Here is a 115,343-nt window from a genome sequence, read left to right as displayed (position 1 = left end):
GCAGGCGTCAGGGTGGCTCGCACAGTGCCGCACGGCCTCATGCCCGCCGTGGCGAGCAGCCTGCGGGGGCGCCCGCGACGGAGGCGGGGCGCCCGCTGTTCCGTGACGAGGTGGACGGCCAGGCCGGCGGCATAGGCTCCCAGGCTCCCGCGGCGCAGGCCGCCGGCACGCCCTGCGGGCGCTGCGGCTCGCGCAACGCCCCGTCCAGCCGCTACTGCTCGCAGTGCGGCAACCCGCTGCGGCCGGGCGTGGAGGGCTCCTCGGAGACGACCTCCACCATCTCGATCTCCGGTCTGGAGGCGTACGACTCCGAGATCACCGGTCAGCACGCGGTGATGCCCGCGCTCTCCCCGGAGGCCCAGGCCGCCGTGGACGCGCTGCCGCCGGGCTCGGCCCTGCTGGTGGTGCGGCGCGGGCCGAACTCCGGCAGCCGCTTCCTGCTGGACGGTGACCTCACCACCGCGGGCCGCCACCCGCAGAGCGACATCTTCCTGGACGATGTGACGGTCTCCCGCCGCCATGTGGAGTTCCGCCGCCGTCCGGAAGGCGGTTTCTCGTGTTTCGACGTGGGCAGCCTCAATGGCACCTATGTCAACCGGGAGCCCATCGACTCGGCGGTGCTCGCGCACGGTGACGAGGTGCAGATCGGTAAATACCGTCTGGTCTTCTTCACCGGCCAGTACGGTGGGTGACGGCTCACGGAGAGCGCACGGCGCCGCGCGGCGGTTCTCGACTATCCAAATGCCCCGGTCACGACCTAGGGTTGATGTGTGAACCAGCTCGACGTCGTGGGTGTCAGGGTCGAATTGCCCAACAACCAGCCCATCGTGCTCCTCCGTGAAGTGGACGGCGATCGCTACCTCCCCATCTGGATCGGCCCCGGGGAGGCCACCGCGATCGCCTTCGCCCAGCAGGGGCTGGCCCCTGCCCGGCCGCTGACGCACGACCTGCTGAAGAACGTGCTCGAGGCGATCGGGCAGGAACTCACCGCCGTGCGGATCACCGATCTGCGCGACGGTGTCTTCTACGCCGAGCTCGTGTTCGCCAGCGGCGTCGAGGTCAGCGCCCGGCCCTCCGACGCCATAGCGCTCGCGCTGCGCGTGGGTACCCCCATCTACAGCAGTGACGGGGTGCTGGACGATGCGGGGATCATCATCCCCGACGAGCAGGAGGACGAGGTGGAACGGTTCCGGGAGTTCCTGGACCAGATCTCTCCCGAGGACTTCGGCTCCAGCAATCAGTAGCCGGTGTGGCGATCGTTGACGCGCTGAGTGTGCATGCTTAGCGTCTGTGGGGCATGTCTTGGGAGGAGCGCTGTGCGCGTGCTCATCGTCACACGCGGTGAGTGGCGAGGGCACGGTCGGGGCGTGCGGAACGGAGGCCGGCGTGACAGGTAACGGCGAGGGTACGGCGGTGGGCGGGATCTCCCCGCTGCCGGGCGTACCGCCGCGGCAACCCCTGCGGGCGCCGGCCACCCCCCAGGGGCAGGGCACCGGGCGCGAGCGCCTGGGCTACCGGGGCCCCAGCGCCTGCGCCGCCGCCGGGATCACCTACCGCCAGCTCGACTACTGGGCCCGCACCCAGCTGGTGCAGCCCAGCATCCGCCCGGCACACGGTTCGGGCACCCAGCGGCTGTACAGCTTCCAGGACATCCTGGTGCTCAAGATCGTCAAGCGGCTGCTGGACGCCGGGGTCTCCCTGCAGAGCATCCGTACGGCGGTGCGCGCCCTGCGCTCCGCCGACCTGGCGGAGCTGGCCGGGCTGACCCTGATGAGCGACGGGGCCACCGTCTACCGCTGCGAGTCCCCCGAGGAACTGGCCGAGCTGCTGCGCGGCGGCCGGGGCGTCTTCGGGATCGCGGTCGGCGCGGTGTGGGGCGATGTCGAGGCGGCCCTCGCCCGGCTCCAGGCAGAGCGGGTGGACACCGGGGAAGCCGTCGGCGGCGCGGGCCACCCCTCCGACGAACTGGCCAGGCGCCGACAGCGCGGAGCCCGCTGATCCCGTCCGCTCCCGGGGATTGTCAGACCCGTGGGGCACCATCGGGAGAGTGAGAGGCCAGCCGACGATCCTGCACCTCGACATGGACGCCTTCTACGCCTCGGTCGAGCAGGCGGCCAAGCCGTCGCTGCGCGGCAAGCCGGTGATCGTCGGCGGGCTCGGGCCGCGCGGCGTGGTGGCCACCGCCTCCTACGAGGCCAGGCGGTTCGGGGTGCACTCGGCCATGCCGATGGGCCAGGCCAGACGGCGCTGCCCGAACGCCGCCTATCTGTATCCGCGCTTCGATGTCTACCGCTCGGTCAGCGAGACCGTGATGGGACTGCTGCGGGAACTGTCCCCGCTGGTGGAGCCGCTGAGCCTGGACGAGGCGTTCGTCGATCTGGTGGCCGGCGGCACGGCGCACACCGCCGCCGAGGCCGAGGCGGTGGGGCACGCACTGCGCGCCCGGATCCGGGTGGCCACCACACTGAGCGGCTCGGTGGGCCTGGCCGGTTCCAAGATGCTCGCCAAGATCGCCTCGGAGCGGGCCAAGCCGGACGGGCTGGAGCTGATCGTGCCCGGCACCGAGCGGGACCTGCTGGCCCCGCTGCCGGTCCGTACCCTGCCCGGGGTCGGCCCGGCCACCGACGGCGTGCTGCGCCGGGCCGGGATCAGCACCGTGGGCGACGTGGTGCGGGCCGGTGAGACGGAGCTGCTGCGCCTGCTGGGCACCGCGCACGGCGGCGGGGTGCACGCGATGGCCCTGGGAATCGACGACCGTCCGGTGGTCGCCGAGCGCGACGCCAAATCGGTCTCGGTGGAGGACACCTTCGACGTGGACCTCACCGACCGGGCCCGGGTGCGCCACGAGGTGGACCGGCTGGCCGAGCGGTGCGTACGGCGGCTGCGCGAGCACGGCCGCTCCGGGCGCACCGTGGTGCTGAAGGTACGCAGCCACGACTTCTCCACCCTGACCCGCTCGGACACGCTGCGCGGGCCCACCGACGATCCGGCGGTGGTGCGGGAGCTGGCCGCGCGGCTGCTGGAGGGGGTGGACACCACCAACGGTGTCCGGCTGCTGGGGGTGGGCGTCACCGGACTGGCGGATTTCACCCAGGAGGATCTGTTCGCGCAGGCGGGCGCGAGGGCCGAGGGCGAGGAGGACGGCGGTGACAGCGCGCCCGAGCGGGCGGACCCCGCCGGGGCCGCCCCGGAGGCCGGGCCGGCCCCCGACCGCCGGTGGCTTCCCGGCCTGGACGTGGAGCACACCGGGCACGGCCCCGGCTGGGTGCAGGGCAGCGGCGTCGGGCGGGTCACCGTGCGGTTCGAGACGCCGGGCTCCGCGCCGGGCCGGGTGCGGACTTTCGCGGTGGACGATCCGGAGCTCAGCCGCTCCGGCCCGCTGCCGCTGACCGGCGGCCCTCAGCGCTCCTCGTCCGGCGGCGAGGCCAGCCGGCCGAAGTCCTGATCGGGCGGCGTGGCGTCATCCTCGGGCGCCGCCATCGGCACGTCGAGACCGTAGTGGTGGTACAGCTGCAGCTCCTGCTCGGGGGAGAGGTGCCGCCCCACCCCGAAGTCCGGCGCGTCCTTGATCAGCGCCCGGTCGAAGGGCACCCGCAGGGACTCCTCGACCAGCTCGCTGGGCTCCAGGGGCACGAACGCGTCCCGGCTGAAGAGTCCGGTGCGCACAGCCGCCCATTCGGGTGCACCGGTCGCGTCATCCAGATAGACCTCGTCCACCGTGCCGATCTTTGCTCCGTTCCGGTCGAACGCCTTGCGTCCGATCAGGCTGCGGGGATCGATATCGGTCTGCACGGTTCCTCCCACGGTTCATCACTGCCGGGCCGCACGCCCCTTCGCCTTCACGTAACGGCACATACCCGGAGTCGGCCAGTCGAGTCCACCGGCACCGGGAGCGGGGCTCCCTCTCCATGTTCGCAGCCCGAAGGCCGCTGGTAGGCTCGAAAACGGTTGACGACCTCGTGCGGGAGAGTCCACCGGTCCTGTGGCCGGCGGCGCCGAAGGAGCAAATCCTCCCCGGAATCTCTCAGGCCCCCGTACCGCACGGGCGAAACCACTCTGGAAAGCAGGGTGACGGCCGGACATCCGTCCCGGCCCCGCCCTCACCGACGGTGAAAGCCGTGCCAACGCCCGACGGGGCGGCGGCGCGGTGAAGCTCTCAGGTCGACATGACAGAGGGGGAGGCCGCAGCAGGCACCGCCCGGTGGTTGCGGGTCCCAGCGACCAGGAGGCCCCCAGATGTCCGAACGCCCACTCCCGCTCAGCGCACTGGAGCACGGCTCGCCGTTCGCGGCCCGCCACATCGGCCCCGACGCCACCGACCGGGCGAAGATGCTCGCCCAGGTCGGCTTCGGCTCCCTCGACGAGCTGACCTCGGCCGCCGTGCCCGCCTCCATCGCCGGCTCCGGACCGCTGCGGCTGCCGCAGGCCCGTTCGGAGGCCGCCGTGCTGGCCGAACTGCGCGCGCTGGCCGACCGCAACCAGGTCCTGACCTCCATGATCGGCCTGGGCTACTACGGCACGTTCACCCCGCCGGTCATCCTGCGCAACGTCATGGAGAACCCCGCCTGGTACACGGCGTACACGCCCTACCAGCCGGAGATCTCCCAGGGCCGCCTGGAGGCCCTGCTGAACTTCCAGACCGTGGTCTCCGAGCTCACCGGGCTGCCCACCGCCGGCGCCTCGCTGCTGGACGAGGGCACCGCCGCCGCCGAGGCCATGGCGCTGTCGCGGCGGGTGGGCAAGGTCAAGCAGGGCGTCTTCCTGGTCGACGCCGACACCCTGCCGCAGACCGTCGCCGTGCTGCGCACCCGCGCCGAGCCCACCGGGGTCGAGGTGGTGGTCGCCGACCTGACCGAGGGCATCCCGCGGGAGGCCGCCGAGCGCGGGATCTTCGGCGTCCTGCTCCAGTACCCGGGGACCGGCGGCGCGGTGCGCGACCCGCGCCCGGTCATCGAGCGCGCCCACGAGCTGGGGGCGGTCGTCACCGTCGCCGCGGATCTGCTCGCCCTCACCCTGCTCGCCTCGCCGGGCGAGCTGGGCGCGGACATCGCGGTGGGCACCAGCCAGCGGTTCGGCGTGCCGATGGGCTTCGGCGGCCCGCACGCCGGCTACATGGCGGTCCGCGAGGCGTACGCCCGCAGCCTGCCGGGACGCCTGGTGGGCGTCTCCCGGGACGCGGACGGCAAGCGCGCCTACCGGCTGGCGCTGCAGACCCGCGAGCAGCACATCCGCCGGGAGAAGGCCACCAGCAACATCTGTACGGCGCAGGTGCTCCTGGCCGTGATGGCCGGCATGTACGCCGTGTACCACGGCCCCCAGGGGCTGGCGGACATCGCGCGCCGCACCCACCGCTACGCCGCGCTGCTGGCCGCCGGGCTGCGCGCGGGCGGCGTCGAGGTGGTGCACGGGGCGTTCTTCGACACCGTCACCGCCCGGGTTCCGGGCCGCGCGGAGCAGATCGTGGCCGCCGCCCGCGAGGCGGGCGTCAATCTGCGCCAGGACGGGTCCGACCTGGTCGGCATCGCCTGCGACGAGACCACCACCCGCGCGGAACTGGCCGCCGTGTGGGCCGCCTTCGGCGTGGACGGCGCGCACACCGACATCGACGCGCTGGACGCCGCGACGCCGGACGCGCTGCCCGGCGCGCTGCTGCGCACCGACGAGTACCTCAGCCACCCGGTGTTCCACCAGCACCGTTCCGAGACCGCGATGCTGCGCTATCTGCGGCGTCTGGCCGACCGGGACTACGCGCTGGACCGCGGCATGATCCCGCTGGGCTCGTGCACCATGAAGCTCAACGCCACCGTCGAGATGGAGCCGGTCACCTGGCCGCAGTTCGCCGCGCTGCACCCGTTCGCGCCGATCGAGCAGGCCGAGGGCTACCGCACCCTGATCCGCGAACTGGAGGACGGGCTCGCCGAGATCACCGGTTACGACAAGGTCTCGCTGCAGTCCAACGCCGGGTCGCAGGGCGAGCTGGCCGGGCTGCTCGCGGTGCGCGCCTACCACCGCGCGAACGGTGACCCGCAGCGCACCGTGTGCCTGATCCCCTCCTCGGCGCACGGCACCAACGCCGCCAGCGCCGTGATGGCCGGGATGAAGGTGGTCGTGGTGGCCACCGGCGAGAACGGTGATGTGAACGTCGAGGACCTGCGCGCCAAGATCGAGCGGTACCGGGACGAGCTGGCGGTCCTGATGGTCACCTACCCCTCCACGCACGGGGTGTTCGAGGAGGGCATCCAGGAGATCTGCGCGGCGGTGCACGACGCGGGCGGCCAGGTGTACGTGGACGGTGCCAACCTCAACGCGCTGGTGGGGCTGGCCCGTCCGGGACGGTTCGGGGCGGACGTCTCGCACCTGAACCTGCACAAGACCTTCTGCATCCCGCACGGCGGCGGTGGCCCCGGGGTCGGCCCGGTGGCGGTGCGCGAGCACCTCGCCCCGTACCTGCCCGGTCATCCGCTCCAGCCCACCGCGGGACCCGTGGACGGTCCGGTGGGCCCGGTCTCCGCGGCGCCGTGGGGCTCGGCCGGCATCCTGCCGATCTCCTGGGCCTATCTGCGGCTCATGGGCCCAGAAGGGCTGCGCGAGGCGACCCAGACGGCGGTCCTGGGCGCCAACTACATCGCCAAGCGCCTGGAACCGCACTACCCGGTGCTCTACACCGGGCCCGGCGGTCTGGTGGCGCACGAGTGCATCATCGACGTCCGGCCGCTCACCAAGGCCACCGGTGTCAGCATCGACGATGTGGCCAAGCGGCTGATCGACTACGGGTTCCACGCGCCGACGATGTCCTTCCCCGTTGCCGGGACGCTCATGATCGAGCCGACCGAGAGCGAAAATCTGGCCGAACTCGACCGATTCTGCGATGCGATGATCGCGATTCGGGCGGAGATTGACCGAGTTGGTGCGGGGGAGTGGCCCAAGGACGACAACCCGCTGGCCGGCGCGCCGCACACCGCGGTGCAGCTCACCGAGGAGTGGACGCACCCGTACAGCCGTCAGGACGCCGTTTTCCCGGGCGACACGGGCCGCGAGGACAAGTACTGGCCGCCGGTGCGCCGCATCGACGGCGCGTTCGGCGACCGCAACCTGGTGTGCTCGTGCCCGCCGGTGGACTCCTACGAGGACTGAGGGCTGACAGCCCAGGGCTGAGAGCCCAGGACCGAGGCCGACGCCGTCCGGGCCGGCTCCCCACAGCGGGGAACCGGCCCGGACACGTACCACCTGCGTGTGGTGCGCCGCCGGTCAGCCGGTCGGCGCCGTGATCGTCAGGCGGCCGGCGAGCACCGGCAGCAGGGTGTCCGCGCGCACCGGGAGATCCCCGGCGATACCCGGCGGCGCCGGAGCGAGCGGCACCAGGATGTCCTGCGGCAGCGGCGAGCCGGCGCCCGGCTCCGCCGTGGGATCCGAGTGCAGCCACAGGGTGAGCATGTACAGCTCCGGAATCGACAGCAACCGGGGCTGATAGGTACCGGGAAGCTGCTCGGCGCGCCGTACGGCCCGCTCCGTGGAGGCGATATAGGGGCCTTCCCCGAAATGCGAGAAAGCCCAGCCGTCCGGGGTCAGCATGGTTTCCGCGGCTCCGACGGCGCGGCCACCACTCTCCAGCAGAAAACGCCATCCGGTCAGCCGGGAGAGGGCCGCTCCGGTGGGATCGGGGACCGGTGTCAACCGGTGCACGGACAGGGGAAGCACGGGGCGCAGAGCCCCTCGATTCAGATAGATCGGGTGCGGGGAACGCACCGTCGTGGACTGGAGCGCGGCACTCAGGCTGCGCTCGGCGGCAGCAGGAGCGGGCGGGATGTTCAGGGGCATGTCGGGTCGCCTCTCGCTTCGGAGTAGGTCGCCTCTTCCAGGGGAGACATGGCGCTTCAGGATGTTATACGACGCGTGTTCTCGTTATGTTTCCACTAGCCCACCGAAAAAGTTTCGGCAAGAGGTAATCAGGCCGCCCTGTGCGCGAAGTATCCCTCTGGGATATGCCCATGTGTGGGCCGCGCCACGCACGGTCCGGTGTTATCGGCCGATGGTGGTGGGCATGATCGGTGCACCGACGGACGAGGAGGTGTGCCGCATGGGTGCGAAGGTCGCGGCCGACCGGTTCGATCTTGCTGACCGGGAACTTTTCCGGGCCAGACTGCATGCGTGCGTGGAGAGCCTGCGCCGGCTGCTCGCGGAGCGGCGCTTCGACGGGCCACGGGAGTCCATCGGCCTGGAGGTGGAACTCAGTCTCGCCGACCGCGACGGCGCCCCGCGCATGGTCAATGGCGAGGTGCTGGCGAGAATGGCCACCCGGGATTTCCAGACCGAGCTCGGTCAGTTCACCCTTGAATTCAATATGACCCCGCGCACCCTGGCGGGCCGGGTGTTCGACGACCTGGCGGAGGAACTGCGCGTCGCCTTCGGTTATGCGGACACGGTGGCCGGGGAATTCGACGCCAACATCGTGATGATTGGAGTTCTGCCCACTGTCACAGGAGACGAGCTGGCTCCCACCAGCCTCTCCCAGGTCGACCGCTATATGATGCTGAACGACCAGATACTTGCGGCCCGCGGCGAAAGAATCAAGGTCGAACTGGCCGGAGCCGAAACGCTGGAACGCTCCTTCGACTCCATCGCCCCGGAATCCATCTGCACCTCGGTGCAATTCCACCTCCAGGTCACTCCGGACCGGTTCGCCGACACCTGGAACGCCGCCCAGTGCGTCACCGCGGCACAGATAGCGGTGGGCGCCAATTCCCCGTTCGTCTTCGGTACCCAGCTGTGGCCGGAGACCCGCCCGCCGTTCTTCCTCCAGGCCACCGACAGCCGTCCCCCGGAGCTGGCAGCCCAGGGCGTACGCCCGCGCACATGGTTCGGCGAACGCTGGATCGACTCCGTCACCGATCTCTTCGAGGAGAACCTGCGCTACTTCCCCGCGCTCATCCCGCTGCGCGACGAGGAGGACCCGCTCGCCGTTCTGGCCGCAGGCGGCATCCCCCAGCTGTCCGAACTCGGCCTGCACAACGGCACCGTCTACCGCTGGAACCGTCCGGTGTACGCGGTGGCCGACGGCGTACCGCATCTGCGGGTGGAGAACCGGGTGCTGCCCACCGGCCCCACGGCCACCGACACCGTCGCCAACGCGGCCTTCTACTACGGACTGGTGCGCGCCCTGGCCGACCAGGAGCAGCCCGTGTGGCACCGGCTGCCGTTCGCCACCGCCGAGGAGAACTTCCACACCGCCTGCCGGGAGGGCATCGACGCCGAGCTGACCTGGCCCGATCCCGACGGCGACGGGCTGATCACCCGCCCGGCCGCGCGGCTCATCGAGGAGACCCTGCTGCCGCTGGCCGCCTCGGGCCTGGACGCGTACGGCATTCCGGCCACCGACCGCGACCACTACCTGTCCGTCATCGCCGAACGATGCCGCCGCGGGATCACCGGGGCCGGCTGGCAGACTCGGGTCTACCACCAGGAGGTGGCGAACGGAGCCGACCGCCGTACGGCCCTGTCCCGGCTCGTGACCCGCTACTGCGAACTGGCGCGCACCGACGCGCCGGTGCACAGCTGGCCGATCGGGAGCTGACCGCGCCGCGCGCCCGCGCCGCTCCGTCCAGCCGCCCCCGCGGTGGCGGAGCGTCGGCGCGGCGAACGGAGTGAAGGTGCGGCTGTTGAACCCGGAGAGTCCGGCCCGGGCGGGCGGCGGGCGGGTGCCCGCGCTGCCCGGGGAGAACGACCGGCGGATGCTGAGCCGGGAACTGCTGCTGGTGCTGGCCCTGTCCCTGGGGGCCAGCGGCATCGCCGCGGTGATCCGCTTCGTCGGGGCGCTCACCCGCCCCGGCGGACTCGCCGACCAGGCCGCCACCCTCAACGGCTCGCGTGCCCCCGGCCGCCCCTGGCTCGACCTGGTGTGGCAGGTGTTCGCGATCAGCACCGCCCTGGTGCCGGTCCTGCTGGTGGCCCATCTGCTGCTGCGCGAACCGGGCCCGGGTGGCACCGGGATGCGGGTGATCGGCTTCGACCTGCGCCGGCCGCGCTTCGACCTGGCCTGGGGCGCGGTGGTCGCCGCCGGCATCGGCGGCAGCGGCATCCTGCTCTACCTCGGCGCGCACGCGGCCGGCGCCAACCTCACCGTGGTGCCCGAGTCACTGCCCGAGGTGTGGTGGAAGTTCCCGGTGCTGATCGCCTCCGCGCTCCAGAACTCCATCGTGGAGGAGGTGATCGTGGTCGGCTATCTGCTGCGCCGCCTGGACCAACTGGGCTGGAGCGCGCCGGCCGCGCTGCTCACCTCCTCGCTGCTGCGCGGCTCCTACCATCTCTACCAGGGCATCGGCGGGTTCATCGGCAATGTCGCCATGGGCGTCATCTTCGTGTGGCTGTACCGCCGCTGGGGGCGGGTGATGCCGCTGGTGGTGGCGCACGCCCTGATCGACATCGTGGCCTTCATCGGGTACGCGCTGCTGGCCGGTCATGTGAGCTGGCTGCCCACCGCCTGACCCGGGCCCGCCAGCAACGCGCCGTCGATGACGGTGACGGCTGTGCCGGTCAGCAGCGTGCGGTCACCGGCCATCTCCATGCGCACGGTGCCGCCGCGGGCCGAGAGCTGGCGGCCGGTCAGCCGGGTACGGCCGGTGCGCCGCGCCCAGAACGGGCCGATCGCGGTGTGCGCGCTGCCGGTCACCGGGTCCTCGGGGATACCGACCGCCGGGAAGAAACAGCGGGAGGCGATGTCGTAACCGGAGCCCGGGTCATCGGCGGGGGCGGTCACGATGACCTGGCCGAGCCGGCCGATGTCCGGGGTGAGGCCGGCCACCGTGCGCTCGTCCGCCAGTTCCACCAGGAACTCGGCGATCGCGGGGCCGGGGGAGTGCACCGACACCGGCCGCGCCCCCAGCGCCTCGGCGAGCCCCGGCGGGATGTCCAGCGGCGTCAGCGGCGCGGTGGGGAAGTCCAGCGTGATCGCCCCCTCCGTGTCCGGCCGGGTGGTGACGACGCCGGAGCGGGTGGCGAACCGCAACAGGCCCGGGGCGACGCCGTTCCCGTACAGCACGTGGGCGGTGGCGAGGGTGGCGTGGCCGCACAGCTCCACCTCGGCGGTCGGGGTCAGCCAGCGCAGGGCGTAGTCGGCGTCGTCCCGGCCCGGGGTGGGCACCGCGAAGGCGGTCTCGGGCAGATTGACCTCGGCGGCCACGGCGCGCAGCCAGTCCTCGTGCGGCCAGCTGTCGAGGAGGACCACCCCGGCCGGGTTGCCGGAGAAGGGGCGGTCGGTGAACGCGTCGACGATGCGGATTCTCATGGCCGGCACGTTAGGCGGCGCGGCGCGCGGCCGGCCACGGCCAATCAGGCGTTCGTGGACCGCTGTGCGGTCAGATAGGACGGGAGGGCGACCCCGGCGGCCAGATCCGGGGCCGCCACCGGTGCGCCGGTCGAGACGGAGACCGGCAGCACGCCACTCCAGTGGGGCAGTTCCCGGTCCTCGGGCTCGTCGTTCGGGCCGCCGGTGCGGAACTTGGCGGACACCTCGGTCAGCTCGATGGCCAGGACGGCGGTGGCGGCCGCCTCCTTGCCGTTGGCGGGGCGGCAGTCGGCGGAGCGGCCCGGGATCGCCTGATCGACGATGGCGTCCAGCGCGGCGGCCTTCTCGGCCGGATCCGTGACCTGCCGCGCGGTGCCGTGCACCACCACCGAGCGGTAGTTGACGGAGTGGTGGAAGGCCGAGCGGGCCAGCACCAGGCCGTCGACATGGGTGACGGTCACACACACCGGCAGCCCCTGCGGCGCGCCGCTCGCCGTGCGCAGCGGGTACGAACCGGTGGAGCCGTGGACGTACAGCCGCTCACCGACCCTCGCGTACAGGGTGGGCAGCACCACGGCGGCACCGTCGCGGACGAAGCCGAGATGGCACAGATAACCGTCGTCGAGGATGCCGTGCACCCGCTCCCGGTCCCAGGAGGCACGCTGGGCGGCGCGGGTGGGGGTGGTGCGCGCGGTGCGCGGGTAGCTGCCGGTGGCGTGGTCGGCGGTGGGCACGCGTTTCTCCTTGCCCTCGATATTGCATTAGTGCATAATCTTGTTTGTGCTAGGAGATTATCGCATTACGGGACGGGGTGCGGCTGATATCGCCGCGAGCGTGGAACGGGGCATCGGCTCCGGAGATCTCGCGCCCGGCCAACTCCTCCCGCCCCAGCGGGAACTGGCCGCATCCCTCGGGGTCAACCCGAACACCGTCGCCGCCGCCTACCGCACGCTGCGCGAGCGCGGACTGATCGAGACCGCAGGACGGCGCGGCAGCCGGGTGCGGCACCGCCCCGCCAGCACCTCGCGCGACGACACGGTCCGCGTCCACGTACCGCCCGGCGCCCGCGACATCTCCGACGGAAACCCCGACCCCGCCCTGCTGCCCCCGCTGGGCCCGGCACTGGCCGCGGCCGGCGAACGCTTCGCCACGGCCCCGCCGATGTACGGCGCGCCCCCGGTCAGCGAACGGCTGGCCGCCGCCGCCCGCGCCGAACTCGCCGCCGACGGCGTACAGGACGCCCCGCTCACCGTCGCCTCCGGCTCTCTGGACGCCATCGAACGCGTCCTCGCGGCCCATCTGCGCCCCGGCGACGCCGTCGCCGTCGAGGACCCGGGCTGGGGCAGCCTCCTGGACCTCGTCCCCGCGCTCGGGCTGCGCGCCCTGCCCATGACGGTCGACGACGAGGGCCCGCTGCCCGGCGACGCCGAACACGCCCTGGAGCGCGGCGCCCGCGCCCTGGTGGTCACCGCCCGCGCCCAGAACCCCACCGGGGCCGCCGTCACCGCACAGCGCGCCGCAGCGCTGCGGGCCGTCCTCGCGGCCCACCCGCAGACCCTGCTCATCGAGGACGACCACGGCCACCACATCGTCGATCTGCCGCTGCACACGCTGACCGGTGCCACCCGGCACTGGGCGTTCGTCCGCTCGGCAGCCAAGGCGTACGGGCCGGACCTGCGGGTCGCCGTGCTGACCGGCGACGAGCTGACGGTCGACCGGGTGGGAGGGCGGCACCGGCTCGGACCCGGCTGGGTCAGCCATCTCCTCCAGGAGACAGTCGCCGGGCTCTGGCACGGCGGGGCCGTCGATCCGGTCGCGGTGGCCGCCTCCTACGGACGGCGGCGCGAGGCACTGTTGGCCGCCCTCGCCGACCGCGGCGTCACCGCGCGGGGCCGCAGCGGTATGAACGTCTGGGTACCGGCCCCGGAGGAGACCGGCGCCGTGACCAGGCTGCTCACCGCCGGCTGGGCGGTGGGCCCGGGCGCCCGCTTCCGGCTGGCCTCGCCACCCGGCATCCGGCTCACCGTCTCCCCCCTGGGCCCGGCCGACATCGCCCCCCTCGCGGACGCTGTGGCGGCGGCCCTCACCCCGGGCGCCGTGCGCCGGTACGACTAGCCGGCCGCCCGCCGCTCCGTGGCCGCCAGGTACTGGCGCAGTGTCCGACGGGACTGGAGGAGTATGTCGATCTGCTCGTCCAGTCCGGCTATGCGCGCCCGAAGCAGTTCCAGTGTTTCCGGGCAGGGCTTCAGATCGGGGTCCCCGCCCGTGACGCACGGTTGGAGGTGGCCGATCTCCTGAGTCGACAGCCCGGCCGCCAGCAGTTTCCGGATCTGGGACACGGTCAGCACGGCGTCTTCACCGTAATCGCGGTAGCCGTTGCCGCCACGGACAGGCCTCAGCAGGCCCTGAGCCTCGTAGTACCGCAGTTGGTGCGCATTGACCCCGGTCCGCCGACTCAGCTCCCCGATCAGCACGCGCATTCCCCCTTGACCTTCATACCGGTGTGAACGTTGACGATTGTGCCAGCGAACGGAGAAGGAGCACCTGATGCACAACGGCACACCTGTCACGGTTCTGGGCCTTGGACTGATGGGCGGCGCCCTCGCCGAGGCGTTCCTGCGTGCGGGACACCCGACGACCGTGTGGAACCGCACGCCGGCCAAGGCCGACGGTCTCGTGGTTCGGGGCGTGATGCTCGCACCGTCCCCGGGGGCCGCGATCGCGGCATCCCCGCTCGTGGTGGTCTGCGTATCCGACTACGACGCCGTGGCGGATGTCCTCCACGGACCGCTCGATGGTCGCGTCGTGGTGAACCTGACCTCGGGCACGCCCTCGGGCGCCAGAGAGCTCGCCGCGGAGGTGGTGCGCCGCGGCGGTGGTTACCTCGACGGCGGGGTTATGGCCGTCCCGGAGGCGGTCGGCACGGCTGACGCCGTGCTCGCCTACAGCGGGCCGCGACCGCTGTACGACGCCCACGCGTCGACCCTCGGCAGTCTCGGCACGGGCCTCCACCTCGGAGACGACCCCGGCCTCGCAGCCACACACGAGATGGCCACCCTCGTCCTGATGTGGAGCATGCTCGACGGCTTCCTCAACGGCGTTGCGATCCTCGGCCCGGCCGGTGTGTCCGCCACGGCGTACCTCCCCGTCGCGCAGACCGCGATCGACATCGTGGCAGGCTGGCTTCCGGGCTACGCGCGGCAGGCCGATGACGGCGTCCACCCGGCCGACGATGGCACCGTGGACACCCACCTGACGGCAATGACGCAGGTGGTCCGGGAGAGCGAGCTGCTCGGCGTCAACTCCGAGCTTCCGAGGCTCATCAGGGCACTGGCGGAGCGAGCGGCGACCGCCGGCCACGGCGGCAGCGGCTACACGGCGCTGGTGGAACAGTTCCGCAAACGGTGATTCGCTCGCGCGGCGGCCGGGCCCGGACTCGGGCCGGCCCGGCACTGCCGGTACCGGACCGTGGTCGGAGGGCTCGACGAACACTCCGCCCGGCGGTTCTTCTTTCCGCAGCGCGCCCTGAGATCGTGCATCGATCCCCGGGCGTACATCGAACGTGATGGCGGCCTACTTGGTGCCGGAAGCCGATCAGCGGCATGATCCTGGCCATGTCTGAGCTGCCTTCCCGCCTCTCTGTGGTGACCCTCGGCACCCGTGACCTGCCGGGGTTGCGCCGGTTCTACCGCGGTCTGGGATGGGAGGAGATCCCCTCCAGCGACGATGAGTGGGCGGGTTTCCTGCTCGGTGGCGTGCTGCTGGCGCTGTACCCGGTGGATGAGCTGGCCGCCGAGGCGGCGACCGCGATCCCGTCTCCCGCTGGGTGGTCGGGCATCACGCTCGCCTGCAATGTGGACAGCCCTCAGCAGGTGGATGCTGCCTTCACGACCGCGGTGGCGGCGGGTGCCGTCGCAGTGGCTGATCCGGTGGACCGCCCGTGGGGCGGCCGGTCGGCGTACATCGCCGACCCGGAGGGCAATCGCTGGGAGATCGCCTGGGCATCCGGTGCGAGGTTCGACGACCGTGGTGCGTTGACCGGTTTCGGAAGCTGAGGATCCGTGCTCGTCACAGCCACTCGTTGGTGGCCGCGACGAGAACGGTTGCCTCGTGGCGGACCACGATCAATACGCCTGGCCCCCGGCCCACCTGCGCAGCAGCGCTTCGCGCTCCTCCGGGGGCGGGGTCGTGTCGTCCGTCTGCTCGCGGCGCCAGGCGAGCAGGTCGCCGACCCGGGCTCCGCCGCCGGCGATCCGGTCCAGGAGCGTCCGGGAGAGCGCGAACTCGGCCGGCGAGTAGATCCCGCCGACGGCGGAGGCGTAGAAGCTCAGTTCCGCGGTGCGGTCGGCCGTCTCCACCCGCAGTGTGCAGGAGGGGGGTCGCCGGCGTCGCCGGTCACCGCCGCGTACAGCGCCCCGAGGGTCAGGGCCACCCGGCGCCGTGCGACGGAGCGCACCTTCACGTCGCGGATCTCGACCCGCCGCACCTCGTCCCAGCTCCAGGACGGGTCGGGGGCGTTCCCCAGGCCCTGGACCCCGTCCTCCGTCAGCCGAACCCCCGATGTCGGGCCGATCGGCTCGGCCCCCAGATGGACCGACTCCTCGGTGATCCAGAACAGGCCGACCATGGCCACGGGTGCCTCCAGCGAGAGCGTACGAGGGGCGTACGGCCATGCGTCCGCCGGTGTGCGTGTCGGCAGAGGGGACGACCGGGGCCGCCGCGCAGTTCCCCGCGTGGTCACCCCGGGGCCGGGTCAGCGGCGCGGCTCCCAGCGGAAGAGTCGCGAGGCGAGCGCCACGGAGGCGACGACCCAGCCGAAGGTGGGCGCGAGCAGGATCAGCGAGTCCGTGACCGCGACCCCGCCGTTCCAGGAGTCGACCAGGAGCTCGGTGGCCGAGCCGCCCGGCAGCAGCCGCTTGAGTGTGGCGAGTTCCTCGGTGCCGCTGATGCCCACCCAGCTGGCGACGGCGATGACGCCGAGGCTGACCGGCAGCGTGGTCACCTGGGCGTGCTCGGGCGAGTTCGTCAGACCGGCGGTGGCCAGCGCCAGGGCGAGCATCATCGCCACCACGGCGAGGACCCCCACCGCCAGCAGCGCGACGTTGGCCGGACTGCCGCTCACCCCTGCCAGCGCGGCGAGGATCGCGACCACCTGGACCAGCGCGATGACGGTGGCCGGGAACACCAGGCCGGACAGGATGCTGGTGTCGCCCGCCGCGGTGGAGCGCAGCCGCTTGAGGAAGAGGTTCTGGCGGCGGGAGGCCAGGGTGGTGACCGTGGTGGTGTAGAGGCCGAAGGCCCCCACGGTGAACACCACCACCGCCGCGATGTAGCCGAGGCTGCCCAGCTCGGCGAAGACCTCGTGCTGGTGGATGAAGTAGGCGCTGACCGCCACGGGCATGATGAAACTGGTGACCAGGATCAGCCGGTTGCGGAAGATCTGGATCAGCTCGCTGAGCGCGATGGAGAGCATGGTGAAGGCGTCTTTCCGGGAAGGGTGCCGGGTGGGTGCTGGTGGTCAGTTGCTGCCGATGGCGCGGAAGACGTCGTCCAGCCGCGTCGGTCCTGCCTGGAGGTCCCGCAGTTCCACCGCGTTGTCCTCGGCCCAGCCGAGCAGGGCGTGCAGGTCCTTCTGGAGCCCGAAGGTCTCGATGACGTATCCGCCCTCGCGCTCCCCGTCGGGCCTGGCGTGGAGCGGGAGCGCCGACGCCTGTGCCGGGAGGGTGAAGCGGATGACGGCGGGCAGGGTCCGGGTCAGCTCGGCGACGGTCCCCTCCTGGTGAAAGGCGCCCTGGTGCATGAGTCCGATCCGGTCGGCCCGCTGCTGGGCCTCCTCCAGGTAGTGCGTGGTCAGCACGATGGTGGAGCCGTCCTCGCGCAGCCTGTCCACGGAGTCCCACAGATCGTCCCGGGACTGGATGTCCAGACCGGTGGTGGGCTCGTCCAGGAAGATCAGCTCGGGCGATCCGTAGATGGCGGTCGCGAAGTCCAGCCGGCGCTTCTCGCCCCCGGACAGTTGGGAGACCTTGGTGCCGGCCTTGTGCGTGAGGTCCACGATGCCCAGCACGCGTTCGGCCTTGTCGGTGCGGCGGGTGAGGTCCCCGATCAGCCGGACCGATTCGCGCACCGTCAGGTCCGGGGAGAACCCGCTCTCCTGGAGCATGATGCCCATCCGGGGCCGCACCGTGCTCCGGTCGCGCGGGCTGTGGCCGAAGACCCGTACGGTCCCCGACGTGGCGGTGCGGTGGCCCTCGATGATCTCCAGGGTGGAGGTCTTGCCGGCTCCGTTGGTGCCGAGCAGCGCGTAGAACTCTCCGCGCCCCACCTGGAAGGACAGGTCCTTCACGGCGTGGAAGTCGCCGTAGACGAGGTTCAGACGGTCGACATCGATGACGGGTGTGGTGGTCATGCACCGATTCCATCCGGCGCGGGACGTCCCCGGCAGTGGCGTGGTGTCATCGGCGGCGATGACGTTCCTCAGCCGAAACCCATGACACGGTGTCACTGGTGTGCCGTCCGGGCCGGCCGAATACTGCGGACAGTGACCCCGCCGTTCGATCCCGGGAGAGCCGCACATGGGCGACAGATCTCCGCGCATGCCGCTGATGGCCGGTATGACCGTCCTCGTCGTGGTGTGCGCGGTCTACTTTCTCCACGCCCTCGACCTCGGCCTCTACCCTGACGGCATGGAGTCCTGGCTGGAGAACAACCGGTGGCCGATGTGGACGGCGGCCGCCCTCACCGTGCCGGCCGCGCTGGCGTTCCCCCTGCTGGGGCAGATCACCCCGCGGCCGGGGGAGGACCGGTGAGCACCTTCTACCTGGCCCCGCACTCCACGATGGATCACTCCGAAGCGATCTCCGGGCGGCTGCGTACGCTCAACCGCGCCACCGTGCTGCCCCCGCTCACCCTCGTGGGCGTGATGCTGGTGGTCGTCGACTCCAGCACCTGGTGGAACGCCACCGTGCTGACCGTGAGCCTGGTCGTGGCCCTGGTGTTCATCGAACGCTGGGCCCGGGGCGACACCTCCCGCATCGCCCTGACCTGTCTGGCCATCACGGCGGGGGTGTGGGCGTACGGGGCGCTGTTCGCCGGTCTCCAGACCGCGTCCTACGGCCTCACGATCGTGGGTCCCACCCTCATCCCGCAGCTGCGGCGGCACCGGGCCCTGGCGGCCGTGGTCCTGGTCGCCTTCGTCGGTGCCGTGGGCGCGGGGCGGCTGATCGTGGCCCCGCACGCCTTCTCCGAGGACCTGCTCCCGTACTTCGTCGTCCCCACCGGCGTCACGGCGATGGCCACCGGCCTCACCTTCGCCAACGAGATGTTCTACAAGCTCATGAAGGAGTCGCGCGAGCGCGAGGCGGAGCTGGCCGTCTTCCGGGAACGCGTGCGGTTCGCCGGCGATCTGCACGACATCCAGGGCCACACCCTGCACGTGGTGAAGCTGAAGATCGCGCTGGCCGAGAAGCTGCTGGACAGCGATGTCGGGCGTGCCCAGGAGGAGCTTCGGGAGGTGCGCGCCCTGGTCGGCGACACCATCACCCAGACCAAGGAACTCGCGCACGCCGAACGGCGGCTCAACCTCTCCGTCGAGCTGGAGAACGCGAAGAACCTCTTCGAGGCCGCGGGCATCCGGGTGCGCGTGGACCGTGACCCCGGGATGGACGAGCGGGCGGCGAACGAACTGCTCGGTCAGGTCCTGCGCGAGACGACCACCAACATCCTGCGGCACGCGCAGGCCACCCACGTACGGATCACCCTCGACGGATCGGGCATCACCATCGTCAACGACGGGGCGGGGACGGCTGCGCTCACCCGGCTCAGCGGACTGTCCGTCCTGCGCGAGCGGGTGGGGGACGAGGGAGGCGAGCTGACGGTCGAGCAGCAGGACGGACGCTTCCGTACGTCCGTGGCGTTCCCGGCCTTGGCGGGGGAGGAGCTCCGATGACCACCGTGGTGCTCGCCGACGACGAGGCGCTGCTGCGCAAGGCACTGGCCGCGCTGCTGGCGCTGGAGGACCGGATCACAGTGCTCGCCGAGGCGGAGGACGGCGCCTCGGCGGTACGGGCCACGCTGGAGCACCGCCCGGACGTGCTGGTCATCGATCTGGAGATGCCCGGGGTGGACGGGCTCGGCGCCGTGGAACAGATCCGCCGGGTCCGGCCGCAGCAGGTGATCCTCATGCTGACCCGGCACGCGAGGCCGGGCGTGCTGCGCAAGGCGCTGCGGCTGGGCGTCCGGGGCTTCGCCAGCAAGTCCGCCGAACCCGCTCACCTCACGGAGATCATTCACGCCCTGCACGAGGGCCGGCGGTGGGTCGACCCGGACGTCTCCGCCCTCGCCGTCGTCGACGACTGCCCGCTCACCGAACGGGAGATCGATGTGCTGCGGGCGACCGGCGAGGGGTACTCGGTCGTCGACATCGCCGCCCGGCTCCACCTCGCGCAGGGCACCGTGCGCAACTACCTCTCGCACGCGATGCAGAAGACCCAGACCAGGACCCGGCACGAGGCGGCCCGGTACGCGCGCGAACACGACTGGCTGTGACCGGGCGGTGCGCCGGGGGTCCTTCGGGCGCACGGTGGCGCCCGAAGGACCCGGGAGCGTCCGCCCGGCCCCGCGCGTCAGCGCGGGGGCACGCGCGGGAAGGTGACCGCGTGCGCCGGGAAGGTGTGGGCGAACCGGTCGCGGGACGCCACTGGGTGCCGTCGGTTCGGGGGTGATTCAGGCGCGCGGGTCCTCGCCGTTCGGGCCGGCCGGTTCAGCGGGCCCCGAAGGAGTACACGGTGGTGGAGCGATAGGTGCCACCGGGGCGCAGCACGGTGCTGGGGAAGTCCGGCCGGTTGGGGGAGTCCGGGAAGTGCTGGGTCTCCAGGCACAGGCCGTCGCTCTGCCGGTAGAAGCGGTCGCTGCTGCCGCTCAGCGTGCCGTCCAGGAAGTTCCCGCTGTAGAACTGCACGCCGGGCTCGGTGGTGTGGACGGACATCGAGCGGCCGGAGGCGGGGTCGTCCAGGGTGGCGGCGGGGCCGGGGCGGGAGGTGATGCCCTTGTCGAGCACGAAGTTGTGGTCGTAGCCCTGCCCGTACCGCAGTTGCGGGTGGGCGGTGCGGATGTCCCGGCCCACCGGCTTGCGCCGGCGGAAGTCGAACGGGGTCCCGGCGACGCGGGCGAGTTCGCCGGTGGGGATGAGCGTGGCGCCGACCGGGGTGTAGCGGGAGGCGACGAGCTCCAGCCGGTGGTCGAGGACGGATCCGCTGCCCTCGCCGCTGAGGTTGAAGTAGGTGTGCTGGGTCAGGTTGACGACGGTGGGTGCGTCGGTCGTGGCGTGGTAGTCGATCCGGAAGTCCCCGTCGTCGGTGAGGGTGTAGGTGACGGTCACCTCCAGGGCGCCGGGGTACCCCATCTCGCCGTCCGGGCTCACCCGGCGCAGGGTGAGGGCGGCCGGCCCGGTGGCGGTGATGTCCCACACCCGCTTGTCGAAGCCGGCGTCACCACCGTGCAGGCTGTTGGGGCCGTCATTGCGCGGGAGTTGGTGGGTACGCCCGTCGAGGGTGAAACGGCCCTCGGCGATGCGGTTGCCGTAGCGGCCGATCAGCGCGCCGAAGTAGGTGGTGGCGCTCAGGTACGGCTCCAGGGTGGCGAAGCCGAGGGAGACGTTGGCGCCGCGCCCGCGCCGGTCGGGTACCTCGAGCGTCTGCACGATGCCGCCGTAGCTGAGCACGCCGAGCCGGGTGCCGCCGCGGGCGAGGGTCCAGCGGTCGATCCGGGTGCCGTCGGGCAGCCGCCCGAAGGTCTCCCGGCGCGGGGCGGCGTCACCCGGGCGGTCCCGCCCGGCGGCCCGGGCGGTGCCGGCCTGGGCGATCCCGGCGGCGGTGGCGGCGACCCCGGCGGCGGCCGAGGTGAGAACGGTGCGTCTGTCGGGACTCATGTCGGGTGCGGCTCCTTGGAGGTGACGAGGTGTTCGCTGGAACGGCGCGCACCTCGCCGCGAACTCGGGAGCGGCTGTCACGCCGTGCCTGTCCAGAATCTCGTACGCAGTTCGAAATCCGGGGCGAACGTAGTGACGTGACGATGACCCGTCAAGAGGGTGGGGGTCGGCCGAGGCGTCAGGGGGCCCAGGGCAGGCGTATCGCCTCCAGCGTCGGGTCGTCGAGGATCGCGCCGATCAGCTCCGTGGGCCCCGCGACCTTGGTGGCCCACAGGTCGTAGTCGGTGCACAGCACCCATGAGCGGTCCCGCGCCCAGAGGTTGGACGGGCTGAAGTCGATTCCGGGGTGTTCGTACAACGCCCCGGCGTCACCGAGGCACCCCGAGAGGACGTGCGGGCTGTCGAGATCGACGGCGCCGAGCGTCATCGGGTTGTAGTAGGCCAGGCAGGCGGTTTCGGGGCCGCCGGGACTGTACGCGGTGAGAGCGGCGATCAGGCGGTTCCAGCTCTCGCGGTCCGCGCTCCCCTCCGTGGGCGGAGTGATGTTCAGCGGCCAGTCGCCCTTCTCGGAGAGAGAGGGAAAACAGCGGTAGCAGGGCAGCAGCCCGTCGGGGACCACGGAGTCCCCCGTCCGTCGCGCGAGTTCGCCCCAGCGCAGCCGCCGCCACCCCGGGCCCGGGTGCCCGGCGCGCCCCAGGCCGCCCCCCATGACCACGCCCTCCACCGGAGGGTCCGTGCCCGGAAGGAGATCGGTCCGGCCGCTGACCTCGGCCGGACCCGCACGGAGGGGCCCGTGGTCCGACAGGTCGGACGCCCCGTGCTCCCACGCGTACATGGCGTTCAGCACCCAGGCCGCGTCGGGCATCGCGGGGGGCAGGAAACCGGTGAGGCCGTCACCGCACAGCTCCCGCAGCCAGTCGGTCGTACCGGCCGGCGCGGGAGACCAGCGGGCCGGCAGTGCGTTCGCGTCGTCGTCCACGCGTGCATTCTCCGGCGCCGAATCCGGACGCCCCGGTGACCGGGGCCGGGGGGTCGGCGATCGGTGATCGCCGCGACATCGCGCCCGGTGCCGTCGGCAACCCCTCCCGCCTGCCCGAACGGCGGGGGACGGCCCGGTCCGGCCCCGGGCGGTCGGGTAGGCTGACGATCACCGATCAGAACCACCTCTGCCTGACGCAGAGCTGGCGCGACCGTATGGCGGCCGGATGCTCCCCTCGACGAGCTCCGGTATCTACCGCAGTTCAGCGCAAGAGGACAGCTCTCGGCGCCGCCACGGGCGCGCTACCAGGCCGCAGAAAGGCAAGGGCCGTGGTAGCCACGGTCGCACCGACGTCGACCTCCCCCCGCCCCGGATACGGACAGCTGCTGCGCACGCGCGGCGCGTGGACGTTCCTGCTCCCGGGTTTCGCGGCACGCCAGCCGTTCGGCATGCTCACCCTGTCCATCGTGCTGCTCGTGCAGCACACCACCGGCTCCTACGGCGCCGCGGGCGCCGTCGCGGCCACCACCGGGGTGGCCATGGCGGTGTGCGCGCCCCTCGCGGGCCGGCTGACCGACCGGTACGGCCAGGGCGCGGTCCTGGTCCCCAGCGTCCTGCTCCACGCGCTGTCGGGACTGACCCTGACCTGGCTCGCCCTGTCCCACGCACCCCTGTGGGCGCTGTTCGCGGTGGCCGTACCGACCGGGGCCAGCGTCCCCCAGATCGGCCCCATGGTGCGGGCCCGCTGGAGTGTCCGGCTCAGGAACTCGCCGCTGGCGCCCACCGCGGCGGCCTTCGAATCCGTCACCGACGAGTTCACGTTCGTCGTCGGCCCGCTGCTCGCCACCGCGCTGTGCACCGGTGTGACACCCGCCGCCGGGCTCGTCGCGGAAGCCTCGCTGACCCTGGTCGGGGGACTGCTGTTCGCGGCGCAGCGGCGCACGCAGCCACCGGTGGTCCGCGAGCGGCGGGCGCGGGCGGCACGGGGGAGCGCCATCCGGGTGCCGGGGGTGCAGGTCCTGGTCGTCGCGTTCCTCGGCATCGGATCGGTCTTCGGCGGTATGCAGGTGTCCCTCGCCGCGTTCACCGAGTCCATCGGCCGACCGGGGCTCAACGGTGTCCTCTACGGCGTCTTCGCCGGGGGGAACATGATCGCGGGCATCGTGTGCGGCGCGATCATCTGGAAGGCCACCCCCCGGCACCGGCTGCTCGGCGCCTACACGGCACTCGCGCTCGCGGCGTCCTGCCTGTGGACGACGGACTCCGTCCTCGTGCTGGCCGGCCTCGGTCTCCTGGTGGGCGTGTGCATCGCCCCCGCCCTCATCACCGGATACACCCTGGTCGGCGACATGGTCGCCGGTGGGGCGCGTACGGAGGCCTTCACCTGGCTGACCGGAGCGGTCGCGCTCGGACAGGCCATCGCCGTCACCACGGCCGGTCAGCTGGAGGACCGGCTGGGGGACGGTGCCGGGTTCCTGGTCCCGATGGCGGGCACGCTGTTCGCGCTGCTCACCCTCACCGCTCTGCGGGAGCGGCTCACGGTGCACGGTTCCGCTCCGGATCCTGACTGAGGGCGAAGAGACCGCTCGGGGTGCGCACGGAGGCCGGCCGTCCGGCCGTCCCACGACATCCGTCGTGCCCGATCCGTCCGCCTTTCAGTCTTCGGGAAATCCGGTTGTAGGATGACTGGGCAAGAAGCTGATCGGTTTGAAGGAGGGGCGCCCATGGCACTGCACGCCGCAGGACGGCAGTCGCTGGTGGACACGGTCGTCGAACAGCTGCGGGCGCAGCTGACCTCCGGCGAGTGGGCGGTCGGGGACCGGCTGCCCACGGAGCACGCGCTCGCCGAAACCCTCCAGGTCGGCCGGAACACGGTCCGCGAGGCCGTCCGCGTCCTGGTCCACTCGGGGATGCTCCGCTCCCGCCAGGGAGAGGGGACGTTCGTGGTCTCCGTCACGGATCCGGCGTCCGCGCTGCGCGCCGTCCAGCGGTCCTCGATCCGTGACGTCCTGGAGCTGCGGACCGCGCTGGAGGCCGAGGCCGCCCGGCTCGCCGCACTGCGCCGCGAACCGGCCGACCTGGAGCGGATGCGGTCCTCCCTGGACGCACAGCTGCTCCTGCGGCAGGAGAACGGCCCCGGCGCGGGGGACACCGAGCTGTACGCCGACCACGACGTGGCGTTCCACCGCGCCATCGTCGACGCGGCCCGGAACACCGCCCTGACCGCGCTGTACGACTGGTTCGCCGCGAGCGTGCGCGAGGCACTGGTGGCCTCCCTCGCGGACCGGGAGATGGCACGGGTGAACCACGCCGATCACCGGGCGCTGCTGGACGCCATCGCCTGCGGAGACCCCGCGGCGGCGGAAGCGGCGTCCCGGGCACTGCTGGAGCGACCGCTCCGGCAGGTCGAGGAATTGCTGGCCGACGACTGACCGGTCCGGTGGCCCCCGACCGGGGCAGCACCGACAGCAACCCGCAGAACGGAAAGGTGACGCACGTTGTCACAAGCACGGCCCGGCATACCCCTGATCGATGCCGGACAGGACCTCCCCGCCCCGCCACCGGCCATACGGCCCACGCGGCGGCCGGCGCTCCCGCACCGCGGACTGGTGCTGCTGGGCATCGTGCTCGCGGCGCTCAACATGCGGGTGGCCGTGGCCGGAGTCTCCCCGCTGCTCACCGACATCGGGGACCACTTCGGGCTGTCGGCCACCGCCGGGGGCCTGGTCACCACCGTGCCACTGGTGTTCATGGGGCTGGGGTCACTCGTGGCCCCGAGGCTGGCCGCCCGCCGCGGGACCGAGGCGGTGCTGTTCGGGGCGCTGGTGCTGCTGTGCGGGGGAATCCTGGTACGCGTCGCGCCCCCCGTGATCGCGCTGTTCGCCGGCGGGATCCTGGTCGGCACGGCGATCGCGCTGCTCAACGTGCTGATGCCGGGGCTCATCAAGCGCGACTTCCCCGACCAGGTCGCGCCCATGACGGCGCTGTACTCCACGACCATGATCCTCGGCGCGACGGTGTCCTCGGCCACCGCCGTACCGCTGGAGCGGGCGCTCGGCGGCTGGCAGGGGCCGTTCGTCTCCTGGTCGCTGCTCGCCGCGCTCTCCGCCCTGCTGTGGCTGCCCCATGTCGTCCTCGCCCGCAAGGACAGGACACCCGCGGCGGCGGCCGGGCCGCGCCCGGTGCTGCGCCCCGGGCCGCGCCTGACCTCCCTGCCGCTGGCCTGGCAGATCACTCTGTTCATGGGGGGCCAGTCCCTGGTCGCCTATGTGGTGATCGCGTGGCTGCCCACGGTGCTGAGCGACCACGGCATGGACAAGGGGGAGGCCGGCCTGGTCTTCGCCTTCAGCACCCTGGTGCAGATGAGCGGTTCGCTCCTGGTGCCGGTGCTGGCCGGGCGCATGCGGCGCCAGCGGGCGCTGGGCGCCGTCACCGCGGGGCTGATGGCCGCCGGCGTGGCGGGTCTGCTGATCAACCCGGTGGGCGGCGCCTGGCTGTGGGCCGTACTGCTGGGCATCGGCCAGGGTGGCACGCTGGGGCTCGCGCTCACGCTGATCGTGCTGCGCACCCGGGACGCGCACACCGCCGCCCGGCTCTCGGGGATGTCCCAGACCTGGGGCTACCTGCTGGCCTCGCTCGGCCCCTTCGTCCTGGGCGCCCTGCACCAGGCGACCGGCGGCTGGACCGTGCCGCTGACCGCCCTGTTGCTGGTGTGCTGCGGTCTGATGCTGCTGGCCCTGGGCGCGGGCCGCGACCGCCGGATCTGACCCCGCCCGCCGGGCCGGCCCAGGGCGTCCGGCGGTGGTCCGCTCTTCACGCGCCCCGTCGGGGCGGGTACGAGCAAGGCCGGCGGTGGGGCCGGCCCGCCCACCGTCACCGACAGTGGTGCTGGCACCGTGAACGCACAGGCAGATCACTGCGTCAGTGGTGATCATTTTCTGCCTTTGACGGGCCAACTGCCCTCCCACCGACGGGCATGGCTGTAGACATGAGCCGAAAGGGCCCGGGGCCGGGCCGCGCCACCTGGTGGCCGGAGCCCGGCTGGCCGTACCCGTCACCCGGGCCGATGGCTCACCGGGGCCCGGTCCCGGCACAGCGACGGCGCCTGACCGCCCCCACCCGAGGGAGGGGCGGGGCGGCTACAGATCGGTGCCCAGGCCCAGCTCGCCGACCGGGACCGGCTGCCCGGTGCGCATGGCCTCGTTGGCCGCGATGCCGACGGCGACCGCGCGCACCCCGTCCAGGTAGCCGGCCGGGCGGCGCAGCGGGTCCGGGGCGAGCCGCAGGTCGCCGCGGAAGACGTCCATGAGCAGGATCGCGTCGCCGCCGCCGTGTCCACCGATGCCGGCCGGGATCGGGACCTCCTCGGCCCGCTCCCAGTGGCGCTGGACGATCAGGCGTTCCCCGTCCGGCCGCAGCGCCTCGCCGGCAGCGGGGACCGGGGTCGCCGACGGGTCGAGGACGGCCTCCCCGTTCTCGGGCAGGTCCACGAAGCCGCGCTCGACCACTTCGAGTTCGGCGCGCCCGGCGGTGCCGTTCACGGTGACGCGGTAACCCTCCCAGGGGCTGTGCGCGTTGAGGGAGTAGGTGAGGAGGGCACCACCGCGGTAGTCGACGAGCACGGCCATGTTGTCCTCGATGGTGATCCCCGGCGCGAACGGGTCGAGGTCGCGGCGGTAGCCGTCGTGGTGCTCGGCGTCCAGGTAGAGCCCCTCCAGGCGGGGGTCCGAGCGCAGATCGAGGGAGAACGGGTCGCCCGGGGCGTCGGTTCCGCGCTCGGGCCGCTCGCCCACGCCGCGCTCGCGGGCGTTGACGTCCCCGTAGAACCGCAGCCCGCCGGATGCGAAGACGCGGCGGGGGACGTCGTCCAGCCACCAGTTCACGAGATCGAAGTGGTGGCTCGACTTGTGCACGAGCAGGCCGCCGGAGTTCTCCTTCTCACGGTGCCAGCGGCGGAAGTAGTCCGCTCCGTGCACGGTGTCCAGCGCCCACTCGAAGTGGACGCCGGTGACGGTCCCGATGCGGCCCGAGGCGATCACCTCGCGCAGCGTGGAGTTCCTGGGTGCGTAGCGGTAGTTGAACGTCATCACGACATCGCGGCCGGTCTCGGCGACGGCTTGGGTGATGCGCCGGCAGCCCTCGGCGTCCGTCGTGAGCGGCTTCTCCACCACGACGTCCGCCCCGGCCCGCAGCGCGCGCTCCACCAGCGCGGCATGGGTGTGGTCGGGGCTGGTGACGATGACCACATCCACCTTCTGCTCGGCCACCATCCGTTCGAGCTCGTCGGGCGTGTAGCGGGGCAGGGCCGGGGGCCGCGGGTCGGAGGCCCCCGCGTCGCGCACCTGCGCGTCGTACCAGTCGATGCGGCCGGGGTTCGGGTCGAGCCAGGCGACGATGTGGCCGACGTCCGCGTGGTCCCCGGTCAGGGCGGAGACGTACATGCCCGCCCGGTGACCGGTGCCGGCCACGGCGTAGCGCTTGCGCGGACGGTCCGCCGGCGGGGGCGCGAACTCGGGCACCACACCGGCTGCCGGGGTCGCGCTGCGGCTCGACGCCGGCAGGGGCGCCGTGGGGTTCTGGTCGACGGGGCTGTGGATGCTCATGGGTCCGTTCTCGTCCTTCGGTCTCGGTCGGCGCAAGGGGCGCGGCGTGGCCGCGCGGGGACCCTCGCCGTACCGGTCGGGGATCGGATGCGATGACGAAGTGAACGTTCACCCGCCTCGCCAGTCCGAGGAGTTGTTTCCTTGGAGCGATGAGTGAGACAACCTGTTCAGAAGCGTTTTCCGGGACGGTCCCGAGGTGCTCCGGCACGGAGTGAACGGTCACTCAACCGTAGGTTTGCGTTCTTCCGTGTGTCAAGATGTTCCTCCGTGACCGCTCGGAAGGGAACGCCATGAGCAGTGAGCCCCCGGGGGGCGGACACGCGGCGCCGCGGCGTCCGACCATGCGGGAGGTCGCGCGGCTGGCCGGGGTCTCCCACCAGACGGTCTCCCGCTACTTCAAGGCGGACGGCACCGTCCACGCGGACCTGCGTGCGCGCATCGGCCTCGCCGTCGAACAACTCGACTACCGGCCCAACCTCGTGGCCCGGGCCATGCGCAACCGGCACACCGGGCGGCTGGCTTTCCTGCTTCCCCACGGGACGGCGGTCAGCTCGCTGGAGATGCTCGCCGGTGCCCAGGACGAGGCGCACCGGGCCGGATACGGGGTGGAGGTCTTCACCCTGGACGGGACCTCCCGGGCCCGGGCCGAACGCGCCCTCGAACTGGCCGACTCGGGCTTCTACGAGGGCCTGCTCGCGCTCACCGCCCTGCCGCTGGACACCCGCCGGGCCTCCAGCGGCACCCCGATCGTGGTCACCCCGCATTACGACGCGCACATGCGCAGCATCGGTGAACTGGCCGACGCGCAGGCCATGGCCGAGATCGTCACCGGGCTCGCCCGGCAGGGACACCGCCGCTTCCTGCACCTGGCCGGCGGCTACGAGCACCTGTCCGCGCGGCGCCGCCGCGACGTGTACCTGGAGACGATCGAGCGCCTGGGCCTGACCTCGCACGCCGTCATCGACTGCCACTGGCTCGCCCAGCGGGCCCGTGAGGCCGTCGTCGCGCTGCCGGCCGACAGCGGAGTGACCGCCGTGATCGCCGCCAACGACCTGCTGGCGGCGGGGGCCATCAGCGGGGCGGTCGCCTGTGGCTGGCGGGTGCCGCAGGACCTGAGCGTGACGGGCTGGGACAACAGCCCGGTGGGGGCGGCCATGCCCCCCGCGCTCACCACCGTCTTCGTGGACCACGACATCATCGGCCGCCGCGTGGCCCGCCAACTGCTGGCAACACTGAAGGGGGAGACGCCCCCGAGGAGAACGCGCCGTTCACCGAGGTCATCTGGCGCTCCTCCACCGGCCCGGCCCGCTGACCCGTACGGCCCCGCCTTCGCCCCGGACCCCCGACACGTCCCTGGCCTGAGGCATCCGTTGCCGCCCCGCTCTCTGACGGGGCATGCGGGCGGGGCGCGCGGCCCGGTCGTGCGCCTGATGGGGGCGGGCGGCGTGCGGCGGGGGCGCTCCGGCCCGGTCCGGGCGTCGGATCCACCTCTCCCGGCGGTTTGCCCCCGGCGGCGCTTTGGGGCCCGGCGTCGGTGGGGAGGTCGTTGCGGGCCGCGCTCGGCCGGGCGGCCCGTACATTCCCCATGTTCGGCCGGGAACGGAGGTGAGCTGTATGGAGGATGCGGAGTCCTACGAGCCGCCGCGGGTGACCGAGGCCGGTGACTTCACCGAGGTCACCCTCGGGGGGTTCGGCACCCGCGCCGATGGGGGCGCGCCGCCGTTCCAGACGTGGGGCTGAGAGCGATCGTCGCGATGACGGGGGCGGGACAACCCAGGTTCGTCCCGTCCCCGTCGGTCCGTCGGTCCCGGCGCGCGGGCGCGGAACGGACCGCGTGCGGTTTCCGGGTGGCGTGCGCGTGGAGGACGGTGGGGCTGATGAACGGTTCGTGGGTGGTGCTGCCGGACACGGAAGCCGCCGCCGCCCTGGCGCACCGCCTGGCAGAGCCGGGCGCGCGGAGCCTGCGGCACGCCTCGGGGCGCCCCTGGCTGGTGGGCGCCCGGCACGGCAGCGCGGCGGTGACGGCGCGGGTGGGACGCGTCCGCGTGGCGGTGCTGGGGCGCAGCGCGCTGACCCCCGGGGAACTGAGAGCGCGGATCGCCCAAGTCCGTGATCTCCCCGGTGTCGAGGCGGCGGTCGCCGGTACGGCGGGGAGCTACCACCTGCTGGCGACCGTGGACGGCCGGGTATGGGTACGGGGCGCCGCCTCGGCCACCTGCCGGGTGTTCACCGCCCGCGTCGACGGTGTGCCGGTCGCCGCCCCGGACGCGGGCACGCTCGCCGCCCTGCTCGGCGCGGCACCGGACGCGGAGATGCTGGCCGCCCGCCTGCTGGACCCTCCGATGCCCTGGGCGGCGCTCGGCGGCCGCACCCTGTGGCCGGGAGTGACGGCGGTCCGCCCCGACGACGCCCTGACCTGGGACCGGGACGGCTCCGAGCGCAGGGTGCGGTGGTGGAGCCCGCCCGAGCCCGGACGCTCCCTGCGCGAGGCCGCCGGCGAGGTGCGGCAGGCGCTGACCCGCGCGGTGGCCACCTGCACCGCCGGCGGCGGCACCATCAGCGCCGACCTGTCCGGCGGCCTGGACTCCACCAGCCTGTGCTTCACCGCCGACTCCCGGGGCGGGGCCCGGCTGGTGACGGTGCGCTGGGAGAGCGCCGACCCCCGCAACGACGACGCGCTCTGGGCGCGGCGGGCCGCCGGCGCCCTGCCGGACGCCCGCCATCTGGTGATCGGGGCACCGCGGACCCCCGACTGGTACGCCGGGATCGACACGCTGCGCCTGAGGACGGAGGAGCCGGTGCCCTGGGTCCGGGACGTCGCCAAGCAGAGCGATGTCCTGCGGCGCGCGGAAGCCGCCGGGTCCCGGCTCCATCTCATGGGCGGCGGCGGGGACGAACTGTTCACCCCCGCGCCGCCCTACCTGGCCGATCTGGCGCTGAGCCGCCCCGGGCACGTGCTGCGCCACCTGCGGCGCCGCTGTCTCGACCACCGCGTCCGTACCCTCTCGGGACTGCGCGCCGTCGCCGCGCCTCCCGGATACCGGCGGTGGCTGCGCCACCTCCTGCGGGACCTGGACGGGCCACCCGCCCACGAACTGCTGGGCCGGCTCGGATGGCAGCCACCGCCCCGGATGCCTCCCTGGGCCACCCCCGAGGCGGTGCACGCCGCCCGCGCGGTGCTGCGCGGCGTCCTGGAGGGCCGGGCCGAGTCGCTGGCGGCGCACCGCTGGCAGCACTTCGTGCTGTGCCTGATCAGGGAAGGGGGCAACGCCGTCCGGCAGTTGAACACCACCCTGGCCGGGCCCCCGTACGCCTCCCCCTACCACGACGATCACGTCGTCACCGCCGCCCTGTCGGCGCGGCCCACCGAGACGGACCTGCCCGGGCGGTTCAAGCCGCTGCTGACTTCCGCCATGGACGGCGTCGTCCCGCCCGGGAACCTGAGCCGGACGACCAAGGGCCGGTACGACGCGGATCTCCACCGCGCGCTGCGCCGACAGCGACGCCCCCTGCGGTCCCTCCTGGACACCTCGCTGCTCGCCGCCGGGGGCCTCATCGACCCGGAACGGGCACGCGGCGCGCTGCACTCGCACGCCACCGTCGCCGACATCAACGGTCTGCTGCCCACGGTGGCGTGCGAGGTCTGGCTCCGCTCACACACCCGCTGACGGGCGCGGCCGGCCACCCGCCCGTGGATCACCCGTCGCGGACGCGGGACGGCGCGTGCCAACTGCCCCCGGGGGCAGTCGGCGCGGTCCCCGGGGGCACCCGGCGTCAGAGGGCCGTTCCCGCCGGGGCGCGGGACCTGATAAACAGATCTCGCGAAGGCGGCCCGCTGACGCGTCGCCGACGGAACCTGTCGGTCGGGGAAGCCGCGCGAGCATGTCCTCCCTGCGGCGACGGGGGAACAAGGGGAGCGGCGGAACATGGCGACATGCAAGAAGTGCGGTGCGCGAAAGCGCCGTTGGCCCCGTTCGTGCCCCACCTGCCGCGCCGGGTCGTACCGCGCGGACGCGGCCGTGCTGGGGGCCAATGTGTCCGTGGCGGCGGGGCTGTTCGGGGGGATCAGACGGGCCGTCACGGGCCTGGTCCGGCGGATCATCGACTGGACCTGACCGGCGCACAGCACCACCCGGCCCCGGCGGCTCCTTTCGGCGACCTCGGCGGCGGGTGGGGCCCCGTACGCGGGGGGACCTGGCCGGTGTCGGACGCCGGACCCGGGACGGATCGGCGCCGTGGGACGGGCCCCCGGACGCGTGCGTCCGGCGCACCCTCAGCGCGCCGCTGCCATGGCCGACCGGCCCACCGACAGCCCTGGCGGCGTCCGCCGGGCGCGCCCACCCGGTCCGTCCCGCCCGGTCAGCGGCGCGCGTACGGTCCCGCCGCCGCCGTGAGCATTCCGTGGGCGACGGTGTCGGCCTGCCGGAAGAGCGCGGCGTTGCCCCCGGCGCGGGCGCCGATCGCGGTGTTCCACTCGATGCCCTCCAGCGGAATGCCACAGGCGAACAGATCGGGCTGCGGCACCCCGGCGGCGTCCCGCACCCGCAGCGTGACCGGATCCACGTCCAGCGCCCCGGTCGGGACGGCCGCGTCCCCCGCGCCGGCCCGGTGCGGGCGGGCCAGCCCGCCCGGGGCGAGTGAGGCCAGCAGCGCACTGCCGGTGGTGGCCAGATCCGCCCCCGGCAGCCACGCGTCCAGCAGCGCGCCGGCCCGTACCGGCTCCCCGCCCACCGTCGGGGACGCGCCGGTGAACAGCCCGGCGGCGCCGTCGGTGCCCACCGTCAGCCCCGCGCCCGCGAACTCCACCACCCCCGCCTCGTGCAGCGCCAGCAACTCGGCGATCCGGGAAGCCGGCGGGCCACTGGCCGTATGGGCGCCGAACCCCCGGAACCAACGCAGTTCGCGCGGCCCTGCCGCGTTCAGCACCCCGGCCACCGCCACCCGGCGCACCTGCGCCTTCGTCGCGGCGATCGCCGCCGCCGCGGCCTTCAGCGGGCTCTGCTCCGGGTCCCGGGCGGCGGCGAGGTCGGCGCGCAGGAACCGGCGTATCCAGGAACCCAGCGCCTGACGGTCGGGGAAGACCCGGCCGGCCAGCGGACGGTCCAGCGCGGCCGGGTCGAAGCGGTCGGCCGGGTCGGGAAACGCCTCGGCCAGCAACGCCGCCCACCGCGGCGAACCGTGCTCCACCGCGCCGTACCGCTCCAGGAACTCCGCTCGCGGCAGCCGCGACATCCCCGGCCGCAGCCGCAGCGCAACCTCGTACCAGGCCGCCCCCGCCTCCCGCGCGATCAGCGGCCACACCTCCGTGCGGAAGTCCACCCGGCCGGGACCGCGCGCGGCCAACTGCCGCGCCCGCTCCGCGTCGAAGTACCGCAGCCGGTGCCCGCGCGGCATCGCCCCGGGAGCCTGGCCCCGGGCGAGATACGGCACGCCCCGCCCGGATCCCGCGATCAGCCGGGGTTCACGCCCGGACGGCAGATACCGGGCACTGCCGTCCGGGTTCTGCGTGAAGCGCCCACCTCGTCCCGCCGTCAGCAGGGTGAGCTGGTCGAAGAAGTTCAGGGCCAGGCCGCGCACCAGGACCGTCGCCCCGGGTTCCAGCCGGTCCAGGGCGGCCTCGTGCGGGTACCCGGGCCGCAGGTGCACCAGGCCGTGGTGTTCGGCGAAGCGGCTCAGCTCCCGCTCCCGCGCCCCCGGGAGCTGATCGGTGTGCCCGGTCGCCAGCACCACCGCGTCGGCGGTCACCGCCGGCGCCCCGCTCTCCAGATGGACCCGTATCCCGCCGGGCACCCGCTCCAGCGCGGTGGCCCGGGTCCGGTGCGGCACCACGCGGACACCGTCCGGCGCCCGGCGCGACAGATCCTCGTACGCCCAGGCCAGATACCGGCCCATCAGCGCCCGGCCGGGGTGCTCCCAGGGGGCCAGGCCCAGCCCCCGCTCCCGCGACCACTCCAGCAGACCGGGCCCGGTGAGCGGGGGACCCGCCATGCGGACCGAGTCGTCGGGGTAGGCGGTGGCGTGCCCCGCCAGGGTGTTCATCAGCAGCGCCTCGGGCTGGTCCGGTGACCACACCCGGCCCGCGCCCGGCACCTGTGGCTCGATGACGTGCAGATCGGCGCCGGTGCCCGCCCAGGACCCGCCGGGACCGAGGTGGGCGAGGAGCCGGCCGAGGACGGCCAGGCCACGCGGGCCCGCCCCGATCACCGCGACCACCGGCCGGCTCCGGCTCACCGCCGCGTGTCCCAGATGTCGCCCAGAACCCGGCGCAGATTGCCGCCCAGCACCGCCGTGATGTCGTCCGCGCCGTAGCCGCGCCGGGCCAGCACCTCGGTGATGCGCGGGAGGTCGGCGGGGGTACCCATGCCCTCGGGGTGGATGATGTCCAGGTTCAGGTCGTCCCCGACGATCGGGATCTCCGGGTACAGCCGCCGCACCCGTGCCATGCCCGCCTTGGAGTACTTGCGCTCGTCCCCCACATCGGTGCCCACGATGACGTGGTCGATCCCGACCAGGTCCACCAGGTGGTCGATGTTGTCGGCGAACACCTCCGGGTCGGCACCCTGGGTGAGGCCGCTGGGGGAGAGGAATCCGGACTTGGCGGCCAGCCCGAACACCCCGCCCCGGGCGGCCAGTTCCCGCACCACCTGGTCGCTCTTGTTGCGCGGGCTGTCCACGAACCGGGTCAGCCCGGCATGCGTGACCAGCACCGGCTTCTCGGACAGCTCGATGGTCTCCAGCGTGGAGCGCTCACCGGTGTGCGACAGGTCCAGGGCGACCCCCAGGTCGTTGCACTCCCTGATCAGCGCACGCCCGAACCGGCTCAGCCCGCCGTTGGCGCTCTCCCCGCTGCCGTCGGCCGCGTAGTTGCGGTTCTGGTACGTCAGGCCCATGAAACGCAGGCCCATCTGGTACAGCGCGTGCAGCCGCCACAGGTCCTCACCGATGGGCTTGCTGTCCTCGAAGCCGGCGAACCAGGCCACCGTCCCCTCGTTGTGCGCCCGGTCCACATCGGCCAGACCGTAGCCCTGGAAGACCCGCCCGCCGGTCTCCGCCAACCGCCGCTGCCAGCCCGCGATGCCGGCCGCCGCCGCGTCGTAGTCCTGCGAGATGGACACTGCGTGGTTGACGGCGGTGACCCCGGACGCGGCGAGCTTGCCGAGGTAGATCTCGTCCGCCCAGTTCAGCGGGGTGCAGTCCAGGGCGTTGAAGACGACGCTGTCACGGTGCAGCGCGGCCGGGTCGAAGGCCGGGGCGGCGGGTGCGGTGGACACGGGGAACTCCAGGGGTGGGGTGGGGATTACGAACGCAGGCTCTGGCGCAGCCCGAGGCCGCGCTCCACGAGGACGACGGCCACGACGGACAGCAGCACCAGGCACACCGACAGCGCCGCGATGGACGGATCGCTGCGGTACTCGACGTACTGCAGGACGGCGACCGGCAGGGGTCGCACGTTGTGGCCCGAGACGAACAGCGAGATCACCGTCTCGTCGAAGGACAGCAGGAAGGCGATGATCCCGCCGGAGAACAGACCGGGCCGGATGGCCGGCAGGGTGATCCGGCGGAAGACCGTGAACGGACCGGCGCCCAGCGTCCGGGCGGCCTCCTCGGCCCGGGGGTCGGCACCGGCCAGCGCCGCCGAGATGGTGCGCACCACGTACGGGATGGTGACGCCCAGGTGGGCCAGGATCAGGCCCCAGTAGGTGTCGGTCAGTGGAATCGGCGCGAACAGGATCAGCAGGGCCAGGCCCAGCACGATGTTCGGCACCAGCAGCGGCGACAGGAACGCCGCCTCCACCGCGCCGCGCCCGCGGAACCGCAGCCGCGACAGCGCGAGCGCCGCCGGGATGCCGCAGGCCAGGGCCAGCGCGGTCGTGGTCGCCGCGGTGATCGCGCTGACCTTGATGCCCTCCTGGAAGTCCGGGTTGGCGAACACCTGCCGGTAGGGCTCCAGGCTGAACCCCTCGGGCGGGAACCGCAGGAAAGTGCTGGTGTCGAAGGACACGATGAGGACGATGATCACGGGAGCGAGCAGGAACAGGTACAGCACGGTCAGCAGGACCGCCCAGCCGGTCCGGGCCGCGAGTCCGGCTTTCATGACGCTTTCCTCTCCCGCCCGGTGATGCGGGCCTCCAGCACGCGCTGCGCCCACAGATGGAGGGCGACGACCAGGCCGAACAGCATGAGCAGCAGCACGGACAGCACGGCGGCGACCGGCCAGTTGAGCGAGTTCATCGCCTCGTCGTAGATCTCGGTGGCCAGCACGAAGACCCGTCCGCCGCCGATGAGGCGCGGGGTGACGTAGCCGCTGAGGCTGAGCACGAAGACCAGCAGCGACGCGGTGATCACCCCGGGCGCGGTCAGCGGCAGCACCACCCGGCGCAACACCGACAGCCGGTTCGCGCCCAGTGAGGCGGCGGCCCGCTCCAGTTCGGGGTCCAGGCGGCCGAATCCGGCGAGCATCGCCAGGATCGCGAACGGCATGTAGATCTCGGTGGAGGCGATCACCACGCCGGTCATGTTGTTGGCCAGCCGCACCGGGTCGTCGATCACCCCGATGGCCAGCAGCGTCTTGTTGATGACGCCCTGGTTGCCGAGGATGGCCATCCAGCCGAAGGTGCGGGCCACCGAGGAGATCAGCAGCGGCGCGACGGCCAGCGCGAACAGCAGGCTGCGCCACCGGCTGGTGGTGCGGGCCAGGAAGAGCGCCACCGGGTAGGCGAGCAGCAGGGTGAACACCGTGGTGAGCAGCCCCAGCTGGAGGGTCTGCCCGATGACGTTCCAGTAGTGGGCGCTGGTCAGGACATCGGTGAAGGTGGACAGCGTGAGCGTCTGGAGGATGGCGCCGCCCGGCAGCGGCTGGTTGAGCGCCATGCGCACCACCCACACCAGCGGCAGGGCGTAGGTGAGGAGCAGCGCGAGCGCCCCGGGTGCCAGCAGCCACAGCGCAGGGCGGCGGTGCCACCGGCGGCCGGCGGGGGCCGGTGGTGCGTCGCTGGTGGGGGTCTCGGCGGAGGGCGCGGGGGAGATGGCGGTCACGCGGCGTCCTGGTTGTCGGCCACCAGGCGGGGCGCGGCGGCGTCCCAGCCGAGGGCGACCTCGGTGCCGGGCCCGAAGGTCCCGCCCGCGCCGGCCGGCTGCTCGACCTCCAGCTCCGGGCCGCCGTCCGCCGTACGGACCCGGTAGGAGATGACCTCTCCGCTGTAGCCGGCGGAGAGGACCGTGCCGCGCGGGCCCCCGGCGCGGCCGTCCGCACCGGCGGGGCGCAGGGTGACGCGGTGCGGGCGGAGCATGACGGTGGCCCGGCCGTCGGGCGTCACCGCGCTGCCGGCGGCCCGGACGGTGCCAAGGCCCGGGACGGCGACCTCGGCGCCGTTGCTGTCCTGGCCGGTGACCGTACCGGCCACCAGGTTGGCGCGGCCGACGAATTCGGCGGTGAACCGTCCCGAGGGCCGCTCGTACACGTCCTCGGGGGTGCCCAGCTGCTCGATGCGGCCGGCGTTCATGACGGCGACCCGGTCCGCCATCGACAGCGCCTCGCGCTGGTCGTGGGTGACGAACACGGTGGTGATACGGGTCTCCTGGTGGATGCGGCGGATCTCGTCGCGCATCGCGCCGCGCAGCTGGGCGTCGAGGTTGGACAGCGGCTCGTCGAGCAGCAGCACGTCCGGCTCGATGACCAGGGCCCGGGCCAGCGCGACACGCTGCTGCTGGCCGCCGGAGAGCTGGGAGGCGCGGCGCCCGCCGAGGTGGCCCAGACGGACCAGGTCCAGCGCGCGGGCGACCCGTTCGCGCACCTCGCTCTTGGCGACCTTGCGCATCTCCAGGCCGAACGCCACATTGCGCGCGACGTCCAGATGCGGGAAGAGCGCGTAGGACTGGAAGACCACGCCCATGTCACGGCGGTGGGCCGGCAGCCGGGTGATGTCGCGCCCGCCCACCTCGACGGTTCCGCCGCTCGGCTCGATCAGGCCGGCGATCATGCGCAGGGTGGTGGACTTGCCGCAGCCGGAGGGCCCGAGCACGGCGAGCATCTCGCCGTGCGCCACCGTCAGGTCGATGCCCGCGACCGCGGCCCCGGCCGGGGTGGACCGGCCGGGGAAGACCTTGGTGAGGGCGCGGAGCCGGAGGTAGTCCGTCCGGCCGGCGGCGGGCGGGGCCGTGTCCGCCGTCTGCTCCGTCACGGCCGGCTGCTGGTCAGCCACCGATGACCTCCTGCTTGATGCGGTCGACCCAGTCGGTGTAGCGGGAGGTGATCCAGCTCCAGTCGACGGGGATCTGGTGGGCCTGCTGCTGCTCGGACGCGGTGGTGCGCTCCCGCACCTCGGGGGAGAGTTCGACGTCCTGGTTGACGGGCGCGTAGTAGGCGGCCTCGTCGAACGCCTTCTGGGCCTCGGCCCCGATCGCGTAGTCGATGAACTTCTGCGCCGCCTCGGCGCGGGGGGTGTTGTTGACCAGGTTGATCGTGTTGATCTGGGTCACCGTGCCCTCCTGCGGGAGCACCGGCTCGACCACGCCGCCCGAGGTGTCCTTGTAGTACTGGCCACGGGCGTTCCAGCCCACCGCGATCCCGGCCTCGCCGGACTGCACGGCGGTGTACACGTCGGGGGCGGGCTGCCAGGTCTCCACGCCGGGCGCCAGCTCCTGGAGCCGTTCGATGGCGGGGTCGATGTCCTGCTGGTAGTCGGTGCCGAGGATGTCCGAGAGCGCGATGATCAGCGCCACCCCGCGGGTGTCGGCGATCGGCATGGCGAGCTTCCCCCGGTACTCGTCCTTCCACAGGTCGTTCCAGCTGGTGGGCGCCGTGTCGATCTTCTCGGTGTTGTAGAGGATGGACAGGCTGTCGAGGGTGAGGCCGGGGCCGAAGCCGTCCTTGCTGCGGGCCTCGTCGACGAGCTGGTCGAGGTGGGGCACCAGCTCCGGGTCGAGCCGGGCGAACAGGCCCTCCTCGTTGGCGGTGGGGGCCACCGAGGAGTCCATCAGCGCGACGTCGGCCGCCGGGCGCGCGGTGCTGGCCCGCAGTTTGGCCAGCACCTCGGCCGAGTTCTGGATCGGTACGTAGGTGACCTTGATGTCGGGGTTGGCGTCCTCGAAGGGCTTGATGACGTGCTCGGTGAACTCGTCCTGGAAGGTGCCGTAGAAACCCATGAAGGTGATGGTGGTGGTGTCACCGTTCTGGGCGGCGGTGTCCGGCGAGGCGCAGGAGGCGGCCAGGACGGCGGTCAGGGCCGCGGTGGTGGTGAGGACCAGTGGGCGGCGTGAGCGCAAGGGCATGGCGGTGCTCCGGGGGTGATGACGAGCGGGGAACGGACGCCCGGCGGGCGCCCCGGGGACGACGTCCGGCCGTCAGCGGGCGGGTGCCGCTGTGCTCAGGGGGGAGCGGGGACCGGACGTCCGGCTACAGGAGCCGGAGAAACGGGGCGGGCCGCTGACCATGTCCGCCCTCCTTCCGTGAGCATCCGTCCGCATGGTGGCCGGTGTCATGAGACGCCACAGGGCGAGAGGCGCCCCGCTCGTGCGTCACTGTGTGCCGCCTCAGCAAACTAGCTGGACCTGTCCCTCGCCGTAAAGCCGTGACCGGCGCAAACAGCCTTCCCGGCGGGCGCCGGCCGGAGGGCGCGAGACACCTGCGGCGCACCGATCCTGATGCATCAGGTGGCCGGGAGTGGGGTGTGCGGCGCCGGAAAAGGACGCTTTCGGTGGCACCTGTTGCATCAGGTTGCTCAGCGTGCCCTGCTGTCGCGTCCGATAGTCTCCGTGGCACCATCGATTTTGCCCCGTGCAATGTCTCGAATAGCGAGACGATGTCCAGAAAGTGAGACGCGCGATGCAGGTGCCGGCCTACCGCAGGGTGGCGGACCAGCTGCGGCAGCGCATCGCGGCCGGCGAATTCCCCGCCGGCCGCCGACTGCCCTCACGGAGCGAACTCTCCCGCCAGTACGGCGTCGGCTCGAACGTCGCCGCCGCGGCCGTCCGCCTGCTCACCGCCGAGGGCGTCGTCCGGGGCCGCCCCGGTCAGGGCGTCTACGTCCGCGAACAGCCCTCCACCGGAACCATGGCCCGCTCCTGGACCAGGGAACGGCTGCTGGGCACCCTCGCCGTGTCCGGCGATGCCGACGAGGACGAGGGCCGCACCGTCCGCAGCACCCCCGTCTCCACCACCGAGCCCGCCGGCCCCGCCATCGCCGCCCGGCTGGGCCTGGACCCCGGACAGCAGGTGGTCCGCAGCCTCTACCGGCTCAGCCGCAACGACCTGCCCGCGATGCTCTGCGTCAGCTGGGAGCCCCTGGGCATCACCGGCGGCACCCCCGTCACCCTGCCCGGAGCGGGTCCCATGGCGGGCGAGAGCGTGGTGGCCCGCATGGGATACATCGGCATCCGGGTCACCCACTCCACCGAGACCGTCACCGCCCGCGCCTGCACCCGTGACGAGGCGGTGGCCCTCGACCTCGCCCCCGGCGCCCCCGTGGCCGCCATCGAACGCACCTACTACGCGGACCGCCTGGCGCTGGAGACGGCCGACCTGGTCGTCCCGGGCGAACGGTTCCGGCTCGCCTACGAGATCCCCGCCGACAGAACAGGGCCCACCCGATGACCGATCCGATACCCACCGACCCCCAGCACCCGGCCGTCGCCCAGCACCCGACCGGCGGCGTCCCCCGGTGGCGGTTGCCGCCCGGCGAAACGAACACCGAACTCCTGCTGGCCATCGCCGAGTTCGACACCCCCTTCCTGCTCACCGCCTCGCTCTCCCACGGTCTGGGCTCCAGCGCCCTCACCCTCGACCGCGGCAAGGCCGGCCCCGATCTCCTCGCCACGTTCCGGCGCGCGGGCGACCGCGTCCTGCTCCTCGTTCACAACAAGCACCACCGCGCGGCCGGCGACACCGCCGCGACCCGGGCCGGGACGGAGGGCTTCGCCGGGTCGGTCCTGTGGAGCGGCCCGATCGTGCGCGAGGACGGCCCGGCGGCCGTCGTGGACGTCACCACGCTCGCCCTCACCGACCTCCACGGCATCGCCGACCACCTGCGCGAACGCGACCAGGGCGACTACACCGTCGACCCCGCCACCAGCCTCGCCCACCCCACGGACGCCTCGGGCGGCCCGCACGGCATCCGGCTGCCCGCCCTGCTCACCCTGCGCGGCCGGGCCACCGGCGCGGCCGTACGCTCCCTCGCACCGCTGCCCGACACCCTCACCCTCGTCCAGCGGATGGAACTCCTGCCGCTGCCCGCCGACCCGCTCCCGCCGCGCCCCTACCATCCGGCATCCGGCGGCTACGGCGTCGGCCACCGCGACCACGGCGGCCCCGTCCCCGGAGCCGAGGTCCGCTTCCAGCCCCGCTTCCGCCTCACCGAACCGGTGGTCTTCCTCGTCGATCCCGCCGTCCCCGAACCGATCCACTCCGCCGTCCTCGAAGGCGGCAACTGGTGGCAGGAGGCCTTCGACGCCGCCGGCCTCCCCGGCGCCTTCCGCGTCGAGACCGCGCCCGAGGACCTCGACCTGAGCGACCCCGCCCACCACACCGTCTGGTGGGTCCACCGGGATGGCCGCGGCTGGTCCCACGGACAGACCCTCTCCGACCCGCGCACCGGCGAGATCCTGCACGGCCGGGTCAGGCTCGGCTCCCAGCGCGTCGCCCAGCTCACCGCCCTCGCCGAAGCCCTGCTCGCCCCCTACGGACAGCCCGACGAAGCGGCCCGCCGCGCCGCCGTCCAGGACCTCGTCCTGCGCCGCATCCGGCACCTGGCCGCCCACGAGATCGGCCACGCCCTCGGCTTCATGCACAACTTCGCCAGCCACCACCACCCGCGCCCGTCCGTCATGGACTACCCTCACCCCCACCTCACCGTCACCCCCGACGGCGAGCTGGACACCACCCACGCCTACAGCCAGGGCCTGGGCCCCTGGGACCACTTCCTGGTCGCCCACGCCTACGGGCAGACCCCGGGCGAGGAACTGCGCCGCGCCGCCGCGGCCCAAGGGCTCCTCTACCTGGCCGACGAGGACGCCAGCGGTCCCGACGCCGCCCACGCCGACGCGGTGCCCTGGACGGTGCCCGTCGCCGACCCCTTCACCGCGCTCGACCAGGCACTGGAGGTACGCCGTACCGCCCTCGCCCGCTTCTCCCGCTCCGTCCTCCCCCCGGACCGGCAGACCGGGGAACTGGAGGACCGCGCACTCCTCCTCCACCTCTACCACCGCCACCAACTGACCGCCGTCGCCCGCCTGGTGGCGGGCGTACGGTACGGCTACGCCCAGGCCGGAGACCCCGGCGCGGCCGGTGCGACCCCCGTCGCCGCCGCCGACCAGTGGCGCGCCCTGCGCCGCACCGCGGACCTGCTGCACCCCTCCGTGCTCACCCTGCCCCCCACCGTCCTGCACACCCTGACACCGCCGGCCATCCGGTACCGGCGGGACCCCGACGCCCTGCGCGGACAGACCGGACGGACCTTCGACCCGCTCACCGCGGCGGCCGCCGCCACCGCCCTGGTCAGCACCGAACTCCTCACCCCCGCGCGCCTGAACCGCCTGGCCTGGCAGCACGCCACGGACCCGGCCCTGCCCGCGCCCGCCGACGTGGCCGGGACCCTGCTGGGCACGCTCGTACCGGACCCGGAAACCGACGACGGTGTCGCCCGGCTGGTCCGCACGACGGCGACCGCCGTCGTGCAGCGCCAACTCCACGCCCTGCTGGCGGACGAGCGGACCCATACGGTCGTCCGCGAGGCGCTGCGCCCCCACCTGGACGCGTCACCCGCCCACCCGGACCCCGACCCGACCCCCCTGCCGTGGATCCCCCCGGGCGCACCGCTGTGACGGGCGTGCTCCGGTAGCCCCGGAACCGGCTTCTGGGGGTGCGTCACCACGGGCCGGCCACGGATCACGCGTCCGTGGCCGGCCCGTGGTGACGCACCCCCAGGGCCGTGGAACAGGTCGTCTTCGCTGGACGCACCGTGTCCCAGCTGTTGCCCGTGGCCACCTTGGTGCAGCCTGGTCCCAGGAACGCACGGCCCGTGCGCCGGCCCGCACCGTGAGACGCCGACACCGGATCGGGTGCGGACACCACCCGGCCACCGGCGTCGGCCTCGCGACCGCCGTCCAGGGGCGTGCTCGGTGGCGCCGCCGCCGGCACGCCCTCTCCCACCACCACTGAGGGAGCAACTCATGACCGACTACGGCCACGCACTGTGGTTCGGCAGCTTCATCACCCCCGTCGCCGACCGGCGGCAGGCGCCGGTCGAGCTGGCCCTGACGTCCGAGCGGGCCGGACTCGATCTCGTCAGTTTCCAGGACCACCCCTACCAGTCGGGGTTCCAGGACACCTGGACCCTGATGTCCTACGTCGCGGCGCGCACCGAACGGATCCGGATCAGCGGCAACGTGCTGAACCTTCCGCTGCGTCCCCCTGCCGTGCTGGCGCGCGCCGCCGCGAGCCTGGACCGGCTCAGCGGCGGGCGGGTCGAACTGGGCCTCGGTGCGGGCGCGTTCTGGGACGGCATCGTCGCGATGGGCGGTCGCCGTCTTGAACCGGGGCAAGCCGTACAGGCGTTGGAGGAGGCCGTGGGCGTGCTCCGGGGGCTGTGGGCCACCGAGGAATCCGGGCCCGTGCGGATCGAGGGCGAGTTCTACACCGTGACCGGCGCGAAGCGGGGGCCCACGCCCGCGCATCGCATCCCGATCCACCTCGGTGCCTACAAGCCGCGCATGCTCCGGCTGACCGGCCGGATCGCCGACGGCTGGCTGCCCTCCCTCGGATTCCTGCCCGAGGGCCCCGCGTCGCTGGCCGCGATGAACGAGCGGATCGACGAGGCCGCCTCCGCCGCCGGACGCGAACCCGCGGCGGTCAGCCGCCTGCTCAACATCGGCGGCCGCTTCACCAGCGGCAGCGGCGGTGGGCTGCTGGAGGGCAGGAGCGATGACTGGGCCGAACAGATCGCCGACATCGCCCTGCAATACGGAATCTCGGGATTCATCCTCGCCTCGGACAAGCCCGGCGACCTCGACCTCTTCGGCCACGAGGTCGCGCCCCGCGCCCGCGAACTGGTCCGGGCCGAGCGCGGGGCATGACGCGGAGTGTCATTGAGGACGAGGGGCACTGCGGTCGACCGCGCACAAGGTACTGAACGCAAAAGCAGCATGACATCGGCAAGTTCGGCAAGCTGATCCCCTGAGGAGCGTCCTGTGCCGCAGCGGTTCCCGAGCGGTGCACAGGGCTGCGGATTTCACCACGTCCGGAGCCCGGGCCGCCCTCGTTACGGCTGCACAACAGCCCTTTGCCTGAAAGGATTTGGGAGAATTGGCCCGCTTGTCGGGTGAGGGCCCGCCCGGTGAGGATCACCGTGGCGGAGCACAGAATCGTCCCCCCGTAGCACCAGACTGTGAAGGACAGCATGAAGATAGGTTTCGCCCTCCCGCAGTTCAACAACCAGGCGTACGGCATCGCCCACACCGCCACGTTCGCCTCCGCGATCGAGGAGGCAGGTGGTGCCAGCCTGTGGGTGGGCGACCGGAACCTGGCGGCGGTGCGGCCCGCCGTCGGCTACGGCGGGCAGGGCAACACCATCCCGCCGGAACTCAACGCCTCCGCCGACCCCTTCGTCCTGCTCGGTGTCGCCGCCTCCGCGACGCGTCGCGTACTGCTGGGCTCCCACATCCTGATCGCCCCGCTCTACGCTCCCGTCCAGCTCGCCCGGTCACTGACGACGATCGACGTGATCAGCGGCGGACGGCTGCTGCCCGGCTTCGGGATCGGCTGGTCCCCCGAGGAGTACCAGGCGGCCGGAGTGGACTTCACCCGCCGCGGAGCCCGCATGGAGGAACTGCTCGACGCTCTCGACGCCATCTGGAGGACCGACCCGGCACAGTACGAGGGCACGCAGCTCTCCGTGCCCGAGCACCACTCGCCGCTGAAGCCGGCTCGGGCTCCCCGGCCGCCCTTCTACCTGGGCGCCATGTCCGAGCGCGCGCTGCGCCGTGTCGCCCGGCGCGGCGACGGCTGGTTGCCGCTGGTCGTCGTCCCCAGCTACGTCGACATCGACGGCCTCGTCCAGCAGCGCGCGTTCCTGAACGAACTGGCCCGGCAGAACGGCCGGGACCCCCGGGCGATCGACACCGTGCTGCGGGTGAACATCAACGCGGGCACGAGCACGGCGCTGGTGGCCGACGCCATCAAGGAGATCCACGAGCGAACGGGCATCGACCACTTCATGGTCGACTCGATGTACGACGTGGACACCGTCGACGGCTCCGTCGAGCACGCACGAGAGGTTCTCCACCTGGTGGACAAGGGCTGAGCCCACGCCGTCCCAGGTGGACCGCAGAAGACGCTCGGGCAGACGCGGGACTCCGCCCTGATGTCCCAGCCCCGGCACCGTGCGCGGCGGGCCGGAGCGAGAACCGGGAGGTCGAACGCCGCACCCGCGAGGACGGCGGCGTTGGGCATCGATGGTTCTGTGGCGGCGGTTGTGCACGCCGATCACGAGGCCGAGGTGCACGGCGGGCGTGCTCGCCGAGTCGCGGCCGACCACGGGGTACGGGTGGCCACGGCCGCCTTCGCGGGTCCGACCGGGGGCGGGTTCGTCCGCACCTCCGGCCGCTCGGGCATCCGGTCGGCCGACGGGGAACCGGTCGCGGAGGCGGGCTCCCACCGACACTGCGAGATGTGCGAGCGCGCACGATCATCGCGTACCAGCCGGCCGACCGTGCCTTTGTGGCCCCGACGATCGAGGAGGCCGTGGCGGGGCTGGGGCTCGCCGGCCGGCGGGTCGGCCCTCAGCCGGGCGACGAGCGCGGCACGCAGCGCGGCGGACGGTTCCACTGCGATGACGGGTGACGTCGGTGGGGCCAGACAAGTGATCCGCACGTGTCCCGGTCCCGCTGCGCCGCCGACCACCGGCTCCGGTCCAGCGTGCAACGCCTTGGGCGTGGCTCCGCGTTCATGCTCCCCAGCCTTTCAGAAGCCCGTGATCAACGGGGCGATGGACGGCGCCGGGGCCGGATCCCGCCACGCGGCGCGCCCGGTGTGCTCACGTGACGTTCGCGCCGATCACCACGCCCGGCGCCGGGCTGCCGTGGTCGTGAGCGTGGTCATGGTCGTGCTCAAGGAGCCCGTTCGCCTCCCAGGCCGGGAACCGATCGTCGTAGCCCGCCCACACCCCGGCCCCCGCGGCCCATTCGCCGTCGTCGAGCAGACAACCCGTCAGCGCCGCTCGCAGCGCGTCCTTGTCCAGGCCCGTTCCGATGAACACCAGTTCCTGACCACCGGAATCGGTGTCCCCCAGGGACCGCACCCCTGATGGTTCGAACCTCGCCACCGACCCGGCCTGTGACCACAGCCCGGTGATCCCGGGACGGGTCGCCAGGCAGAAGAAGCCCTTGGACCGGAGGACCTCGCCGAAGACGCCGCTGTCGAAGTCCTCGTTCAGCAACCGCCACAACCGTGCCGGCTGGAAGGGCCGGTCGGCGCGGAAGAGCAGACTGGAGATGCCGTATTCCTCGGTCTCGGGAACGTGATCCCCGTTGAGCTCGGCCAGCCAGCCCGCGGACTCCCGCGCCTTCGCCAGATCGAACCTCCCGGTACCCAGGATCTCTGCTGGGTCCACCCGGCCGTGCCGCGCGCGCACCACCTTGGCCGCGGGATTGAGTCGCTGGAGAGCGGCTTCGAGCCGCTGCGTCTCCTCGGCGCCGACCAGGTCCGTCTTGTTCAGGACGATCACGTCGGCGAACTCGATCTGATCGGCGAGCAGATCGCTGACCGTGCGGTCATCCCCCTCGAACGGCGCGAGATCCCGGTCGGTGAGAGTGTCCCCCGCGGTGAGCTCCGGCAGGAAGTTGAGGGCGTCCACCACGGTCACCATCGTGTCCAGCCGGGCGAGTTCGCTCAGCGTCGCACCGTCGTCGCGCGGGAAGGAGAAGGTGGCGGCCACCGGCATGGGCTCCGAGATGCCGCTCGACTCGATCAGCAGGTAGTCGAACCGGCCCGCACGGGCCAGCCGGTCGACCTCCTCCAGCAGGTCGTCCCGCAGGGTGCAGCAGATGCAGCCGTTGGTCATCTCGACCAGGCGTTCCTCGGTGCGGGAGAGTGAGCCGCCGTCCCGCACCAGCTCCGCGTCGATGTTGATCTCGCTCATGTCGTTGACGATCACCGCCACGCGCAAGCCGTCACGGTTGCCGAGCAGGTGGTTGAGCAGCGTCGTCTTCCCCGCCCCCAAAAAGCCCGACAGCACCGTGACCGGCAGCCGCCGGCCGTGTGCCGCGGGTCCCGGCCCCGTCATCGTGCCCATCCGGCCCTCCGTCAACTGAAGATGGTTATCGTTATCGATAGTATCCACGGTACTCCACCGGCGCGCCGCCCCGGTCACGGGGCCGGCCCCCGCGCCGGTGGCCCGGCGACGGGCACGCGGCGCGCGGGCGCGGGGGAGTCCTCCACGGCGATGGGAGGACGACCGTCGGGGTGATGGACGGTGCCGGGCCGGCCGGTGCGAGGCGGAAGATCCGGGGCGGCGTGGTGCCGGCGTCGTCCCCGGGGAGCGGTGCCCGCGTCCTGTTCCTATGGTGGTGATCACCGGTGGCGGGTGCTGAGGCGGGCTGGCATGACAGACACAGGGATCGACATCGACTACACGGCGGTGTTCCGGAGGCTGCCCAGCATGGTGGCGCTGCTGACCCCCGAACTGGTCTACGCGGACGTGAACGAGGAGTACCTGCGGATCTCCGGACGCACCCGCGAGCAACTGGTGGGCCGCTACGTCTTCGACGTGTTCCCCGACAGCCCGGACAACGCCGATGCCCAGGGCGCCCGGAACCTGCACCTCTCGCTCCAGCGGGTGCTGGCCACCGGGGAGCGGGACAGCATGGCGCTCCAGCGCTACGACGTCCAGCGCGCGGACCGGCCCGGTGTGTGGGAGCAGCGGTACTGGAGCCCCGTCAACACCCCGGTGCTCGGGCCCGGCGGCCGAGTGATCCTGCTGGTGCACCGGGTGGAGGAGGTGACCGAGCTGATCAAGCTGGGCGGGCTCCCCGACGGCGGCAGGACGCGCGTGCTGGAGGCAGAGCTGTACACGCGGGCCCGCGAGCTCCAGGAGGTCAACGAGCGTCTGCGCCGGGCCCACGCCCGCGAACGGGAAGTGGCCCTCGCCCTCCAGGAGGCGATGCTGCCCGACCCCGGCGACATCGGGCACCACCGTGCCGCCGTGCGGTACCAGCCCGCCGTCAGCGCCCTGAACGTCTGTGGCGACTGGTACGACCTGGTGGACCTGCCGGGCGACCGCATCGGGGTGGCCGTCGGCGATGTCGTGGGCCACGGGCTGCGCGCCGCCGGTGTCATGGGGCTGCTGCGCAGCGCCCTGAGCGCGACCTCCCGGGTCGCCGAGGGCCCCGCCCAGGCCCTGGACGTGCTGGGGCTGTACGCGCGCTCGGTCGAGGGCGCCGAGAACACCACCGTCGTTCAGGTCACCGTCGACTGGGCCGGCCATGTCCTCACGTACAGCTGTGCCGGTCACCCGCCGCCCGCCCTGCTGCGCGCCCACGGAGCCGTGGAGTTCCTCGACGGGGCCACGGACCCCCCGCTCGGCGCCCGACTCGAACACCTGCCCAGGCCGCAGGAGCGGGCGGCCTTCACCGAAGGGGACACCCTCGTCCTCTACACGGACGGTCTGATCGAGCGCTGCCGCGAGGACATCGACGTGGGATTCGCCCGTCTCTCCGAAGCCCTCACCCGCCACCGCGACGCCCACCCCGAGCGCCTCGCCGACGCGATCCTGCGTGACCTGCTCCCACCCGACGGAGCCACCGACGACACGGTCCTCGTGGTCATCCGGCTCTGACCCACGGGCCACTGGCACCGTCGCGACCGTTTTCCGTGCCGGACCGCGGTTTTCTTCCGGGCGGTCTCCCGGGAGTCGTCCACCTCGTCCGGCAGGTGGGTGAAGAGCACGTCCGCGCCCTCCCGGGCGAAGGCCAGGGCCACGGCGCGGCCGATGCCCGAGTCGCCGCCGGTGATCAGGGCGCGCCGCTCCCGCAGCCGGCCGCAACCCCGGCAGCTGTCCTCGCCGTGGTCGGGCCGCGGGGTCAGCTCCCCGGCAGCGCCGGGCGGCTGCTGGGACTGCTGCGGGAACTCCGGGCTCGGGTGACGCTCGGCCGGGTGCTCACTCATCGCGGTCGCCTCTCCTTTTCGGGGTCGGCGGATGCGTGCCGCTTCGCGTACCTTGCACGTGAAGAAAAACTCCTGTCTGTTGGAGTTTCGTCCGGGTATTCGGGGGGCGGCCATCGACGCGGCGGCCGAACGTGGCCACTCGACTGTCTTCGGTCCGGTGCACCGGTTCGGGGCGGCTGAGATCAGCAGGCTGACCCGGGTCAGCTACGCCGGTGGTCCCGGCGGCCCGCACGTGTTCCGCATCCGACCCCTCGTGTGCGATGTCGGCCATGGGCTGACTGCCCGCGTCGCTAAACGCTGTCAAGCCTCGCCGGGGAGCCCTGGGCCGACAGGCCGTCGCGGCGCCCCGGCCCTCCAATGGCCGATCCGGCTCAGCATCACCCATCCGACAAATGCTTCTTTCAGTGCTAATAAGGATCTAAATGAATACATTCTGAATGGGGCTGTGGCATGAGGGAGAAGGTCGCCGACCATCTGCTGCGCCGTTCGCGTGCACGGGACGTCGAATGTGCCCTGGCCCACGCGGGAGACGGCATCAACGGGCTGCCGGCGGCGCGGGGGAGAGCGGATGACCAGCCGCGGTTCGTACGGGCGCGGCTCCTGTCCCGCCGCACGCCACCAGGGCCCAGGCCACCGCCACCGCCCTGATCGAGGGCGACCCCGACCGGGCCGACGTGGACAAGGAGGGCAGGAAGCACAAGCTCCAGGACTTCCTGCCCGGCCGTCCCGGCCGAACACCCCGACACAGGGAGAAGACCATGACCACGGAACGGCAGCCCGTACGGGACCCTCGGCCCGCGGATTTCAGCGGACTCGACCTGCGGCGACTGGAAGCGGAACTGAGAGAACGCGTCGACGGGGAGGTGCGCTTCGACCCCGGCAGCCGCGGGGCCTACGCCACCGACGCCTCCAACTACCGGCAGGTGCCGATCGCGGTCGTCGTTCCCCGCACGGTGGACGCGGGGGCCGAGGCGGTCGCGGTGTGCGCCGCGCACGGCGCGCCGGTGCTCTCCCGGGGCGGTGGCACGAGCCTGGCCGGGCAGTGCACCAACGTCGCCGTCGTGCTCGACTGGACCAAGTACTGCCACCGCCTGGTCTCCGTCGACCCCCAGGCCAGGACCTGTGTCGTGGAACCAGGCATCGTTCTCGACGAACTCAACCGGCAACTCGCCCCGCACGGAATGCAATTCGGCCCCAAACCGGCCACCCACACGCACTGCACCCTCGGCGGCATGATCGGCAACAACTCCTGCGGCGCCTCCGCGCAGAAATACGGCAAGACCGTCGACAACGTCCGCCGCCTGGAGGTCCTCACCTACGGCGGCTGCCGACTGTGGGCCGGGCCGACCGACGACCAGCGGTACGCGGACATCCTGGCCGCCGGTGGCGAAGCCGCCCGCCTCTACCGGGGAGCCCGTGAACTCGCCGACACCTACGCGGACGACATCCGGGCCGGCTACCCCGCCATCCCGCGCCGCGTCTCCGGCTACAACCTCGACTCACTCCTCCCCGAGCAGGGCTTCGACCTGGCCCGTGCCCTGGTCGGCAGCGAATCCACCCTGGTCACCGTCCTGCACGCCGAACTCGACCTGGTGCCCGTCGAGGCGGCCGACGCCCTGGTCGTCCTCGGCTACCCGGACATCTGCGCCGCCGCCGACGACGTACCGAGGCTGCTGGACCACTGCGACCCGCTGCAACTGGAGGCACTCGATGACCGCATGGCTCAGCTGATGCGCGAGGAGCACGTGCACAGCGAGTCACTGGCCCTGCTGCCCGCCGGGCAGAGCTGGCTGTTCGTCCAACTGGGGGGCGAGAGCCGTCAGGACGCCGACAGCAAGGCCCGGGCCCTGCTCGACGCGCTGGGCCTTGCCGAGGACGACGCACGGGTCGCGATCTCCGACGACCCGGCACGCGAACAGCGATTCCTCCAGGCGCGGGAGGCGGGCCTGGGGGTGACCGCCCGCCCGCCGGACGGCCGCGAGACGTGGGAGGGCTGGGAGGACTCCGCCGTGGCGCCCGAGCGGCTCGGCGACTATCTGCGGGACCTCAAGAGCCTGTTCGCCGAGTTCGGCTACGACCACCCCTCGCTCTACGGACACTTCGGCCACGGCTGCGTCCACACCCGCATCCCGTTCGGCCTGAAGAACGAGCCCGGGGTCGCCGCCTTCCGCGAGTTCATGGTCCGCGCCGCGGACCTGGTGCACTCCTACGGCGGCTCGCTCTCCGGCGAGCACGGGGACGGCCAGGCCCGCGGCGAACTGCTGACCCGGATGTTCGGCGAGCGGCTCGTCGGCGCCTTCACCGAGTTCAAAGCCCTGTTCGACCCGGACAACCGCATGAACCCCGGAAAAATCGTCTCCCCCCAGCCGGCCGGCGGCCCGCACCCCATCGACGGCCAACTGCGCCTCGGACCCCTGTGGCAGCCCCACGAGACCCCCGAGCAGCACTTCGACTACCCCGACGACGAGCACAGCTTCCGGCGATCGGTCATGCGCTGCGTCGGCATCGGCAACTGCCGTTCCCACGAGGGCGGCGTCATGTGCCCCTCCTACCGGGCCACCGGTGAGGAGGAACACTCCACCCGGGGCCGCTCCCGGCTCCTGTTCGAAATGCTCAACGGACACGCCGACTCCGCCATCACCGACGGCTGGCGCTCCACCGCCGTCCGCGACGCCCTGGACCTGTGCCTCGCCTGCAAGGGATGCAAATCGGACTGTCCCACCGGCGTGGACATGGCCACCTACAAGGCCGAATTCCTCTCCCAGCACTACGCGGGACGGCTTCGCCCGGCCGCCCACTACGCCCTGGGCTGGCTCCCCCTGTGGGCCCGCGCCGCCCAGCTCTCCCCACGCGCCGCGAACGCACTCCTGCACGCCCCCGGACTGTCCCGGGCCGGCAAACGGCTCGCCGGGGTCACCGCCGAACGCGAGGCACCGCTGTTCGCGGAGGAATCATTCCTGAGCTGGTGGCGCCGCCGCGCCAGCCCCGAACCGGCCCCCGGCGACCCCCGGGCCGTCGTCCTGTGGCCGGACACCTTCAGCACCTACTTCCACCCGCACGTCGCCCAGGCCGCCGTCGCCGTACTGGAACACGCGGGACTGCGCGTCGCCCTCCCCAGCCGCCCGGTGTGCTGCGGACTGACCTGGATCTCCACCGGCCAACTCGGCCGCGCCCGCCGGGTCCTGCGCTCCACCGTCGACACCCTGCGGCCCTGGCTGGCGGCCGGCACCCCGATCGTCGGCCTGGAACCTTCGTGCACCGCCGTCTTCCGGGCCGACGCTCCCGAGATGTTCAGCCAGAACGAGGACGTCCAGCGCCTGGCCCAGTCCACCGTCACCCTCTCAGAGGCCCTGCTGCGCCACGCCCCGGACAACTGGCAGCCCCCGTCCGTCGCCCGCTCCGCGCTGGTACAGACCCACTGCCACCAGCACGCCGTCCTCGGCCAGGACCCCGACCGCGAACTCATGCGACGGGCCGCCATCGACGCCGACATCCCCGACGCCGGCTGCTGCGGCCTGGCCGGCAACTTCGGCTTCGAACGCGGCCACCACGATGTCTCCATGGCCTGCGCGGAGCGCGAACTCCTGCCCGCCGTCCGCCGGGCGCCCGCGGAAGCCCTCATCCTGGCCGACGGCTTCAGCTGCCGTACCCAGATCGACACCTCGGACACCGGACGCCGGGCCATGCATCTTGCCGAGGCCCTCGCCCTGGCCCTGCCCGGCGCCACCCCCGCCCCCCGCGAACGGCCCGAACGCGCGGCGGCCCCCCGCACCGCCCGCCGCGGCCTCGACACCGGGCTGATCACCGCCGCCGCACTCGCCGCCGCAAGCGCGGCGGCCCTCGGCACCGCACGCCGGCTCACCCGTCGTCGCTGACCGTGGCGGAAGACATGGGCAGGCCGCTCTCCAGAGCGATCCGGGGAGCCGGGCGGCACGTCCGGTCCGGCGGCCTGGCCAGGAGCGTCGAGCCACGCGGGCCGGACGCAGAGAGCCGGGCCCCGCCGCGACGCACCACGGGAGGTGAGCTGCGCCGTGCCGGCAGCGGCTCCGGCGATGCTGTGCTGTGTGATGGCGAACGGCGGCGGCGGGAGCGGCCGGGTACGCGGCTTCCCCACCCACGGGGTCTGGCGGCGCCCCGGGCTGCGCTGGACGGACGCGCTGGTCGCCGCCGCGCTGCTGGGCCTGCTGTACGGAGTGCTGCGGCTGGCCCCAGCCCTCGACGCGCCGTTCCTGCCGGACACCGCGCCCAGCACCGTCTCCACCGACCCCGTCCATCTTCCGTACTACGCGGCCCGCTCGCTGCTGCGGATGTTCGCCGCCCTGGTCCTGTCCGTGCTGTTCACCCTGGTGTACGCCACGGTCGCCGCCCGGGTCCGACGGGCCGAACGCGTCATGCTCCCCGTCCTGGACATCCTCCAGTCCATCCCGGTGCTCGGCTTCCTGTCCATCACCGGCACCGCGTTCCTGCGGCTCTTCCCCGGCTCCGTCCTCGGCCTGGAGTGCGCCGCCGTCTTCGCCATCTTCACCGCCATGGCGTGGAACATGACGTTCGCCCTCTACGCCTCCCTCGTCTCCCAGCCCGCCGACCTGGACGCGGCGGCCCGGCTCATGCGGCTCACCCGCTGGCAGCGGTTCTGGCGCCTGGACGTCCCCGGCGGCATGATCCCGCTGATCTGGAACGGCATGATGAGCTTCGGCGGCGCCTGGTTCTTCCTCGCCGCCTCCGAATCCCTCTCCGTCCTGGGCCACCGCTACGCCCTGCCCGGCCTCGGCTCGTACGCCGCCACCGCCATCCGCGCCGGCGACCTGGGGCAGGTCGGGCTCGCCATCGCCGTGACGGCGGTCCTGGTCATCGGCGTCAACGCCCTGTTCTGGCGCCCGCTCACGGTGTGGTCGGAACGCTTCCGGATGGACGAGGTCCCGCCCGCCGAACGCGTCACCTCCCGCTCCCTGGTGCTCGACATCCTGCGCCGCTCCGCCGTCCCCGGCCTGCTGGCCCGTCCGCTGCGCCCGGCCGCCACCGCCCTGGACCACGCCACCCGCCCGCTGGGCCGCACCCCGCGCGCCGCCGCCGGGCCCGCACCCCGTACCAGGGGCGGCCCGCGCGTCCTGCTGCCCGGCGCCGCCGCCGTGCTCGCGGCGCTCGCCGGCTGGCGGGCCCTCGCCTATCTGCACGACACGGTCGGGCTCGGCGAACTCGGGCACGCCCTGGGCCTGGGCGCGCTCACCCTGTCCCGGGTCGTGGTCCTGGTGGCCGTGGCCACCCTCGTCTGGGTCCCCATCGGCGTCTGGATCGGCCTGAACCCGCCCGTGACCCGCTTCGCCCAGCCCGTCATCCAGGTGCTGGCGGCGTTCCCCGCCAACCTGCTCTTCCCGTTCGCCGCCGCCGTCTTCCTCACCTGGCACATCCCGCTCAACCTCGGCGCCGTCCTGCTGATGGCGCTGGGCGCCCAGTGGTACATCCTCTTCAACGTCATCGCCGGTGCCGCCGCCATCCCCGCCGATCTGCGGGAGGCGACCGCGAGCCTGGGCGTACGGGGAGCGGTGCGCTGGCGGACCTTCCTGCTGCCGGCCGTCTTCCCGGCCTACGTCACCGGGGGCATCACCGCCGCCGGCGGCGCCTGGAACGCGTCCATCGTCGGCGAGGTCGTCCAATACGGCGACCACACGCTGACCGCCACCGGCCTCGGCGCGTACATCACCGAGGCCACCGCGAACGGCGAGGTCCCCAAGATCCTGCTCGGCATCAGCGTGATGGCCCTGTACGTCGTCGCCGTCAACCGTCTGCTGTGGCGCAGGCTGTACGCACTCGCCGAAACCCGCTACCGCCTGTGAGGCCATCCGACATGCGCCACGCGGACGAGCCCGCCGCGATCCTGACCGCGGACTCCGTCACCCAGACCTTCATCACTCCCGGCGGTCGCGCCGTCCCGGTGCTCGACGGGGTCAGCTTCCGGCTCGCGGACGGCGAGATCGTGGCGCTGCTCGGCAAATCGGGCTCCGGCAAGTCAACCCTGCTGCGCTGCGCGGCCGGACTGATCACCCCGTCCTCGGGAACGGTCCACCGGCGCGGGAGCGTGGCGATGGTGTTCCAGTCCTTCGCGCTGCTGCCGTGGCTGACGGTGCGGCAGAACGTCGAACTCGGTCTTCAGGCCCGGGGCGTGGCGCCCGCAGAACGCCGCCGACGGGCGCTGGAGGCCATCGACATGATCGGCCTGGACGGCTTCGAGGGCGCCTACCCGCGCGAACTGTCCGGCGGCATGCGCCAGCGCGTCGGCTTCGCCCGGGCGCTGGTGGTCGAACCGGACGCGCTGTTGATGGACGAACCCTTCTCGGCCCTCGACGTCCTCACCGCCGAGAACCTCCGCTCCGAACTCCTGTCGCTGTGGGAGGGCCACACCGCGCCGGTGAAGGCGATCCTGCTCGTCACCCACAACATCGAGGAAGCGGTGCTGCTCGCCGACCGGGTGCTGGTGCTCTCCGACAACCCTGGGCGCATCCGCGCCGAATTCACCGTGGAACTGGCCCGCCCCCGCGACCGGCACGGCGCGCGCTTCGAGGACCTGGTGGACGCGGTGTACGACGTCCTCACCGGCCGCGGTGAACCCGCCGCCACCCCGCCACCGGTCCCGACCCCCATCAGCAGTCCGCTGCCACGCGCCTCGGTCGGCGGCATGGCGGGCCTGCTGGAGATCCTCGCCGCGCGCGGCGGCGAGGACGGCCTCGCCGAGATCGCCGAGGCCCTCACCTTCGAAATCGACGACCTGCTGCCCCTGGTGGACGCGGCCGTCCTGCTCGGCCTCGCCCGCACGGCCCACGCCCGGATCGAACTCACCTCCGCCGGCCACGAATTCACGGCGGCCGGCATCCTGCGCGGCAAGGAACTCTTCTCCCGCCACGCCCTGGAACGTGCCCCGCTCGTCCGCGCGATCGCCCAGGCCCTGCGTACCGCCCCCGGCCACACGCTGCGCGAGGACTTCTTCCTGGACCTCCTGCACCGCGGCTTCACCCCCGAGGAGGCCCGGACCCAACTCGGCATCGCCATCGACTGGGGCCGCTACGCGGAGCTGTACGACTACGACAGCGACAACGCCACCCTCACCCTGGAGGAACCCCCGGGCTGATCTGGTAGGGGGCGCAAGTGCCGTCCGATCCGCTCGGACACGAGCACGAGCGCTCGGTGCCGGTGTAGCTGTCGCTCAGCCGCATCCAGGAGTAGGCGGGTTCCTGGGGCGTGCCTGCCGGCGAGTTCTCCCAGTCCTCCTGCCGTCCGAAGGGGGTGAGGTCCAGGAGGTCGAACACCAGCATGAAGGGCTCTTCCCCGCGGGCCTGGGTGGACCAGGTGTGGAAGACGCGTTCCCCTTCGGTGAGGAACACACTGATCGCCTGGCGCTCCTCACCCTCGACGGTCGCTCCGAAGTCGGTGTTGAACCGGTCGCCGATGGTCGAGTACCAGGGCAGGTCCCACCCCATGCGGTCGCGGAAGGCCCGTAGGCGTGGCAGGGGCGCGCGGGAGGTGAGTGCGAACGAGGTGCGGCGGGCGTGAAGGTGGGACAGCGGCCCGATGTGCTCGGCCATCATCGAGCAGCCGTCACATCCTTCCCGCCACTCGGGCGCGAACATGAAGTGCTGCACGATGAGCTGCTGGCGCCCCTCGAAGAGATCGAGCAGCGTGACGGTGCCCTCGGGCCCGTCGAAGGCGTAGTCCGGACGCACCTCGACCATCGGCATCCGGCGACGGCCCGCGCTGATCGCGTCCTTCATCCGGGTCAGCGCTTTCTCCTGCTGCAACAGGACACCCCTGGCGTCGTTCCAGGTGGCGCGGTCGACGATCGCGGGCCGGTTCTGCCGCGCGCTCACCGGTAGAAGCCCTCGCGCAGGTTGATGCCGTGCTCCAGCCAGACTTTCAGCGCGGCGAGCATGCCCGTCCACCCCTCGCAGTTGCCGAACGCGGCCTTGGCGCCGTCCGGGGTGGCCAGCCAGGAGGTCTCGGTGATCGTCACCAGCGTCCGGGAGCCGCCGTCGATGGGCTCGAACTCGAAGGTGACGCGGGTGGTGCCGCTCTTGCTCACGGACGCCTCGGCACCCCATTCGATGACGAGGCGGTGGGGAGGGTCGGCCTCGATGACCGTGACGGGGAAGGCGCCGGGGAAATCGGCGAAGTCCCACTCGACCTGCGCACCTGCTTCCAGGCGGCCCTTCGCCCCGCCCGTGGTGAAGTATCGCGAGAGCTGCTCCGGATCCGCTACGGCCTCGTACGCCTCCGCACACGGACGCGCGACCCGTCCGGAGACGGTGAAGGACAGCTCGGCAACCGGTTCGTTCGTCATGTTGTATTTTTACAACATGACAGGGTCGATCGACAACGCCTCCGACGATGACCGCGTGTTCAAGGCGCTGTCCTCACCGGTGCGCCGGCGGATGCTCGACGCGCTGAAGGCCTCCACCCACACCACGGGATCGCTGTGCGCGCTGTTCCCCGAGCTCGACCGCACCACGGTGCTCCAGCACCTGCGCGTGCTGGAGCGGGCGGAACTGGTCACCGGCCGCAAATCGGGCCGGGAGCGTCACCTCGCCCTGGCCCCGCTCCCGATCAAACGCATCCACGACCGCTGGATCAGCGGCTACATGCAGGCCGCCGTCCATCTGCTCGACGACCTGGACGGTGACTGACCTCGGCCGGCCACCACGGAATCTCGCGGCCCCGGTGGCTGCCGGGCCAAGGCGCCTTCGGCCGAACGTCTCCCGTTGTCTGCCGGATCACAGCAGCGCGCTGCTCAGGAGGAAGATCGCCAGGGCGTGGGCCAGGGCGGCGGCGAGGACACCGTGGTGGTTGCGCAAGTGGGCGCAGATCAGGCCCTCGTACAGGGTGAAGGCCAGCAGGGGCCAGCCCACGTCGGTCACCGTCGAGGCGAGGAAGATGTGGCAGGCGGCGAAGAGCGCGGCCGACAGGAGCGTGGCGCGGGTGTGGCCGGTCACGGCTTCCAGACGGGTCTGGAGCAGGCCGCGGAACAGCACCTCCTCGGCGAGGTTGCCCGCCAGCGCGAAGAACGCCAGGGCGGGCAGCAGGGACAGGGCAACCGATCCACCGCGTTCTTCCAGCGGCCGGGCCGCGGCCAGGGCCAGCACCGGGGCAGCGGCCAACAGCCCGCCGCCGAGGCCCCAGCCCAGGGTGCGGAGGTCCGCCCGGCCCCAGGGGACCAGCGCCGCCAGGCGGTGGTCGGTGCGCAGGATCAGCGCGGTGGTGGCGAGCGTCAGGGTGCCGCACACCACGAGCAGCGCCGGGTCGGGGGTGAACCGCAGCCAGGGGACGGCCCCGGCGGTGCCGATGTGCCACAGCCCGGCCGGGGTCATGGCGTCCCGGACGAGGACGAAGCCGAGGATCAGGACCGCGATCCGGGGCAGCGGGTCGCCCAGGGGGCGGGTCAGCAGGTAGCAGAAGGCCAACAGGCCAAGACCCGGCAGGATCCGGAGGGCATAGGCGAGCAGATCGGAGAGCACGGGGCAGGGTCTTTCGCGGAGGGGGCGGTGAGGTGGGCGGGCCCGCCCCTCCATGATGTGAGCGATCCTCAGTTTTTGGTACTCGCATGGGAGCCCCATGGTCCAGCCCCGTAAAAGCCCACGTCAGCAGCGGTCCCGGGAGACCGTCGAAGTGATTCTGGAGGCGGCGGCTCAGCTTTTCCAGCGGTACGACTATGCCGCGACGACCACCAACAAGGTCGCCGAGCGGGCCGGGGTGTCCATCGGTTCGCTGTACCAGTACTTCCCCAACAAGGACGGGCTGCTGACCGCGCTCGCCCGGGAGCACCTGCGCGCCGCGGCCACCGAACTGGACGGGTTGCTGGCGGCGGCGACCGCCCGGCGGCTGCCGTTGCGGGCGCTGCTGGAGGAACTGGTGGGCGGAGTGGTGGCACTGCACACCGAACGGCCGGCGCTGCACCGGCTGTTGTTCGATCAGACGCCCCGTACCGCTGAAACCGTGGCGGAGCTGCGGGACTTCGAGCAGCGGGCAGCGGCCGGGCTGGCCGCCCAGGTGCGCCGGCTGGGAGCCGGCGGGGACGCACCGGAGTTCACGGCGCTGCTGGCGGTGCAGGGCATCGAGGCCCAGGTGCACGGTGCGGTGCTCGCCCCCGCTGACGACCGGCCGATGGCGGAGCGGGCGCGGTCGGTGGTGGATCTGTGGGAACGGGCCCTGGCGCCCGAGGGACGGGGGAGAGGTTGAGGGAGCGTGGACCTGGGTCACCGTCGGTGGCAGGGGCGTAGCCGCGTGTCCGCGGTGCGCTGAGCGCATGCGTGACGGATGTGTGACGCGGGATCACATCAAGGTGTGGCATCCCCGCTTGCTGCCTCCGGGGGTGCGGGTCCGGTGATGAAGGGTGGTGGCCCGGCTCGACGCTGCCATCGTGGCTCGCGGAGGCGCCGCCACGGGCCACGTCCTTCGGGCTGAACCCGGCCGTCGGGTTGGCGTGTGAGCTCTGCGACAGTCACCCGGTGATGCTGCCGGGTTGATGCATCAAGGGGAGAACCGTGGCTCCCGGCTAAAGCCTGCCGGACCGTGCGGCGCGGCGCCGTCGCAGGAGGCCGGCGATCCCGCCGATGGCGAACGGCGCGGCCAGGAGCATGGCGAGGACGAGCAGGGGCGCGGCGATGAACAGCAGGACCAGGGTCCACTGCGCGTCGGTGACGATGTCGGCGGGGTTCACAGGCTGATTGTGCCGGGTCGGAGGAACGACGATGGCCCCGACCGTGGTGGTCGGGGCCATCGTCATGCACACCCATGTGTGGCGCGGGCGGCGGCATTCCTGGGCATCATCGTGCTCGCCCGCGTGTGACGGACTGCCGGCGCCAGCCCATGCCGGTCACGGACCACCCACGCTCGCGCGGGGGCACGTACAGATGACTACTGGTCCGTGATCGGCTTCGATCCGGGTCGGCGGTCCCCTGGGGCCGATCGCGATGTCGGCGAATGTCGCCGCGCTGACCGGAGTGCGGAAGGCATCCGCCACGACGGCGGTCTCCCCGCCGTTCACCGCAGGTAGGACGCCCCGTTCAGGTCCAGCACGGCGCCGGAGGACCAGGCGGCCCCCGGTGAGGCCAGGTACACGATCGCGTCGGCGATCTCCTCCGCCGACGCCACCCTGCCGAACGGGCTCTGCGCCCGCAGCGCGTCCCCCTCGGGACCGGAGAGCTTCGCCTGCTGCCGTTCGGTGGCGACAAACCCGGGCGCCACCGACGTCACAGCGATCCGGTGGGGCGCCAGGGCGACGGCGGCGGACTGCCCGAAGGCATGCAGGGCGGCCTTGCTCGCCCCGTACGCCGGATGGTCGGGCTCGCCGCGAAAGGCGCCGCGGGACCCCACGTTGACGATGCTCCCCGGTGCCCCGCGGCCGATCAGCTGATCGGCGAAGGCCCAGGTGACGTTGACCGCGCCCAGCAGGTTCGTGCCGATCATCGCGTTCCAGGAACCGAGCCACATCTCCCAGTCCACGTCGCCGATCCGGTGCCGGTTCTCCGGCTGCGGGGCCACCGCCGCGTTGTTCACCAGGACCTCCAGGCCGCCCAGCGCCCGCGCCGCCTCCTCGACGACGCGGCGCGCGGTGGACGGGTCGGAGAGATCACCGCCCACGACCGTGTGTCCCTCCCCGGCGAGCAGGGCGAGCGTCCGGTCCGCGTCCTCGCGGTGACGCCCGTAGTGGACGGCGACGCGGTGCCCCGCGGCGGCCAGGGCGACGGCGGCGGCACGTCCGATGCCACGCGAGGCCCCGGTGACGAGTGCTCCGCGGCTGATGGAGTCCGGCACGACTCAGTCCTTCCGGATCGATGAAGCGCCGCACCGCGCGGCACCTGCCGAGGGAAACGGCGACGACAGAACATCACACCGGCGCCGCCCCACTCCGCGCCGGCGTCGTCGCCGCAGGGCGGTGCACGCGGAAGTGCGGACCACCCGTACGTCAAGGCAGGCTGGACCGACTGGCGCATTTTCCGGGGCCGGCCCTCCACAGCCACTTTCCCCACGGAGCAGGCCTCTGTCGGCTCCTTGGTGGAGACCCGGCTCGCGTCCGCATGCTGATCCGCACCCATCTCGGCAGCCAGGTCGAACCTTGTGGGACGAGGATGTCATGACCGTCCTCAGCGCCGATGCCCCTGTGCCCCCGGGCTCGTCGCCGGCTGCCGCTACGGCCGCCGCATCGAACAGCGTCTCCCGCCCCGAGTCTCGGCGGTGAAGGAGTTGTTCCGCGTCAGGCCTCGCTTCGCGTCGGGAGATTTCGTTCGCTCCAGTGTGCCAACGGCTGCAGGGCGGAGATCAGCTCTTCGGCGTCAGCCGTGAGGGCGTACGTGATCCGGACCGGCGTGCTGGGGACGACCGTGCGTTCGATGAGCCCACGGCTCTGCAACTGCTTCAGTCGCAGTGTGAGCTGCGGGTCCGAGATGCCGGGGACCAGTGCGCGGTACTCCTTGAACCGGCGGGCGCCCCGGGCCCCGGCGAGCAGGATCGGTCCGGTCCAGCGGGCCCCGATGATGTCGAGCGCGCGCAGGATGCGGTGGCAGTTCTCCTCGTCGACGGGGGAGTCAGGCGATCTCATCACTTCTCCAAAGTAAGTAACTTCGGTGCTCTTTGTCGACGCGGCAGCCGGAACGGATGCTTTGTGAGCCGAAGAGAAGGAGGGCACGATGACCGCACGAACCGCGCCGGCGGACCGCCGGGTGAACCGGGTCGTCGCCAGGGTGGACATCGGTCCGACCCCCATGTCCGACCACAGTGCGCTGATCATTCCGCCGGGCGACGACGCGCGGACCGACCCGTTCCTGCTCATGGGAGAGGAACGGGTCAATCAGCCGGGGTTCGAGTGGCATCCGCACCGTGGGATGGAGACCGTGACCCTCGTACTGGACGGAGCCCTGGAACACGGCGACAGCATGGGCAACGCCGGTGTGCTGGGGCCCGGAGACGTGCAGTGGATGACGGCCGGACGGGGCGTCATCCACCGCGAGGTCGCCGCCCGCGCGGAGCACGCCCACGTGATCCAGCTGTGGCTCAACCTTCCGTCGAACAAGAAGTCGGTGCCCACCGGCTACCAGGACCTCCGGGCCGGTGGCCAGGCCGTGCACACCGAGCCGGGTGTCCTGGTCCAGGTGATCTCGGGCGAGGCGGGGGCAGTGCGCGGGCCGGCGGTCAATCACTGGCCCATTCTGGGCATGGTGATCACGCTCGACCCGAGAGCCGAGTACCGGCAGGTACTCGACGGGAGCGAACGCTCTTTCGTGTACGTGATCGCCGGCTGCCTGACGGTCGGCGGGCGCACCGTACGCGCGGGAGAGATCGCCTGGTCCGATCCCGTGTCCCGAAGGGGTGGCCCGACCACGCTGGCTCTGGCCGCCCGCGACGCCGACGAACGGACAAAGGCGATGGTGTTCTCCGGCCGGCCCATCGGGGAGCCCGTCGTCGCCCACGGTCCGTTCGTGATGAACAGCGAGGCCGAAATCGTCCAGGCCTACCGCGATTTCCATTCCGGCGGCTTCGGCAGCATCCCCCGGCACAGCCGCTTCACCGCCGGGGGTTGACCCACCGCGCGCACCGTCGCAGGACAGGCACGCGCGGAACACCTTCGTCGCCGCGCGCAGAGAACGCCACAACCGGCCGCCCGGGTCTCATGACGCCGTACCGGGCGGGCGGCCATCCACAAGCAGATCGAACAAGGAGTAACCGCGATGACGACAGTTCTGGTGGCGGGCGCAACCGGCAGCCTCGGCAGCCTGATCGTGAAGAACCTTCTGGAGCGCGGGGCGGAGGTACGCGCGCTGGTCCGTAAGCCCTCGACGGACAAGCCGGCGGCACACCCGAATCTGACCCTGTGCGTCGGCGACCTGGCAGACGGCTCCGACGCACTGCAGCGGCACGTCGACGGCGTGGAGGTCGTGGTGTCCGCGGTCCAGGGGGGACCGGAGGTGATCATCGACGGGCAGCGGGAACTGCTGCGCGCCGCCGAGCGGGCCGGAGTGCACCGGATGATCCCGTCCGACTTCTCGATCAACCTCTTCGGCTACGGCTACGGCATCAACGTGCTGTCCGACCTGCGCCGAGTCTTCGCGGACGCGTTCGCGACCTCGACCGTCGCGCGCACCTCGGTGGCGATCGGCGCGTTCCCGGAGTTTTTCCTCGGCCCGGTCCACGAGGTGCTCGACCCGGCCGCGGGCACGTTCTCCGTATGGGGCGACGGCATGCGCGCGATCGACATCACCACGATCGGGGACACCGCCGCGTTCACGGCCGCGATCGCGCTCGACCCGACGACCGCGGGCCGCGAGGTGCACGTGGTCGGCCAACAGCTGACCATGCTGGAGCTGCGGAACGAGATCGAAGCGGCGTCCGGGCGGCGGTGGGAACTGGTGCGCAGGGGCACCCTCGAGGACCTGCGCGCGGAGATCGCGCGTCGGCAGTTCAACGCGTCCAGCGTGGTCGAGTACGTGGCGCTGCAAGCCCAGGTCGCGATGTTCGACGGAACGGCCGCGTTGCGCGACGTGCGCAACGCGGACTACCCGGATGTCACACCGACCTCGGTGGCTGCCTATCTGGCGCGCCGGGGTGCGGCGCACTTCGCGGCGCCCCAGGTGGCGCGGCAGCGGGGTGAGTGGCCGACCCCTGTCTGAGATCCACCGCTGGCACCGTCCGGCCGGGGAGACAGGACGCGCGTGCGCGAGCACGCGAGTGACATCGGCTCCTGGAGCTCGGGGTTGGCTGGCTGCCGCGCCGCGACCGGGCGGTGCGGCAGCCGTGGGCAGCGGGGGTGTTCACCGGGAACGGCCGGCTATGAGTTCGATTTCGAAGCCGTCGGTGTTCTCGAGGTAGGCGGCGTATTGCTGGGGGCCGCCGGCGTGGGGGTGGCGGTCGGGGAACAGCAGGGTCCAGCCGGTGGCGATCGCTTGGTCGGTGAGGGTGTCGACGTCGTGGCGGGTGCCGGCGTGGAAGGCGAGGTGGTTGAGCCCCGGGGCGCAGCGGTCGTGGCGGGGGCCGGTGAGTGCGGGCGATTGTTCGAAGACGAGGTAGGTGTGTGCGAGGCGCCAGCTTCTGCCGCCCGGCCAGTCCTGGTGGGGGGTGTATCCGAGGGCTTCGAGGAGTCGGCCCCATGTGTGGGTGGCGCGGGTGAGGTCGGGTACCCAGATCTCGACGTGGTGGAGTGCGCCGGTGGGCGGGTTGGGGGAGTGATCGGACATCTTGGGACCTTCGGGCGTGGGGGTGGGGCGGGACTCTATCGCTGATTCAGGCCCCGTCGCTGGGGCGTCCCCACCGGCAGGACTCCCGCGGTGTCGGGCGACAGGAGGGTCACCGCTCACCGACCCCCCTGCCGAAGCAACCAGCCCAGGATCGAAGCGTCCTCATAGGTGGGGCCGAACGCGGCGTGGTAGTCCGGCTCCGAGAACGCCTCGTTCCCGTACTCGGTGTAGCGCACGAGGTCCTCGGCCATCCCGGGGTCCACCCCGGCCGCCGTATAGGCCTCGCGCAGCGATCGCGCCGAGTCACGGCCGTAATCGACGGGCAGCAGGTGGTCGTTGAGACCGTGGGTGACCCAGATGGGTGTCCGGGCGGAGGCGATGCGGGCCGCCTGCTCGTCGTCGACCGCGAAACCACCGGTGATGAGAGCGGCGGTGAACAGCCCCGGCCGCTCCGCCATGGCTTCCCAGGCCAGCCGGGAACCGTAGGACACGGTCGAGGCGTACACCCGGTCGGGGTCGACGGCGTGAGAGCCGATGAAATCCTCCACCAGGGCCGTCATGATCTCGGCCTCGGCCGCCGGACCCACGCGCTGGTTCTGGGGCACGAGCACGATGACGTCCTCGCCCGTCCCGTTCCATTCGTCGGTGAGCCAGGCGGTTGCCGGGATGTCAGCGGCGAGGGAGACACCGAGGTTCTCGCCGTCCCAGCCCATCCCGTGACCGGGCAGGATCACCATCAGCGGGTAGCCGCGCCCGGGGTCGTAGCCGGAGGGCAGATGGTAGGCGTACGGCAGGACGCTGCCGTGGTGGAGATAGGTGCTCTGTTCGAAGTCGTCGACCAGCAGGTTGACCGCCGGCTCCGTCAGTGGGAGGGCGGCCGACGACGCGGGCGCGAGGACAGGTCCCCGACCGTTTCCGTTGCCGCGGAGGGCGTGGACGGGCTCGTTCTGGACGATGCGCGTGGGAGGTTCGGGGTTGACCTTCACCGAGCACAGGAAGGTCGGGCAGCGGGACACGATGACGGTATTGCCGCCACGATCGGCCGGCGCCAGTTCGACAATGACATACCGGCCGGTACGGGAGCGGCCGTCCGGACGCGGTGCGGGCGCGTCGTTCGTGTAGACCCTGACGACTTCCCGGTCCGCGTACCGGGTGAGGTCCTCGATCGGGTCGTAGCGGAAGTTGTAGACGCTGTCGGTGACGGTGTAGGTGTCCGGGCCGAGCGTGCGGGGGTTGACGTCCGCCGCGTACTCCACCGCCACGGCGTCGATCTTCTGGCCGTAGGTGTGCACCCGGGTGATGGCGGTGACGCTCTGGACGCCCCGGTCCGGGCGCCGGTCGCCGGTGGCGGCGGACGCCGTGGGCATCAGGGACGAGCCCAGCAGCCCCAGGGACAGGCAGACCAGGGCAAGCCGGCGTAGCAGCATGGCGACCTCCGCGTGGGCCGGGCCGCTTTCGCGGTGGTGTCCGGGACAGGACGGCACGGCCTCGACGAGTTGCTAAATCGTGTTAGTTATGCCGTGGCAGTGTGGTGACGGTCGCCAGCGCTGTCAAGAGGCCGGGCTCGCGACGCCTGACACCCCGCAGGAGGAGACGCGTCGTCAACTGTTGGTCCGCGCACCGGGTGTCAGCCGGCGGCAGGTGCCACCGACTCCCGCAGCCGGGTCGGCATGGGGACCCGGATCTGCCGGTTCTCGGGGGGCAGCCCCTGGCGGTGCCGGTCGATCTCCGAGAAGAGCGCGTCGACGGCCGTGCGGCCCAGTTCGTGGTGCGGGAGCGCCACGGTGGTGAGTTTGGGCCGGATCCAGGTGGCGATGGGGTGATCGTCGAAGGAGATCACGGAGACATCGTCCGGCACGGTCAGCCCCGCCGCGTCGAGCGCCTGATAAGCGCCCAGCGCGAGCCGGTCGTTGAGGCAGATCAGCGCCCGCGGCCGGTCGCAGGACAGCAGATCGCGGGTGGCCTCGTAGCCGTACTCCGGCTGCCAGTCGGGGCACATCCGGCCACTGGCGATCTTCACCGACTCCCGTGCGAAGATCTCGCGGATACCCGCGAGCCGTTCGGCCCCGGCCACGGCTCCGGGCGGCACATCGCGCACACCTGGCCCGGCGCCGATCAGATGGATGCCGTCCCGGTGCCCCGCGCCGAGAAGCACCCGGGCCGCCTCACGGCCGGCGCCGATCTCATCGGGGATCACCGAGGGCAACGGCGGGGACGCCTGGGCCGGCAGCGCGTTCAGCAGGACGGCCGGCCCCCCGGAGAGAACGGACGGCACCACGAGAGTACGGGTGAACATCGAGGCGAAGATGACCCCGTCGACCCGCCGGTCGTGCATGGCCTGGAGCAGACCTTCCTCCAGATCAGGCTCGCCCTCCGTCTCACCGATGAACAGCATGACGCCGCGTTCGCGCGCCGCCTCCAGCGCTCCCTTGATCATGTCTCCCGCCAGCCGGGAGGTCGCCACGGTGTCGGAGACGAACCCGATGGTCCGTGTCGTACCGGTGCGCAGCGCGACGGAGACGATGTCCGGCCGGTACCGCAGCGCGTCGGCGGCTTCGAGGACGCGCCGCTCGACATCGCGGGAGATTCTCATCTCCCGGCCCCGCCCCGAGAGCACCAGCGAGGCGGTGGTGCGGGACACACCGGCGCGCCTTGCCACATCGGTCATGGTCACCCGTCGCACTCCCACCGGAGAACCTCCCACGTATCGAGCCTGACAAGAACCTTGACACCTAGCGGAACGGGGCGTAACACTAACCGCCGCTAACACGATTTAGCAACGGCTCAGGATGTTCTGCCCCCGGCGGTTCGTCCACGAAATCCACGGAGTGTGCGCAATGACGCGTTCCATCAGCCGTCGGCAAGCCGCGCTCGGTTTCCTCGCCCTCGCGGGAACGGTGGCCGCGGGCTGCAGCGGGCCGGGAAGCAGCGGGCCAAAGCCGTCGAACCCCGGCGCATCGCCCTCCCAGGCACCAACCATCGGCAGCGAACCGGTCACGCTCAAGGCGTACTTCGAGACCGGCTTCCCCATGGCGCGCGCCCTGACGGAGGAGTTCACCCGGCAGTACCCCAACGTCACATGGGACATACGCGAGGACCAGTTCGCGGTGATCACCCAGAACGCGCCGCGCGTACTGGCGGATGACCCGCCGGACCTCATGCGGCTTCCGCAGCTCTCCGAACTGGTGAGCAACGGCCTGCTGCTCGACCTGGACGGATACGCGAACGTCTTCGGGTGGGACCGGTGGCCCCCCTCCCAGCTGGAGCAGTTGCGCTCCGCCCCCGAGGGCTCACCGCGCGGTGAGGGATCCCTGTACGGCATGGGCCTCAACTTCAGCATGACCGGCGTCTTCTACAACAAGACGCTCGCCGAGCGGATCGGCATGTCGGCTCCGCCGGCCACGCTGGACGAGTTCGATGCCCTGCTGTCCGACGCCCACGACGCCGGCATCGTGCCGATCGTCCAGTTCAACGGCGGCGCCACGGGCGGCTTCGCGTTCCCGCTGCAGAATCTGATGGCGGCCTACGGGCAGCCCGGTCCGATCAACGACTGGATCTTCCAGCGTCCCGGCGCCGACATCGACACACCGTCGAACCTCTCGGCGGTCGGCCACCTCCAGGACTGGATCCGGGCGGGGTACTTCGACCCGGACGCCAACGCGATGGAATACGCCCAGATGATGGGCAAGTTCCTGGCCGGCGACGGACTGTTCATGTTCAACGGCGACTGGGAGTCCGGGAATCTGGACGCGGAGATGCCTGGGGAAGTCGGCTTCTTCGTGATGCCGCCTCGCGAGGCCGGTGGCCCGGTCGCGGCGATGTCCGCGCCCCTGACCTACGGCATCGGCGCGCACGCGAAGAACCCGGATCACGCGGCGTACTTCCTCAACTGGGTGGCGACCGACGAGCGTGCCCGGGAGATCGCGGTCGAGATCGGCGGGTCGCACCCCATGGGTCTGCCCGACGCGCCCATGCCCGAGGTGGAGGAGGGCACCGTCACCGCTGAAACGCTGGCGGCCGGAGCCCTGGTCTCCGGGGACAACGGCGCCATGGACTTCATCGCCAACGCCACCGGCTCCATCTACGCCAAGGGCTGGACCCCGCAGTTGCAGCTGCTGTTCGCGGGTGAGCAGTCACCGGAAGGGCTGCTGGCGGCGGTCCAGAACGAGTACGCGTCCGGAACCGGGAGCTAGCGCCCGTGAACTCTCCGACGACGGAGCCGGCGGTCGGCAGGGCCGGCGCCGCGTCCCGCAGGACCGGGGGGCGTCCGCCCCGGCTGCGGGGCGGCGCCCGGCCCGCCGGCCTCTCCACCCGGTGGTGGGTCAGCTGGCTGTTCGCCGCCCCTGCCCTGGCGGTCTACGCCGTGTTCGTCCTGTGGCCGATGCTCCTCACCTTCCAGTACTCGCTCTACGAGTGGAACGGCATCGGCGCCTCGACCTGGGTGGGACTCGACAACTACCACCGGGTGTTCCGCGATCCCGAACTGTTCAACACGATCCTCAACGCCTTCCGGCTCATCGTGTTCTTCAGCGTGGTCCCCGTGCTGCTCGGTCTGGCGATCGCCGCGACCATCCGGCGCATCGCCGCCAGCCGGCTCGCCCTGGTGGCCAGAACGGTCGTGTTCATCCCCCAGGTCATCCCCCTGGTGGCGGTCGGCATCACCTGGACCTGGCTGCTGTCCTCCAACGGCCTGGTCAATCAGGTGCTGTCGGCCATCGGTCTCGGCGGGACCACCCGTGCCTGGCTCGGTGATCTGTCCACGGCGCTGCCCGCCGTCGGTGTGATGGGCGCCTGGGTGATGCTCGGCCTGTGCACGCTGCTGCTACTGGCGGGCATGAGCAAGATCGATCCCGCCCTCTACGAGGCGGCCCGGCTGGACGGCGCGGGCCCGGTACGGGAGTTCTTCTCCGTCACCGTGCCCAGCCTGCGGCAGGAGATCGGCGTCTGCGTCACCGTGACCGTCATCTCCGCGCTGGCCAGCTTCGACATCATCTACATCTCCACCCAGGGCGGCCCGGGCAACGCCACCATGGTGCCCGGCCTGGAGATCTTCTACCAGGCCTTCTCCGACCGGCAGATCGGGGTGGCGTCCGCGCTGGCGGTGGTCCTCATGGTGCTGGTGCTCCTGTGCGTCCTGCCCGTCCAGCGGCTCACCAGGGAGCGGCCATGATCGTCGGCAAACGTGAAGCGTGGACGGGGCGCCTGTTCCTCGTCGCCCTGATGGTCGTCACGATCGTGCCGTTCATCAGCCTGTTCGTCACCGCCCTGCATCCGTCGGGGAGTTACCCCTCCGGCCTGCAGTGGCCGGATGATCCGCAGTGGGGGAACTTCGTCCGCGCCTTCGAGGCCGCCCACATGGGCGACCTGTTGTGGTCGAGCACGCTCATCGTGCTGGGCGTGGTGCCCATTTCGCTGGTCCTCGGCACCATGGCCGGGTTCGCGCTCGGCCATCTGCGGATGGCCGGCGGCCCGCTGCTCTTCCTGCTGTTCGTTCTCGGCCTGACGCTGCCGTTCGAAGGCATCATCACCCCGCTGTACTACCTGGTGCGCGACCTGGGGTTCCTCAACACCCGGTGGGCCATCATCCTGCCGCTCATCGGCCTGTACATGCCGTTCGCCGTCTACTGGATGCGCGCGCACTTCGTCAATGTGCCCACGGAACTCTCCGAGGCGGCCCAGCTCGACGGCGCGAGCGTCTGGCAGGTGTTCTGGCGGATCCATGTCCCGCTGGCCGCCCCGGCCATCTCCTCGCTCGCGATCCTGCTCTTCCTGTGGACGTGGAACCAGTTCCTGCTCGCGATCGTGCTCGTCGACGATCCACGGCAGCGCACCATGGCCGGTGCTCTCGGCGCCTTCCAGGGGCAGTGGGGAACGGACATCCCCCTGCTGTGCGCCGGTTCGCTGCTGATCCTGGCGCCCACCCTGACCGTCTTCCTCATCTTCCAGCGCCGTTTCGTCTCCGCCCTGCTCCAGGGCTCAGTGAAGGGCTGACCGACTCATGGCAACCGACAACGGCACGAAGGCGGACGCGGCGTGACCGATGTCCGCACCACGCGGTGGACCCGGGCCGACCTCGACCGGCTCGCCGACGACCCCGCGACCACCGCCCCCCCGATCGGCGATGCTCCCACCCGGGTGCTGGCGGACCGGGACGTGTGGGACCTGTGGCCGGTGCAGGAGGAGGACGGCTCACCGACCGTCCTGAACGGCCGGGAACTGTGGATGACGCTGTCCGCCCCCGCGTCGGGCCACCCGGAACTGCGCCACGACATGGCCCGTCTGTGGCTGCTCGCCCGGACGGGCGACAACTGGACGGACCTGGGCCCGGTCTTCCCCGACGGGGCCTCCCCGGGCAGCCGTGAGTGGTCCGGGTGCGCGGTGCGGCGCCCCGACGGCACGGTGTCGGTCTTCTACACCGCGACCGGAACGCGCGGGGAGGCACGCCCCACCTTTCACCAGCGGGTCATGGAGGCCCGCCCGGCCCTGATCACCACGGACGGTACGGTGCGGCTGTCCCCCGAGGCGGAGCACCGCGTCGTCCTGCGCTCCGACGGCCACGCCTATCTGCCCGCCGACGAGGTGGACGGGGGGCCGGGGCGGATCAAGGCGTTCCGCGACCCCGCCTGGTTCCGGGACCCGGCGGACGGATCGGAGTACCTGCTCGTGGCCGCCAGTGTCCCCTGGGGCGACCGCTTCATGGGGGCCGTCGCCCTGGCCCGGTGGACGGACGGCGCCTGGCGCCTGCTCGCGCCGCTGGTCGTGGCCGAGGGCGTCAACCACGAGATCGAACGGCCCCACGTCGTCGTCCACGACTCGCGCTACTACCTGTTCTTCTGCACCAGCCGGCAGGCGTTCCACCCGCCGGGCGCTCCCACCGGGCTGTACGGTTTCGTCGCCGACGCGCTGACCGGGCCGTACGAGCCGCTCAACGGCTCCGGGCTGGTCCTGCGCAACCCGCCGGCGCAACCGGACCAGGCCTATGCCTGGTGGGTTCTCGATGACCTGCGGGTGGTGGGCTTCACCAACTACCTGCGCGGCGACGGCGCCGATCCCCGGCATCTGCCGGCCGCCGAGGCACGCGCGTCCTTCGGCGGTACCGCCGCACCGGTCCTCCGGCTCGGTCTCCATGGGTCGACCACGCACCTCACCCCCTGAGAGTTCCCCACGGAATGATCTTCGGGGCGATTGGACCACCCCGGGACCGGTGATCCGGCGGCGGGGGGTGGCTCGGCGGAACTCGTGTGCGGTGCAGGTCAGATGGTGGACGGTGGTCGCACCACCGCCGCTCAGGGCCGAGCGCCGGGACCGTCCTCCGGGACGCAAGCGGCACCCGGACCGGCTCGTGTGCCGGGCATCCCGTTGCGCGGCACAACGGGATCGCCCGGGGAGCTTCCGCCGAAGGAGTACGGCCTCGGGTCGGGCGTGACCCGAAGCCGCGGCCCCGCACGGGCGGCCGGTCCGCGCGGGACCGCGGCCGGCCGCGCCGGCGTACCCGCCCCGCCCGCAGGGGCCGCCGGGCCGGGCATGGCGGTGGACGGGACCGCCGCCCCGCGCCTTCTTCGGTAAGGCTTACCTCATATAGTGTCGTAGCCCCGCCCCGCCCCGGGATGTGGGCGTGCCGGGGCGTCCGGCCCACCCGTACGACAGGACCCTGATGCGCGTCACCTCCCGCGGACTCCTCGCGGCACTTGTGCTCGCCCCTTTGCTGACCGGCTGTTTCGCCTCGGGAGGGAACACCTCGGACGCGGGGGGCGGGGCCGACCCGGCGGGCCGGCTGCGGGTGGCTCTCGCGGTGCCGCCGGTGCAGGCACTGTCCCCGTACAGCAATGACGCCACCGTCCTGAGCAAGCTGTCGGTCACCGAAGGGCTGACGGCACTGGACGCGGACGGTGCCGCCGCGCCCGCGCTGGCCGAGTCCTGGACTCAGCGGGACGACACCACCTGGGCCTTCGCGCTGCGCGAGGCCACCTTCCAGGACGGCACCGAGGTCACCGCCGAGACCGTCGTCAACGCCCTCGACCACGCCGGCGCCGCCGAGATCAAGCCGCGCGTCCTCAGCGACGTCACCCTCACCGCCACGGCCGAGGACGAGGACACGGTCGTCATCACCACGGCGAGCGCGGACCCCGTGCTGCCGCTGCGGCTCGCCAGCCCGGCCCTGGGCATCCTCTCCCCTGCGGCGTACGCCGAGGACGGGACGGTCAGCCCGCTCGGCACCGGAACCGGCCCCTTCGAGATCACCCGGCTGACCGGCAAGACCGCGGCCACCCTGGACCGGTTCGACGCCTACTGGGGCGGTACCGCCCAGGCTCCCGGCATCGACGTCACCTGGATCGCCGACGGCACCGCCCGGGCGAGCGCCCTGCGCGCCGGGGACGTCGACATCGCCGAATGGATCCCCACCGCCCAGGCCGGCCTGCTCGATGCGCAGACCCGCCACGAGGTGCCGTCCGTCCGCTCCGACAGCCTGGTCCTGAACACCGGCACCGGCATCTTCACCGACCCCGCGCTGCGCGCCGCCGCCCGTGAGGCCGTGGACGGCCCCGCCCTCGTCGACTCCGTCTTCGGCGGGTACGCCGACCCCGCACAGGGCCTGTTCGGGCCCGCCGTCCCGTGGGCCGCCGGCCACCGGGTGGACGTCACCGGACGCGCCACGGCCGCGACCCCCGACGAGGTCGCGGAGGCGACCGGCGACCGCACCCTGCGGCTGGCCACGTACACCAACCGCGCCGAACTCCCCGAGGCCGCCACCGTCGTCCAGCAGCAGCTGGAGCGCGCCGGGTTCACCGTGCGGCAGGACGTACGCGAGTACACCCAGATGGAAGCCGACCTGCTCGCGGGCGGGTACGACGCCCTGGTCTTCTCCCGGGTGACGCTGCTCGACACCGGTGACGCCGTCGCCTACCTTGCCAGCGACTACACCAGCGACGGCGTCTACAACATCGCGGCCCTGCGGGACCCCGCGGTCGACGAGGCCATCGCCGCCGCCGCTCAGCAGGGCGACCCCGAGCTGCGGCAGCGCGACATCATGCGGGCCGAGGCGGAGATCCTGCGCACCGACGCCGTCGTCCCGCTCGTCCACGAGAAGGTCGTGCAGGGCATCGGCGCCCACGTCGAAGGGGTGCTCCTCGACCCGCGAGAGCGCTCCCTGATCGACGTCAACACCCGGCTGAAGTAAGGACCGATGCGTGCTGTGAAGGGCGACTTTGGCCGGGCCCCCGTGCGCCGCGGCGCGGCGGCCGGGCGCCTGGTCGCCGGGGCCCTGCTGCTGGCGGCGGTCTCGATGCTGCCGTGGCTGTCCGGGACCGACCCCGCCCTGACCGTCCTGCGCGCCCGCTCCGCCGACCAGGACCCCACACCGGAGCAACTGGACACCGTACGCGAGCAGCTGGGCCTGGACTCCGGGCCGTTCGCGCATCTCCTCCAGTGGCTGGCCGGGCTGGCGCGCGGCGACGCGGGGACCTCCTGGGTGTCGGGCGAACCCGTCCTGCCCCAGGTCACCAGCGCCTTCGCCGTTTCCCTGACGCTGATGTCCGGCGCCCTGGTGGTCACCCTCGTGGTGGCCGCGCTGATCAGCGCCCGTACGGTGCGGCTCGGCTCCCGGCGGCGGCTCCACCACCGCGGCGCCGGCACGGCCGCGGCCGTCCTCGCCGCCCTGCCCAAGTTCCTGCTCGCCTCGCTGCTCGCGCTGGTGGGCGGTGTCTGGCTGGGCTGGTTCCCCTCCAGCGGCTGGCAGGGCCCGCAGTCGATGGTGCTGCCCGCGTTCGCGCTCGGGCTGCCGTCCGGGGCGATGATCGGGGGCCTGCTCGACCAGGCGCTGCCCGCCGCGTTCAACGAGCCCTGGGCCAGGACCTGCCATTCCCTGGGGCTCGCGCCCCGGCTGGTCGCCCGGCGCGCGGTACGCCGGACGCTGCCCGGCGTCCTCCCCCAGCTGCTGCCGACCGTGGTGGCCCTGGTCGGTGGCGCCGTCGCGGTGGAGAAGATCTTCAACATCCCGGGTCTGGGCCGGCTCTCGCTCGACTCCGCGCTGGCCCAGGACCTGCCGCCGCTGCAGACCGCGACGCTCTTCCTCGTCCTGCTCGGCGTCCTCGCCGGCCTGCTGCTCCAGGCACTGCGGTACGCGCTCATCGGCCCCGCCCTGAGGGGCGGTGCCCTGCCCGCTCTGCCCGCGCGCCCGCTGCCCCGGCGGCGCTCGCAGTACCTTCTCGTTGCGGCGTGCGCCGTCGCGCTGTGCGTGGTGGTCGGGGCGGGACTGCTGCGCGATCCCCTCCAGGTCGACACGGCCGCCCGGCTCCTGCCGCCCTCCTGGGCGCACCCGCTGGGCACGGACGCGCTCGGCCGTGACCTGCTGGCGCGCCTGGGCCACGGGGCCCTGCGGACGACGGGGGTGGCGGTCGTGGTGGCGGCGGTCTGCGCCGTCACCGGGCTGCTCATCGGCATGGCGACCCGCTGGAGCGCGGGTCTGACCGAGGTGATGTCCACGCTGCCGGCCGTGGTCGCCGGACTGCTGACGACGGCGCTGACCGGCCCCTCGGTCTGGGGCGCGGCGCTGGCGGTGTGCCTGGTCGGCTGGACCCCGTACGCGGCCCAGAGCGCGGCACTGGTGGAACAGGAACGGGCGAGCGGTCATCTGCTCGCCTCGGTCTCGCTCGGCGCCGGGGCCCCGCATCGGCTGCGCCGCCACTACCTGCCGGCGGTGCTGCCCGCCGTCGTGCGCAACGCCGTGCTGCGGCTGCCCACCACGGTCCTCGTGCTGGCCTCCCTCGGCTTCCTGGGGCTGGGTGAACAGCCGCCCACCGCCGAGTGGGGCCGGCTGCTCTCCGAGGGCCAGCCCTATCTGGAACTGGCCCCGTGGACCGTGCTCGCACCGGCCGGCGCGCTCATTCTCCTGTCCGTGCTCGCCATGTCGGGAAGCACCTCGGCGGGGCGGGTGACCGACCGGCACGGGGGCGTACGCCGGATCCGGCCCGGGGATGTCCCCGTGCGCGCCGGAGCCGGAACCCGGGAGACCGTGCCGGCGGCGCGCGAAGAGGGCGCCCTTGCGGACCGGTTCGGCACCGCCGGTTGACGCGCCGGCATCCGCGCCCCGGCGCCCGCGAGAGCGCGGCGGTCAGGGGCAACGCGGTGCGCGGGAGCCCACTGCGTCGGCGCACCAGCGCCACCGGCGGGGCGAACCACTGCTGAAGAGATGTTCAGTCGCCGCTCGGGGCCTGTTTTCTGGACCAGGCGCCGGCATCGGCTCCGTAACGTTTCAGGAGCCGAGCGAACTGGATCCGCTCCTGCGGCGACCAGGCGACGGTGATCTCCTCGAACGCTTTTCGCTGTTCGGCGGCGAAGCGACTGCGTTCGGCCTCGCCGTGCTCAGTGAGTTCGAGTACGGTGCGGCGTCCGTCCGATGGGGACGCCGTCCGGCGCAGCAGCCCTTCTTCGATGCAGGCGGCGACGGTCCGACTGGCAACCGGCTGAGCGACCCCCATCTCGGCTGCGAGGCCACCTACGGTCGTCTCGCCCGGTGCGTCGGCGATCACATTGAGTACGAGATTGCGGGAGAGGTCCTTGTTCGATGCCGGCGCGCGTCGTCGCAGACGTGACAGGGCCGGGCCGATCTGGTCCAGCGCCACGTCGTCGGAAGACCGCTCTGAGGAAGACGCGCTGCTCATGAGACCCACCCTAGACCCAGCGAGCACATTTGCATACCCGCGAGCATGTGCATAGCCTTTGCTATGTAAATCAGGTGCCGAGCGAGAAACGAGGTGGACCGCCATGGCTCTCACAGCGATCACCAACGCGCAGATCTTCGACGGGGAGAAGACGGTGGGCGCGCCGACCGTGGTCATCGACGGGGGGAAGATCACCCGCATCGGCGGCGATGCCCCTCGGGACAGCGAGATCGTTGACGGCAGCGGCGCCACACTGTTGCCGGGACTCATCGACGCCCACGTTCATTCCGCCCCGGGCTCCCTGGCGCTCGCCCTGCGCTTCGGGGTGACGACCGAGCTGGAGATGCAGGGGATGAACACACGCGAGAACCGAGGGCTCATCACCGACGACGACACCTTGGCCGACGTGCGCTCATCCGGCTTCGCCATCACGCCTCCCGGAGGACATCCCAGCGAGCTCATGCCTGAGGGCTTCCGGCCCAAATGGGATCTCCCCCCGGTGATGCCCCTGATGCCCTTCTCCGTCACTCCCCGGGAAGCGGCCGCCTTCATCCCCCAACTCCTCGCGCGAGGATCGGACTTCATCAAGTTCATGATCGACGACGGCAGCGTGGAGGGACACCCCGGGCTGCCCTCGCTCGACCAGGCAACCGTGAACGCGGGCGTGGCCGAGGCCAAGAAGTACGGCGCCCTGACCGTCGCCCACGCGCTGACCCTTGGGGCCACCAGGATGGCCGTCGAAGCCGGCATCGACGGCGTTACCCACGTCTTCATGGACCAGCCGCACACCGACGAGATCATCCGCCTCATCAAGGACGCGGGAATGTTCGTCATTCCCTGCATCACTCTCAACGCCTCGATGATGGGACACACCGGCAGCCAACTCGCCGACGACCCCCGCGTCGCCGCGCGCCTCGACAGCACATGGGACCGAACCCTGCGCTCCAGCTACAACCGTTTCCCGCAGGGCAGGCTCGACGACGTGTACGACACCGTGCGCGCCCTGGACGCGGCGGACATCGACGTCTTGGCCGGCACCGACGTCTCCATGCCGGAGACGTTCTTCGGGGGCCTGGCGCACGGAGCCAGCCTGCACCACGAACTGCAATACCTGGTCGCGGCCGGGCTCACACCCTCACGGGCACTGCGCGCGGCCACGGCGACCACGGCCCGCCGTTTCCGACTCAGCGACCGGGGGCGCGTCGCCGAAGGGCTCCGCGCCGACCTTCTCCTGGTGGACGGCGATCCGACCAGTGACATCAGCGACACCCTCAACACCCGTGCCATCTGGCGCCGCGGCACCCGCCTGTCGGCATGACCGCGATTCCCCGCGCAAGGCAACCCGTGACACGGCAGAGCCCTTACCTACGGGCCCTTGCGAGCAGTGGTTTCGACGCTGCCTGAGCAACTCTGGTGCGCATTGCCTGCTCAGAACCGTTCCTCCGTCGCTGTTCAGCACCGCTTTTCTCCTGGTCGACGCCACCGCCACCGACTCCGTCCGCATCGAAGCGAACACCTGGGTCGAGGACCGGACCGACATCTCCAACAGCATCCTCGCCACCGTCATCGGCGCACTCGCCGACCAGAAAAACTTCGACACCGCCCCAACCGTGCTGTCCGGATGCGCCGTCGTCGGAGTCCTGACCACGGCTGTCCTGCACTATCACGAAGGCCGTCCACAAGCAGCCGACCCTGCAGCCGCGCAGCCCACCGTCGCGGCAGAACGCTGATCATGGCCGGCCACAGAACAACCGGCAAGAGGACACCGGTGGCCCGACGGTGCTTTGCCGCAGTCCTTCCTGCCCCGGCAACGACAGCACTTCGGAAGATGGCTGAGCGATCGAGTTCCCTCATCGACCCGCAATCAGCGGCGAGGACCCGTGGTCGTCTTCAACCGCCGACGGAGCTCAGCGACGCCGCGCTCGAAAGAGGCGTCGGTCCGGTCTGCCGACTACGCCGGCGCAGGCAGGGTCACGAGGGATCCATCGGTGAGCACAAGGGCGACCTGAGAGTGGGAGGGCTCCAGAATGGCGATACTCGCGATCTCCCGCCACGGGCAGAAGCGTGGCCGCGCAGCTCGCCTTCGGCACCTGGCGCCAGCCGCCAGCACCACCTGTTCAAGAACGGGGGAAGCCAGGATCAGCCAAGGCCCTCAAACGACTTGCGGAGCACCCGGCCACCCGGGCCGGGGCACTGCACCGCATGAACATCCTCGACTACCAACCGCCCCTCGCCCCGCCACAGCCCGGGCGGGCCGCCCTGCAGAGAGCCCCCATCAGGGCAGGCTTTACGGCACTTTCAGAGTGCCCACTGGACGGAGAACACCCGTGTCGGCATCCGTGATGAGACCGGCAATCTCGTTGGGTCCGGTCTACAAAGGAGGCGCAATAGAAGGTGTCACCCTCACCCGTGAACCCGTCTTCATCCTCCGCTCCCGCCTATGTCCCGACCCTCCGCTACGCTCCGACAGGCGGAATCGCTACCACCTGCGCGGACAGGTGCAGACACCAGTTGACCACGGCAGCTCGTGACACAGTGCATGAGGCGTTCTGGCCCCAGGCACGCACCAATTCATGGGGACGCGGACTCTGACCGAGGTACTGCCACACCGCGTGGAATGCGGCCTCGGCCGAAATCTGGGCGGCCGACGAGAAGGCGAACCACGCCTTCTCCATTGCCACCGCCCGCATGATGCAGCACCGAGCCTTCCGCGACCCCGCACAACAGTGGCTGCGTACGATGTCAGATTCCACTCTGACGTGAACCTCGCACCGGAACCTGACCGTCGCGTAGTGGTGACTGGCCTCTCACCGGGCGCTCGTCAACAAGCGGGGGCGCGGAGGCAGACCCCGGGGCACCAACGCACCCAGGCCGCCTGTTGCTGCACGCAGCGTGAGGCGGGTGGCGCGCCCCCGCGCCGCACTCTGTGCACCTCACCGAACTCACCCCGGGCGCCGGCCCCGTACGGGCTGCTGCACGGTCAGCCGGCGGTGACGTCCTGGAGATCGGCGCGCAGGCGCTGGACGGGGCGGTGGCTGCGCAACTCGCGGCGGGCGGCGAGGTCGGTGTCGAGGGCGGCCAGTGTGGAACGCACGTGCGCGGAGGGGACGGTCGATGCGTACTGGAGCAGCGAGCCGGCCGTGGCGACGGTGTGTTCGAGTTGGTCTCGGGCGAGGTAGGAGCGGGCCAGCCACGCGCCGTGGAGGAGGCCGTCGCGGTCCGCGATGTGCTCGGCGTGTCTGCCGAGCCAGCCGGTGATGAAGGGGTCCGCCTCGGCCAGCAGTGCGCGGGCCTCGCCGGTACCGGGAGCGCCGGTCGCGAAAGCGCCGGTGATGTAGCTCTGGCCGGTGACGACGCGCAGGTCGCTGAGCCAGTACAGCCAGGGCGGGCGGGTGTCCCGGGCGTCGGGGTGCGCGAGGAATGTGAGACCCACGTCGGTGGTTCGTCGCAGCGCGGTGAGATCGCCGAGCGCCGCGTGGGCGTGGGCTTTGCGCGCGGCGGCCATGGCCCGGACGGCTGGTGCGGCGGACAGGGCGGCGGTGATGCCCGCATCAGCAAGAGCGAGGGCGTCGTGGTGCTGGCCGCGGGCGATGGCCTGAAATGTCAGGCATCCCAGAATGTGTGAGGTCAGGGCCCGGTCGGCCGTCTCGTGGGCGGCCTTCAACCCGGTGGCGTAGAAGTGGTGGGCGCGAGTGTGGAGCCCGGTGTCCATGGCCGTCCACCCGGCCGTCTGGGCCAGCTGCGCCCAGAGGTTGATCGTGCGCTGGCGGGTGGCGCTGTCGCTGAAACGGCTGTTGCGGATATGGCCGGCGACCTCGGTGACCTGTTGTTGCATGTGCCGCAGGGCGGCGCGGCTGCCGCCCTCGGTGTCGTCCAGGCGGCGGCAGGATTCCACCGTGGCGGCGATGTCGTCGGCGATGCCGGGGGTGATCACGGGGCCACTTGCGCTGCGGGCCGGCTCAGGGGACGCGGTTCCGAGTGAGGCGGCGACGATGCCGGGAGCAGTGAGTGCGGCGCTGGCGGCCAGGAACGTACGGCGGTTCATGTCGCCCTCCTCGCGGAGTTATTGCGTGGCGGTGTCCACCGTAGCGCCGGGAGCGGTTACCGGGGGGAGCCCGTCATCGGATTGGGCCACTCGGAGAGGACCGGGCGGAGACCTCCACAGAGTGGTCAGCGCGAGGATGAAATCGAGGTGTTGTGAAAGTAGGTGTGTGATAGCGGCGGGTCCGCCACGGTTCACAAGGAACGGTCTCCGCGCGGCGGGCATCAGGTTTGACTTCTGACCACCTGAGTATTGGTCGAGGCGTCAGCGGGTTCGGGGGAATGCTGCCACCGCTGCGGCGATGCGTTGGGCGCGTTCCTGCGGTGCCAGCTCGGAGGAATCGAGTGTGAGGTCGAAGCCTTCTTGGTCGCAGATGTCGTAGTGACCTCTGCTGAGGCCGCGGAACTTCTCCGGAAAGCGTTCCGCCTCTCGGCTCTCCAGGACGGCCACAGGAGCCTTCACGCGCACCCACAGCACACGATGCCCCGCCAGCACGGTGCGCCAGGCGGGCAGGACGGTGGTATCGATCGGCATCTCATCGACGATGACGTTGTTGCCTTCTCTCAGGAGCGAGGCAACGGCTTGACGCATGCCGGCCAGCATGCGCGCGCCCACCGGCCCGTACCCGATCCTCAGCCGGGTACGGCCCTCGTGGTCGGTGTCTCGGATGTAGGAGAACCCCTCTGAACTGCGCTCCCCATCACTGGTCCAGCGGTGCGGGAGGGTGCCGAAGAACATATCGAGCCCCAGAGCAAGGAAAGGCGCTGGAAGGATGTTCTGGAGTTCCGTGACCGTCGAGCTCTTGCCCGCGCCGGATGTGCCCGCGAGCACGATCGCCTGGCCAGGTTCCTGCATGGTCGCTGCTTCTCTCTGTCACGTCAGCGTTGCGTGGAGGGACAGGGCAGGATAGCGGCGAGCGGCGACCAGGTGGTGCGCGGCGCTGCCGGCAGAGAGGGCGGCGGTCAGCAGAACCGGGATGGTGAGCATCCCGTCGGCGAACCCGGACCAGGTGGCCCACCCGCATCCGCCGATCCACCCGGCCGCCGCCGCTTCCTCCAGCACGGCGAACGCGGCGCCCAGCCGCGCGTCTCGCGGGGGCGACCGCCTACCGGTGCCGGTGCGTGCCCAGCTTCTACGGCCAGCATCTCGGCAATGTGAACGGCTTCTCTTTCTACGACAGCGAGAAGAAGGGAACGTACTCTCCCGCCACGGCTTCGGAGGTCGGGGACCATACCAGCGGAACGGTTACCTCGGGACTGACGGTGACGATGCGCCGCCCTGCTCGATCTCTGTGCCCAGATGCCCCGGCCGTCCTCCAACGGCGCCTCGGGGTCGACTCCTTTGCTGCCGAACGGTGGAGAGCTGGAGCCGTCAGCACCGCTTATGCAGCCGAGGTGGCCAGTCGATCATGATCTACTGCCTCTGATCGGCCGGAACGAGGGTGCCTTGGTGGTAGTACATCCGCCACCCGGAGCCCTCATCCACCTTTCGCCAAAACGAACTATGCCGCGACCGCCGTTCGCCAAGGATGGCTTCATACGTCACATGCACGACGCCAGGCGCCAGAATTGTCCCTGCCATGCCGAAAGGCTCATAGAACGGGCCATCATCGGATGCCCCAGGCTTGTCAGGCAGCTCTGCCAACATGGTCTGCCGGTCCTACCGGCGGCCGGAAGCACCCACTTCCACGAAGTCGGGATCGAAGAGCTGTCCAGCGAGCTCCCTGGACGCCCGAACACAGGGACTCATCAACTTCAGCTCGCGCGCGATCGTCTCAGCTACACCATCTGCCTCTTCACTCATCGGATCATCCTGGCCCGCTTCCCGGTTCTCGCAACGGATTAACGCTTGCTCGGCCGACTGCGACGTCCTATTCCTCAGCTTCGAATACCCGAACTCGCCGATACTCGCCGCCCCGGGCCGGGAAGACCGGTACGTCCACCAGTGCCACACCGTCCGCCTCGATTCCGAAGGCCGGCCCACCGCCGAGATCGCCGGCCCCGGCACCGCCCTCATGGTGCTGGACCAGTCCGCGCACCGCGCCGTCGCCACCGGGCTGGCGACCCGGGGCTGAAAAGACGACAAGGCCCCGCACGCCGACCGGCGTGCGGGGTCCTCTGTCGTGCTGCTGCGCGCCCGCGGGGTGCGGCCGAGCCGCAGGCGCCACCCGGACTCGACCTCTACGAGGGCGGAGTGTGGGTGGACCAATGCTGGGTGCCTGCGGCGATCCACGCAGACATCCAGTCTCGGAGAATGGCCAGGGATGCCGAGTTCGGGCTGTCCGCCAGGAGCCGGCCGTCCTTGGTGACCACGGCGACGCTGTCCGGTGTCGAGTGCCCGATGGCCAGTTGTCCGCCGGGCGGGGACGCGAGGGTGAGGCCGGCCGCGTCGCCGCTGGCAGCGGCCCAGAACAGGAACCGCCCCCACTTTCCTGCCCCTGGTGATCCAGCGCCTGGAAGTCGTCGGATGCCGGCCCATGGCCCGCCTGTTCACCGGCCCCAGGGTCGGGAGGATCACCACCGCCGTCCTGCGGGACGCCACGCACTGGGACGGGGTCGTCGTCGCTCTCGGATACGAACATCTGCGCCGTCACGACCTGCGGCACACCGGGCTGACGTGGATGGCGGACGCCGGGGTCAAGGTGCACGTGCTGCGGCTGATCGCCGGACACGGATCGCTGGTCACCACGCAGCGGTATCTGCATCCCGACCGCCGGGCCATCGGGGAGGCCGGAATGGCCCTGGCAGCCCATCTCGACCGGGGCCGGGAGGTGCCTGGTCCCAAAGTGGTCCCAGAGGAGAGGCCCCAGCGGCATCTGCGCGTCGTCCGGTGAACCAGGGCCGGAGCATGGAAAGGGCCGGTGAGCTGGGAGGATTCTCCCGGCTCACCGGCCCTTCGCACCGTCGGGACGACAGGATTTGAACCTGCGACCCCTTGACCCCCAGATCATGGGAGTGGGCATTTCCGCAGGTCAGACTGACCGGCGGAAACGAGATGACGTATGCGGGAGGTGCTTCGGGGCTGGGCTGTGCGCGACGTGTGGTCCCAAAGTGGTCCCAGCCTTGCGGGGGCGCCCTGCATCGGAGTGGCGCACAAGCGTGCCGACCTGGTCGGACGCGGGCGCCGAGGGGACCTGCGGGGCGCGGCTGTGCTTGCACGGGTTGAGTGAACTGACGGAATGGGGCTGGCCGGACCGACGCGGGTGTCACGTACGGGGCAACGACCTCTGGAGGGCCGATGCACCCACCCACGCTTCTGCAGTGAAACGGAATTCCCTGCCTTGTCTCCGCTATCGCCGCAGGAGCCTGTTCGCGTCCTGACGCGCGGACGCCGCTGGGTGGGAGGGCGCCCGTACGCGACGAAGTAGTCCGCGACCTGCTCCTTCGCGGCGAAGCCCTCGGGTGCCACAGCGGAGAACTCCAACCCTGGGAATCGGTCGTGCCACGCGGGGCCGTTCGCGACCAGGGAGTCCCATCGCTCCGAGCGCCAGCGCTCGGCGATGCGATGGCGCTCCAGCACGGTGTGCGGCACACCGCCCGCCCTCAGGTGCTCGCTCATCGCGACGCCGGCCTGGCCCGCACCGACGACGACTACTTCGGTCTGTTCGCTCAACGTTCAGCCTCCACTCAGGGCGGCCGCGCGTACCTGTCCCATCGACTGCGCTGCCGCCCATCCATCCTTGGGTGAGCCCGAAGTTCTGTCCAACAGATGTTTTTGTTGCGACAGATCTATTCAGCAGAGGTTCGGCCCTGGGCCCTCCGGGGTGCCAGCGTCCGGCCGGTGCGCTCGGGGTGACCCAGCACCCCGAGATCGGGGGAGCGGCGGCCTCCCCATGACGGGCCGAGGGCCGCCGCCCGCGAGTCTGCCCGGAGCAGGGCTGAACGCTCCGCTGTCCGGGCTCGCCCGGCGGGCCGGTGCCGGGCAGGGCGTGCTGACGGGCGGGGTGAGTGTGGTTACCAGCCATGGACGGAGAAGGTGTCGCCTGTGAGGTAGTGGGCGATCCCCGTGGCGTTGTACGGCACGGTGTGATGCGGGAGTTGGCGGAGGTGGTGCCATCCGATGCCGGCGCACTTGGTGGGCTCGGCGTTGACTGGTTCGCCGCGCCAGTGGGCGGTGGCGAAGAACCATCCGATGCGGGGCCGGCCTTCGGGGTTGCGGTAGTGCATGACGTGCACGGTGCGGAGGTCCGCCGGGTCGATGTACTGCGGCTTCGATGACGCTTTCGCCGGGCTCGACCTTCCCGGGGGGCAGGTTGAGCAGACCGTCCGCGTAGCCGGTGTTCGCTCGTTCGGCGAGGCGGATCCGGTCTCCGCGTTCGAGGACGATCATGACGTCGACGACGGTGTGGGGCGGCACTCGGGTCCCTCCGCGTGGGGTGTGGGGCGGTAGGACCCTGGCGGTCGTGCGGGGTTCGGGCGGCGAGAAGCCGGCGTTCCTCCACATGGCCGATGGGCCCGCGGTGCCCTCGGCTGGAACTCCCCGGATTGCTGTCGGTCACCGGACCACAGCCACTGCGCCGACACCCACGACCGCACCTCATGGCGCGTGGGCCAAAGCGCCAGGCGCCGCGAGGTCCTTGCGGGTTTCGAGCGCGGTCAGAGACATTCTGTGGGCGCGGCGTGTTCAGCGTCGTAGGTGTGGGAGCCCAGCCTGGCCGGGTCGCGGTAAGCCCGGATCACGCAACCTCGGATCGGCGGGTCCTGGCAGCCGTCGACCTGCTTGGTCAACCTGGGAACAGCACCTCAAGCGCTCGGTTGTGCCGAAGTCCGCCGACCGTCGGGGTGCCTTCCGGCGCACAACCAGGAGAAGCGCATGATTCCAGGCAATCAGGCGGGCCAGGGTCCGTCAGGCGTGTCCCGGCGAGGGTTCGGGTCGCCGGTGCCGTCGCCGCAGATGCTGCGGCGCCGCTGGTGGCGACCGCGGCGGGCGACTGGCTCGTGGCCGTACGGGGCGCGGTCAACGGTGACCGGCACACGGTGCGAGTCGATCCGCGGGCCACACTGCTCGACACGCTCCGCGAGCAACTGGAGGTTAGCGGGTCGAAGACGGGCTGCGACCGTGGCCAGTGCGGGGCTTGCACCGTGCACGTCGACGGCCGACGCGTGCTGCCGTGCCTGACGCCGGCGGCCACGGCCAACGGCCGTGAGGGCACCAGGATCGAGGACCTCACCGATGGGGAGCAGCTACACCCGATGCAGCAGGCGTTTATCGACCACGAGGGATTCCGGTGTGGCTTCTGCACTCCCGGGCAGATCATGTCGGCCGTCGCCATGGTCGACGAGGGCCCCGCGAGCGCCGACGACAGCTCGGCGCCTCGGCGCAGCTGCGCACCATGGCGAGCACCGGAGGAAACCTGCTGCAGCGTACCCGGTGCGGCTGCTTCCGCGACGTCACGACCGCCTGCACCAGCGGGAGCCAGGCAGCGGCTGCTCGGCACTGACCGGATGGAACCGCACAGCGTCCGGACGGCCGGATGGTCGTCTGCGCGCTCACCCACGACCCGAAGTGTGACATGCCGCTGCTCACCGCCGCACTGCGACTGCCGGTGGCCTACGTCGGGGTCGCGGGGTCGCGCCGTACCCACGAGGAGCGTCTCGCGCGGCTGCGCGGTGCCGGCCCCACCGACCACGAACTCGACTGGTTGCGTTCGCCGATCGGGCTCGATCTCGGCGCTCGCCCCCCGGAGACCGCGCTGTCGATCGCGGCCGAGATCGTTGCCCACCCGCGCGCCGGCGCCGGGGCAGACCTGCGCCCCGGGGCCCATCCACTGGCCCGCCGTCCCGCCGACGGGCGCCGTTCCCAGCAGTCAGGAGTCAGGATGACCGTCTCTCCAGTCGGGCGTGAAGTCGCCCGCGTAGACGGCCGATTGAAGGTCACCGGAGCCGCACGGTACTCCGGTGACTATTCGGCCACCAACACGTCCTACGCCCACGTCGTCACCAGCACGGTCGCGAGGGGCACCATCCGTTCCATCGACACCGTCGCCGCACTGGCCGCTCCCGGAGTCCTGCGCGTGTACGTCGCGGGGGACGGGCGCCTCAGGCTGTACGCGCTCGCACCCGAGTTCAGTTTCTTCGGTGAGAACTACATCCCCTTGCAGGACAGGACTGTGCGTTACTACGGCCAGATCATCGCCGTGGTCGTTGCCGGGAGTGTTGAGCAGGCGCGCGACGCCGCGGCGCTCATCACCGTCACCTACGACGCGCAGCCGCCGCGCTCCTCCCTCGCGGACGGACCCCGCGAACCGTCCGACCCCACGTCCAGCGGGGAGCCGAGCAGCGTCACGGTCCTCGCCCCGGGCGTCGAGTCGATCGACGAGGCGCTCGCCGCCAGCGAAGTCGTCGTGGAGGCCGACTTCGAGCAGCCGGTGCAGCACCACGCCGCGATGGAACCCCACACCGTCCTTGCCGAGTGGGACGGAGACGGGGTGACCGTCCACGCCGGCGCGCAGATGCCAACGCCGTTCACGATCCTGCTGGCCCAGCGGCTCGGCGTTCTCCCACAGCAGGTCCGGCTGGTCGGAAGGTACATCGGCGGCGGTTTCGGGGCCCGGGTCATCGTGTGGAGCGAGGCCCCAGTGGCCGCCGCTGCGGCCCGGGAGCTTGGCCGTCCCGTCAAGCTCACCCTCACCAGGGAGCAGATGTTCACCCTGGTCGGCCACCGCCCGCACCTCATCCAGACGGTCAGGCTGGGTGCCTCCCGCAACGGAGTCCTCAACGCCATCAGCCACGAGAGCGTCGCCGAGAGGCCGGCTGCTGGTGGCTGGAACATGATCCCGGGCCACTCCACCTCGGACACGCTCTACAACACGCCCAACCTGCGGATCAACCCGCAGCAGGTCATCCTCGACATGCCGAGCAGTTGGGCGATGCGGGCGCCCAATGAGGCCCCCGGGGCGTTCGCCCTGGAGACGGCGATGGACGAACTGGCCGTCGCCACCGGTGTCGACCCCGTCGAGTTGCGACTGCGCAACTACGCCACCGTCAGCCCCTCCACAGCCCGGCCGTGGTCGAGCAAGCACCTCGACGAGTGCTACCGCGACGGCGCACGACGCTTTGGCTGGTCGGCCCGCAGCGCCACACCCCGCGCGCGGGTCGACGGGCAGTGGCTGGTCGGCACCGGAATGTCCAGCGCAGCGTACCCGGCGGCCCGCCAGGCCGCGAGCGTCAGGATCCGGCTGCGCGACGACGACGCCGCGGTGGTGTCGACCGGGACCTCGGACCTGGGCACTGGCGCGTGGACGATGGTGGCGGTCGCCGGCGCCGACGCCCTGGGGCTCCCGCTCGAGCGGGTGACTGCGGAGATCGGTGACTCGGCGCTCCCCCCGGGGGCACCCGCCGTGGGCTCCGGCGCCACGCACAGCACGGTCCCGGCGGTCGTGGCTGCCGCCCGCGACACGATCGCCGCGCTCAAGCAGCTCGCGGTGACCCATTCCGGCTCGCCGTGGCACGGGGCGACCGCCGAGGACCTGCGCTACGAGCAGGGCCGACTGTACGGGAACGATCGCTCGATGACCTTTGGCGAACTGCTCAGGGCCCTCGGGTCGCGCGGCCTGGACGCCACCGCCTCCGAGCCCGCCGGCGATCCCCCCGGGTACTCGTTCCATACCTTCGGCGCCCACTTCTGTGAGGTGCGGGTCAACCGGTTCACCCGCGAGATCCGCGTCACCCGGTTCACCACCGTCGTGGACGCCGGGCGCACCATCAACGCCCGGGCCGCCCGGAGTCAGATCGTCGGCGGTGTCATCTTCGGCATCTCCGGCGCCCTGCTGGAAGAAAACCACCTTGAACGGGACACGGGGCGGCTGGCCGCGAGCACGCTCGCCGACTACCTGGTACCCGTGAACGCCGACATCCCCGACATCGACGTGCACCTCCTCGACCGGCCCGACCCGCACCTCACCGGGCCGCTCGTCGAGGACGGCGGGGAGGTCGGAACCCGAAGTCTCGGCGCTCGCGGCCTGGGGGAGATCGGCACCGTCGGCTCGGCCGCCGCCGTCGGCAACGCCGTCTTCAACGCCACCGGCATCCGGGTACGCAAGCTCCCCATCACCCTTGACAAACTGCTGTAGCGGTGTGGACGGTGGCCTCGGTGCCCGCGCCGAGCCCCCGCCGAGACCGAGCTCCCGCTCGTCACACCGGCTGTCGACGGGAGCGCGCCCCTTGGTCCTGTCGACCTGTGTGCGGTCCGGCGGCGATCACGTCGGACGACCGGCCGGCACGGCGGGCGGCACCCGGACGCCTCCTGGGGCCGACCATGCCGACACCCTTGCCCCCCGTCGTTCTCCGAGTGCCGGAGTGCGTGAGGAGCGCGTTCCGGCCGACTGTTGCTCGGACCGCCTCCGCTTGCTCGACACGCAGAGAAGGTCGGTCCGGGGTCAGCACCCGCATGCTCCCGGGCATGACGAGTCGCTCGGCCGGTGCGGCCTACGGGCCGCACCGGCTCTGCCACCCCACCCGGCGCCGTCGGAGGAAATCGGCCGGCCCGGCCCGGTTGGTCGGCATACGCTGTGCTCTGTCGTAACTGGCCTGGAGCGGACCGTTCTTACCGTCCCGACGCTCGGTGTGTCAGATACGGCCGATCCGATCCGCATCATGCCGCGGGCCCTGGTCGGCACACACCTTCGCTTCCCCGACCATTGACCTGGACCGGTGGCCCACAGGCGCGGCGGCAAACGCCGACTCCGCCCCGCGCGGGAAGGTACGAGCGTGCCCTGACGCGGCGGCGCGCGTCCTAAGGGGGGATCGACAAGCCGTGGATACGCGCATGCACAGGCGATAGAAAGGAAACAGCACAGCACGGGGAAACGAGGCGGAACTCTCAGAAAGGGGAGCGCCGTGATCGATCGCGCAGGGCTGGCGGGCTTTCTCCGCAACCGTCGTGAGGCGCTCCAGCCGGAGGACGTCGGGATGCCTCGGGGATGGCGCCGCAGAACCACCGGGCTACGGCGGGAGGAGGTGGCGACACTGTGCAACATGTCGGCCGACTATTACTCCCGTCTGGAGCGCGAGCGTGGTCCGCAGCCGTCACCGCAGATGCTCGCCTCGATCGCCCAGGGGCTCCACCTGTCCATCGACGAGCGTGACCATCTGTTCCGGCTGGCCGGGCACAACCCGCCGCCGCGGGACAGCTCCAGTGAACACATCAGCCCGGGGTTGCTGCGTGTTCTGGACCGGCTGCAGGACACGCCTGCGGAGATCGTCACCGAGCTCGGGGAGACCTTGCGGCAGACACCGATGGGTGTCGCCCTCACCGGCGATACGACGCAGTACACAGGTCCTGCCCGCAGCAGTGGCTACCGGTGGTTCACCGACCCCGGTGCCCGGGACCTGTACGCTCCGGAGCAGCACGCGTTCATGACCCGGATGTACGCCGCGGGCCTGCGCGGGATTGTCACCCTCCGGGGTCCCGGCTCCCGAGCCGCGTATCTGGCGGACCTGCTCCTAGGCTCCAGCGAAGAGTTCCGGCGGGTGTGGGACGACCATGAGATCGGGATCCGTCCGCGCGAGGTCAAGCACTTCGTTCACCCCGAGGTCGGTGCTCTGGAGCTGAACTGCCAGCACCTGATCGATCCGGACCAGGCTCATTCCCTGATGGTCTACACCGCTGTCCCGGGCACGGAGAGCTACGAGAAACTACAGGTCCTGTCCGTGATCGGCACACAGACGCTGCACTGACCCGGCGAACCGAAGACCGGCTCCGCCGGATGCCGTCCTGACGAGCTCGAAGTGGGCATCGCCGCAGTAGTCGGTCCGACATGCTGCACAGCAGAGCCACCTTCTCTCGCCCGCAACGCGCAGGTCCTCGTCGCGCACCACGGACGAGTCCGACCCCCCCGGCTGTATCTCGCCTGTCGCAGTCAGAGGAGCTCGGCCCGGCCCGGCCCGGCCCGGTCGGTCGTCAGGCGCTGTCCTGTGTCGTAACTGGCCTGGAGCGCACCGTTCTTACCGTCTTGACGCTCGGTGTGTCACATACGGCCGATCCGATCCCGCATCATGCCGCAGGCCCGGATCGGTGCCCGCCCCGGCTCCTTCTGTCCGACCTCAGCCTGGGATCGGCAGAGCCTGGATGATCCTGCTTCGGATGGTCAGCCTTGGAGCAGCGCTCGACCCCGCGGCCGCACGGACGGTCGCGGCGCCGGCCTTTCCCCTGCCCGAACTCGCCATCACCAGGAGGCATTGATGAACGAACAGGACGACGTGGGAGACGCCGATTCGGGCGTGTCCCGGCGCAGCTTCGTCGGAGGGGGCCTGGCCGCCGTCACCGTGGCGCCGCTGCTGACCGGACAGGCCGAGACGGCAGAAGCCGCCCCGGCGGCCACCGTCGACGGCGTCACGCTGGTGACGGTACCGACCGCCGTCAACGGCAATCCGGTCACCCTGCGGGTGGACCCGCGGGCCACGCTGCTGGACACGCTCCGTGAGCGTCTCGACCTCAAAGGCACCAAGAAGGGCTGCGACCGGGGACAGTGCGGTGCCTGCACCGTGCACATCGACGGCCGGCGCGTGCTGTCGTGCCTCACACTGGCCGCCACGGTGAGCGGCCAACAGGTCACCACGATCGAGGGGCTGGCGGACGGCGACCGGCTGCACCCCATGCAGCAGGCCTTCGTCGATCACGACGGTCTGCAGTGCGGCTTCTGCACCCCGGGGCAGATCATGTCCGCGGTCGCCATGGTCGAAAACGAGGGTCCCGCCCGCTCCGACAACGAGATACGTGAGGGCATGTCGGGCAACATCTGCCGGTGCAGCGCCTACCCCCGCATCGTCGACGCCATCCGGGACGCGCAGCGGGTGATGCGCTGATGCGGCCCTACACCTACGCCCAGGTGCGCTCGGTCCGTGAGGCTGTGCGGGACGCCAAGCCCGGCACCGCGTTCCTGGCCGGTGGCACCACCCTGGTGGACCTCATGAAGCTCGAGGTGATGTCCCCCGACCGTGTCGTGGACATCAACCGGCTGCCCCTGGACGGCATCTCGCTGGACCACGACGGTCTGCACATCGGCGCGCTCGAACGGATGAGCGACGTGGTTACCGCGCCCGCCGTGCGCCGGCACTGCCCGATGGTCGCGCAGGCGCTGGAGCTGAGCGCCTCGGCCCAACTGCGCAACATGGCGAGCATCGGCGGCAACCTGCTGCAGCGCACGCGGTGCAGCTACTTCCGCGACGTCACAACCCCGTGCAACAAGCGGGAGCCGCGCAGCGGCTGCTCAGCCCTGGAAGGGATCAACCGCAGCCACGCCGTGCTGGGAACCAGCGACGCGTGCATCGCCACCCATCCCAGCGACCTGGCCGTCCCGCTGGTGGCGTTGAGTACGACCGTCCACCTGGCCTCGGCACGCGGCACGCGCACCGTACCCCTGGAGACGTTCTACACCCTGCCCGGTGACACCCCCGATGTCGAGAACGTGCTGCGGCCGAACGAGCTCATCACGGGGATCACCGTGCCCCGCTCGCCCTGGGCGGCGCACTCGCTGTACCTGAAGATCCGCGACCGGCAGTCGTACGAGTTCGCACTCACCTCGGCCGCCGTAGCGCTCCAACTGCGAGGGCGCACCATCGTGAACGCCCGGATCGCCGCAGGGGGAGTAGGGACCAGACCGTGGAGGCTGACGGCCGTCGAACGCGCCCTGACGGGCCGGCCCGCCACCTCCGCGACGTTCGAGGCGGCCGTCGCCAGTGCCGCGGACGGCGCCCGACCACGGGAACACAACCGATTCAAGCCCGCGCTGCTGCGTCGCACCCTGGTACGGGCGCTGACCGAACTGCAGGAGAACCGGTGAGCGGCCGGCGCTGGGGCCCCGCCCGGCCTGGCTCCGTCGAGGCAGGCGGTCCGGGAGCCGGCGGCGCACATGCTTGAGCTTGCGCCAGACCTGGCCGAACGTGTCCGTCGCGGGGCCCCGTTCGTGGCTGGCACCGTCACGAGCGTGGCTGGCAGCGCTCCGCGGCAGCCCGGCTCGTCCCTGGTCGTGAACGCGGACGGCACAGTGCTGGGCAATGTGTCGGGCGGGTGCGTCGACGCCGCGGTCCACGACGCGTGTCGGGAGATGCTGGCCGGGGATCACCGCGCCCGGGCCCTGCGGTTCGGGTACAGCGACGCCGACGCGTTCGACGTAGGCCTGACCTGCGGCGGCACCATCGACCTGTTCCTGCGCCACCACGACCCCAGCACCGAACCATGGCTCGAATCGGCTCTGGCCGATGCCGCGGGGGGCCGGGCGGTGGCCGTGGCCACGATCGTGCGCGGCCCGGAGACCCACCTCGGTCGTGCGATCGTCGTGCGGCCCGGGCGATCCGTCGCGGGCACGCTCGGGGACGTACTGCTCGACCAGGTCGCCGAGGCACAGATCACCGGTGCTCTGCACGCCGGGGTGACCGGCACGCTCGAGCTCGGGGCGGCCGACAGCTACTGCCGGGAGCCGATGACCTTGCTGGTGGAGAGCAACTCCCCACCACCTCGGATGCTGGTCTTCGGCGCCATCGACCACGCAGCCGCGCTGGCCCGGCTCGGATCCTTCCTCGGCTACCGGGCGACCGTCTGCGATGCCAGGGCCACGTTCGCCACCCCGGAACGGTTCCCGGACGCGGAGGTGGTCATCGAGTGGCCGGACCGCTATCTCCGGTCCCAGGCCGACGCCGGACTGCTGGACCAGCGCACCGTCGTGTGCGTGCTCACCCACGACCCCAAGTTCGACCTGCCGCTCCTGACCGCCGCGCTGCGTATGCCGGTTGCGTACGTGGGGGCCATGGGGTCCCGCCGCACCCACGAGGAACGCCTGTCCCGGCTCCGTGACGCCGGTCTCACCAGTGGTGAGCTGGATCGCCTGCACTCGCCCATCGGCCTCGACCTCGGGGCACATACCCCGCAGGAGACAGCGCTCTCGATAGCGGCGGAGGTCGTCGCCCACCGGCATGGCGGCTCGGGTGCGCCCCTGAGCACCGGGGTTCCCATCCACCACAATGCTCCGTCGACCGGCGCACTCGCATTCAGCACCTGAAGGATCCACGATGTCCTGTTCCCCAGTCGGACGCGAGACCGAGCGCGTCGACGGCAGGCTGAAGGTCACCGGCGCGGCCGGTACTCCGGCGACTACCGCGCCGCCGGCCTCGCACACGCCCATCTCGTCACCAGCACCGTCGCGCGAGGCACCCTCACCGGCATCGACACGGCAGCCGCGCTGGCCTCACCCGGTGTCCTGCGTGTCTACGCCGCGCCGGACCCCCGCTTGGGCCTTGCATCCCATCACCGGCCCGCTCGTCGGCTTCGTCGAGAACTACGTCCCGCTCCGTGACGCGGCGGTCCGATTCCACGGCCAGGTTGTCGCGATGGTCGTCGACGAGACCCCCGAGCAGGCACGCGACGCCGCCGCGAGGATCACCGCGACCTACGACATCAGGCCACCGCGCACCTCGATCGCGGACGAGCCCCACGTTCCGGCCGGAGCCACCATCAGCGGGTCACCGGGCAGCCTCGACATCCTGGCGCCCGGCGTGGCCTCCCTCGACGCCGCGCTCGCCGCCAGCGACATCGTCGTCCACGATCACCCAGCCCTCGGCGGCCGGACTGCTCGCACCCACCAAGTCCCAGACATGCCCGTGTACTTCCGAGCGTGCGGCCCGGGTCGCCGCGAGGGCCTTGGAGCCGGATGCGGCGAGAGCGTCCATGAAACGGTAGACGGTCGGGTCGGAGGCCACCGGGCCGAACACGTCCGGCTCGGCCCGCAACTGACAGGACCCTCGACAAGTCCCATCGGTGCAGGTCAGCGGCACTATCCGCTTATTGATCAAGGCCTGGACAACCCTAGTCGCGAAAGCGCGGGGTCAGGGAGAGCCGGCCTCCGAGGCCGCGCCACCCCCGCGCGTGCGATAACGCAGGGGGGACTCGCCGACCTCGCGTTTGAAGGCGTGGGAGAACGAACTTTCCGAGCCGTAGCCCAACCGCGCGGCGAGCGCGGCGACGGTCACGTCGTCGTGCGCCAGGGCGCACCGGGCGAGCAGCATGCGCCAGCGCGTCAGATAGGCGTGGGGCGGTACGCCTGCGGCGGCACGGAACCGCACGGCGAAGGCCGTACGTGACATTCGTGCCGTGCCGGCGAGGTCGTCCAGGCGCCAGGGCCTGCCGGGATCGGCGTGCATGGCTGCGAGCGCAGGCCGTAGCCGTTCGTCGGCCTGCGCACGGAGCCATCCGGGCGGGAGTTCCGCCGCGCGGGCGTAGGTGCGCAGGATCTCCAGCAGGAGCAGGCGGCCGTACTGGCGGCGGGCGAATGAGGAGCCCGCGCTGTTCTCGGCGGACTCTTCGAAGAGCAACAGCAGGCTACGGCGCATGCTGCCGGCCTGCGGCAGGGAACCGCGGAGGTGCCCCAGCGAGGGGAGCACCTCGGTCAGCAGGGCCCGGCCCGTGTCGTCGAGGTCGATGTGGCCGCCCACGACGATGTCGGAGGGGGATCCGGCGGGTCCGAGGTGCCGGACGTATCCTCGGGGCGCCGGGACTTCGAGGACGGACCCCGTGCCGGTCCCGCCGTGCAGCTCCAGCCAGGAACGCGCGTGGAGGACAGCCACGTCGTCGGCTTCGAGGGCGGCGGGTGGCGCGCCGTTCGTACGTATGGTGACGTGCCCCCGGAGCACCCCGATGATCTTCAACTGGTCGCACAGGGGGGCACGGGACGTCCAGCGGCTGTCGACGGCGATCGCTCCGGACAGGGTCGCACGCACTCGTACGAGATCCAGTACGTCTGCCAGATGATCGGAGGTCATCGCCCTAGTGTCGCTGACCCGGACGCTGACGCGACGTTCGTGATCCACTCGGCAATGCGATCGCTCGGCCCCTCGTCCGTCAGAAGCTCGATCTCGCGGAGCCCGGTCGGGCTGGTCACGTTCATCTCTGTCAGCCACCCGCCGATGACATCGATCCCGGCCAAAGGGGGAGGCCGAGGAGTTCGAGCCGCGGGTGCAGCCAGCGGCAGTTCTCCGCGTCGGACTCGTCGAGCGCCGTCGCCTCCGTCACGGCGCCGACGGCGAGGTTGCACGGGAAGTCCTGATCGGATGCCCGGAGATTGATCGCCCCGACGTGCTCGCCGTCGAGCAGGATGATGCGCTTGTCGCCCTCTGCCACGGCGGGGAGGTACTCCTGGAGCACTGTCTGACGCGTCCCCTGGAAAGTCACGAGGCCGATGAGCGCCGCCAGCCCGGGGTCGCTCCTGCGCACCATGACCACGCCACGTCCGCCGGCTCCCTCCAACGGTTTCGCCACCGCCACGTCCCACCGTTCCAGGGCCTCCAGAACGTCGAGTACGCGGGCGGTGATGATCGTATCGGGGGCCGGGACGTCTACGGCGAGCGGCAGCAGTTTCTCATTGGCGTCGCGCAGGCCGCGCGGGTCGTTGAACAGCTGCGCACCCTCGCGAACGGCCGCTTCGAGGATGTACGTGGCCCGCAGGTGCGCGCTGTTCACGGGCGGGTCGACACGCCTGAGGACGGCGCTGCCGGAGCGGAGGCGTATCCGCTCCGGCGCGCCGCCTCGCCACCACGTCTCCGGCGCCTCCCCCCGCCCTGCGCGCCGTTCCGCCGGGTTGATCCGGACCGGTCGCGCCCACGCCGCCGCGCCGCCGCCGACAAGGACCAGGCCGGCCGCTTCGGCCGCCCACACGTCAACCCCGGTCCGCTGCGCCGCCTCCGTGAGAGACACGCTGGTGTCGTGTTCGGGGCGAAGGCCCGGAAGCGGGTCGATGACGAAGGGAAAACGCATCACGGATGTTCAGTTCTGAAAGTGCGCCGGCAGGGAGGCCAGCATCTTCTTGCTGGCCTCGCGGGCCGCCATGCGCTTGTACCACGCGGCGACGTTGGGCCGCTGCGGCACGTTCAGCCAATTGATGCCTTCCCCCTCGATGACCGTCGCCATGAAGGCGTACAGAAGTATGTCGGCCATCGTCGCTTCCCGGCCGGCGAGGTATGTCCCGCCCGCCAGATCCTCATCGAACTGGTTGAGGCCGCGTTCGGCGAGCAGCCTGTTGCTCCGCCTGGCCTCGGGTTGCAGGATGCGGTGACCGCGATAGGCGTTCTCCGCCGCTTCACCGCCCCGCCAGTAGTTCACGAAGGGAAGCACGGCCTCGAGATAGGCCCGCCGCGTCCACATATGGATGACCGCCCGCTCCTGCGGCGTCTCGCCGAACAGTGGTCGGCCGCCCTGTGCCACCTCGTCGAAGTAGCCACAGATCGCTGTGATCTCGGTGACCACGCTGCCGTCGTCGAGGCGAAGGGCGGGGACCTCTCCTCGGGCATTCACGTCGGTCAGGTAACGGCGCTTCCGATTCTCCAGACCGACGAGGTCGATCGTCACGACATCGAACTCGAGACCGCCCCGCTCGTGGGCGAAGAGTCGTACGGTCGTCGGGTTCGGCCCCGGTGCGTTGGCGTCGTACAAGATCATGCGCGAGTTCTCCCGATGAGGATTGCGGTGTCACCGGAAACGCTACGGCGGCCCGTAACTGCGGACTATGCGCCTGAGTTCGCGTTTGTTGCGCGAGCGTACGCCGCGTACGCCCGGCATTCACCGCCGTATCGGTGCGCCGCAAAGTCGAGCGGTGGATACCGAGCAGAAGCGACACGGCGCCGCAGTGCGGCGTCCCGTCGGCGGTGACGGTGCCCAGACGGGGCTGGGCGATCGCGTGAGGCTGATGCCGTGGCCTTGAGCGGCAGTCCCCTGGCCCTGGTCAGCGTGTCCAGCGCGGCGGCCCTGTTCGGGCTGATGGCGCTCCTTGATTTTCGCCCCCTGCTCACGGGCTCGGCAAACGTGCTCAGTTGATCTCCCAATGCCCCTGCGGATTATCAACTCGCCGTTTTGATCTCTGCGGGGATGGTGACTCCTGCCGTGTTGGCGAGGTGGTGGATGTCGTCGAGGGTGAGCATGGGGCGACAGCCGGTGCCGGAAGCCGTCGGCCGGGTCCGGTTGCATGATGTGATCTCCATAGGGTTCTCGCGACCACCGATGGAAACCGCCCGCTGTCCAGCGGACGGTGCTGCCATTCCGCCATGCCGGCCATCACCCTGTCGGTGATCGTGGACTTGGAGATCTCCGCTCCGTACACCTCGGCGAGATACGCGGAGATCTCCCCATGCGTCAGCCCCTTCGCCGACAGCGCATTTCGCCCACCTCGCCCGGACGCCGCTGCCGCTTGTTGACCAGCTGCGGCTCCAACAACCCTGCCCTATCCCGCGGCACCGCGATCTCGACCGGCCCCGACCCGGTGATCACCGTCTTCGAGCAGCGCCCGTTGCGGTAGTTGTCCCGGCCGCCCTCGGCCCGCTCACCCGGCTCGTGCCCCTCCAGCGCGGACTCCAGCACCCGCTTGGGTAGACGGACAAGACAGGGATGGGCCCGCAGTGCTCCTTGCCGCCCTCGGGCTGGCTCACTGATAGCGTCCCGCCGCCGGCCGACACCCGCGGTGTGGCTCGACAGAGGCATGAAGGTGACGCAGTGACTTCGAGTCAGGGTGCCCACCGCACTCCCTGTCCTGTCTCATCGAGTGCGAGGGCAGCCTGTGATCCTGATCGGTGTCGATCCCCACAAGTCGTCCCACGCCGCCGTCGCCGGCCACCAGGTCGCCCAGCGCCGGTTAGTGGTGAACTCCGGCACCTTCCGCCAGCGGATGCGCTGGTGCGAGCAGTGGCCCGACCGTCCTTTAGCGGTCGAAGGCGTCGGCTCGTGGGCGGCCAGGAGGGCCTGATCGCCGACATCGTGTTCACCCTCCTCGCGGAAAGTGAGACACCGTCCGCCGACTGGCACGAGACGAAGGCGCCGTCGAACCCGGCCATGCCGAAAAAGGCGAGGGCATTCGCCACCGACTACCAGGGGAGGCTCCTCCCTTCCCAGGTGGTGAAGGTCGCGGTGGGCCCCTCCGGCCCGAGTCGGGCGACGCGCACCACCTCGCGGGCGGCGTCCTCGATCGACTCCGTACCTTCGAAGTTGACCAGTTGGGTGCGCGCGAATCCCGGCGAGACGAGATTGATTTTGATGTCGGTTGCTTCCAGCTCGATCATCATGGACAGCGTCACTGCGTGGAGCGCCGCCTTCGACGCGGCATAGATCGGTTCGAAGGACGAGTGGTACGCGAAAGTCGGGTCGGCAGCAAGCGTCAGCGAGCCCAGTGCGCTCGTCACGTTGATGATGCGCGCGTCCGATGACTTGCGCAGCAGCGGCAGCATGGCCTGGTACATCGCCAGGGCGCCGAAAACGTTCACTTCCCATACCGCCCGCACCTCGTCCAGCGAGGCAATACTCGGTTTCGCCAGGTCGCGCAACTGGGCCATGTTCAAGGCACCTGTACGGGTGGTGGAGACGCCGGCGTTGTTGACGAGTAGGTCGAGCCGACCGGCTTCCTCGTCGATCCGCTTGGCGGCCGAGGCGATCGACGCCGCGTCGGTCACGTCGAGCTGGAGAGCGACGGCGCCGCTGCCGATCTCGGCGGCCGCCGTTTCGCCGCGGGCGAGATCGCGGGATCCGATGAACACGGTGACGCCATCCGCAGCCAACTCCTTCGCGACGTGCTTGCCCATGCCCTGGTTGGCTCCCGTGACGAGAGCGATGCGGTTCGTGGGCACAAGGCCCTCCCTTGTCCGATGTCGTGCAGTGGGTGAGCGCTTGTGCCACACCGGCACACCTCGCGCTCTACGACAACCATGAGGGACTTCCCGCAGGCCGGGGAGGCCCGATTGAACCTGGTACTGAGAGGACCAGCCGACGGACCGCTGGGGCACAATGGTGTTCATGCCGACGAGGATCAAGGCGGACTTCGGTCAATACCTGCGCCATCAGCGCGCCACGATGGCACCTTTCGGGCAGCCGACTGACGGGCTGGCGTCACGACGGCGGGTCCCCGGCCTGCGACGCCAGGAAGTGGCCGAAACCGCCGGGATCTCCGTCGAGTACTACACCCGTCTTGAGCAGGGGCGGGCGCCCCGTCCGTCGCGAGAGGTCCTCACCGCGCTGGCACGCGCCCTTGGCCTCACGGCCCCTGAGCGGGATCATCTGTTTCGACTCGCCGGCGAGCTGCCCCCGGAGCCGCTCGCCCCTGACTGCAAGGTGAGGCCGGGGCTCCTCCATCTGCTGCGGGGCCTCGACGGCACCGTCCCGGTCACTATCCACGACGGGCGCTTGGACGTGATGGCGCGCAACGCCGCCGCCGCTGAGCTCCTCGGAACGCAATCCAGCACGAGTCGATACAGGCACAACATCGTCCACCAGGGATTCTCGGCCACGGCACGCCGCGTCCTCGGAGACGAGGGTGCCCACCGGTACGCCCGCTGGGCCACGGCTGAGCTTCGCTCTGCGATGGGCCGATACCCGGACGACGAATACCTCCGGTCCCTGTTCGCAGAGCTCTCAGCGACGAGTGCCACCTTCCGGAGCTACTGGGAGCGGGGCGAGGTCATGGCTGATCGGTCTGCCGTGAAGCGCCTGCACCACCCGACACGAGGATGGTTGGTTTTCCAAAGCGAGATGCTGCACGACCCGGAGCGGGACCACTGGATCGTGATCTATGCGCCTTCGGGATGACTCGCCGTCACGGTCGCCGTCGCCGTCCGCGACGCCGACGTGTCCCTCACCGTGACGCGCCGCCGCCGCCGACCCGGCACGGTTACTCCATCTCACCCCAGCGATCCTGGGCACACACCGTCCTCATTCTCCTGGACCATCCGCCACTCTGACCCCTCCTTTCGCAGGGTCACCGAGGCACAAGGGCGGATCCAGACGAAGAGCACGATTTCTAGCGTCGTCTCCATGGACCACCACCACAGGATCCCTGACGAACGCGAACCGGCCCGGCGCGACGTCGGCACATGGGTATTCGCGAGCTCATCGACGCGGGTGCCGAGGTGGCGGCGCCGAACTGGCCGACACTCAAGTGCACGGACTAGGGTCGCTCACACATGACAACCCCGAATCACAGACCCAGGAATGAGCTTGGCGAGTATCTTCGTGCCCGACGCGCTGCGGTTGACCCTGAGACTGTTGGGCTTCCTCGGGGGCGACGCCGGGTTCCAGGCCTTCGTCGTGAAGAAGTCGCAACTCTCGCGGGAGTGAGCGTCGACTACTACACGCGTCTCGAACAAGGACGGGAGAAGCACCCTTCCCCTCAGCTCATCAACGCGCTCAGCCGTGTCCTTGAGCTCTCCAGGGACGAGCAACTGCACGTGCACCGGCTCGCCGGCGACGATCCTGTTCATAGCCGTAGGGATGGTAACGGTGCCAGTGCGCCTTACCTGAACGATCTGATGGATCGCTGGCCGATGAATCCAGCATTCGTCTATGACGATACGCAGGAAATACTCGCCGCGAACGCGCTCGGACGCGCGCTGCACTCCCCATTCAAGCGGACGGACAATTTTGCGCGGATGGTATTCCTTGATCCCGCGGGCCCTAGTTTCTTCGTCGAATGGGAACGGGTCGCGATCGACACCGTGGGTTCCTTGCGTCAGGCGTGGGGAAAGATCACTTCACGCCACCGCGTCGAAACGATCGTTTCCGAGCTGCGATCAGAAAGCGCCGAATTCCTACAGATGTGGGAAACGCATGCCGTCATAGGGAAAAACCACCAACGCAAGTCAATAGACCACCCTGCCGTCGGCCGGCTCACCCTGGACTACCTCACCTTCGCCATCCCTGACACACACGACCGCCATCTGCTCGTGTGCGACACCCCGGCAGGTAGTCCCTCCGAACGGCTCCTTGAACTTTTGGGAAGCCTCGCCGCATAGCCCGCGACTCATGAAGTCACAGGCGAATCCGCGACAGAGCGCTCCTGATCACCGAAGCTGCCCCCGGTGAACGGGAAGCGGGCCCGCGCCCCACGGGGCGCGGGCCCGCTTCCCCGTGAGACCGCGCGACGTGCGCGACCCTCGGTGGGTCACACGGTGACGCGCTCGACAATCTCGTAGTAGGCGTGCAGGTCCAGCCATTCGATGCCAGAGACGACCTTCCCGTCCTTCATCGTCAGGATGTACAAGTAGCTGTTTCTGTACGGCTGCCCGTCGGCGGCACGTCCGGTGCTGTCGATACGGACGATCACGTCGTCACCATCCGCCCAGATGCCGCGCGGAGTGATGGCGAGCGGCCCGTCCAGCCGATCGAACAGCGCCTTCTCCGCGTTCTCGTGAAGATCGGCCAGGCCGCTGTACACGCCGGCAACAGGCCCATGTCCGGCGATTGTCCATTCAGTGGAATCCGTGAATATCTCGGTGAAGAACTTTGTGAAGTCCTCTGCTCCAGATTTCAACGCGGCCTTGACGATCTTGCGGTTCATGCTCTCCTGGGGAGAATACGTCATCAATTCCTCCTGATGATGCTCGAGGTCATCGACACTCATGGCGCGATTTCGCCTCAAGAGCGTCGACATCTCCGATGTTAAGGAAAGAAATATTCGATTGGCAGGCAGTCGTTGTCATGGGTGTGGCGCACCCCCCAGGGCCGATGCGTTCCCGCTCAGCGAGACGTACCGCCTCTTCAGCCACGGCTGGTGCAGTTCCGGTCATCGCTGGCCCTGAAGTACGTGTCATCGCTGGTGGCAGACTTGGTGGTGCCTGACAGTCGAGTGAGAGGGGGCTGCGGTCGGAGAGGGTGAGCCGGCGCGGAGCTCCCACCACCGGCGTTGTGCACCAGCACATCAAGCGGACCGTTGATGGCCTCTCGTACGGGATCACCGAGATCGGCAGCGCCATGGTGCTCGGCGTGGATGGCACGGATCTTGGCCACGGTCCGCTTCTCCTCGGCCTGGCACTCGGCGCCGGCGGGCCCGGGTGGCCAGGTGCCGGTAGTAGCCGGCGCGGGATGCCCCGAGCACACGGCAGAGCCGCTTGACGCCGAAGTCGGCTCGGTTGTCGGAGATGAAGTGCCAGCGGTGGAGTCTCACTTCACCTCCCGGGGCGAAAGTAGGGGCGGCTGCCCGGCGCAGGATCTCGTGCTCCGGGTACCACTCCTTCTCGGCCTTGAGCAGCCGCGCGTTCTCCGCCCGCAGCCGGGCCAGTTCCTCCGCCTCGCTCTCGCCCGCGGCACGGCGTCCGGGCACGGGCTCGACCTTGTCCTGGTGGACCCACGTCCGCAGCGGCTCCGCGGTGACGCCGAGATCCGCGGCCACCGCCACGTACGTCCGCCGTAGGCTCGAAGCCTGCGCGACGCCGAATCACCCTGCCGAACTCACCCCGCCGAGCGCGAGGGCGCCCACTACGCGGCCGCGCCCCTGCGTTACTCCAGAAACCAACTATCTCACTCTTCACAAACCCGGTGCTTGACCATCACGGAAGCCTTGGACGGAATGGCCGAGTGGCAGGGCCGGCCGCTTGCGCTGCCCCTCCAGCAGTGCGCCGGTCGGGCGTCGCGGTCAGGGCAATGTCACTACCTGGGCCGCGTGGGCCAGTCCGGCGCCGAAGCCGACCAGTAGTGCCGGGTCGCCGCTGGACAGCGTGCCTTTGGACAGCAGTTCGTTCAGGGCCAGTGGGATCGACGCGGCCGAGGTGTTGCCGGCCGTGACGACATCCCGGGCCACGACGGTGTGCGGGGCGAGGCCCAGGGACGCGGCGGCGGTGTCGATGATGCGGGCGTTCGCCTGATGGGGCACGAAAGCGGCGAGATCGGCGATGCCAATGCCCGCCTGCTCCACCGCCTCCCGGGAAATCTCCGGCACAGCACGGCTCGCCCAGCGGAAGACCTCCGGGCCAGTCATCCGCAGCGTCGGCCACGGACCGGGTGTGTCTCTGGTGGCCAGCCAGGTACGGTCATGGGCGATCATGTGGTGCCGTTCCCCGTCGGAGCCCCACACCACCGGGCCGATGCCCGGTGTGTCGGAGGGGCCCACCACGACAGCTCCGGCGCCGTCGCCGAACAGGAACGCCGTGCCGCGGTCTCCAGGATCGACGATGTCGCTCATCTTCTCCGATCCGATCACGACGACGTTGAGGACGTCGCCGGAGCGCACCAGGGAATCGGCCAGACCGAGGGCGTAGCAGAACCCCGAGCACGCAGCAGCGACGTCCAGGCTGCCGGCGGAACGGGCGCCCAGCTGATGGGCCACACGGGGTGCGGCGGCCGGGCCCTGTTCGAGGAAGGACATGGTGGCCAGCAGCACCATGCCCACGTCGCTCGGGTGGATGCCGGACCGGGCGATCGCCTTGCTGGCCGCCTCCACCGCCATGGTGATGACGGTCTCGTCGGGACCAGCGAAGCGTCGGGAGACGATACCGGAACGCCTGCGGATCCACTCGTCGCTGGACCCGATGCGCTCGCAGATCTCGTCGTTGCCCACCACGCGTGTCGGCCGGTACGCGCCGACGCCGAGAATGCGTGATCCGGGGCGGCGATCGGGCGCGCGGAGACGGGCCATCACAGTTCCCCTCCGATGGCGGCCGTCGCCGGTGCGCTTACGGTCCTCAACGTGCTTTTCCGGTAAGCATGCATGCAGGCGCGGCGCTGTACCTTGCCGCTTGAGGTCTTCGGCAGCGCACCGCGCCGGACGACGAGGACGTCGTCCGGGATCATCCGGTGGGTCTCCCGTACAGCGTCGTGGACGCGTCGACGCACACCCTCGGCGCCCACGGAGTTCAGGACCCGGCCGTCGGCCTCGACGACCACCACCAGCCGTTCGCGTTCGCCGTCGTCGAATGAGAAGGCGGCTGCGCAGTTCGGCCGCAGGCCTGGTACGGCGCCCTCGGCCGACAGTTCGATGTCCTGCGGGTAGTGGTTGCGGCCTTTGCGGATGATGACATCCTTCAGCCGTCCGGTGACATACAGTTCACCGTCGTACAGGAAACCGAGGTCGCCGGTGCGCAGATAGGTGGTGCCGGAGCCGTCGTCGGCGAGGCGTGCACGGAAGGTGTTCTCGCTCGCCCCGGGCCGGCCCAGATAGCCGCCCGCCACGCAGGGACCGGAGACCCAGATCTCGCCGATCCATGGGTCCGCCAGCTCCTGCCGGATCTCGGGCTCCACGATCCTTATTCGGGTACCCGCGACCGTGGCGCCGCTGCTCACCGCGGGAACGGCCCCTTCGGCCGACTCGGCGACGGGTTCGGCGACACCGTCGCGCAGGGCGTCGGCGGACAGCCACAGGACGCCGGGCTCACGGTCGTCACGGGTACCGGTGACCTTGAGGGTGTTCTCGGCCAGACCGTAACCGGGACACATGGCACGGGAGTCGAAGCCGTAGGGGGCGAACGCTTCGGTGAAGGACCGGATCGTGCTCCAGCGCACCGGTTCGGCACCGTTGACCGCCACCCGCCAGCGTGACAGATCGCCTACGCCACTCATCTTGCTTTCTGCAGCGGCCCGCGCGCACAGTTCGTAGGCGAAACTGGGCGCGGCGGTGTGCGTGCCGCCGTACCGGGCCATGGCCTCCAGCCAGCGGGCCGGGCGGCGGATGAAGGCGTCGGGAGTCATCAGATGCGAGGGGATGCCGGCCCACAGAGGCATCACGACCCCGAAGAGCATCCCCATGTCGTGGAAGAGCGGCAGCCAGTTCACCACTGCGCCGTGCGGCTCGCAGGGCCACAGTTCGTCGGTTTCGGCGACGTTGGCGAGGAAGTTGGCGTGGCTGACGACGACCCCCTTGGGGTCCCCGGTGGAGCCGGATGTGTATTGCAGTAGCGCGATGTCCCCGGGTGCCGGTGGTGTCGGCGCGCCATAGTCCCCGTCGGGTGTCCGCGGTTCGCTGGCCGGGTCCACGCCGTCGGTGGCCACCAGGGTGAGTCCGGCCAGCGCGGGCAGGTCGCCGAAACGCTCCCGCAGGTCGCGGATGACCTCGGCCGTGGTCAGGACGGTCGACGAGCCGGAGTCGTCGGCGATCCGGCGCAACCGCAGGACCTCGTCGCCGTGACGTGGGACCTGCACGGGGGCACCGGTCACGCGTCCGTACATGCACCCCAGCAGCGTTCGTACGAACTCCAGGCCCGAGGGATACAACAGTACGGCGCTTTGGCCGGAGAGCCCTGTGGCGGCGAATCCGGCGGCTCTTGTCCGGGCGGCCTCGTGCAGTTCGCGGTAGGTGAGGGACTCGTGTGGTTCCTCGCCGCTGCGCAGGAAGACGTAGGCCGTGTCATCGGGCTGCTTCTCGCTGCGCAGCCGCAGGGCGTCGACAAGAGTGCGTACGTCCACATGCGGATCGAGCCGGGTGGCGGTCATGCTGTCAGGTCTCCTTGTCGGTCCTGGCGCCTGTCTCGGGCGGGTATGAGGTGGCTGTGGGGGAGGCGGGGCGAGCGGAGAGGGGCATCGTCACTGTCAGCAGCAGCTCCGGCAGTGGGAGATCTGATGCACGTCCGTAGCGGAGACCGGCCCGGTTCTGCGTGTCGGTACGGTGCTTGTCTGATCGTCCATGCAGGGTTCCTTCGCTGTCGTTTGCCTTTCGCGGGCGGGAGCGGCCGGGGCGGTGATTGCTGTTCCGGGGGAGAGGGAGGTGTCCTGGCGCACTGAGGACCCGGGCTTGCTCACAGCTTGTTCCGGGCCGGCACTGGCCGGCGCAGCCGTGCCGACCGCATTGCGCGAGCACCGATCGCCGGCGCCGAGGGTCGGAGGGCGGGTTGGCGACACTGTCGGACAGGACTCTGCCGACTGAGCCGGCCATGAGGGACTCGACGGGCCCCACTTCTTTTCTACTGGCCGCGGGCCGGGGTAGCCACGGTCTGCCGATCCCCCCTTCGGCCGGAACAGCGACCGGTGGGCCTCGGGTGAAGATGCTTCGGATGCCGGCTCCACCGCCGGGGCGGACCGCGGTAACGGGCGAGCAAGTAGGTCTGGACAGCCCCCGATCGCCTGGCCGCAGGCGGACAGGGCACGGCCACGCCACCCGGCGCCGAGGGAATCGACGCGTCGGCCGTCCTCTGGTCGCCGCGAACCGACGTCACCCTCCACCCAGCAGGTCGCCCAGCGCTTCGACTGCGCCGAGCTGATCCGGCGGAAGTCTTCCTCGTCCTCCGCCATCCGCTTTCCCGCTTCTCGGCGGGGCGGACGCCGATGTCGCCGTTTCGCTGTCTGACCGTCGGAACCAGCATCTCGGTCACGGCATCTGACTCGCCGTATCCAACGCCTGGTTGAAGCCGTCGTAAACCTCCGCCCGGCGTGTACCTCCTACGGGGACGTGTCACCTTGCGAATTCGGCCCGGGCCGGACGCCGAGGGGTACCGGGGGAGCGAGGTGGTTCGGTACCGACCCATGGACTGCCGAATCTTGTCCAGCGCTCACCCTGGACCCGACAGTCCCTGTCTGCACCAGTGGCGCTGTGTCAGGGTCGTGATGAAGGAGCGGCCGTGGAAGACGTCGCGGAAGACCCTCACGCATCCGTGGCCGTGCCCGACCGGTCTCCGCCCTGACGCCAGGACATCACCGGAAGTCCCTGATGAAAGCCATGGTGTCTGTGACGCCCGCCCCTTCCTCGCTGCCACATCCCCATAGTTTCCCGAAGCCGACCGAGTCGTCGCGCGTGCAAGAGGAGTGTGACCATGAGTGACATAGACGACGGCGTTGCCGTGGTGGGGATGGCATGCCGCCTTCCACAGGCATCGACACCGGAGGCCTTGTGGCGTCTGCTCCGCAACGGGGAAAGCGGGATCACCAGTGCCCCTCCCGATCGGTGGGGTACGGGTCGGCCGGGGACCGGTAAGCGGTCCTCGGCTCTCCGGGGTGGTGTACTCGACGATGTCGACCGGTTCGATCCCGGCTTCTTCGGCATATCGCCGCGCGAGGCGGCGGCGATGGACCCGCAGCAGCGGCTCTTCCTCGAACTGGGCTGGGAGGTCCTGGAGGACGCCGGTGTCGTGCCCGGGTCCGTACGGGACACCGCGCTGGGTGTGTTCGTGGGGGCCATGTGGGACGACTACGCCCATCTGGCGTACTCGGATGACACGCTCACCTCGCAGCACACGATGACCGGCATACATCGCAGCGCGATAGCCAACCGCCTGTCGTACGTGCTGGGCTCTCACGGCCCGAGCATGGTGGTCGACAGCGGTCAGTCCTCCTCACTGGTGGCGGTGCATCTCGCCACCGAGAGCCTGTTGCGGGGGGAGTCGAGCCTCGCCATCGCGGGCGGGGTCAACCTGGCTTTACTGCACCAGAGTTCGGCCATCTCTGCACGATGGGGAGCGATCTCGCCGGATGGCGAGTGTCACACCTTCGACGCACGGGCCAATGGCTACGTCCGAGGTGAGGGTGGAGGGGCGGTCCTGCTGAAGCCCTTCCGGCAGGCCGTGGCCGACGGGGACCGGATTTACTGTGTCGTCCACGGCAGCGCCATGAACAGTGGCTCGGCCGGCACTTTGACCACTCCCAGTGTCGAGGCGCAGGGCGCGGTGCTCAGGGCGGCCTACCGGCGCGCCGGTGTGGACCCCGCAGGCGTGCAGTACGTCGAGCTGCACGGCACCGGTACCCGTGTGGGCGACCCCGTCGAGGCGGCGGCGCTGGGAGCCGTGTTCGGTCCTGGCCGCGGTGAGACGCCGCTGGCGGTCGGTTCGGTCAAGACGAACGTGGGGCATCTGGAGAGTGCTGCCGGCATCGCCGGGCTCATCAAGGTTGCGCTCTGCCTGCACCACCGGGCCTGGGTGCCCAGTCTGAACTTCGAAGCGCCGCCGTCGGACATCCCGCTCGACCGGCTCAAGCTCGCGGTCCAGCGCGAGCTGCGGACGTGGGACCCGCAAGGTGGGCAGGTGCTCGCCGGCGTGAGTTCCTTCGGCATGGTGGGCGCCAACTGTCACGTGGTCCTTGGTTCTCACCCTTCCGCGCACGATCCCGAACGTGCGGCGCGGCGCGTGTCCCCCGTGCTGCCCTGGGTCCTGTCGGGTCACACACCCGCTGCTCTGCGTGCCCAGGCCGTGGCCTTGTCCGGGCATCTCGACGCTCCACCGGACGACGTGGCGTGGTCCCTGGCTCACAGCCGTACCGCATTCCGCCATCGCGCCGTCGTGCTGGGCGCCACCCTGCCCGACCTGCGGTTCGGCCTCGATGCCGTCGCCGGGCAGCGATCGCATCCCTCGGTGATGACCGGCGAGGCCGGCTCCGGTGGCCTCGCCTTCCTGTTCACTGGTCAAGGCGCCCAGCATCCCCGCATGGGAGCCCAGCTGTACGAGGTGTTCCCCCAGTACGCCGAGGCCTTGGACGAGGTGTGCGCGCACTTCGACCGATGGCTCGACCGGCCGCTGCGCGACATGATCCTCAGCGGCGACGACCTCGACCCGACCGGGTGGGCACAACCGGCGCTGTTCGCGACCGAAGTGGCTCTCTTCCGGTTGGTGCGGTCGTGGGGGGTGCGCCCGGACGCTGTCGCGGGTCACTCGCTCGGAGAGCTGACCGCCGCACACGTCGCAGGTGTGCTGAGTCTGCCCGACGCCGTACGGCTGGTCGCAGCACGTGGGACATTGATGCAGGCCCTTCCGCCTGGCGGCGCGATGACGGCGCTCGAGGCCACCGAGTCCGAGGTCACAGCGCTGCTCGCCGACGAGGCGGAGGTCAGCATCGCGGCGGTGAACGGGCCCTCGTCGCTGGTGATCAGTGGCGCCGAAGCCGCGGTCGGGCGGGTGGCCGAGCAGGTGCGTGCCGCCGGGGGCCGCATCAAGCGGCTTCCGGTCAGCCATGCCTTCCACTCACCCCTCATCGAGCCGATGCTGGCAGATTTCGCCGCCGTGGCTGACGAGATCGACTTCCGTGACCCGGAGATCCCTCTGGTGTCCGGAGTGACGGGACAGGTGGCCACCGAGAGGGAATGGGGTTCTCCCGACTACTGGGTGCGCCACGCACGCCTGGCGGTGCGTTTCCGCGATGTGGTCCACACACTGCGCGACTTCGGCGTGAGGACCGCGCTGGAATTGGGTCCCGACGCGGCGCTGACGCCCATGATCGCCGAGTCGTCGGGCGAACTGGCGGCAGTGGCCTCACTGCGGGTCGGCAAGCCGGAAGCCGTTGCGCTGATGACGGCCGTGGCCAGACTCTTCTGCCGTGGCGTGGATGTCCACTGGGACGGTCTGTTCGATCGTCCGCGTCGTGCCGACCTACCCACGTACGCCTTCCAGCGAGAGGGGTACTGGCTCGATGGCGCACGCGTTTCCCAGCCTGAGCAGCGGACCGAGTCGGACCGTGACCTCTTCGCGCCGCACAAGCGAAGCGAGGACGCCCCGCGCACCGTACGCACGGTGCGCGAGCTGAGCGATGCCGTCGGAGCCCAGGTCGCCACCGCCCTCGGGTACGCGGATCCCGCGCTCGTGGACCGGAACGTTCCCTTCGCCGACCTGGGGCTGGACTCCATGACCGGCGTCGAACTGCGCGACGCACTCAGCGCCCTGACCGGTCTCGCCCTGCCCACCGGGTTGCTCTTCGACCATCCCACGGTGGAACGGCTGGCCGCGCATCTGCAGCAAGTGCTGTCCCCATCCCCGGACGACACGGGGAACGACCCGGTGAGGGAACGGCAGGACAGCGAGCCGATCGCGATCATCGGTATGGGGTGCCGGTTTCCGGGCGGAATCAACTCCCCGGAGGACCTGTGGAGTCTGGTCATCGAGGAGACCGACGCCATCACCCCGTTCCCGGACGACCGCGGCTGGGATCTGGAGACGCTCTATCATCCCGACCCGCAACACCCCGGCACCTCCTACGTCCGCCACGGTGGCTTCCTGGACGACGCCGCCGGATTCGACGCCGGCTTCTTCTCCATCTCGCCGAGGGAAGCGCTCGCCATGGATCCCCAGCAGCGGCTGCTGTTGGAGACCGCTTGGCAGGCCGTCGAAACCGCCCGGGTCGCACCCGCCACGCTGCGGGGGACCGAGACCGGTGTCTTCATCGGCGGCACCGACATGGAGTACGGGTCAAGCCTGTACGACGCGCCGGAGCACGTCGGGGGCCAGTTGCTGACGGGCACCAGCGCGAGCGTGATGTCCGGTCGGATCGCCTATCAGCTGGGCCTGCACGGGCCCGCGCTGACCGTCGACACGGCCTGCTCGTCGTCGCTGGTGGCACTGCACCTGGCCGCCCGGGCGTTGCACGCGGGCGAGTGCGACCTCGCCCTGGCCGGCGGCGCCACCGTGATGTCCTCTCCGGGCATGTTCCTCGAGTTCTCCCGTCAGGGCGGGCTGGCTCCCGACGGGCGCTGCAAGGCGTTCTCCGCAGATGCCGACGGCACGGTGTGGAGCGAGGGCGTGGGCATGCTGTTGGTCGAGCGGTTGTCGGACGCGCGTCGTCACGGGCACCCGGTACTGGCCGTGCTGCGGGGCAGCGCGGTGAACCAGGACGGCGCGTCCAACGGGCTGACCGCCCCCAGCGGCGCGGCACAGCAGCGTCTGATCCGACGCGCCCTGGCTGATGCGCGGCTCGCACCCTCCGAGGTGGACGCCGTGGAAGCACACGGCACCGGAACCACGCTCGGCGACCCCATCGAGGCCGAAGCGTTGCTGGCCGTGTACGGCCAGGGGCGGCCCGAGGACCGTCCTCTGCTGGTGGGCACACTCAAGTCGAACCTCGGTCATGCCCAGGCTGCTGCCGGTGTCGCCGGCGTGATCAAGATGGTCATGGCCCTGCGTCACGGCACACTGCCGAGGACTCTCCACATCACCGAGCCGACGCCGCGTGTGCAATGGGCACAGGGCAACGCGGAACTGCTCACCCGCACGCGTCCGTGGCCGGAGAACGACCGTGCTCGTCGCGCCGCCGTCTCCTCGTTCGGGATCAGCGGCACCAATGCGCACGTCATCGTCGAGCAGGCCCCGGAGACCCCTCTCGCGGCGTCCGTCACCAGGGACGACCGATACGTCGCCTGGGTTCTGTCCGGAACCGACGCCGCGGCGCTGCGGACCCAGGCGCTCCGGCTGCACAGCGATCTTTCCCACCGTGACGACTGGCAGCCCGAGGACATCGCACTGTCCCTGGCGACCACGAGGACAGCGCTGTCCCACCGGGCGTCGGTGACCGGCGCCAGGCGTGAGCAACTGCTGCAGGGTCTGCGGGCCCTCGCCGAGGACACCGGGGACGGGAAGCGTACCGGCACGGGCAAGTTGGTAGTGCTCTTCACCGGCCAGGGCTCCCAGCGGGTGGCCATGGGACGCGAACTGGCGCGCGAGTTCCCCTATTTCGCTCAAGAGTTCCAGAAGGTCCGCGACCTGTTCGACCAACCGGTGCGGCATGTCATCGACGGTGACGACGAGGCCGCGCTGAACCGCACCGAGTTCACCCAGCCGGCAGTGTTCGCACTGGAAGTGGCTCTCTTCCGGTTGTTGCAGTCATGGGGCGTACAACCGGACTACCTGGCGGGCCACTCGATCGGTGAGATTGCCGCGGCCCATGTCGCCGGTGTCTTCTCGCTCAGCGACGCGGCCACCCTGGTGACAGCCCGCGGGCGGCTGATGCAGGAGTTGCCCGCAGGCGGGGCCATGGTCGCTCTCCAGGCGTCCGAGGCCGAGGTCGAACCGTTCCTCACCAGCGGTGTCGGTATCGCCGCCGTCAACAGCCCCACCTCCGTGGTGATCTCCGGGGCCGAGGACGAGGTCACTTCCCTGGTATCCCGGTTTCCCGGCCGCAGGTCGAAGCGGTTGCACGTGAGCCATGCCTTCCACTCCCCCCTGATGGACCCGGTTCTGGAGCGCTTCCGGGAGGTCGTGGCGGGCCTGCGGTTCGGCGAGCCACGTCTCCCCATCGTGTCCATGCTTACGGGTTCCGTCGCCACCGCCGACGAACTGCGCAGCCCCGAGTACTGGGTCCGGCACGCACGGGGCACCGTACGTTTCTCGGACGCGATCGCGACGCTGACCGGCCTGGGCGTCACCACGTTCCTGGAGGCCGGTCCGGACGCGGCGCTCACCCCCATGGTGGTGGAGGCGAACGCCGGCTCGACCGACGTCAGCGCGGTGCCGTTGTTGCGCGCGGACCGTCGTGAGGACGCCACAGCGGTTGCGGCCATAGCCCAGTTGTTCTGCCGGGGACACGACGTCGACCTGGCCGCGCCGACCGGGGACGCCCGGGTGGTGGACCTGCCGCCGTACTCCTTCCGGCGACAGAGGTTCTGGCTGGCACTCACGGAGGGGGCGGCAACGGGCGAGCAGCCGGAACCGGCACAAGAAGCAGGACAGGAAACAGCGCCGGAAGCGGCGGAGGGAAGGTCGCCACAACTGCGTGCCTTGGTAGGGGACGCCTCCGGTGTCGAGCTTCACCGACTGCTGCTCAATGTGGTCCGAGGCGCGGTCGCGACCGTGCTCGGCTATGACACGCCCGGCGCGCTCGACCCTGCCACCAGCTTCATCGACCTCGGGCTGACCTCGCTGACCGCCGTGGAGCTGCACGCTAAGCTGCAGGCCGCTACGGGTGTTCCACTGCCGGTCACGATTGCCTACGACGCACCCACCGCCCTCGCCGTGGTCGACAGGCTGACCTCGCTGGAGGCCCCGACTACGGAGGCCGCCCCAGCGGAAACGAAGGGCGAGCCCGACGAGCCGATCGCCGTCATCGGCATGGCCTGCCGCTATCCCGGCGGTGTGTCATCGCCGGAACAGCTGTGGCAGCTCGTCGCCGAAGGAACGGACGCCATCGCGCCCTTCCCGGACAACCGGGGCTGGGACATGGAAGCGCTCTTCGACGCCGATCCGAGCAGTTCCGGGAAGACCTACACCCGTCAGGGCGGATTCCTGCACGACGCGGGAGGGTTCGACGCCGGCTTCTTCGGCATATCGCCGCGAGAAGCGCTCGCCATGGAACCACAGCAGCGGTTGCTGCTGGAAACCGCCTGGGAGACCTTTGAGCGAGCCGGTATCCCTGTCGACTCGGTACGGGGCACCGCCACCGGTGTGTTCCTGGGCGCCTCGGCACAGGCGTACGGACCCCTGATGCACGACGCGCCGCGGCATGTCGAAGGACACATGCTCACCGGCGGCCATCCCAGCATCATGTCCGGCCGTATCTCCTACCAGCTGGGCCTGACCGGACCGGCGCTGACGGTGGATACCGCGTGTTCCTCGTCGCTGGTCGCCCTTCACCTGGCAGCCCGTTCACTGCGCGCGGGGGAGTGCACGCTCGCGCTGGTCGGCGGTGCGAACGTCATGTCGCTGCCCGGCGCGTTGCTCGAGTTCTCCCGCCAGGGCGGGCTCGCCCCCGACGGACGCTGCAAAGCGTTCTCCGCCGACGCGGACGGTACCGACTTCGCCGAAGGTGTGGGCGTGCTGTTGGTCGAGCGGTTGTCGGACGCGCGGCGCCACGGACATCAGGTACTGGCCGTACTGCGAGGCAGCGCGGTCAACCAGGACGGTGCGTCCAACGGCTTGACCGCCCCCAACGGCCAGGCCCAGCAGCGGATGATCCGCAGCGCACTGGCCGATGCCCGGCTGGGCTTCCCCGACATCGATGTCGTCGAAGCACACGGCACGGGCACCCGGCTCGGTGACCCGATCGAGGCCGAGGCGCTGCTTGCCACTTATGGAGCGGATCGGCCCGGTGAACCCCTCTACCTGGGGTCGATCAAGTCGAACATCGGTCACACTCAGCACGCCGCGGGCGTCGCCGGCGTGATCAAGATGGTGATGGCCATGCGCCACGGCGTGCTGCCCAAGACGCTGCACGCGGAGGAGCCGAGTCCTCATGTGAACTGGTCGGCGGGCAAGGTGGAACTGCTCACCTCAGCCCGCTCCTGGCCCGAGACTCAGCGTCCACGCAGGGCTGGGATCTCGGCGTTCGGCTTCAGCGGCACCAACGCCCACGTGATCATGGAGCAGGGCGACGCCGCGAGGACGGATCAGGGGACCGACCGCCCTCCATCCCCCGCTGTCATCCCCTGGGTGGTGACCGCGCGCAGTGAGTCGGCGCTGCGGGAACAGGCCAGTCGGCTGCTCGACGCGGTGGCGGCAGGCGACGACGACCTCGCGGACATCGGCGCGTCTTTGCTGGAACGCCGCTCGATCCTCGACCACCGGGCCGTCGTCCTCGGGCAGGACCGCGACTCACTGCTGGAAGGACTCATGGCGCTGCGGTCCGCAACCCCCCATCCAGGCGTGGTGACCGGCCGGGCCTCCGTCGGGGACGACGGTGTGGTGTTCGTCTTCCCCGGCCAGGGATCGCAGTGGTCCGGCATGGCCACAGCCCTGCTGGAGACCAGTGAGGTGTTCGCCGAGTCGATGGCGCGCTGCGAGGCCGAGCTGTCCGAGTTCGCCGACTGGTCGCTCCTGGACGTCCTGCACGAGGTTTCCGGTGCGCCGTCGCTGAAGCGGTTGGACGTGGTGCAGCCCGTCCTGTTCGCGGTACACGTATCGCTGGCCGCCGTGTGGCGGTCCATGGGGGTCGAACCCGCCGCGGTCGTCGGGCACTCCCAGGGAGAGATCGCTGCCGCCTGTGTGGCAGGAGCGATCTCCCTGCGGGACGGGATGCGGATCGTGGCGCTGCGCAGTCGCCTCATGGGGGAACTGAGCGGCAAGGGTGCGATGCTGTCGGTCCCGATGCCCGCTGGACAGCTGAAAGAACTGCTGCCGCAGTGGGGCGAGAGGCTGTCCGTCGCCGCTGTGACGGGTCCACAGGTGACCGTCGTGTCCGGCGAACCGGACGCGATCGAGGAACTGTTCGCGAAGCTCGGGAATCTGGGTGTCAAGGCCCGCAGAATCGCCGGTGCGGACGTCGCCGGACACTCCGCCCAGGTGGAGGTCCTGCGTGAACGCCTGCTGGAGATCCTCGCGCCGGTGGCCCCGCGGACCCCGACCGTCCCCTTCTACTCCACGGTCACCGGTGAGCTGCTCGACACGACGGTCCTCGACGCGGACTACTGGTACCGCAACATGCGTGAACCCGTGCTGTTCCAGCCGGCCCTGGAGGCCCTGGCGAGGCGTCATCACCGCGTGTTCCTGGAGGTCAGTGCGCACCCCGTGCTCACCATGGGCGTGCAGGAAACGGTGGAGCAGACCGGCGGCGAGGTGATGGCGACAGGATCGCTGCGCCGCGACCACGGCGGCCTGGACCAGTTCCTGTCGTCGGTCGCGACACTTTTCGTCAACGGGGTCACGGTGGACTGGAGCGCGCTGCTGCGCGGCGCCGCGACGGTGGAACTACCGACCTACGCCTTCCAGCACGAGTGGTTCTGGCTAACTGCGGCCGCCGGAACGGGCGACCGCGCCGGAGCCGTGTCGACCGGCGCGCGTCACCCGCTGGACGCGGCGGTGGATCTCGCCGACGGACGGGGCGCGCTGCTCACCGGCAGGATGTCAGCCGCTTCCCAGCCGTGGCTGATCGGCGAGGTGAGGGGAGAGCGAGCCGTCGTGCCCGGCGCCTTCATCACCGACTGGGTCGTCCAGGCCGGCGACCACGTCGGACTCAGGAAGGTCGACAGCCTGATGATCGGCGCGCCGCTGCTGATGCCCGAGACCGGCGCGATCAGCGTTCAGGTCTCGGCCGGGCCAGCGGACGAGTTCGGACGCCGCGAGGTCACGGTGCACTCACGGCCCGACGACGGTGGTGATCTGCCGTGGACCCGGCACGCCGTGGCGATACTCAGTGAACATC

General features: G+C 71.2%; 94 protein-coding genes, 4 pseudogenes and 1 riboswitch (1 of these 99 running past the window's edge). Of the genes and pseudogenes, 52 read left to right on the top strand and 46 right to left on the bottom strand.

Annotation, left to right across the window (positions count from 1 at the left end):
- Nucleotides 1–110: 110 nt before the first annotated feature.
- The 4 genes from SXIM_RS27900 (at nucleotide 111) to SXIM_RS01440 (ending at nucleotide 3,445) form a co-directional block, all read left to right on the top strand.
- On the top strand, nucleotides 111–692 hold the full coding sequence (locus SXIM_RS27900) for an FHA domain-containing protein (RefSeq protein WP_386533493.1): 582 nt from the start codon (nucleotides 111–113) through the stop codon (nucleotides 690–692).
- 78 nt (nucleotides 693–770) lie between these two features.
- A complete protein-coding gene (locus tag SXIM_RS01450) occupies nucleotides 771–1,244 on the top strand; it encodes a bifunctional nuclease family protein (RefSeq protein ID WP_030726939.1) in 474 nt (157 codons plus the stop codon).
- 142 nt (nucleotides 1,245–1,386) lie between these two features.
- Complete coding sequence (locus tag SXIM_RS01445; RefSeq protein WP_375879439.1) at nucleotides 1,387–1,998, top strand: MerR family transcriptional regulator; 612 nt, start codon at nucleotides 1,387–1,389, stop codon at nucleotides 1,996–1,998.
- A gap of 49 nt (nucleotides 1,999–2,047) precedes the next feature.
- A complete protein-coding gene (locus SXIM_RS01440; RefSeq protein ID WP_030726933.1) occupies nucleotides 2,048–3,445 on the top strand; it encodes a DNA polymerase IV in 1,398 nt (465 codons plus the stop codon).
- Here the strand turns inward: SXIM_RS01440 and SXIM_RS01435 are convergent.
- Nucleotides 3,400–3,804 carry a PRC-barrel domain-containing protein gene (locus SXIM_RS01435; protein WP_078635146.1) on the bottom strand — a complete coding sequence of 135 codons (405 nt, stop codon included), beginning with the start codon at nucleotides 3,802–3,804 and terminating at the stop codon, nucleotides 3,400–3,402. The genes SXIM_RS01440 and SXIM_RS01435 overlap by 46 nt on opposite strands.
- A gap of 148 nt (nucleotides 3,805–3,952) precedes the next feature.
- Nucleotides 3,953–4,050, top strand: a riboswitch (glycine riboswitch).
- 186 nt (nucleotides 4,051–4,236) lie between these two features.
- On the opposite strand from SXIM_RS01435, the gene gcvP reads away from it, so the two are divergent.
- A complete protein-coding gene (gene gcvP, locus SXIM_RS01430) occupies nucleotides 4,237–7,134 on the top strand; it encodes an aminomethyl-transferring glycine dehydrogenase (protein WP_046722709.1) in 2,898 nt (965 codons plus the stop codon).
- Nucleotides 7,135–7,248: 114 nt separating this feature from the next.
- Here gcvP and SXIM_RS01425 read toward each other — a convergent pair whose 3' ends face one another.
- Nucleotides 7,249–7,818 carry a hypothetical protein gene (locus SXIM_RS01425; RefSeq protein WP_030726924.1) on the bottom strand — a complete coding sequence of 190 codons (570 nt, stop codon included), beginning with the start codon at nucleotides 7,816–7,818 and terminating at the stop codon, nucleotides 7,249–7,251.
- Between the two features lie 259 nt (nucleotides 7,819–8,077).
- On the opposite strand from SXIM_RS01425, the gene SXIM_RS01420 reads away from it, so the two are divergent.
- Nucleotides 8,078–9,571, top strand: a complete 1,494-nt coding sequence (locus tag SXIM_RS01420; RefSeq protein WP_046725381.1) for a glutamate-cysteine ligase family protein — start codon at nucleotides 8,078–8,080, stop codon at nucleotides 9,569–9,571.
- A 76-nt stretch (nucleotides 9,572–9,647) separates the two neighbouring features.
- Nucleotides 9,648–10,481 carry a CPBP family intramembrane glutamic endopeptidase gene (locus SXIM_RS01415; protein ID WP_030726918.1) on the top strand — a complete coding sequence of 278 codons (834 nt, stop codon included), beginning with the start codon at nucleotides 9,648–9,650 and terminating at the stop codon, nucleotides 10,479–10,481.
- On the opposite strand, the gene SXIM_RS01410 is transcribed toward SXIM_RS01415, so the two are convergent.
- Nucleotides 10,454–11,281 (bottom strand): PhzF family phenazine biosynthesis protein, encoded by an 828-nt coding sequence (locus tag SXIM_RS01410; RefSeq protein WP_030726915.1) that lies wholly within the window; start codon nucleotides 11,279–11,281, stop codon nucleotides 10,454–10,456. The two genes, SXIM_RS01415 and SXIM_RS01410, sit on opposite strands and share 28 nt — an antisense overlap.
- A gap of 44 nt (nucleotides 11,282–11,325) precedes the next feature.
- Entirely contained in the window at nucleotides 11,326–12,015 is a 690-nt protein-coding gene (locus SXIM_RS01405; protein WP_043176904.1) for a pyridoxamine 5'-phosphate oxidase family protein, read from the bottom strand.
- Between the two features lie 46 nt (nucleotides 12,016–12,061).
- On the opposite strand from SXIM_RS01405, the gene SXIM_RS01400 reads away from it, so the two are divergent.
- A complete protein-coding gene (locus SXIM_RS01400; RefSeq protein WP_046722708.1) occupies nucleotides 12,062–13,396 on the top strand; it encodes an aminotransferase class I/II-fold pyridoxal phosphate-dependent enzyme in 1,335 nt (444 codons plus the stop codon).
- Here the strand turns inward: SXIM_RS01400 and SXIM_RS01395 are convergent.
- Nucleotides 13,393–13,755, bottom strand: coding sequence for a MerR family transcriptional regulator (locus SXIM_RS01395; RefSeq protein WP_030726907.1), 363 nt, complete (start codon nucleotides 13,753–13,755; stop codon nucleotides 13,393–13,395). The genes SXIM_RS01400 and SXIM_RS01395 overlap by 4 nt on opposite strands.
- 73 nt (nucleotides 13,756–13,828) lie before the next feature.
- Here SXIM_RS01395 and SXIM_RS01390 point away from each other — a divergent pair, with 73 nt between their 5' ends.
- Entirely contained in the window at nucleotides 13,829–14,689 is an 861-nt protein-coding gene (locus SXIM_RS01390) for an NAD(P)-dependent oxidoreductase (protein WP_030726904.1), read from the top strand.
- Between the two features lie 194 nt (nucleotides 14,690–14,883).
- Entirely contained in the window at nucleotides 14,884–15,336 is a 453-nt protein-coding gene (locus SXIM_RS01385) for a VOC family protein (RefSeq protein WP_199811758.1), read from the top strand.
- 69 nt (nucleotides 15,337–15,405) lie between these two features.
- Here SXIM_RS01385 and SXIM_RS27895 read toward each other — a convergent pair whose 3' ends face one another.
- The 4 genes from SXIM_RS27895 to SXIM_RS01370 all read right to left on the bottom strand — a co-directional run bounded on the left by SXIM_RS27895 (nucleotide 15,406) and on the right by SXIM_RS01370 (nucleotide 17,690).
- Entirely contained in the window at nucleotides 15,406–15,639 is a 234-nt protein-coding gene (locus tag SXIM_RS27895) for a hypothetical protein (protein ID WP_246156819.1), read from the bottom strand.
- Nucleotides 15,609–15,914 carry a hypothetical protein gene (locus SXIM_RS27890; RefSeq protein ID WP_246156816.1) on the bottom strand — a complete coding sequence of 102 codons (306 nt, stop codon included), beginning with the start codon at nucleotides 15,912–15,914 and terminating at the stop codon, nucleotides 15,609–15,611. The genes SXIM_RS27895 and SXIM_RS27890 overlap by 31 nt, the downstream gene beginning before the upstream one ends.
- Nucleotides 15,915–16,034: 120 nt before the next feature.
- Complete coding sequence (locus SXIM_RS01375; RefSeq protein WP_030726895.1) at nucleotides 16,035–16,754, bottom strand: hypothetical protein; 720 nt, start codon at nucleotides 16,752–16,754, stop codon at nucleotides 16,035–16,037.
- Nucleotides 16,755–16,799: 45 nt separating this feature from the next.
- Nucleotides 16,800–17,690, bottom strand: coding sequence for an ABC transporter ATP-binding protein (locus SXIM_RS01370; RefSeq protein WP_030726892.1), 891 nt, complete (start codon nucleotides 17,688–17,690; stop codon nucleotides 16,800–16,802).
- A 166-nt stretch (nucleotides 17,691–17,856) separates the two neighbouring features.
- Here SXIM_RS01370 and SXIM_RS01365 point away from each other — a divergent pair, with 166 nt between their 5' ends.
- Genes SXIM_RS01365 through SXIM_RS01355 form a run of 3 tightly spaced genes read left to right on the top strand, consistent with a single transcriptional unit; the run spans nucleotide 17,857 to nucleotide 19,828 of the window.
- Complete coding sequence (locus tag SXIM_RS01365; RefSeq protein ID WP_148236058.1) at nucleotides 17,857–18,090, top strand: hypothetical protein; 234 nt, start codon at nucleotides 17,857–17,859, stop codon at nucleotides 18,088–18,090.
- Entirely contained in the window at nucleotides 18,087–19,229 is a 1,143-nt protein-coding gene (locus tag SXIM_RS01360) for a sensor histidine kinase (protein WP_218941153.1), read from the top strand. The genes SXIM_RS01365 and SXIM_RS01360 overlap by 4 nt, the downstream gene beginning before the upstream one ends.
- A complete protein-coding gene (locus tag SXIM_RS01355; protein WP_046722706.1) occupies nucleotides 19,226–19,828 on the top strand; it encodes a response regulator transcription factor in 603 nt (200 codons plus the stop codon). The genes SXIM_RS01360 and SXIM_RS01355 overlap by 4 nt, the downstream gene beginning before the upstream one ends.
- A gap of 214 nt (nucleotides 19,829–20,042) precedes the next feature.
- Here SXIM_RS01355 and SXIM_RS01350 read toward each other — a convergent pair whose 3' ends face one another.
- Together SXIM_RS01350 and SXIM_RS01345 are read right to left on the bottom strand one after the other, a co-directional pair.
- On the bottom strand, nucleotides 20,043–21,209 hold the full coding sequence (locus tag SXIM_RS01350; RefSeq protein ID WP_046722704.1) for an aldose epimerase family protein: 1,167 nt from the start codon (nucleotides 21,207–21,209) through the stop codon (nucleotides 20,043–20,045).
- 178 nt (nucleotides 21,210–21,387) lie between these two features.
- On the bottom strand, nucleotides 21,388–22,188 hold the full coding sequence (locus SXIM_RS01345) for a hypothetical protein (RefSeq protein WP_030726877.1): 801 nt from the start codon (nucleotides 22,186–22,188) through the stop codon (nucleotides 21,388–21,390).
- Nucleotides 22,189–22,517: 329 nt separating this feature from the next.
- Between SXIM_RS01345 and SXIM_RS01340 the strand changes: the two genes are divergently transcribed.
- The 3 genes from SXIM_RS01340 to SXIM_RS01330 all read left to right on the top strand — a co-directional run bounded on the left by SXIM_RS01340 (nucleotide 22,518) and on the right by SXIM_RS01330 (nucleotide 25,955).
- Entirely contained in the window at nucleotides 22,518–23,759 is a 1,242-nt protein-coding gene (locus SXIM_RS01340) for an MFS transporter (protein WP_030726874.1), read from the top strand.
- 153 nt (nucleotides 23,760–23,912) lie between these two features.
- Nucleotides 23,913–24,620: a FadR/GntR family transcriptional regulator gene (locus tag SXIM_RS01335; RefSeq protein WP_030726871.1), complete on the top strand. Its 708-nt coding sequence runs from the start codon at nucleotides 23,913–23,915 to the stop codon at nucleotides 24,618–24,620.
- A 66-nt stretch (nucleotides 24,621–24,686) separates the two neighbouring features.
- Nucleotides 24,687–25,955: a CynX/NimT family MFS transporter gene (locus SXIM_RS01330; protein WP_030726868.1), complete on the top strand. Its 1,269-nt coding sequence runs from the start codon at nucleotides 24,687–24,689 to the stop codon at nucleotides 25,953–25,955.
- Nucleotides 25,956–26,327: 372 nt separating this feature from the next.
- Here SXIM_RS01330 and SXIM_RS01325 read toward each other — a convergent pair whose 3' ends face one another.
- Complete coding sequence (locus tag SXIM_RS01325) at nucleotides 26,328–27,791, bottom strand: Gfo/Idh/MocA family protein (protein ID WP_053116066.1); 1,464 nt, start codon at nucleotides 27,789–27,791, stop codon at nucleotides 26,328–26,330.
- Nucleotides 27,792–28,081: 290 nt separating this feature from the next.
- Here SXIM_RS01325 and SXIM_RS01320 point away from each other — a divergent pair, with 290 nt between their 5' ends.
- The 3 genes from SXIM_RS01320 (at nucleotide 28,082) to SXIM_RS01310 (ending at nucleotide 31,459) form a co-directional block, all read left to right on the top strand.
- Complete coding sequence (locus SXIM_RS01320) at nucleotides 28,082–29,455, top strand: LacI family DNA-binding transcriptional regulator (RefSeq protein ID WP_168222741.1); 1,374 nt, start codon at nucleotides 28,082–28,084, stop codon at nucleotides 29,453–29,455.
- Nucleotides 29,406–29,531, top strand: coding sequence for a lasso RiPP family leader peptide-containing protein (locus SXIM_RS28780; protein WP_107046937.1), 126 nt, complete (start codon nucleotides 29,406–29,408; stop codon nucleotides 29,529–29,531). The genes SXIM_RS01320 and SXIM_RS28780 overlap by 50 nt, the downstream gene beginning before the upstream one ends.
- A gap of 137 nt (nucleotides 29,532–29,668) precedes the next feature.
- Nucleotides 29,669–31,459 (top strand): asparagine synthase-related protein, encoded by a 1,791-nt coding sequence (locus SXIM_RS01310; protein WP_046722702.1) that lies wholly within the window; start codon nucleotides 29,669–29,671, stop codon nucleotides 31,457–31,459.
- Nucleotides 31,460–32,150: 691 nt separating this feature from the next.
- Here the strand turns inward: SXIM_RS01310 and SXIM_RS28465 are convergent.
- From SXIM_RS28465 to SXIM_RS01275, 6 genes are read right to left on the bottom strand one after another with little or no spacing between them, the layout of a single operon-like run.
- The gene (locus SXIM_RS28465) at nucleotides 32,151–34,022 is read right to left on the bottom strand and encodes an FAD/NAD(P)-binding protein (RefSeq protein ID WP_078846808.1); all 1,872 of its coding nucleotides are present in this window, start codon (nucleotides 34,020–34,022) and stop codon (nucleotides 32,151–32,153) included.
- Complete coding sequence (locus SXIM_RS01295) at nucleotides 34,019–35,062, bottom strand: dipeptidase (protein WP_046722700.1); 1,044 nt, start codon at nucleotides 35,060–35,062, stop codon at nucleotides 34,019–34,021. Before SXIM_RS01295 ends, SXIM_RS28465 begins: the two co-directional genes overlap by 4 nt.
- Nucleotides 35,063–35,088: 26 nt before the next feature.
- Entirely contained in the window at nucleotides 35,089–35,886 is a 798-nt protein-coding gene (locus SXIM_RS01290; RefSeq protein WP_030726851.1) for an ABC transporter permease, read from the bottom strand.
- Complete coding sequence (locus SXIM_RS01285; protein WP_234306755.1) at nucleotides 35,883–36,827, bottom strand: ABC transporter permease; 945 nt, start codon at nucleotides 36,825–36,827, stop codon at nucleotides 35,883–35,885. The genes SXIM_RS01290 and SXIM_RS01285 overlap by 4 nt, the downstream gene beginning before the upstream one ends.
- Nucleotides 36,824–37,993 (bottom strand): ABC transporter ATP-binding protein, encoded by a 1,170-nt coding sequence (locus SXIM_RS01280; protein WP_246156813.1) that lies wholly within the window; start codon nucleotides 37,991–37,993, stop codon nucleotides 36,824–36,826. The genes SXIM_RS01285 and SXIM_RS01280 overlap by 4 nt, the downstream gene beginning before the upstream one ends.
- On the bottom strand, nucleotides 37,986–39,062 hold the full coding sequence (locus SXIM_RS01275) for an ABC transporter substrate-binding protein (RefSeq protein ID WP_046722699.1): 1,077 nt from the start codon (nucleotides 39,060–39,062) through the stop codon (nucleotides 37,986–37,988). The genes SXIM_RS01280 and SXIM_RS01275 overlap by 8 nt, the downstream gene beginning before the upstream one ends.
- A gap of 541 nt (nucleotides 39,063–39,603) precedes the next feature.
- Between SXIM_RS01275 and SXIM_RS01270 the strand changes: the two genes are divergently transcribed.
- From SXIM_RS01270 to SXIM_RS27210, 5 genes are all read left to right on the top strand, one after another.
- A complete protein-coding gene (locus tag SXIM_RS01270; protein WP_148236057.1) occupies nucleotides 39,604–40,383 on the top strand; it encodes a GntR family transcriptional regulator in 780 nt (259 codons plus the stop codon).
- Nucleotides 40,380–42,608, top strand: a complete 2,229-nt coding sequence (locus SXIM_RS01265) for a zinc-dependent metalloprotease (RefSeq protein ID WP_053116064.1) — start codon at nucleotides 40,380–40,382, stop codon at nucleotides 42,606–42,608. The genes SXIM_RS01270 and SXIM_RS01265 overlap by 4 nt, the downstream gene beginning before the upstream one ends.
- A gap of 348 nt (nucleotides 42,609–42,956) precedes the next feature.
- A complete protein-coding gene (locus tag SXIM_RS01260; protein WP_046722696.1) occupies nucleotides 42,957–43,859 on the top strand; it encodes an LLM class flavin-dependent oxidoreductase in 903 nt (300 codons plus the stop codon).
- A gap of 323 nt (nucleotides 43,860–44,182) precedes the next feature.
- Nucleotides 44,183–45,085 carry a TIGR03619 family F420-dependent LLM class oxidoreductase gene (locus SXIM_RS01255; RefSeq protein WP_046722695.1) on the top strand — a complete coding sequence of 301 codons (903 nt, stop codon included), beginning with the start codon at nucleotides 44,183–44,185 and terminating at the stop codon, nucleotides 45,083–45,085.
- Between the two features lie 368 nt (nucleotides 45,086–45,453).
- Nucleotides 45,454–45,624, top strand: coding sequence for a hypothetical protein (locus SXIM_RS27210; RefSeq protein ID WP_158707977.1), 171 nt, complete (start codon nucleotides 45,454–45,456; stop codon nucleotides 45,622–45,624).
- Between the two features lie 193 nt (nucleotides 45,625–45,817).
- On the opposite strand, the gene SXIM_RS01245 is transcribed toward SXIM_RS27210, so the two are convergent.
- Complete coding sequence (locus SXIM_RS01245; protein ID WP_046722694.1) at nucleotides 45,818–47,074, bottom strand: GTP-binding protein; 1,257 nt, start codon at nucleotides 47,072–47,074, stop codon at nucleotides 45,818–45,820.
- Nucleotides 47,075–47,383: 309 nt separating this feature from the next.
- Here SXIM_RS01245 and SXIM_RS01240 point away from each other — a divergent pair, with 309 nt between their 5' ends.
- The gene (locus tag SXIM_RS01240) at nucleotides 47,384–48,616 is read left to right on the top strand and encodes a PP2C family protein-serine/threonine phosphatase (protein WP_046722693.1); all 1,233 of its coding nucleotides are present in this window, start codon (nucleotides 47,384–47,386) and stop codon (nucleotides 48,614–48,616) included.
- Between the two features lie 56 nt (nucleotides 48,617–48,672).
- Here SXIM_RS01240 and SXIM_RS27880 read toward each other — a convergent pair.
- Nucleotides 48,673–48,945, bottom strand: a pseudogene (locus SXIM_RS27880) (SDR family NAD(P)-dependent oxidoreductase); the annotation flags it as partial.
- A 758-nt stretch (nucleotides 48,946–49,703) separates the two neighbouring features.
- Between SXIM_RS27880 and SXIM_RS01230 the strand changes: the two are divergent.
- The 3 genes from SXIM_RS01230 to SXIM_RS01220 all read left to right on the top strand — a co-directional run bounded on the left by SXIM_RS01230 (nucleotide 49,704) and on the right by SXIM_RS01220 (nucleotide 56,068).
- The gene (locus tag SXIM_RS01230) at nucleotides 49,704–52,820 is read left to right on the top strand and encodes an FAD-binding and (Fe-S)-binding domain-containing protein (RefSeq protein WP_046722692.1); all 3,117 of its coding nucleotides are present in this window, start codon (nucleotides 49,704–49,706) and stop codon (nucleotides 52,818–52,820) included.
- Nucleotides 52,821–52,976: 156 nt separating this feature from the next.
- The gene (locus SXIM_RS01225) at nucleotides 52,977–54,779 is read left to right on the top strand and encodes an ABC transporter permease (RefSeq protein ID WP_234306753.1); all 1,803 of its coding nucleotides are present in this window, start codon (nucleotides 52,977–52,979) and stop codon (nucleotides 54,777–54,779) included.
- Between the two features lie 11 nt (nucleotides 54,780–54,790).
- A complete protein-coding gene (locus SXIM_RS01220; RefSeq protein ID WP_030726812.1) occupies nucleotides 54,791–56,068 on the top strand; it encodes an ABC transporter ATP-binding protein in 1,278 nt (425 codons plus the stop codon).
- On the opposite strand, the gene SXIM_RS01215 is transcribed toward SXIM_RS01220, so the two are convergent.
- The gene (locus SXIM_RS01215) at nucleotides 56,043–56,804 is read right to left on the bottom strand and encodes a DUF899 domain-containing protein (protein ID WP_078635139.1); all 762 of its coding nucleotides are present in this window, start codon (nucleotides 56,802–56,804) and stop codon (nucleotides 56,043–56,045) included. The two genes, SXIM_RS01220 and SXIM_RS01215, sit on opposite strands and share 26 nt — an antisense overlap.
- The gene (locus SXIM_RS01210) at nucleotides 56,801–57,274 is read right to left on the bottom strand and encodes an SRPBCC family protein (RefSeq protein ID WP_030726806.1); all 474 of its coding nucleotides are present in this window, start codon (nucleotides 57,272–57,274) and stop codon (nucleotides 56,801–56,803) included. Before SXIM_RS01210 ends, SXIM_RS01215 begins: the two co-directional genes overlap by 4 nt.
- A gap of 16 nt (nucleotides 57,275–57,290) precedes the next feature.
- Between SXIM_RS01210 and SXIM_RS01205 the strand changes: the two genes are divergently transcribed.
- Nucleotides 57,291–57,617, top strand: coding sequence for an ArsR/SmtB family transcription factor (locus tag SXIM_RS01205; protein ID WP_199811756.1), 327 nt, complete (start codon nucleotides 57,291–57,293; stop codon nucleotides 57,615–57,617).
- Between the two features lie 87 nt (nucleotides 57,618–57,704).
- Here the strand turns inward: SXIM_RS01205 and SXIM_RS01200 are convergent, their stop codons facing one another.
- Nucleotides 57,705–58,445 carry a CPBP family intramembrane glutamic endopeptidase gene (locus tag SXIM_RS01200; RefSeq protein WP_030726799.1) on the bottom strand — a complete coding sequence of 247 codons (741 nt, stop codon included), beginning with the start codon at nucleotides 58,443–58,445 and terminating at the stop codon, nucleotides 57,705–57,707.
- A gap of 97 nt (nucleotides 58,446–58,542) precedes the next feature.
- On the opposite strand from SXIM_RS01200, the gene SXIM_RS01195 reads away from it, so the two are divergent.
- Nucleotides 58,543–59,166 carry a TetR/AcrR family transcriptional regulator gene (locus tag SXIM_RS01195; protein ID WP_046722689.1) on the top strand — a complete coding sequence of 208 codons (624 nt, stop codon included), beginning with the start codon at nucleotides 58,543–58,545 and terminating at the stop codon, nucleotides 59,164–59,166.
- 316 nt (nucleotides 59,167–59,482) lie between these two features.
- Here SXIM_RS01195 and SXIM_RS27205 read toward each other — a convergent pair whose 3' ends face one another.
- From SXIM_RS27205 to SXIM_RS27200, 3 genes are all read right to left on the bottom strand, one after another.
- Entirely contained in the window at nucleotides 59,483–59,647 is a 165-nt protein-coding gene (locus tag SXIM_RS27205; protein WP_158707976.1) for a hypothetical protein, read from the bottom strand.
- A gap of 323 nt (nucleotides 59,648–59,970) precedes the next feature.
- Nucleotides 59,971–60,744 carry an SDR family NAD(P)-dependent oxidoreductase gene (locus SXIM_RS01190; protein WP_030726790.1) on the bottom strand — a complete coding sequence of 258 codons (774 nt, stop codon included), beginning with the start codon at nucleotides 60,742–60,744 and terminating at the stop codon, nucleotides 59,971–59,973.
- A 439-nt stretch (nucleotides 60,745–61,183) separates the two neighbouring features.
- Nucleotides 61,184–61,528: a winged helix-turn-helix transcriptional regulator gene (locus tag SXIM_RS27200; protein WP_043176901.1), complete on the bottom strand. Its 345-nt coding sequence runs from the start codon at nucleotides 61,526–61,528 to the stop codon at nucleotides 61,184–61,186.
- Nucleotides 61,529–61,616: 88 nt separating this feature from the next.
- Here SXIM_RS27200 and SXIM_RS01180 point away from each other — a divergent pair, with 88 nt between their 5' ends.
- Nucleotides 61,617–62,507, top strand: coding sequence for a pirin family protein (locus SXIM_RS01180; RefSeq protein ID WP_030726785.1), 891 nt, complete (start codon nucleotides 61,617–61,619; stop codon nucleotides 62,505–62,507).
- A gap of 147 nt (nucleotides 62,508–62,654) precedes the next feature.
- Nucleotides 62,655–63,593: an NmrA family NAD(P)-binding protein gene (locus SXIM_RS01175; RefSeq protein ID WP_046722688.1), complete on the top strand. Its 939-nt coding sequence runs from the start codon at nucleotides 62,655–62,657 to the stop codon at nucleotides 63,591–63,593.
- A 141-nt stretch (nucleotides 63,594–63,734) separates the two neighbouring features.
- On the opposite strand, the gene SXIM_RS01170 is transcribed toward SXIM_RS01175, so the two are convergent.
- The 3 genes from SXIM_RS01170 to SXIM_RS01160 all read right to left on the bottom strand — a co-directional run bounded on the left by SXIM_RS01170 (nucleotide 63,735) and on the right by SXIM_RS01160 (nucleotide 66,825).
- Nucleotides 63,735–64,157 carry a VOC family protein gene (locus SXIM_RS01170; protein WP_030726780.1) on the bottom strand — a complete coding sequence of 141 codons (423 nt, stop codon included), beginning with the start codon at nucleotides 64,155–64,157 and terminating at the stop codon, nucleotides 63,735–63,737.
- Between the two features lie 116 nt (nucleotides 64,158–64,273).
- Nucleotides 64,274–65,584: a hypothetical protein gene (locus SXIM_RS01165; RefSeq protein ID WP_030726777.1), complete on the bottom strand. Its 1,311-nt coding sequence runs from the start codon at nucleotides 65,582–65,584 to the stop codon at nucleotides 64,274–64,276.
- Nucleotides 65,585–65,784: 200 nt separating this feature from the next.
- On the bottom strand, nucleotides 65,785–66,825 hold the full coding sequence (locus SXIM_RS01160) for a LacI family DNA-binding transcriptional regulator (RefSeq protein ID WP_267880983.1): 1,041 nt from the start codon (nucleotides 66,823–66,825) through the stop codon (nucleotides 65,785–65,787).
- 169 nt (nucleotides 66,826–66,994) lie between these two features.
- On the opposite strand from SXIM_RS01160, the gene SXIM_RS01155 reads away from it, so the two are divergent.
- The 6 genes from SXIM_RS01155 to SXIM_RS01130 all read left to right on the top strand — a co-directional run bounded on the left by SXIM_RS01155 (nucleotide 66,995) and on the right by SXIM_RS01130 (nucleotide 75,225).
- A complete protein-coding gene (locus SXIM_RS01155) occupies nucleotides 66,995–68,350 on the top strand; it encodes an ABC transporter substrate-binding protein (RefSeq protein ID WP_043176899.1) in 1,356 nt (451 codons plus the stop codon).
- Nucleotides 68,351–68,355: 5 nt separating this feature from the next.
- Nucleotides 68,356–69,327, top strand: coding sequence for a carbohydrate ABC transporter permease (locus SXIM_RS01150; protein ID WP_234306751.1), 972 nt, complete (start codon nucleotides 68,356–68,358; stop codon nucleotides 69,325–69,327).
- Complete coding sequence (locus SXIM_RS01145) at nucleotides 69,324–70,148, top strand: carbohydrate ABC transporter permease (RefSeq protein WP_030726766.1); 825 nt, start codon at nucleotides 69,324–69,326, stop codon at nucleotides 70,146–70,148. Before SXIM_RS01150 ends, SXIM_RS01145 begins: the two co-directional genes overlap by 4 nt.
- Nucleotides 70,149–70,190: 42 nt before the next feature.
- A complete protein-coding gene (locus SXIM_RS01140; RefSeq protein ID WP_043176898.1) occupies nucleotides 70,191–71,312 on the top strand; it encodes a glycoside hydrolase family 68 protein in 1,122 nt (373 codons plus the stop codon).
- 499 nt (nucleotides 71,313–71,811) lie between these two features.
- Nucleotides 71,812–73,335, top strand: a complete 1,524-nt coding sequence (locus SXIM_RS01135; RefSeq protein ID WP_030726760.1) for an ABC transporter substrate-binding protein — start codon at nucleotides 71,812–71,814, stop codon at nucleotides 73,333–73,335.
- 6 nt (nucleotides 73,336–73,341) lie between these two features.
- On the top strand, nucleotides 73,342–75,225 hold the full coding sequence (locus SXIM_RS01130) for an ABC transporter permease subunit (protein ID WP_078635135.1): 1,884 nt from the start codon (nucleotides 73,342–73,344) through the stop codon (nucleotides 75,223–75,225).
- Nucleotides 75,226–75,349: 124 nt separating this feature from the next.
- Here the strand turns inward: SXIM_RS01130 and SXIM_RS01125 are convergent, their stop codons facing one another.
- Nucleotides 75,350–75,817: a MarR family winged helix-turn-helix transcriptional regulator gene (locus tag SXIM_RS01125; protein WP_030726755.1), complete on the bottom strand. Its 468-nt coding sequence runs from the start codon at nucleotides 75,815–75,817 to the stop codon at nucleotides 75,350–75,352.
- Between the two features lie 103 nt (nucleotides 75,818–75,920).
- Between SXIM_RS01125 and SXIM_RS01120 the strand changes: the two genes are divergently transcribed.
- Nucleotides 75,921–77,135, top strand: coding sequence for an amidohydrolase family protein (locus SXIM_RS01120; protein ID WP_046722685.1), 1,215 nt, complete (start codon nucleotides 75,921–75,923; stop codon nucleotides 77,133–77,135).
- Entirely contained in the window at nucleotides 77,098–77,547 is a 450-nt protein-coding gene (locus SXIM_RS01115; RefSeq protein WP_148236055.1) for a hypothetical protein, read from the top strand. Before SXIM_RS01120 ends, SXIM_RS01115 begins: the two co-directional genes overlap by 38 nt.
- A 1,250-nt stretch (nucleotides 77,548–78,797) precedes the next feature.
- On the opposite strand, the gene SXIM_RS01110 is transcribed toward SXIM_RS01115, so the two are convergent.
- The 3 genes from SXIM_RS01110 to SXIM_RS01100 all read right to left on the bottom strand — a co-directional run bounded on the left by SXIM_RS01110 (nucleotide 78,798) and on the right by SXIM_RS01100 (nucleotide 80,921).
- Nucleotides 78,798–79,862 carry an NsdA family TPR-like regulatory protein gene (locus SXIM_RS01110; protein ID WP_052385033.1) on the bottom strand — a complete coding sequence of 355 codons (1,065 nt, stop codon included), beginning with the start codon at nucleotides 79,860–79,862 and terminating at the stop codon, nucleotides 78,798–78,800.
- Nucleotides 79,863–80,123: 261 nt separating this feature from the next.
- Nucleotides 80,124–80,714 carry a phosphotransferase-like protein gene (locus tag SXIM_RS01105; RefSeq protein ID WP_046722684.1) on the bottom strand — a complete coding sequence of 197 codons (591 nt, stop codon included), beginning with the start codon at nucleotides 80,712–80,714 and terminating at the stop codon, nucleotides 80,124–80,126.
- An 18-nt stretch (nucleotides 80,715–80,732) separates the two neighbouring features.
- A complete protein-coding gene (locus SXIM_RS01100) occupies nucleotides 80,733–80,921 on the bottom strand; it encodes a hypothetical protein (protein WP_053116063.1) in 189 nt (62 codons plus the stop codon).
- 1,414 nt (nucleotides 80,922–82,335) lie between these two features.
- Here SXIM_RS01100 and SXIM_RS01090 point away from each other — a divergent pair.
- The gene (locus SXIM_RS01090) at nucleotides 82,336–82,692 is read left to right on the top strand and encodes a tyrosine-type recombinase/integrase (RefSeq protein ID WP_078635194.1); all 357 of its coding nucleotides are present in this window, start codon (nucleotides 82,336–82,338) and stop codon (nucleotides 82,690–82,692) included.
- A gap of 113 nt (nucleotides 82,693–82,805) precedes the next feature.
- Here SXIM_RS01090 and SXIM_RS28675 read toward each other — a convergent pair whose 3' ends face one another.
- Nucleotides 82,806–83,471: an FAD-dependent monooxygenase gene (locus tag SXIM_RS28675; protein WP_342783567.1), complete on the bottom strand. Its 666-nt coding sequence runs from the start codon at nucleotides 83,469–83,471 to the stop codon at nucleotides 82,806–82,808.
- Nucleotides 83,472–83,812: 341 nt separating this feature from the next.
- Nucleotides 83,813–84,025, bottom strand: a complete 213-nt coding sequence (locus tag SXIM_RS27870; protein WP_046725369.1) for an NUDIX hydrolase — start codon at nucleotides 84,023–84,025, stop codon at nucleotides 83,813–83,815.
- A gap of 282 nt (nucleotides 84,026–84,307) precedes the next feature.
- On the opposite strand from SXIM_RS27870, the pseudogene SXIM_RS28775 reads away from it, so the two are divergent.
- The 7 genes and pseudogenes from SXIM_RS28775 to SXIM_RS01040 form a co-directional block, all read left to right on the top strand.
- Nucleotides 84,308–85,099: pseudogene (locus tag SXIM_RS28775) on the top strand ((2Fe-2S)-binding protein); the annotation flags it as partial.
- A 272-nt stretch (nucleotides 85,100–85,371) separates the two neighbouring features.
- Nucleotides 85,372–87,930: a xanthine dehydrogenase family protein molybdopterin-binding subunit gene (locus tag SXIM_RS01065; RefSeq protein ID WP_179956272.1), complete on the top strand. Its 2,559-nt coding sequence runs from the start codon at nucleotides 85,372–85,374 to the stop codon at nucleotides 87,928–87,930.
- 766 nt (nucleotides 87,931–88,696) lie between these two features.
- Nucleotides 88,697–89,536 (top strand): helix-turn-helix transcriptional regulator, encoded by an 840-nt coding sequence (locus SXIM_RS01060; protein WP_046722681.1) that lies wholly within the window; start codon nucleotides 88,697–88,699, stop codon nucleotides 89,534–89,536.
- A gap of 504 nt (nucleotides 89,537–90,040) precedes the next feature.
- Entirely contained in the window at nucleotides 90,041–90,664 is a 624-nt protein-coding gene (locus tag SXIM_RS01055; protein WP_046722680.1) for a (2Fe-2S)-binding protein, read from the top strand.
- A complete protein-coding gene (locus tag SXIM_RS01050) occupies nucleotides 90,664–91,641 on the top strand; it encodes an FAD binding domain-containing protein (RefSeq protein WP_046722679.1) in 978 nt (325 codons plus the stop codon). Before SXIM_RS01055 ends, SXIM_RS01050 begins: the two co-directional genes overlap by 1 nt.
- Nucleotides 91,642–91,710: 69 nt before the next feature.
- Nucleotides 91,711–92,856, top strand: a complete 1,146-nt coding sequence (locus SXIM_RS01045; protein WP_046722678.1) for an XdhC family protein — start codon at nucleotides 91,711–91,713, stop codon at nucleotides 92,854–92,856.
- Between the two features lie 3 nt (nucleotides 92,857–92,859).
- A complete protein-coding gene (locus SXIM_RS01040; protein WP_148236169.1) occupies nucleotides 92,860–93,150 on the top strand; it encodes a xanthine dehydrogenase family protein molybdopterin-binding subunit in 291 nt (96 codons plus the stop codon).
- A 235-nt stretch (nucleotides 93,151–93,385) separates the two neighbouring features.
- Here the strand turns inward: SXIM_RS01040 and SXIM_RS01030 are convergent.
- The 6 genes and pseudogenes from SXIM_RS01030 to SXIM_RS01005 all read right to left on the bottom strand — a co-directional run.
- Nucleotides 93,386–93,583, bottom strand: a pseudogene (locus SXIM_RS01030) (IS1380 family transposase); the annotation flags it as partial.
- 96 nt (nucleotides 93,584–93,679) lie between these two features.
- Nucleotides 93,680–94,612, bottom strand: coding sequence for an AraC family transcriptional regulator (locus SXIM_RS01025; RefSeq protein ID WP_046722674.1), 933 nt, complete (start codon nucleotides 94,610–94,612; stop codon nucleotides 93,680–93,682).
- Nucleotides 94,609–94,737, bottom strand: coding sequence for a hypothetical protein (locus SXIM_RS28770; RefSeq protein WP_078846804.1), 129 nt, complete (start codon nucleotides 94,735–94,737; stop codon nucleotides 94,609–94,611). The genes SXIM_RS01025 and SXIM_RS28770 overlap by 4 nt, the downstream gene beginning before the upstream one ends.
- Nucleotides 94,738–94,742: 5 nt before the next feature.
- Nucleotides 94,743–95,603: an ATP-grasp domain-containing protein gene (locus tag SXIM_RS01015; protein ID WP_053116062.1), complete on the bottom strand. Its 861-nt coding sequence runs from the start codon at nucleotides 95,601–95,603 to the stop codon at nucleotides 94,743–94,745.
- 9 nt (nucleotides 95,604–95,612) lie between these two features.
- Nucleotides 95,613–96,284, bottom strand: coding sequence for a glutathione S-transferase family protein (locus SXIM_RS01010; protein WP_046722672.1), 672 nt, complete (start codon nucleotides 96,282–96,284; stop codon nucleotides 95,613–95,615).
- Nucleotides 96,285–96,858: 574 nt separating this feature from the next.
- Nucleotides 96,859–97,220, bottom strand: a pseudogene (locus tag SXIM_RS01005) (transposase); the annotation flags it as partial.
- Between the two features lie 175 nt (nucleotides 97,221–97,395).
- Between SXIM_RS01005 and SXIM_RS01000 the strand changes: the two are divergent.
- Nucleotides 97,396–97,581: a hypothetical protein gene (locus SXIM_RS01000; RefSeq protein ID WP_046722671.1), complete on the top strand. Its 186-nt coding sequence runs from the start codon at nucleotides 97,396–97,398 to the stop codon at nucleotides 97,579–97,581.
- Nucleotides 97,582–97,699: 118 nt separating this feature from the next.
- On the opposite strand, the gene SXIM_RS00990 is transcribed toward SXIM_RS01000, so the two are convergent.
- Nucleotides 97,700–98,455 (bottom strand): SDR family NAD(P)-dependent oxidoreductase, encoded by a 756-nt coding sequence (locus SXIM_RS00990; protein ID WP_246156810.1) that lies wholly within the window; start codon nucleotides 98,453–98,455, stop codon nucleotides 97,700–97,702.
- 166 nt (nucleotides 98,456–98,621) lie between these two features.
- Here SXIM_RS00990 and SXIM_RS00985 point away from each other — a divergent pair, with 166 nt between their 5' ends.
- Both SXIM_RS00985 and SXIM_RS00980 read left to right on the top strand, forming a co-directional pair.
- Complete coding sequence (locus tag SXIM_RS00985; protein WP_046725366.1) at nucleotides 98,622–99,410, top strand: helix-turn-helix domain-containing protein; 789 nt, start codon at nucleotides 98,622–98,624, stop codon at nucleotides 99,408–99,410.
- A 374-nt stretch (nucleotides 99,411–99,784) separates the two neighbouring features.
- Nucleotides 99,785–100,612: a helix-turn-helix transcriptional regulator gene (locus SXIM_RS00980; protein WP_046722670.1), complete on the top strand. Its 828-nt coding sequence runs from the start codon at nucleotides 99,785–99,787 to the stop codon at nucleotides 100,610–100,612.
- Between the two features lie 149 nt (nucleotides 100,613–100,761).
- Here the strand turns inward: SXIM_RS00980 and SXIM_RS00975 are convergent, their stop codons facing one another.
- The 4 genes from SXIM_RS00975 to SXIM_RS00960 form a co-directional block, all read right to left on the bottom strand.
- On the bottom strand, nucleotides 100,762–101,220 hold the full coding sequence (locus tag SXIM_RS00975; protein ID WP_053116059.1) for a nuclear transport factor 2 family protein: 459 nt from the start codon (nucleotides 101,218–101,220) through the stop codon (nucleotides 100,762–100,764).
- Nucleotides 101,221–101,550: 330 nt separating this feature from the next.
- Complete coding sequence (locus SXIM_RS00970) at nucleotides 101,551–101,994, bottom strand: hypothetical protein (RefSeq protein ID WP_168222739.1); 444 nt, start codon at nucleotides 101,992–101,994, stop codon at nucleotides 101,551–101,553.
- Nucleotides 101,995–102,231: 237 nt separating this feature from the next.
- Entirely contained in the window at nucleotides 102,232–103,230 is a 999-nt protein-coding gene (locus SXIM_RS00965; RefSeq protein ID WP_046722668.1) for a beta-ketoacyl-ACP synthase III, read from the bottom strand.
- The gene (locus SXIM_RS00960) at nucleotides 103,230–105,020 is read right to left on the bottom strand and encodes a fatty acyl-AMP ligase (protein WP_046722667.1); all 1,791 of its coding nucleotides are present in this window, start codon (nucleotides 105,018–105,020) and stop codon (nucleotides 103,230–103,232) included. Before SXIM_RS00960 ends, SXIM_RS00965 begins: the two co-directional genes overlap by 1 nt.
- Nucleotides 105,021–106,333: 1,313 nt before the next feature.
- Here SXIM_RS00960 and SXIM_RS00955 point away from each other — a divergent pair.
- On the top strand, nucleotides 106,334–115,343 hold the 5' portion of the coding sequence (locus tag SXIM_RS00955; RefSeq protein WP_046722666.1) for a type I polyketide synthase. 2,267 nt of this gene lie beyond the right edge of the window; the window shows 9,010 of its 11,277 coding nt (coding positions 1–9,010); its start codon is at nucleotides 106,334–106,336; its stop codon lies off the right edge, out of view.

The organism is Streptomyces xiamenensis (assembly GCF_000993785.3).
GTDB lineage: Bacteria > Actinomycetota > Actinomycetes > Streptomycetales > Streptomycetaceae > Streptomyces > Streptomyces xiamenensis.
Note: the sequence above shows the minus strand (reverse complement) of the source record. Positions and strands in the feature narration are given on the sequence as shown.

Coding starts and splice junctions, on each gene's coding strand:
- gcvP (WP_046722709.1), top strand. CDS start 4,237: ATGTCCGAACGCCCACTCCCGCTCAGCGCACTGGAGCACGGCTCGCCG.
- SXIM_RS01425 (WP_030726924.1), bottom strand. CDS start 7,818: ATGCCCCTGAACATCCCGCCCGCTCCTGCTGCCGCCGAGCGCAGCCTG.
- SXIM_RS01420 (WP_046725381.1), top strand. CDS start 8,078: ATGGGTGCGAAGGTCGCGGCCGACCGGTTCGATCTTGCTGACCGGGAA.
- SXIM_RS01410 (WP_030726915.1), bottom strand. CDS start 11,281: ATGAGAATCCGCATCGTCGACGCGTTCACCGACCGCCCCTTCTCCGGC.
- SXIM_RS01390 (WP_030726904.1), top strand. CDS start 13,829: ATGCACAACGGCACACCTGTCACGGTTCTGGGCCTTGGACTGATGGGC.
- SXIM_RS01385 (WP_199811758.1), top strand. CDS start 14,884: ATGATCCTGGCCATGTCTGAGCTGCCTTCCCGCCTCTCTGTGGTGACC.
- SXIM_RS01375 (WP_030726895.1), bottom strand. CDS start 16,754: ATGCTCTCCATCGCGCTCAGCGAGCTGATCCAGATCTTCCGCAACCGG.
- SXIM_RS01370 (WP_030726892.1), bottom strand. CDS start 17,690: ATGACCACCACACCCGTCATCGATGTCGACCGTCTGAACCTCGTCTAC.
- SXIM_RS01365 (WP_148236058.1), top strand. CDS start 17,857: ATGGGCGACAGATCTCCGCGCATGCCGCTGATGGCCGGTATGACCGTC.
- SXIM_RS01355 (WP_046722706.1), top strand. CDS start 19,226: ATGACCACCGTGGTGCTCGCCGACGACGAGGCGCTGCTGCGCAAGGCA.
- SXIM_RS01350 (WP_046722704.1), bottom strand. CDS start 21,209: ATGAGTCCCGACAGACGCACCGTTCTCACCTCGGCCGCCGCCGGGGTC.
- SXIM_RS01335 (WP_030726871.1), top strand. CDS start 23,913: ATGGCACTGCACGCCGCAGGACGGCAGTCGCTGGTGGACACGGTCGTC.
- SXIM_RS01325 (WP_053116066.1), bottom strand. CDS start 27,791: ATGAGCATCCACAGCCCCGTCGACCAGAACCCCACGGCGCCCCTGCCG.
- SXIM_RS01320 (WP_168222741.1), top strand. CDS start 28,082: ATGAGCAGTGAGCCCCCGGGGGGCGGACACGCGGCGCCGCGGCGTCCG.
- SXIM_RS28780 (WP_107046937.1), top strand. CDS start 29,406: ATGGAGGATGCGGAGTCCTACGAGCCGCCGCGGGTGACCGAGGCCGGT.
- SXIM_RS01310 (WP_046722702.1), top strand. CDS start 29,669: ATGAACGGTTCGTGGGTGGTGCTGCCGGACACGGAAGCCGCCGCCGCC.
- SXIM_RS01290 (WP_030726851.1), bottom strand. CDS start 35,886: ATGAAAGCCGGACTCGCGGCCCGGACCGGCTGGGCGGTCCTGCTGACC.
- SXIM_RS01275 (WP_046722699.1), bottom strand. CDS start 39,062: ATGCCCTTGCGCTCACGCCGCCCACTGGTCCTCACCACCACCGCGGCC.
- SXIM_RS01265 (WP_053116064.1), top strand. CDS start 40,380: ATGACCGATCCGATACCCACCGACCCCCAGCACCCGGCCGTCGCCCAG.
- SXIM_RS01260 (WP_046722696.1), top strand. CDS start 42,957: ATGACCGACTACGGCCACGCACTGTGGTTCGGCAGCTTCATCACCCCC.
- SXIM_RS01255 (WP_046722695.1), top strand. CDS start 44,183: ATGAAGATAGGTTTCGCCCTCCCGCAGTTCAACAACCAGGCGTACGGC.
- SXIM_RS01245 (WP_046722694.1), bottom strand. CDS start 47,074: ATGGGCACGATGACGGGGCCGGGACCCGCGGCACACGGCCGGCGGCTG.
- SXIM_RS01240 (WP_046722693.1), top strand. CDS start 47,384: ATGACAGACACAGGGATCGACATCGACTACACGGCGGTGTTCCGGAGG.
- SXIM_RS01230 (WP_046722692.1), top strand. CDS start 49,704: ATGACCACGGAACGGCAGCCCGTACGGGACCCTCGGCCCGCGGATTTC.
- SXIM_RS01220 (WP_030726812.1), top strand. CDS start 54,791: ATGCGCCACGCGGACGAGCCCGCCGCGATCCTGACCGCGGACTCCGTC.
- SXIM_RS01210 (WP_030726806.1), bottom strand. CDS start 57,274: ATGACGAACGAACCGGTTGCCGAGCTGTCCTTCACCGTCTCCGGACGG.
- SXIM_RS01205 (WP_199811756.1), top strand. CDS start 57,291: ATGACAGGGTCGATCGACAACGCCTCCGACGATGACCGCGTGTTCAAG.
- SXIM_RS01195 (WP_046722689.1), top strand. CDS start 58,543: ATGGTCCAGCCCCGTAAAAGCCCACGTCAGCAGCGGTCCCGGGAGACC.
- SXIM_RS27200 (WP_043176901.1), bottom strand. CDS start 61,528: ATGAGATCGCCTGACTCCCCCGTCGACGAGGAGAACTGCCACCGCATC.
- SXIM_RS01180 (WP_030726785.1), top strand. CDS start 61,617: ATGACCGCACGAACCGCGCCGGCGGACCGCCGGGTGAACCGGGTCGTC.
- SXIM_RS01175 (WP_046722688.1), top strand. CDS start 62,655: ATGACGACAGTTCTGGTGGCGGGCGCAACCGGCAGCCTCGGCAGCCTG.
- SXIM_RS01170 (WP_030726780.1), bottom strand. CDS start 64,157: ATGTCCGATCACTCCCCCAACCCGCCCACCGGCGCACTCCACCACGTC.
- SXIM_RS01165 (WP_030726777.1), bottom strand. CDS start 65,584: ATGCTGCTACGCCGGCTTGCCCTGGTCTGCCTGTCCCTGGGGCTGCTG.
- SXIM_RS01160 (WP_267880983.1), bottom strand. CDS start 66,825: ATGACCGATGTGGCAAGGCGCGCCGGTGTGTCCCGCACCACCGCCTCG.
- SXIM_RS01155 (WP_043176899.1), top strand. CDS start 66,995: ATGACGCGTTCCATCAGCCGTCGGCAAGCCGCGCTCGGTTTCCTCGCC.
- SXIM_RS01145 (WP_030726766.1), top strand. CDS start 69,324: ATGATCGTCGGCAAACGTGAAGCGTGGACGGGGCGCCTGTTCCTCGTC.
- SXIM_RS01135 (WP_030726760.1), top strand. CDS start 71,812: ATGCGCGTCACCTCCCGCGGACTCCTCGCGGCACTTGTGCTCGCCCCT.
- SXIM_RS01130 (WP_078635135.1), top strand. CDS start 73,342: ATGCGTGCTGTGAAGGGCGACTTTGGCCGGGCCCCCGTGCGCCGCGGC.
- SXIM_RS01125 (WP_030726755.1), bottom strand. CDS start 75,817: ATGAGCAGCGCGTCTTCCTCAGAGCGGTCTTCCGACGACGTGGCGCTG.
- SXIM_RS01120 (WP_046722685.1), top strand. CDS start 75,921: ATGGCTCTCACAGCGATCACCAACGCGCAGATCTTCGACGGGGAGAAG.
- SXIM_RS01110 (WP_052385033.1), bottom strand. CDS start 79,862: ATGAACCGCCGTACGTTCCTGGCCGCCAGCGCCGCACTCACTGCTCCC.
- SXIM_RS01105 (WP_046722684.1), bottom strand. CDS start 80,714: ATGCAGGAACCTGGCCAGGCGATCGTGCTCGCGGGCACATCCGGCGCG.
- SXIM_RS01090 (WP_078635194.1), top strand. CDS start 82,336: ATGGCCCGCCTGTTCACCGGCCCCAGGGTCGGGAGGATCACCACCGCC.
- SXIM_RS27870 (WP_046725369.1), bottom strand. CDS start 84,025: ATGCACTACCGCAACCCCGAAGGCCGGCCCCGCATCGGATGGTTCTTC.
- SXIM_RS01065 (WP_179956272.1), top strand. CDS start 85,372: ATGCCGCTGCTCACCGCCGCACTGCGACTGCCGGTGGCCTACGTCGGG.
- SXIM_RS01055 (WP_046722680.1), top strand. CDS start 90,041: ATGAACGAACAGGACGACGTGGGAGACGCCGATTCGGGCGTGTCCCGG.
- SXIM_RS01050 (WP_046722679.1), top strand. CDS start 90,664: ATGCGGCCCTACACCTACGCCCAGGTGCGCTCGGTCCGTGAGGCTGTG.
- SXIM_RS01045 (WP_046722678.1), top strand. CDS start 91,711: ATGCTTGAGCTTGCGCCAGACCTGGCCGAACGTGTCCGTCGCGGGGCC.
- SXIM_RS01025 (WP_046722674.1), bottom strand. CDS start 94,612: ATGACCTCCGATCATCTGGCAGACGTACTGGATCTCGTACGAGTGCGT.
- SXIM_RS28770 (WP_078846804.1), bottom strand. CDS start 94,737: ATGAACGTGACCAGCCCGACCGGGCTCCGCGAGATCGAGCTTCTGACG.
- SXIM_RS01015 (WP_053116062.1), bottom strand. CDS start 95,603: ATGCGTTTTCCCTTCGTCATCGACCCGCTTCCGGGCCTTCGCCCCGAA.
- SXIM_RS01010 (WP_046722672.1), bottom strand. CDS start 96,284: ATGATCTTGTACGACGCCAACGCACCGGGGCCGAACCCGACGACCGTA.
- SXIM_RS00985 (WP_046725366.1), top strand. CDS start 98,622: ATGCCGACGAGGATCAAGGCGGACTTCGGTCAATACCTGCGCCATCAG.
- SXIM_RS00980 (WP_046722670.1), top strand. CDS start 99,785: ATGACAACCCCGAATCACAGACCCAGGAATGAGCTTGGCGAGTATCTT.
- SXIM_RS00975 (WP_053116059.1), bottom strand. CDS start 101,220: ATGAGTGTCGATGACCTCGAGCATCATCAGGAGGAATTGATGACGTAT.
- SXIM_RS00965 (WP_046722668.1), bottom strand. CDS start 103,230: ATGGCCCGTCTCCGCGCGCCCGATCGCCGCCCCGGATCACGCATTCTC.
- SXIM_RS00960 (WP_046722667.1), bottom strand. CDS start 105,020: ATGACCGCCACCCGGCTCGATCCGCATGTGGACGTACGCACTCTTGTC.